Annotated in this window: 87 protein-coding genes and 1 pseudogene (1 of these 88 cut by a window edge); 23 read left to right on the top strand and 65 right to left on the bottom strand. The window is 55.9% G+C overall.

The window, feature by feature from the left end:
- Positions 1-47: 47 nt before the first annotated feature.
- From H7A51_14780 to H7A51_14760, 5 genes are all read right to left on the bottom strand, one after another.
- A complete protein-coding gene (locus H7A51_14780; GenBank protein MCP5537484.1) occupies positions 48-1415 on the bottom strand; it encodes a hypothetical protein in 1368 nt (455 codons plus the stop codon).
- A gap of 96 nt (positions 1416-1511) precedes the next feature.
- Positions 1512-2207, bottom strand: a complete 696-nt coding sequence (gene radC, locus H7A51_14775; protein MCP5537483.1) for a DNA repair protein RadC — start codon at positions 2205-2207, stop codon at positions 1512-1514.
- Between the two features lie 8 nt (positions 2208-2215).
- Positions 2216-2707 (bottom strand): 2-C-methyl-D-erythritol 2,4-cyclodiphosphate synthase, encoded by a 492-nt coding sequence (locus H7A51_14770; protein MCP5537482.1) that lies wholly within the window; start codon positions 2705-2707, stop codon positions 2216-2218.
- Positions 2708-2728: 21 nt separating this feature from the next.
- Positions 2729-3412, bottom strand: coding sequence for a metal-dependent hydrolase (locus H7A51_14765; GenBank protein MCP5537481.1), 684 nt, complete (start codon positions 3410-3412; stop codon positions 2729-2731).
- 118 nt (positions 3413-3530) lie between these two features.
- Positions 3531-4457, bottom strand: coding sequence for an FKBP-type peptidyl-prolyl cis-trans isomerase (locus H7A51_14760; GenBank protein ID MCP5537480.1), 927 nt, complete (start codon positions 4455-4457; stop codon positions 3531-3533).
- Positions 4458-4581: 124 nt separating this feature from the next.
- Between H7A51_14760 and creB the strand changes: the two genes are divergently transcribed.
- The 6 genes from creB to H7A51_14730 all read left to right on the top strand — a co-directional run bounded on the left by creB (position 4582) and on the right by H7A51_14730 (position 13020).
- Positions 4582-5265, top strand: a complete 684-nt coding sequence (gene creB / locus H7A51_14755) for a two-component system response regulator CreB (GenBank protein ID MCP5537479.1) — start codon at positions 4582-4584, stop codon at positions 5263-5265.
- 45 nt (positions 5266-5310) lie between these two features.
- On the top strand, positions 5311-6744 hold the full coding sequence (gene creC / locus H7A51_14750) for a two-component system sensor histidine kinase CreC (GenBank protein MCP5537478.1): 1434 nt from the start codon (positions 5311-5313) through the stop codon (positions 6742-6744).
- A gap of 201 nt (positions 6745-6945) precedes the next feature.
- Positions 6946-8322 (top strand): tyrosine phenol-lyase, encoded by a 1377-nt coding sequence (locus tag H7A51_14745; GenBank protein ID MCP5537477.1) that lies wholly within the window; start codon positions 6946-6948, stop codon positions 8320-8322.
- Positions 8323-8387: 65 nt separating this feature from the next.
- The gene (locus tag H7A51_14740) at positions 8388-9830 is read left to right on the top strand and encodes an alpha-L-fucosidase (protein MCP5537476.1); all 1443 of its coding nucleotides are present in this window, start codon (positions 8388-8390) and stop codon (positions 9828-9830) included.
- An 88-nt stretch (positions 9831-9918) separates the two neighbouring features.
- Positions 9919-12171 carry an alpha-L-fucosidase gene (locus H7A51_14735; protein MCP5537475.1) on the top strand — a complete coding sequence of 751 codons (2253 nt, stop codon included), beginning with the start codon at positions 9919-9921 and terminating at the stop codon, positions 12169-12171.
- A gap of 138 nt (positions 12172-12309) precedes the next feature.
- Positions 12310-13020 (top strand): hypothetical protein, encoded by a 711-nt coding sequence (locus H7A51_14730; GenBank protein MCP5537474.1) that lies wholly within the window; start codon positions 12310-12312, stop codon positions 13018-13020.
- Positions 13021-13023: 3 nt separating this feature from the next.
- Here the strand turns inward: H7A51_14730 and H7A51_14725 are convergent, their stop codons facing one another.
- Together H7A51_14725 and H7A51_14720 are read right to left on the bottom strand one after the other, a co-directional pair.
- Positions 13024-13758 (bottom strand): PEP-CTERM sorting domain-containing protein, encoded by a 735-nt coding sequence (locus H7A51_14725; protein MCP5537473.1) that lies wholly within the window; start codon positions 13756-13758, stop codon positions 13024-13026.
- 242 nt (positions 13759-14000) lie between these two features.
- The gene (locus tag H7A51_14720; GenBank protein MCP5537472.1) at positions 14001-17438 is read right to left on the bottom strand and encodes a lamin tail domain-containing protein; all 3438 of its coding nucleotides are present in this window, start codon (positions 17436-17438) and stop codon (positions 14001-14003) included.
- Between the two features lie 458 nt (positions 17439-17896).
- Between H7A51_14720 and H7A51_14715 the strand changes: the two are divergent.
- The 3 genes and pseudogenes from H7A51_14715 (at position 17897) to H7A51_14705 (ending at position 22876) form a co-directional block, all read left to right on the top strand.
- Positions 17897-20989: pseudogene (locus H7A51_14715) on the top strand (vitamin B12-dependent ribonucleotide reductase).
- Between the two features lie 217 nt (positions 20990-21206).
- Complete coding sequence (locus H7A51_14710; protein ID MCP5537471.1) at positions 21207-21821, top strand: hypothetical protein; 615 nt, start codon at positions 21207-21209, stop codon at positions 21819-21821.
- A 5-nt stretch (positions 21822-21826) separates the two neighbouring features.
- Positions 21827-22876, top strand: a complete 1050-nt coding sequence (locus H7A51_14705) for a nucleotidyl transferase AbiEii/AbiGii toxin family protein (GenBank protein ID MCP5537470.1) — start codon at positions 21827-21829, stop codon at positions 22874-22876.
- A gap of 335 nt (positions 22877-23211) precedes the next feature.
- Here H7A51_14705 and H7A51_14700 read toward each other — a convergent pair whose 3' ends face one another.
- On the bottom strand, positions 23212-23787 hold the full coding sequence (locus tag H7A51_14700; protein MCP5537469.1) for a hypothetical protein: 576 nt from the start codon (positions 23785-23787) through the stop codon (positions 23212-23214).
- 143 nt (positions 23788-23930) lie between these two features.
- A complete protein-coding gene (locus H7A51_14695) occupies positions 23931-24524 on the bottom strand; it encodes a PEP-CTERM sorting domain-containing protein (GenBank protein MCP5537468.1) in 594 nt (197 codons plus the stop codon).
- Between the two features lie 490 nt (positions 24525-25014).
- Here H7A51_14695 and H7A51_14690 point away from each other — a divergent pair, with 490 nt between their 5' ends.
- Complete coding sequence (locus tag H7A51_14690; GenBank protein MCP5537467.1) at positions 25015-25836, top strand: PEP-CTERM sorting domain-containing protein; 822 nt, start codon at positions 25015-25017, stop codon at positions 25834-25836.
- A 283-nt stretch (positions 25837-26119) separates the two neighbouring features.
- Complete coding sequence (locus H7A51_14685) at positions 26120-26845, top strand: PEP-CTERM sorting domain-containing protein (protein MCP5537466.1); 726 nt, start codon at positions 26120-26122, stop codon at positions 26843-26845.
- 291 nt (positions 26846-27136) lie between these two features.
- Here the strand turns inward: H7A51_14685 and H7A51_14680 are convergent, their stop codons facing one another.
- The 8 genes from H7A51_14680 to H7A51_14645 form a co-directional block, all read right to left on the bottom strand.
- Complete coding sequence (locus H7A51_14680) at positions 27137-27853, bottom strand: PEP-CTERM sorting domain-containing protein (GenBank protein MCP5537465.1); 717 nt, start codon at positions 27851-27853, stop codon at positions 27137-27139.
- A 453-nt stretch (positions 27854-28306) separates the two neighbouring features.
- The gene (locus H7A51_14675) at positions 28307-28942 is read right to left on the bottom strand and encodes a PEP-CTERM sorting domain-containing protein (protein ID MCP5537464.1); all 636 of its coding nucleotides are present in this window, start codon (positions 28940-28942) and stop codon (positions 28307-28309) included.
- 366 nt (positions 28943-29308) lie between these two features.
- A complete protein-coding gene (locus H7A51_14670; protein MCP5537463.1) occupies positions 29309-29749 on the bottom strand; it encodes a hypothetical protein in 441 nt (146 codons plus the stop codon).
- Positions 29750-30481: 732 nt separating this feature from the next.
- Positions 30482-31165, bottom strand: coding sequence for a hypothetical protein (locus H7A51_14665; protein ID MCP5537462.1), 684 nt, complete (start codon positions 31163-31165; stop codon positions 30482-30484).
- A gap of 5 nt (positions 31166-31170) precedes the next feature.
- Positions 31171-32604, bottom strand: coding sequence for an SUMF1/EgtB/PvdO family nonheme iron enzyme (locus H7A51_14660; GenBank protein ID MCP5537461.1), 1434 nt, complete (start codon positions 32602-32604; stop codon positions 31171-31173).
- Between the two features lie 318 nt (positions 32605-32922).
- Complete coding sequence (locus H7A51_14655) at positions 32923-35628, bottom strand: glycoside hydrolase N-terminal domain-containing protein (GenBank protein MCP5537460.1); 2706 nt, start codon at positions 35626-35628, stop codon at positions 32923-32925.
- Between the two features lie 331 nt (positions 35629-35959).
- Positions 35960-36628 (bottom strand): Fe2+-dependent dioxygenase, encoded by a 669-nt coding sequence (locus H7A51_14650; protein ID MCP5537459.1) that lies wholly within the window; start codon positions 36626-36628, stop codon positions 35960-35962.
- Positions 36625-36837, bottom strand: a complete 213-nt coding sequence (locus H7A51_14645) for a PEP-CTERM sorting domain-containing protein (protein ID MCP5537458.1) — start codon at positions 36835-36837, stop codon at positions 36625-36627. Before H7A51_14645 ends, H7A51_14650 begins: the two co-directional genes overlap by 4 nt.
- A gap of 372 nt (positions 36838-37209) precedes the next feature.
- Between H7A51_14645 and H7A51_14640 the strand changes: the two genes are divergently transcribed.
- On the top strand, positions 37210-38157 hold the full coding sequence (locus H7A51_14640; protein ID MCP5537457.1) for a methyltransferase domain-containing protein: 948 nt from the start codon (positions 37210-37212) through the stop codon (positions 38155-38157).
- A 191-nt stretch (positions 38158-38348) separates the two neighbouring features.
- Here the strand turns inward: H7A51_14640 and H7A51_14635 are convergent, their stop codons facing one another.
- From H7A51_14635 to H7A51_14625, 3 genes are all read right to left on the bottom strand, one after another.
- On the bottom strand, positions 38349-39623 hold the full coding sequence (locus H7A51_14635; protein MCP5537456.1) for a hypothetical protein: 1275 nt from the start codon (positions 39621-39623) through the stop codon (positions 38349-38351).
- 444 nt (positions 39624-40067) lie between these two features.
- On the bottom strand, positions 40068-40472 hold the full coding sequence (locus tag H7A51_14630; GenBank protein MCP5537455.1) for a hypothetical protein: 405 nt from the start codon (positions 40470-40472) through the stop codon (positions 40068-40070).
- A gap of 186 nt (positions 40473-40658) precedes the next feature.
- Positions 40659-43211: a glycoside hydrolase family 3 C-terminal domain-containing protein gene (locus H7A51_14625; GenBank protein MCP5537454.1), complete on the bottom strand. Its 2553-nt coding sequence runs from the start codon at positions 43209-43211 to the stop codon at positions 40659-40661.
- A 252-nt stretch (positions 43212-43463) separates the two neighbouring features.
- On the opposite strand from H7A51_14625, the gene H7A51_14620 reads away from it, so the two are divergent.
- Positions 43464-44219: a hypothetical protein gene (locus H7A51_14620; GenBank protein ID MCP5537453.1), complete on the top strand. Its 756-nt coding sequence runs from the start codon at positions 43464-43466 to the stop codon at positions 44217-44219.
- A 257-nt stretch (positions 44220-44476) separates the two neighbouring features.
- Here the strand turns inward: H7A51_14620 and H7A51_14615 are convergent, their stop codons facing one another.
- The 5 genes from H7A51_14615 to H7A51_14595 form a co-directional block, all read right to left on the bottom strand.
- Positions 44477-45184, bottom strand: coding sequence for a hypothetical protein (locus H7A51_14615; protein MCP5537452.1), 708 nt, complete (start codon positions 45182-45184; stop codon positions 44477-44479).
- Positions 45185-45198: 14 nt separating this feature from the next.
- Positions 45199-48645, bottom strand: a complete 3447-nt coding sequence (locus H7A51_14610) for a hypothetical protein (GenBank protein MCP5537451.1) — start codon at positions 48643-48645, stop codon at positions 45199-45201.
- 91 nt (positions 48646-48736) lie between these two features.
- On the bottom strand, positions 48737-49393 hold the full coding sequence (locus H7A51_14605) for a PEP-CTERM sorting domain-containing protein (protein ID MCP5537450.1): 657 nt from the start codon (positions 49391-49393) through the stop codon (positions 48737-48739).
- A 52-nt stretch (positions 49394-49445) separates the two neighbouring features.
- Positions 49446-51011 (bottom strand): FecR domain-containing protein, encoded by a 1566-nt coding sequence (locus H7A51_14600; protein ID MCP5537449.1) that lies wholly within the window; start codon positions 51009-51011, stop codon positions 49446-49448.
- On the bottom strand, positions 51008-51544 hold the full coding sequence (locus H7A51_14595) for a sigma-70 family RNA polymerase sigma factor (protein ID MCP5537448.1): 537 nt from the start codon (positions 51542-51544) through the stop codon (positions 51008-51010). Before H7A51_14595 ends, H7A51_14600 begins: the two co-directional genes overlap by 4 nt.
- Before the next feature lie 684 nt (positions 51545-52228).
- Here H7A51_14595 and H7A51_14590 point away from each other — a divergent pair.
- Positions 52229-53026, top strand: a complete 798-nt coding sequence (locus H7A51_14590) for a hypothetical protein (GenBank protein MCP5537447.1) — start codon at positions 52229-52231, stop codon at positions 53024-53026.
- Between the two features lie 93 nt (positions 53027-53119).
- On the opposite strand, the gene H7A51_14585 is transcribed toward H7A51_14590, so the two are convergent.
- The 15 genes from H7A51_14585 to H7A51_14515 form a co-directional block, all read right to left on the bottom strand.
- Positions 53120-53551 (bottom strand): hypothetical protein, encoded by a 432-nt coding sequence (locus H7A51_14585; GenBank protein MCP5537446.1) that lies wholly within the window; start codon positions 53549-53551, stop codon positions 53120-53122.
- A gap of 964 nt (positions 53552-54515) precedes the next feature.
- A complete protein-coding gene (locus tag H7A51_14580) occupies positions 54516-54734 on the bottom strand; it encodes a hypothetical protein (protein ID MCP5537445.1) in 219 nt (72 codons plus the stop codon).
- 34 nt (positions 54735-54768) lie between these two features.
- On the bottom strand, positions 54769-55242 hold the full coding sequence (locus H7A51_14575) for a hypothetical protein (protein MCP5537444.1): 474 nt from the start codon (positions 55240-55242) through the stop codon (positions 54769-54771).
- A gap of 101 nt (positions 55243-55343) precedes the next feature.
- On the bottom strand, positions 55344-56435 hold the full coding sequence (locus H7A51_14570) for a restriction endonuclease (protein MCP5537443.1): 1092 nt from the start codon (positions 56433-56435) through the stop codon (positions 55344-55346).
- A 5-nt stretch (positions 56436-56440) separates the two neighbouring features.
- Positions 56441-57610: a DNA cytosine methyltransferase gene (locus H7A51_14565; GenBank protein MCP5537442.1), complete on the bottom strand. Its 1170-nt coding sequence runs from the start codon at positions 57608-57610 to the stop codon at positions 56441-56443.
- A gap of 51 nt (positions 57611-57661) precedes the next feature.
- Positions 57662-60919, bottom strand: a complete 3258-nt coding sequence (locus tag H7A51_14560; protein MCP5537441.1) for a ribonucleoside-diphosphate reductase subunit alpha — start codon at positions 60917-60919, stop codon at positions 57662-57664.
- 209 nt (positions 60920-61128) lie between these two features.
- Positions 61129-62205: a ribonucleotide-diphosphate reductase subunit beta gene (locus H7A51_14555; GenBank protein MCP5537440.1), complete on the bottom strand. Its 1077-nt coding sequence runs from the start codon at positions 62203-62205 to the stop codon at positions 61129-61131.
- A gap of 124 nt (positions 62206-62329) precedes the next feature.
- Positions 62330-63388, bottom strand: coding sequence for a ribonucleotide-diphosphate reductase subunit beta (locus tag H7A51_14550; GenBank protein ID MCP5537439.1), 1059 nt, complete (start codon positions 63386-63388; stop codon positions 62330-62332).
- A gap of 657 nt (positions 63389-64045) precedes the next feature.
- Positions 64046-64249 (bottom strand): DUF2492 family protein, encoded by a 204-nt coding sequence (locus tag H7A51_14545; protein ID MCP5537438.1) that lies wholly within the window; start codon positions 64247-64249, stop codon positions 64046-64048.
- A 129-nt stretch (positions 64250-64378) separates the two neighbouring features.
- A complete protein-coding gene (locus H7A51_14540) occupies positions 64379-65053 on the bottom strand; it encodes a hypothetical protein (protein ID MCP5537437.1) in 675 nt (224 codons plus the stop codon).
- Positions 65054-65064: 11 nt separating this feature from the next.
- Entirely contained in the window at positions 65065-68421 is a 3357-nt protein-coding gene (locus H7A51_14535; GenBank protein MCP5537436.1) for a hypothetical protein, read from the bottom strand.
- 291 nt (positions 68422-68712) lie between these two features.
- Positions 68713-69612: a PEP-CTERM sorting domain-containing protein gene (locus H7A51_14530; protein ID MCP5537435.1), complete on the bottom strand. Its 900-nt coding sequence runs from the start codon at positions 69610-69612 to the stop codon at positions 68713-68715.
- A 199-nt stretch (positions 69613-69811) separates the two neighbouring features.
- Positions 69812-70477, bottom strand: a complete 666-nt coding sequence (locus tag H7A51_14525) for a response regulator transcription factor (protein MCP5537434.1) — start codon at positions 70475-70477, stop codon at positions 69812-69814.
- The gene (locus tag H7A51_14520) at positions 70474-72495 is read right to left on the bottom strand and encodes a hypothetical protein (protein MCP5537433.1); all 2022 of its coding nucleotides are present in this window, start codon (positions 72493-72495) and stop codon (positions 70474-70476) included. The genes H7A51_14525 and H7A51_14520 overlap by 4 nt, the downstream gene beginning before the upstream one ends.
- Before the next feature lie 632 nt (positions 72496-73127).
- Positions 73128-73367: a YecH family protein gene (locus H7A51_14515; protein ID MCP5537432.1), complete on the bottom strand. Its 240-nt coding sequence runs from the start codon at positions 73365-73367 to the stop codon at positions 73128-73130.
- Between the two features lie 139 nt (positions 73368-73506).
- Here H7A51_14515 and H7A51_14510 point away from each other — a divergent pair, with 139 nt between their 5' ends.
- The gene (locus H7A51_14510) at positions 73507-74352 is read left to right on the top strand and encodes a GntR family transcriptional regulator (GenBank protein MCP5537431.1); all 846 of its coding nucleotides are present in this window, start codon (positions 73507-73509) and stop codon (positions 74350-74352) included.
- Positions 74353-74414: 62 nt separating this feature from the next.
- On the opposite strand, the gene H7A51_14505 is transcribed toward H7A51_14510, so the two are convergent.
- The 9 genes from H7A51_14505 to H7A51_14465 all read right to left on the bottom strand — a co-directional run bounded on the left by H7A51_14505 (position 74415) and on the right by H7A51_14465 (position 89274).
- The gene (locus H7A51_14505) at positions 74415-75314 is read right to left on the bottom strand and encodes a DMT family transporter (protein MCP5537430.1); all 900 of its coding nucleotides are present in this window, start codon (positions 75312-75314) and stop codon (positions 74415-74417) included.
- Between the two features lie 19 nt (positions 75315-75333).
- Positions 75334-76077, bottom strand: a complete 744-nt coding sequence (locus tag H7A51_14500) for a spermidine synthase (GenBank protein ID MCP5537429.1) — start codon at positions 76075-76077, stop codon at positions 75334-75336.
- A 161-nt stretch (positions 76078-76238) separates the two neighbouring features.
- Positions 76239-76880, bottom strand: coding sequence for a PEP-CTERM sorting domain-containing protein (locus H7A51_14495; GenBank protein MCP5537428.1), 642 nt, complete (start codon positions 76878-76880; stop codon positions 76239-76241).
- A 205-nt stretch (positions 76881-77085) separates the two neighbouring features.
- Positions 77086-79341, bottom strand: coding sequence for a sodium:solute symporter family protein (locus tag H7A51_14490; protein ID MCP5537427.1), 2256 nt, complete (start codon positions 79339-79341; stop codon positions 77086-77088).
- Positions 79342-79364: 23 nt separating this feature from the next.
- Positions 79365-81101, bottom strand: coding sequence for a hypothetical protein (locus H7A51_14485; GenBank protein ID MCP5537426.1), 1737 nt, complete (start codon positions 81099-81101; stop codon positions 79365-79367).
- 5 nt (positions 81102-81106) lie between these two features.
- Positions 81107-83449 (bottom strand): discoidin domain-containing protein, encoded by a 2343-nt coding sequence (locus H7A51_14480; protein MCP5537425.1) that lies wholly within the window; start codon positions 83447-83449, stop codon positions 81107-81109.
- Positions 83450-83599: 150 nt separating this feature from the next.
- Positions 83600-84676, bottom strand: a complete 1077-nt coding sequence (locus tag H7A51_14475) for a glycoside hydrolase family 88 protein (GenBank protein ID MCP5537424.1) — start codon at positions 84674-84676, stop codon at positions 83600-83602.
- Between the two features lie 72 nt (positions 84677-84748).
- The gene (locus tag H7A51_14470; GenBank protein ID MCP5537423.1) at positions 84749-87769 is read right to left on the bottom strand and encodes a hypothetical protein; all 3021 of its coding nucleotides are present in this window, start codon (positions 87767-87769) and stop codon (positions 84749-84751) included.
- 296 nt (positions 87770-88065) lie between these two features.
- On the bottom strand, positions 88066-89274 hold the full coding sequence (locus H7A51_14465; protein ID MCP5537422.1) for a substrate-binding domain-containing protein: 1209 nt from the start codon (positions 89272-89274) through the stop codon (positions 88066-88068).
- Between the two features lie 345 nt (positions 89275-89619).
- Here H7A51_14465 and H7A51_14460 point away from each other — a divergent pair, with 345 nt between their 5' ends.
- The 5 genes from H7A51_14460 (at position 89620) to H7A51_14440 (ending at position 92991) form a co-directional block, all read left to right on the top strand.
- Positions 89620-89823 (top strand): type II toxin-antitoxin system HicA family toxin, encoded by a 204-nt coding sequence (locus H7A51_14460; protein MCP5537421.1) that lies wholly within the window; start codon positions 89620-89622, stop codon positions 89821-89823.
- On the top strand, positions 89820-90044 hold the full coding sequence (locus tag H7A51_14455; GenBank protein ID MCP5537420.1) for a pilus assembly protein HicB: 225 nt from the start codon (positions 89820-89822) through the stop codon (positions 90042-90044). The genes H7A51_14460 and H7A51_14455 overlap by 4 nt, the downstream gene beginning before the upstream one ends.
- Before the next feature lie 82 nt (positions 90045-90126).
- Positions 90127-90582, top strand: coding sequence for a hypothetical protein (locus H7A51_14450; GenBank protein ID MCP5537419.1), 456 nt, complete (start codon positions 90127-90129; stop codon positions 90580-90582).
- Between the two features lie 79 nt (positions 90583-90661).
- The gene (locus H7A51_14445) at positions 90662-91681 is read left to right on the top strand and encodes a Gfo/Idh/MocA family oxidoreductase (protein MCP5537418.1); all 1020 of its coding nucleotides are present in this window, start codon (positions 90662-90664) and stop codon (positions 91679-91681) included.
- Between the two features lie 20 nt (positions 91682-91701).
- Complete coding sequence (locus H7A51_14440) at positions 91702-92991, top strand: NnrS family protein (GenBank protein MCP5537417.1); 1290 nt, start codon at positions 91702-91704, stop codon at positions 92989-92991.
- 19 nt (positions 92992-93010) lie between these two features.
- Here H7A51_14440 and H7A51_14435 read toward each other — a convergent pair whose 3' ends face one another.
- From H7A51_14435 to H7A51_14415, 5 genes are all read right to left on the bottom strand, one after another.
- Entirely contained in the window at positions 93011-94444 is a 1434-nt protein-coding gene (locus H7A51_14435) for a sulfatase-like hydrolase/transferase (protein MCP5537416.1), read from the bottom strand.
- A 4-nt stretch (positions 94445-94448) separates the two neighbouring features.
- Positions 94449-95153 carry a c-type cytochrome gene (locus H7A51_14430; protein ID MCP5537415.1) on the bottom strand — a complete coding sequence of 235 codons (705 nt, stop codon included), beginning with the start codon at positions 95151-95153 and terminating at the stop codon, positions 94449-94451.
- A complete protein-coding gene (locus tag H7A51_14425; GenBank protein ID MCP5537414.1) occupies positions 95153-95770 on the bottom strand; it encodes a metallopeptidase in 618 nt (205 codons plus the stop codon). Before H7A51_14425 ends, H7A51_14430 begins: the two co-directional genes overlap by 1 nt.
- Positions 95771-95805: 35 nt before the next feature.
- Positions 95806-97449: a sulfatase gene (locus H7A51_14420; protein MCP5537413.1), complete on the bottom strand. Its 1644-nt coding sequence runs from the start codon at positions 97447-97449 to the stop codon at positions 95806-95808.
- Positions 97450-97521: 72 nt separating this feature from the next.
- Positions 97522-98916 carry a sulfatase-like hydrolase/transferase gene (locus tag H7A51_14415; protein ID MCP5537412.1) on the bottom strand — a complete coding sequence of 465 codons (1395 nt, stop codon included), beginning with the start codon at positions 98914-98916 and terminating at the stop codon, positions 97522-97524.
- Between the two features lie 163 nt (positions 98917-99079).
- Here H7A51_14415 and H7A51_14410 point away from each other — a divergent pair, with 163 nt between their 5' ends.
- On the top strand, positions 99080-100243 hold the full coding sequence (locus H7A51_14410) for a substrate-binding domain-containing protein (GenBank protein ID MCP5537411.1): 1164 nt from the start codon (positions 99080-99082) through the stop codon (positions 100241-100243).
- Positions 100244-100292: 49 nt separating this feature from the next.
- Here H7A51_14410 and H7A51_14405 read toward each other — a convergent pair whose 3' ends face one another.
- The 8 genes from H7A51_14405 to H7A51_14370 form a co-directional block, all read right to left on the bottom strand.
- Positions 100293-101396 (bottom strand): Gfo/Idh/MocA family oxidoreductase, encoded by a 1104-nt coding sequence (locus H7A51_14405; GenBank protein MCP5537410.1) that lies wholly within the window; start codon positions 101394-101396, stop codon positions 100293-100295.
- Positions 101397-101783: 387 nt separating this feature from the next.
- Positions 101784-102659, bottom strand: a complete 876-nt coding sequence (locus H7A51_14400) for a PEP-CTERM sorting domain-containing protein (GenBank protein ID MCP5537409.1) — start codon at positions 102657-102659, stop codon at positions 101784-101786.
- 167 nt (positions 102660-102826) lie between these two features.
- Positions 102827-103747 (bottom strand): PEP-CTERM sorting domain-containing protein, encoded by a 921-nt coding sequence (locus tag H7A51_14395; protein MCP5537408.1) that lies wholly within the window; start codon positions 103745-103747, stop codon positions 102827-102829.
- Between the two features lie 118 nt (positions 103748-103865).
- On the bottom strand, positions 103866-105695 hold the full coding sequence (gene typA, locus H7A51_14390) for a translational GTPase TypA (GenBank protein ID MCP5537407.1): 1830 nt from the start codon (positions 105693-105695) through the stop codon (positions 103866-103868).
- A gap of 206 nt (positions 105696-105901) precedes the next feature.
- Positions 105902-106210: a hypothetical protein gene (locus H7A51_14385; GenBank protein MCP5537406.1), complete on the bottom strand. Its 309-nt coding sequence runs from the start codon at positions 106208-106210 to the stop codon at positions 105902-105904.
- A gap of 6 nt (positions 106211-106216) precedes the next feature.
- A complete protein-coding gene (locus H7A51_14380; protein MCP5537405.1) occupies positions 106217-106492 on the bottom strand; it encodes a hypothetical protein in 276 nt (91 codons plus the stop codon).
- A gap of 8 nt (positions 106493-106500) precedes the next feature.
- Positions 106501-107286: a metallophosphoesterase family protein gene (locus tag H7A51_14375; GenBank protein MCP5537404.1), complete on the bottom strand. Its 786-nt coding sequence runs from the start codon at positions 107284-107286 to the stop codon at positions 106501-106503.
- A gap of 723 nt (positions 107287-108009) precedes the next feature.
- Positions 108010-109578, bottom strand: a complete 1569-nt coding sequence (locus tag H7A51_14370; GenBank protein MCP5537403.1) for a terpene cyclase/mutase family protein — start codon at positions 109576-109578, stop codon at positions 108010-108012.
- Here H7A51_14370 and H7A51_14365 point away from each other — a divergent pair.
- Positions 109536-109997 carry a DUF1801 domain-containing protein gene (locus H7A51_14365; GenBank protein ID MCP5537402.1) on the top strand — a complete coding sequence of 154 codons (462 nt, stop codon included), beginning with the start codon at positions 109536-109538 and terminating at the stop codon, positions 109995-109997. The two genes, H7A51_14370 and H7A51_14365, sit on opposite strands and share 43 nt — an antisense overlap.
- Before the next feature lie 26 nt (positions 109998-110023).
- On the opposite strand, the gene H7A51_14360 is transcribed toward H7A51_14365, so the two are convergent.
- The gene (locus H7A51_14360; GenBank protein MCP5537401.1) at positions 110024-112045 is read right to left on the bottom strand and encodes an endonuclease/exonuclease/phosphatase family protein; all 2022 of its coding nucleotides are present in this window, start codon (positions 112043-112045) and stop codon (positions 110024-110026) included.
- A 258-nt stretch (positions 112046-112303) separates the two neighbouring features.
- Between H7A51_14360 and H7A51_14355 the strand changes: the two genes are divergently transcribed.
- The gene (locus H7A51_14355) at positions 112304-114862 is read left to right on the top strand and encodes a hypothetical protein (GenBank protein MCP5537400.1); all 2559 of its coding nucleotides are present in this window, start codon (positions 112304-112306) and stop codon (positions 114860-114862) included.
- Between the two features lie 181 nt (positions 114863-115043).
- Here H7A51_14355 and H7A51_14350 read toward each other — a convergent pair whose 3' ends face one another.
- Both H7A51_14350 and H7A51_14345 read right to left on the bottom strand, forming a co-directional pair.
- Positions 115044-115307, bottom strand: coding sequence for a type II toxin-antitoxin system YafQ family toxin (locus H7A51_14350; GenBank protein MCP5537399.1), 264 nt, complete (start codon positions 115305-115307; stop codon positions 115044-115046).
- A protein-coding gene (locus H7A51_14345; protein MCP5537398.1) for a type II toxin-antitoxin system RelB/DinJ family antitoxin crosses the window boundary here: on the bottom strand, positions 115307-115343 show its 3' end. It continues 215 nt past the right edge of the window; the window shows 37 of its 252 coding nt (coding positions 216-252); its start codon lies beyond the right edge, outside the window; its stop codon occupies positions 115307-115309. Before H7A51_14345 ends, H7A51_14350 begins: the two co-directional genes overlap by 1 nt.

Below are 115343 nucleotides of genomic sequence, written 5' to 3'. Positions count from 1 at the left end.
GACCACGCCGGGCCTCACATTGCCATGATATTTTCCTAACAGGGGAATTATTTTACCATTGCGCCCACAGTGACGGAGGCGGGGAAGGCGTAGTTGATGTCGCCGCGTCTGGCGATGTTGCGCAGGATGTTGGCGCGTGTCCGCTGCACCATGCCATTGAACACCTGTTTGCCGTTGAGCTCGATGGTGACCTCCTTGTCAAGGTCCAGCATGGCATCGTTCAGGTTGACCACGATCCGGGACGAGCTGAGGGGTTTGCGGAGTGGCTTGGCGCCCTTTTCCTTTGCAGGGATCATTTCCCCGGCGGTGATGGTGACGAGGTTCTTCGCCTTGTCCAGGGCGGCCACAATCTCGAACTCACCGGTTTCCGGCGTGTCGGTGAGGGAGATCCAGTAAAAACTGTCGCGGTAGATACCGTCTTTTTCATGGCAGCGCCAGACGACCCTCTCCGGGTCCGGGTTGCGGCTGTGGGTGGCGAGCCAGCTGGGGGACAAACCGTAGTCGATCCCGTGGCCGCGGCCTTCCTGGATGGCCAGCACATTTTCGTATCCCTTGGGGTCCCTGGCCTTGTGGGCGTCGATGGCCGCGTGCAGTTGCTTGGCGTACTTGATGCGGTCGAACATGGTGTCCTTCTCGCCGATGTCGGAGCGAAGCGGCAGGTTCCTGAGGTTTTCCGTGACGGTCATCATACCACCCGCCATCGGGCCGGCCGCGGCAAAAAGGTCCGCCATGTAGGGCGCCAGGTGGCAGCTTCCGTAACCACCCTGGGAAATACCCATGATGTAGATGCGGTTGGGGTCCACGTCGTTGAAAAGAATGGCGCGGCGGATCACGCGGGAAAAGATGTCGGTATTGTGTTTGTGCCACCAGCGGCCCAGGCGGTCGTCCGCCATACGCGGGATGAAATAGAGGCCGTCCGGCTTGTAGACCATGGCGGTGAGGCTCATCTGGGCCTGCCACTCGCGGTCGTTCACATCCCAGCCGTGGGCTTCCTTGACGTTGTGCTGGCCACCGCCGTGGAGGCAGATGAACATCGGCCAGCCTGCGGCGGGTTTCTTGCCTTTTGCCATGAAGAGGTAGGGCATGGTTTTGTCGCCGGATACCAGTTTGCCGGCCTGGAGCCTGGGTTTTTTCCCGCCCTCGGTCATTTTTTCGATGGTTTCCGGCACAGGCAGGAGCTGCTTGTCCCATCCTGCGCGTTTGGCCGCCCCGGTGTAGGCTTTCCAGAGTTCGGTCTGCACCGCCTTCACTTCGGTGGCCTTCAGCGGGGTGGTTTCCGCAGGTAACGCTGCCTCTTTCCCCGCCAGGACGGCATCGAGCCAGGTGGCGGTTTCGGATTCAGCCACGTCCTTCGCTTGCCCGACGGACAGGCCCATCAGCGCACACGCGCACCAGGTTGATAATGATTTGATCATAGGTCTTTTTGCTTGCTTCCATAACGATGGCAGCGGAGCCGTTTGTCTAGGAAAAGGCTTCAACGCCTGGCAAACCGCCGGCCTGCCTGTGGAACGCTAGGAAAGCACCCCCGCTCCGGCAAACGAATAATACGGGCTGGCGTGCTCGTCCGATGGCCGACCGATGATCAGGTGGTCGACAAACCGTAGCCGCATCACTTCGCAGGCCTCGCGGATCTTTTTGGTCAACACAAGGTCTTGTCGGCTCGGCCCGGGGTCACCCGACGGATGGTTATGCACCAACACAAAGGCAGACGCCTGGTTGATCAGGACGTGATGCAACACATCGCGCGGCTCACACAAGGCGGTGTCCGCATTCCCCTTACTCAATTCAATGGTACGGGTGGCACGCAGCTTACTGTCTAACAATATAATCAGGACGTATTCCTTTTGCTCATGGGCGAGTCGCGGTGCCATGATCTTGTAAATGGCATCGGCGCTGTTCATCGGGGTGCGGCTCATCTTTTCCTTCGCACAGCGCGCACCCAGCTCGAAGGCGGCGATCATCTGGGCGGATTTGGCAGGACCGAGACCCTGCTCGTTAGAAAGTTCCTTGACACTCAAGCCGCCGAGGGCGGTCATACTGCCGTACTTTTTCAACAGCTTGCGCCCAATATCGATGGCACTGCTTCCCGGGACACCGGCACGCAGGAAAATGGCCAGCAGCTCGGCGTCACTCAGTGCCGACGCCCCGAGGCGGGCCAGGCGCTCGCGCGGTCGTTCTTGCTCGGGCAAATCAGGGATTTTCGCCATCAGTCGGGTCAGTAGGTAACTTCGTCGGGCAGGTAAATCATCGCGGATGCGAGGGCTGCCATCCCCTCTTTGCGACCGACAAAGCCCATGGTTTCGTTGGTCGTCGCCTTGATTCCAATCTGGCCCGGGGTGATTCCCAGGGCGGCGGCGATATTGGCTTTCATGGCTTCCGCGTGTGGCAACACCTTGGGTGCCTCGGCAATCAGGGAGGAATCGATGTTCTGGATCACCGCACCCCGCTCGTCGCCGAGCTCACGGCATTTTTCCAGGATTTTCAGCGAGCAAATCCCTTCAATCGATTCATCCGTTGGGGGGAAATAATGACCAATGTCGGGCAGACCCAGCGAACCTAACAGCGCATCCGCGATCGCGTGGCAAAGGACATCCGCATCCGAGTGACCCGCCAGCCCGTGGCTGTGTGCGATTTCAACACCACCGAGTATGAGCGGGCGGCCTTCGGCAAATTGGTGGACGTCATATCCTATTCCGGTGCGATACATAGTGCTTGGTGAATGAAGAATTCAGAGTTCGAGAGAGTCTCCGATGTTAGGGAGGTGGAGGGTGATGCCTTTGTCTGCGAAGGATGCCTTGGCCGCATCGTGGTCGATTTCAATGTAGGGGAAACTATCGAAGTGGGTGCCGACCACTTTTTTCACCCCGATCCACTCGGCACAGATCGCCGCGTCGGCATGACCCATGGTGAAGTTGTCGCCGACACATAGCACCGCCCAGTCGAGTCGATGCAGCTCGCCTAACAGCTTCATGTCAGAGGTCAGCGCGGTGTCGCCGGAGAAGTAGAAATGCGTCTGCTCCGACTCGATCACAAAGCCACCCGGATTGCCCCCGTAGCTGCCGTCCGGCAAGACCGACGAGTGCACGGCATGCACGTATTTGACTTTACCAAAGGGGAGCTGCACACTGCCGCCATGGTTCAGCGGGTGGGCATTGTCGATGCCCTGCCGGCCAAACCAGGTCACAATCTCAAAGTTGGATACCAGCATCGCCCCGGTGCGTCTCAAGATGTCCAATGCATCGGCCACATGGTCTTCGTGGCCGTGTGAGATGAGGATGTAATCGGCTTCAATACTTTCAACATCAATTCCCTTTGCCAAGGGATTGGGGGTGATGAAGGGGTCAAACAGGATCTTTTTCCCGGCAATCTCGACAGAGAAGCAGGAATGGCCGTAAAAGGTAAAGTTCGTCATTGCTCGGATAAGTTGGTTTGTGTCCAGGCGGAAAGTCGGGTGAATCCAGGGACAGAAAAAAGGCCGCCGGGTTCTGCCCGACAGCCTTGTAGAAAATAGGTTGGGTTGCAACCCCCGATTACTCAGGCTTTTCAGTCTTGTTCTCGGCGGGCTTGGGTGCGGGCACCTGCACGGGAGGGGTCACGGCACTTGCCTTTGGACGGGCCGGGCTAGGAACGGGCGGCGCTGGTGGCGCTGGCGCGGCTTCGGGAGCCGCCTGGATTTCCACCAGCTCAAGTTCGAAGATCAGGGCACTGTTGGCACCGATCTTGGGGCCGGCCGCACGGGAACCATAGGCCAGGTTGGCTGGCAGGAAAATCCTCCACTTGGCACCAACGGGCATGGTGGTCAATGCCTCTTTGAAACCGGGAATCACCTGGAGCGTCATTGGGAATGGCTCACCGTCGGGCGATTTGTCAAACTCGGTGCCGTCAATCAAGGTGCCACGGTAGTGCACCATGAACTTGGTGCCATCGTCTGGGGCACCATCGGCAGGGGCGACGTATTTCTGGTCGGTTCCCTTGTTGATAACCTGATACTGCAGGCCGCTGGTGGTGGTGATGACACCTTCCTTCTTGGCGTTATCCGCGAGGAATGCGTTACCGGCAGCCAGGTTTGCCTCAGCCTTCTTGGCTTCACGGTCCTGGACCGCCTTACCAAGGGCTTCCATGGCGGCACGCAGTTTTTCCTCAGGGTATTCGGGCTTGTCGCCTTTGAGTCCGGCAAGGAATCCTTTGACAAAGGACTCGGTCTGCATGTCTTCAGCCGTCAGACCGGAGCCAGCAAATCGCTGGGCAGACTGTAACCCAAGAATGTAGGAACTGATGTCCTTCACCTCGGCCTCCGTCAGTTGGGGCGCGGGAGGTTCGGGCGGGGCCACGGGAGTGGCGGGGGGTGCAGCTGGAGGCACTGGTGGAGTAGCATCCTGGGCGCTGAGAGAGACTGCGCCGACAAGGCCGGCGAGACCGATAACCCCAAGAACGGAGGTGATGTTATTCTTTTTCATAATTTGATTACAGAGGTAATGCGACGGCAAGCTAGGGGTCATCCCCGCCCCTGTCCAGCGGTTAATCCGCCGAAATCGAGTATTTGGAGTTTGGAATTACGGGTTTAATTCCTACAATAACACCATGCCCCGCGTCCTTCTCGTCGAAGATGAAACCTCCATCGCTGACACTCTTGTCTACGCCTTGGAAACCGAACATTTCGAAGTCACCCACGTCACCACCGCCGGTGATGCCTTGAAAATATTCGCAGATAACTACGATCTCGCCATCCTCGACGTCGGCCTCCCGGACATCTCGGGCTTCGACCTGTGCGGGGAAATCAGGAAGTCATCCACGCTGCCCGTGCTGTTCCTGACGGCCCGCGATTCGGAAATCGACCGCATCCTCGGACTCGAACTCGGGGGCGATGATTACGTCACCAAACCCTTCAGCCCACGCGAGGTCGCCGCCCGGGTGCGTGCCATCCTCCGGCGCTCACCCGCACAGGCCGTTGCCCCCCCTCAGCAAAGCGGCAAACACGGCGCTCTCTGCCACGACCCGGATACCATGACCATCACCTGCCATGGCAAACCCCTGAATCTCACCGCCCACGAATACAAGCTTCTGGTCGCCCTGATGAGCCGGCCCGGACGCATCTTCACCCGCGAACAACTTCTGGAAAAAGCCTGGGTCGACCCCGGCTCCGCCATGGACCGCACGGTGGATGCCCACATCAAATCCCTGCGCTCCAAAATCCGCGAATGCACCGGTGACGGCAGTGACCCCATCGAAACCCGCCGCGGCCTGGGCTACACTTTGGCCGTTTGACCCGCGCCAATTCTTCATTCTGAAATTGTTCATTCATTCATTCCAATGCGACTCACCCGCGTCACCCTCGTCTGCCTTGCCCTCATCATCGGCTTCGGGTTTTACCGCTTGATTGTCTACTTGCTCGACGATGTCGACGCCCAGACGTTCCAGGCCACCGAGGAGGTGATGGTCGATACCGCCCACGTCATGGCCGGTATGATGGAAAGCCAGATCAAGGAGGGCAGGCCGGACCAGGAAACCCTCCGCGACGCCTTCGCCAACGCCCAGCGACACACGCTCAAGGCAAGGATCCACAACCACACCAAAACCACCATCGGCCTCAACGCCTACCTGACGGATGCCAAGGGTACCGTGCTGTTCGACTCCGACAACGCCCGGCGCGAAGGCCGGGATCTCTCGCAATACAACGATGTCCTGCGCACCCTGAATGGAAAATACGGCGCCCGCTCGTCCCGCGAGGATGAAAAGAATCCACACAGCTCCATCCTCTACGTCGCGGCCCCGGTGCGGTCGGGTGATGAAATCGTCGCCGTGCTCACCGTTTACAAAGCGCAGGCTGACGTGCTCACTTTTATCACCGACCGCCGCCGTGACATCCTCTCCGCGACGATCCTGATCGGCGGCGGTGTCATCCTGCTAACAGGTGCCGTGTTCATCTGGCTGTTTCAACCCGTTGGTCGGCTGACCGACTACGCACAGGCGATCTCACGGGGCGAGCGGGCACCCATGCCGGAACTGGGCAAAGGCCGTGAGGTCAATACCCTCGGCAAGGCGCTCTTCGATATGCGCGAAACCCTCGAGGGCAGACGTTATGTCGAAAACTATGTCTCCACCCTGACCCACGAACTGAAAAGCCCTCTCGCGGCGATCAAAGGGGCTGCGGAATTGCTCGATGAGGAGATGCCCGCCGAAAAAAGGCAGCGGTTCCTGCAGAATATCCAACGTGAAACCGCACGGAGCGAAAGCCTCGTCCGCGATCTGCTCCAACTGGCCGAACTCGAGCGCAAACCGCATCTGGAAAACCAGCGCAAACTCCATTTTTCTAACATCTGCCAGGAAATCGTCGACGAAACCCAGGTGCGCCTGGACGAAAAAAACCTCACGCTCGATGCCCACATCACCCCCGCCATCGAACTAACAGGTGACGCCATGGTGCTTAAGCTCGCCATCGGCAACCTTCTCGAAAACGCCATCGGATACTCACCCGACGGAGGCCGGATCACACTCGCACTCTCACGCGTCGACGACCAGGCCCTTGTCCGGATCGACGACCAGGGGCCCGGCATTCCCGACTATGCCGTGGACCGCGCCTTCGAGCACTTCTACTCGCTGCCACGCCCCGGAAGCGACCACAAAGGCACCGGGCTCGGCCTGCCGCTCGTGCGCGAGGCCGCCAAGCTACACGATGGCACCTGCAAGCTCGAAAACCTCCCCGCAGGCGGTTGCCGGGCGACGCTTACGCTCCCGGTTGCGTAGCTCAACAATCGCTTCCCCCACTGAAAATCCGTCTTGACCCGGCGTCGGTCAGTCCGTTAAATGCGGCCACTTGGCCACTTGGATTTTCATCATCGTTTGATGGACCCAAGGGATGAAACGCCATGGCATGAGCCATGGTTTCCCGTTTTCCCATGGGGGCTCTGGTTTGTGTCTTCTCAACATTAAACCAAGTAACAAAACATGAAAAAAAGATCATGGGCTGAGCCCTATAAGATAAAGATGGTGGAGCTTCTGAAAATGACCAGCTCCGAGGACCGGCGAAACGCCATCAGGGAAGCAGGTTACAACACCTTCCTCCTCAAAAGCGAGGATGTCTATATCGACCTCCTAACAGACTCCGGCACCTCCGCGATGAGCGACCGTATGTGGTCGGCTCTGATGATGGGCGATGAGTCCTACGCGGGGAGTCGGAATTTCTATCACCTCCGTGACACCATCGAGGAGTATTACAGCTATCAATACACCGTCCCCACCCACCAGGGCCGGGGTGCCGAGCACATTCTCTCCCAGACTCTCATCAAACAAGGTGACTACGTGCCGGGCAACATGTATTTCACCACGACCCGGCTCCACCAGGAGATGGCGGGCGCCACCTTTGTCGATGTCATTATCGATGAAGCGCACGACCCCAGAAACCTGCACCCCTTCAAAGGAAATGTCGACATCGCCAAGCTTGACGCCCTGGTTGAAAAAGTGGGTGCCGAAAAAATCCCCTACATCTGCATCGCCACCTGCGTCAATATGGCGGGGGGCCAACCCATCAGCATGGCGAACATGAAGGAACTCAGGGCCTGGTGCGATAAACACGGTATCATGATCGTGCACGATATGACCCGCGTCGCCGACAATGCGTATTTCATCCAGAAAAACGAAGAGGGCTACGCTGACAAATCGATCAGGGAGATTGTGCTCGAATGCTGCCAGCTCACAGACGCCGCCACGATGTCGTCCAAAAAGGACGCCATGGTAAACATCGGCGGTTTTCTTGCGATGAACGATGAGAAATTCTATCAGAAAGCCTGCAACATGGTGGTGGTCTTTGAAGGATTGCACACCTACGGAGGCATGGCCGGGCGCGACATGGCCGCACTGGCGGTGGGTATCCAGGAAAGTGTCTGCGATGACCATATCAAGGCCCGGGTCGGCCAGGTGAGATACCTCGGCGAACAGCTTCTGGCCAATGGCGTGCCCATCGTTGAACCCATCGGTGGCCATGCCGTTTTCCTCGACGCCAAAGCCATGCTGCCACATCTGCCGCAGGAGCATTTCCCCGCCCAGTCGCTGTCGGCGGCCCTCTACGAGGAGTGCGGCGTGCGCGCCATGGAACGCGGTGCGGTGTCGGCCGGCAGAAACAAGGAAACGGGCGAGAACTACATGCCCGAACTCGAACTTGTCCGGCTGACGATACCACGCCGGGTCTACACCCAGGCACACATGGACGTCACCTGCGAGGGCGTCTGTGAGGTGATGGAAAAAGCGGATCAAATCCGCGGGCTGAAATTCAATTACGAACCCGAGGTGCTGCGATTCTTCCAGAGTCGCTTCGAGCAGATCTGAATTTCATAAGAAATCTACTTGCCATAACGGAGTCGACGGCTGAGCTACCCAGTATGCCAGTTCCCATGAAACAACTCAAGACGGGCATCCTCGTCTCCGTGATGGCGCTTTCCTCCAACGCGGCCTTTGCCCAGGGCCACGAAATCACCCGCTATGTGCCGGAAACCGATCCGGCGGCGCTGGCGAAGCTCGACCAATGGCAGGACCTGAAGTTCGGGCTGATGATGCATTGGGGCGCCTACAGCCAGTGGGGGATTGTGGAATCGTGGTCGATCTGCGCCGAGGACGAGGGCTGGTGTGTTAGAAAGTCAGACTCCGATTACACACGCTACAAAAAGAAATACGAGGCACTGCAAACGACCTTCAACCCGGTGAAATTCGCACCCGGGCGCTGGGCCAGGGCAGCAAAACATGCCGGTATGAAATACGTCGTTTTCACCACCAAACACCACGATGGTTATTGTATGTTTGATAGCAAACACACGGACTATAAAATCACCGGAAAACAGACACCGTTTCATCGCCACCCGAAGGCGAACATCACCAGGGAGATATTCGAGGCCTTCCGTGCCGAGGGTATGTGGACGGGTGCCTATTTCTCCAAACCGGATTGGCATAACGAAAACTACTGGTGGCCCAATTTCGCCACCCCCGACCGCAATGCCAACTACAGCATCAAGAACCACCCGGAGCGCTGGGAGAAGTTTGTCCAGTTCACCCATAACCAGATTATGGAGCTGATGACGGATTACGGCAAAGTCGATATCCTCTGGCTCGACGGCGGCTGGGTGAGAAAACGCAGCGATGACGAGATCCGTGACGCCTATCGAAACATGAATCCCGAAAAACCCCAGCGCGTGCAAAACCAGGACATCCGCATGGACGAGCTGGTCAACAAAGCCCGCGCCAAACAGCCGGGCCTAATCGTGGTCGATCGCGCCGTCCCCGGGAAAAACCAAAACTACCTCACCCCCGAAAACAAGGTCCCCGAAAAAGAGCTGCCCTACCCCTGGGAGTCCTGCATCATCGCCGGCGAAAGCTGGTCATGGATTCCCGACGCCAAATACCTCAGCGCCCGCGACACCATCCACATGCTGGTCGATATCGTCAGCAAGGGTGGCAACCTGCTGCTCAACATCGCACCCGGCCCGGACGGCGCCTTGGACGACGACGCCTACACCCTGCTCAGTGAGGTGGGCGACTGGATGCAGGTCAACGGCAAAGGCATTTACGGGACCCGCGCCATCGCACCCTACCGCGACGGCAAGGTGTGCTTTTTGAAAAAGGGCGAGACAACACGATACGCCATCTACCAACTCGCGGAGGGTGAGGCGGCCCCGGGTGAAATTCGTTTTTCCGGACTCCAGATCCCCGCCAAAGCCACGGCACGTCTGTTAGGTGTGGACGGTGAGCTGCAATGGCAATCCAAGGACGGCACCATCCGCGTTTCCCTCCCGCAGCAAGACCCGCCATCCAAGCTTGCGCTGACACTTGAGTTCAGTTGGTAAGCTCCTTGGACGGGTTGCTCGACATCTGACAGCCAAGCGCGATGCAATTTGCCTTCCATCCCCCGGCAGGCTCTGTATGAATGCAGCCATGATTTTGAAGATTCACACTATTCTGACCGCCCTACTCCTTTCCCTTGCCACACCCGGCCTGGCCTACGAACACTCGGTTGAGATCAAACCGACCGACAGCCCGGAAACCATCATCGAAAAGGCCGCCAGGGTGGTGCCTAACAAAGCGCAGCTCAACCATCACCTCAACGAGTTCAACGGCTTCATCCACTTCGGCCCCAACACCTTCACCGGACGCGAGTGGGGCAGTGGCAAGGAGAACGCCAAGGCATTCAATCCGCCGGAGGTCGACACCGACCAGTGGTGCCGCATCATGAAGGCCGCCGGCATGCGCAAGGTGGTCATCACCGTCAAACACCACGATGGCTACTGCACCTGGCAGACGCGCTATAACAAAACCTTCTCCGTACACCAGTCGCCGTGGCAAAACGGCCAGGGCGATGTACTCCGACTGCTGTCGGACTCCTGTAGAAAATACGGACTCCAGCTCGGTATCTACATCTCCCCCGCCGACCTCTATCAGATCGAAAGCAAGGACGGCCTCTACGGAAACCTGAGCAAGTACCGCGACAGCGTCATCCCCACCGACCCCGCCAGTTTCAAAACCAACCCACTGAAACAACGTGAGGTCGACAAAGGACTGCCGACGTTCAAGGTCAAGGCGGACGACTACAACCGCTACTTCATGAACCAGCTCTACGAGGTGCTCACCGAGTATGGCCCGATCCACGAGGTGTGGTTCGACGGCGCCCACCCGAAACGCAAGGGCGGCCAGACCTACATCCGTGACGAGTGGTTTAAAATGATCCGCAGACTCGCGCCCGAAGCCGCCATCTTCGGTGGTCCGGACGTGCGTTGGTGCGGCAACGAGGCGGGCAGAACCCGGGCCAGCGAGTGGAATGTGCTGCCCGTGGAAAGCATGGCCACCTCCGGCTTCGACCGACCGAAGGACGACATCGGCTCCGATCCACACCTCACCGCCAAAACCTACGAGGTTTACGGCAAGCAGCACCAGGTCAAACACCTCTACTACCTCATCGCGGAAACCGATGTCTCCATCCGCCACGGCTGGTTCTGGCGCAACGACAGCGAGCAGAAGGTCCGCGATGCCGATGACGTCTTCGACATGTATGAACGCTCCGTCGGCGGCAACTCAGTGCTGCTCCTGAACGTACCGCCTAACAACATGGGGAAATTCTCGGCACGCGACGAGGCGACCCTTCTGGAGGTGGGAAAAAGAATCACCTCCACCTACGGCACCAACCTTGCCGATGGCGCCAGCTCGGCGGCAAATGGGCTGTTTGACAACAACCTAACAACCTACTGGCAGCCTGACGGGCAAACCGGTGAATTTACCGTCAAGCTCACCCAAGCCCGGCGGGTCAACCGCATCGTGCTCCAGGAGAACATCCAGTCGGTCGGGCAGCGGGTGCGCGAGCACGCCCTGGATGCATGGCTCGACGGTACTTGGAAAGAGGTCGCCAGGGCCACCACCATCGGCTACAAACGCATCCTTCGTTTTGACCCCGTCACCACGGATCAATTCCGCCTGCGGGTGCTCGGCTCGCGCTTGCAGCCGACCATCGCCACCTTCTCGGCGCACTATTACGCCCCGGCACCCATGCCTGTCAGCATGACGCGCACCAGCGACGGCATGGTGACGCTCGCCACCAGCAAAAAGTCCGGTCTCGCGATCCACTACACCCTGGACGGCAGCGACCCCACCCCCGGGTCCGCCGTTTACACGAAGCCGCTCGACTTACCCGAGGGAGGCACCGTCAAGGCGTGCAGCTATGACGGCCATCAACTTGGTGCCGTCGCAGAAACCCGCTTCGGTATTTCTAACAAGGGATGGAAAATCCTCTCCTGCTCCAGCGAACACAACGCCACCTTCGCCGCCGCCAAGGCCATCGACGGCGACCCGAAAACCTTCTGGCACAGCTCCTGGGAAACCAACCAGCCGCACCCGCACCACCTCGCCATCGACCTCGGCAGGGGGCACACTATCACCGGCGTCACCTACCTGCCCAGGCAAGACCGGCCAGTGCCGGACAGCATGGTGGAAAGCGGCACCATCGAACTGAGCAACGACGGCAAAACCTGGCACCACGCCGGTGACTTCACCTTCGGCAACCTGGTCAACGACCCCACCCAGCGATCCCTGGTCTTCAAAAAGCCCTGCCGCGCCCGCTACCTCCGCTTCACCTCGAAAACCGGCGCCCAGGGCAAACCCTACGCCGGCGCGGCGGAAATCGGGGTGCTCGGAAAATAAGTGCCCGTTTTCGCTTTTCCCTTGAATAGACAGCACCCTGCCACCGTCGAACCCATACAGGCCTCACCACAAATGCTGTGGCGACCTGCGGTATTTATCCATTGGAAAAAACAACAACCCGAGCTATCCTGACCTGTCATGAAACACGCCGCCACCCTCCTAGCACTCTCTGCATCGCTGCTCATCCCCGTGTCCGCGGCTCCGAAAAAGTCGCTGCTCGATAACGATCCCGACGTCATCTATCTCAACGAACACGTCAAACACACGATCACGCTGCTCGTTGCCCAGCCCGCCACAGTCTACGCCACCAAAAAGGGCGGACGCCGACTCGGCGCCTTCAACGCAGGCACCAAGGTGGAGCTGCTCGCCATGACCGAAAGGGCCTACCGTGTCAAGGGACAGGCCAGCCACGCCGGTGTCATCGGCTGGGTCGATCCCAAACTGCTCGCCTCCAAGGACAAAAACTTCATCGCCAACCTCAAACAACTCTACGAACGCCAGATCCTCATCAACGAGCTGATCGCCAACAAGGATGTCGCCATCGGGATGACCCTCGAGGAGGTCGCCAAGTCTCTCGGCCAACCAACCGAAACCGAAGTCAAACAAACCGCCACAGGCGAGTCCGGGAAGTGGGACTGGGTCGTCACCGAGGAACAAAAACACTACCGCACCGTCATCGATCCCTACACCGGCAACGCTTACCGGCAACTCTCCCACATCACCACCGAGGAAAAATCCCGCACCACCGTCGAGTTTGAACAAGGCGTGGTCACTTCCGTCACCCGCAAGAAAAACAACGGCCCCGGCCAGGTCCGTATCGTCCCCGCCCCGGTGATTTTTAATTGGTAGGCTCTAGCGCCGCGAACGCTTGAACGCCGCCACAAGCCCTCCAAGTCCGAGCAGCCAAATAGCGGATGGCTCCGGGACGACGGTTGCTGTTAGCGTTGTCAGGTTCTGCGCTCCGGAATATCCGGCTACACCATTGCCGATATTGACGTTGTATACGTGTTCGTAAACATCAAGGCTCAGTGTTGATGGTATATAACTGCTGAAATCCACACCCTCCATCAACAGGGTTAGATAAGGCCGGAATGCGCGCACACCAAATGTGCCCGACGGCACGCTATCCATGATCATGATCATGGACCCGTTTCCCCTGGGGCCTGCACCATCCACATCGGTTCCTCCTGTGAGGTCTGTTGTCAGGCCTATATAGACAGGCAAACTCGGCATCCCGCTGATATTATATGTGCTTGCTGGTTTGGTGCCCAACAAATCGTCCGCCATCGCCGTGACACCATAATTATAGGTTGCCCCCATCACTTGTTGATTGGTTCCATACAGGCTGTAAAACTCCGTGGTGACAAATAATGCACTCACCATCATCGTGTCTGTATCGATTGAAAAGGAACCCGAAACTGGCCCGCCTGGCGTTCTCGTGACGTTGGAGCTGTCTGCATTCCATTTCGACGAGACAAAAGTACCACCAAAATTATACGTAACCACCGCCGCATCAGTCCGGTCGATAAAACCCAGGAGCGAGGCAGCTGCCATCAGGACACATGTTTTTTTAAAGGATGTTTTCATCAAGGTTGTTTCAGGTTCTTTTTGAGAGATCGGCAAAATACAAAATACAGCCCCCTAATAAAGAATTTTCTTTCGTTTTATTTCGTTAGCCAACAAACGCAACAAAATGATACCCTGTCTGTTTTAGATACTCTGGTAAAGTTAGAATCATTCCGCAAAGCAGTCGGCACCTCACAACCGGGCTTTCTAACGATTGAACCTGTGTCACAACGAGCAGACCAAGCAGTTGATTAGCCGGATTTTTACTCCACCACCACCCGGTAAAACGCGGCGGTTCCGCTGATGGCGTGGGTGTAGGTATTGGTCGGCGCGGTTGCCGGAATACCGGTTTCCACATCCACCCACGAGCCGTCCGTCAGATCCCCGGATCGCTGAACGGTGTAGGTTTTTCCCTCCACCGACGACCAGTGAAGCACCACCGCTGCAGGCTCCTGGGCAATGCTGGTGATATGGAAAACGGACTCCGGATCATCGGGGTCAGTGCCCGCGAGATACTCCATTATGTTAGCCGTTCCGTCTTTATCCCAGTCGCCGTCATCGGTTTCGCCCGTGCCGCCGAAATGGTATTTTTCCCAACTGTCGGGCATGCCGTCAGAATCGCTGTCCGGGTCGGTCGCCACCGCGCCCGGTGTGCCGCCAACATCTGCGCTCGACCTCCAGGAGGTGCTGTCGCTGAGGGTGCTGGTCGAGTCATACGGGTCTATCAAGGTCAAGGAGTATCCGGCTCCGTCGGTCTGCTCAAACCAGTCGTCATACTCAAAGTCCAGGATGATCCTGCCGAGGCTGTCCTGCAGGACAATCCCCTCGCCGCCGTTGTCGAGGCTGCCGTCCGGATCGTAGAACTTGCCCCGGTATTCTCCGGCGATATTCATGCCGGCGGCACCCGGGTAGCGGGCGGTAAAGGCGGCGAGGTTATTCACCAGGACCACATACTCCCCCGGCCCGAGAGTCAGCACATTCCCCTCGGAGAAGTTAAAGTAGATACCCCCGCAAAATGACAGGCCGGCAAGACCGATGATTTCCGTCCCCGTGTTCTGCAGCTCGATGAACTCGAAGTCCTGGTCGTCATGGTTCAGCTCGTCCCCGGACGTTCCCGCCGCCGGGTTATACATGATTTCAGTCACCCGCAAGGGCGACGCGTCAACCAGCTCAAACGTCGCCTCGGTGAGCGCGCTCCAGGTGCCGCCACTGAGCACCCGCGCCTTGACCAGGGTGGATTTTGTTAGGGTGACAGCTGAGCCGTATGCCGTGCCCACAGCCGTGCCGCCGACGGCACGCGGGTCACTGCCATCGGTGGTGTAATAAATGGTGCCACTGCCAGAGATGGTCAGGTTGTAGCCGTTGACCACACTACCTCCATGCTGGCTGAACTCCGGTGCTGCGACCGTGGGGTACCATCCTTTGGCGATAATCTGGTTTAACACAATGCTGGAGCGCTGCGGCATGTAGGTATCCAGCAGCCAGTCCACCGCATCCAGCCATTCAACATTACGGGTGCGGGTGGTAGTCGTGGTGCCTCCTCCGGGAGGACCTCCCCCTGGAGGACCACCGCCGGGACCGCCAGATGAGGCACTGTCACCCCAACGGGCAGATTCAGCGACCACTGCCGAAAAAATCTCATCCTTGCGGACCTGCATCCGTGCGGCTGTTTGCGTTGCTGTTAGTGCGCCGTTGTTGAAAAAATGTTGATGCACCCGGTCGGCATAGCGTAGTTTATACTCGGTATTCCCCATCAGTTTCAGATGCATCCACCAGGGTGTCATCCGGTTGATGCCATTAAAGGATGTCGACAGCGACTGGTTGAACCGGTTGTGGTTCACCCCCTCGCTGATCTCCAGCGAGTGCTCGTTGTCGTGGGCCACGAATTTAAATCCGTCGGGGTGGCTGCGGCTATAGACCGTTGTCAGGTTACGCGGCATGGTCGCCGAGTTCGGAGGCCCGATCGGCGAGTCCCGGTTGGCGGTGAAGTAGGTCAGCAGCATATAGTCGATGACGTTGTCAACATCGAGCAGCTTGGTGCCGCTGCTGTTTTCCGTGCCGTCAGCGTTCTTCCCCTGAAGTGAGAAATAGGAGGCGTTCCCCGTCACCCCGGCGGTCATACCCGTCCACAGGTCCTCGTAGGCATCCCGGGTGCCGTCGACGGCATACATGTCGCCCGTGTCGCCGTCGGCTTTCACCGCATCGTAGTCATCGTTGTCGCCACCGTAGTAGGACGCCGCATAACGCGAGTCGCAGCGCTCCTCGGTTTGATAGAGCCCCCAATACATACCGTTGATGTAGAGGTGGTAATACTCACCCCGCGTGTGCGGCTGGTTCATATCGCGATGGGTGTCGCGGGAGAAAATATCGTAGAGCCAGGTGGCCTCGTCCGGGTTCTGGTTCGCCCAGGAAAAGTTTTGCCCGGTCCGCAGGTCCAGTCGTTTGAAGCTGTCGGCTCCACCCTCGCCAAACAACGGATACTCCAGCTTCGAGGCACCGTATTCGGATTTAAACAGGAAACGGAACGAGTGCTTCGGGTTCGATGACGTAGTGCTCGACTCCCCGCGAATACGCATGCCGCCATTGATTTGAAAGCCCTTGCTGCCGTCCGGATTGATCAGCTCCAACGACATCTCACGCTCCCACGCCTCACCCTCCTGACTGGCGTTGACGTAGATACCGGTAGAGGAGTTGAACAGGTTGTCGGGGTCGGTCACCAGCGAGATCGACGGGATCGACTTCAGCGCCGTTTCCATTTCACCCGAGTAGGTGGCGCTCTGGGTGATCGCCGTATCCATTCCATAGTCAAAATCCTGGCCGTTGACGGCACTCGACGGGAAGGCGGGATCAAGTCCGCTGACCGATGTCCCCTGCGCGATAATATCCGTTAGAAAGATATACGTCTGGGTGTCCACGTTGCTCGGCTCATACCCCGATACAAATGCCGCGGCGCGAAGCACCGTGGTTTTGCTGATGCTGACCGGCCCGGTGTAGAGCGTGCCGTTGTTGGTCGCGGGCTCGGTTCCATCGGTCGTGTAGTAGATCGCCGCGCCTGCCGTAGCACAGGTGATCTCCAGATCAAACGCAGCGGTAAAAAATCCACGGTGAACTGAGAATGTGGTATCACCCACATATCCCGTTATCCCCCCCGTATTGGCCGCACCTGGTGTAGGTGTTGTTAGGTAAACAAGTTCGGTGAAGGACGAGCCCTGCGCCAGCCCGTAGGCTACATCCGCCGACTGCTCAGGGTAATTGGTCGTGGAATGTTCGATCGTCGTTCCGTCGGCTCGCACCAACACAATACTCTCGCCATCCTTGCTGAGCTTGAAATGGGTGTGCAGGTAGCCCGCCGCATCGGTGTAGCCCGCCGCATCCTGGCCGGAGGCAAACACCACCAGATAACCACCCGCCGGGATACTCGTGGCCGGAAAAACCCACTGTGTCAGATCCGTTTCGTCGTCAGTGAGATACCATCCTGTTAGGTCGACCGCCGAGCCGCCGTTGTTGTGCAGTTCGATCCAGTCGGAGTACTTGCCATCACCGTCGACCAGGGTCGAGTCGTTGCTGGCCATAAACTCGTTGATCACGACTTCGGCACCAGAATCAGGAGCCGAGGCAATTACCGACATCAGTAAAAGCGAGGCGACAAAAGGCACCCGCAACGTATGCGGCCACCCAAGGAGAAATAAATGCATTTTCATGGTTCGAATACAGAATTGGCGGCACCGGATGCCAATATGAGTGCCATCGCTGGACACACTGATGTGCCACTGTTTGCTTACTATGTGGAAATCGGGGCAAACTATTAAGATTCTGTAAAGGGCAGCCAAACAATACGCAGGTCACAACCCAACACCTCTAGCTTACACCGGGTTCACAGCCATCAGATGATCCCGCGACCCCAACACGCAGGCACCGGACGATTTTTCACACCTCAATCGACCCAAATCAGGTGTGCATATTCTCTCTCCCCATCCAAGTCCTTTAAAATCAACGGCTCGCAAAGTTTTACTTCATTTTTCTTGATATCCGCCCACATGTTGGGGTAATAATCACCCCTGCATACCACATGTAGTTTATTGATCGCTTATTTTTCAAGCTTCAATCACCCTTACCACCCGTATTTTCCACCTTTATCACGCCCAACACCCGTATTAAAATGTCCGTTCCTCCCATCACCGCCCCCGCGCCTCAAACCGCCTTACAAGCAACAAAAAATCCATCCACCAAGAGCATGCCGCAGCCCGCTTCGACACCTAACAAGGGTCTTGTTTTCAGTGCATCATTCGCCACACCAGGCGTTTCTCCCTTTGATGAAATCGAGTGGTCCAACCGCACCGCGGAAATCACCGACGACTCGGGTGGCATCATGTTCCGCCAGGAAAACGTCGAGGTCCCCGCCTCCTGGTCCGAGCTGTCCACCAAGATTGCTGTCTCCAAGTATTTCTACGGTGACATCACCCAGGGCACCGACCCCCACCAGGGGGGACGTGAAAACTCGGTTCGACAGATGATCCACCGTGTTACCCGCACCATCACCGACTGGGGCATGCAGGACGGCTATTTTGCCGACGATCAATCCGCCGAAACCTTCTACAACGACCTGACCTGGCTCTGCCTGAACCAGCACGGCGCATTCAACTCGCCGGTGTGGTTTAACGTCGGTCTCTATCAGCAATACGGCATCGGCAAGGACGCCGGCCAAGGCACCTGGCACTGGAGTGAAACCGCGGGCGAAGCCGTGCGTGCCAAGACCCAGTATGAATACCCGCAAGGGAGTGCCTGTTTCATCCAGGGGGTCGAGGACAACATGGAGGACATCATGCAGCTCGCCAGCTCTGAGGCGATGCTGTTCAGAAATGCGGCTCCGGCATAAGCCGGATCTCTCCACCCCTGCGCTCCACCCGCGAGAAACTCTCAGGCGGCGGCGCGCCCCTCAGGTCCCCTTTCCTTCCTCCGCGTTTACGACCGTGTCGCCAATGTGGTGAAATCCGGCGGCAAAACCCGCCGCGCCGCCAAGATGAACACGCTCAAGGACTGGCATCCGGACATCGAGGAGTTCATCGAGGCCAAGACCATCGAGGAGAAGAAAGCCTGGGCGCTCATCGAGCAGGGCTACGACGGTTCCTACAACGGCGATGCCTACGGTTCCGTCATGTTCCAGAACGAGAACCTCTCGATCCGCACCAGTGACGAGTTCATGCGCGCCGCGGTCGATGGCAAAGACTACTGGACCCGCAATGTCAGTGATGGCCAGCCGTGCGAGAAGAAGAGCGCCCGCGCGCTGCTCCGCAAGATCGCCGAGGGCACATGGACCTGCGGCGACCCCGGCATGCAGTTCGACACCACCATCCACACATGGCACACCTGCAAGGGCAGCGGACGCCAACACTCGACGAATCCCTGCTCGGAATATCTTTTCCTCAACGACACCGCCTGCAATCTCGCCTCGCTCAACCTCGTCCGCTTCCGGAAAGCCGACGGCGGCTTCGACACCGAGCGTTTCCAGGCGGCCGTGCGACTCTTCATCGTCGCCCAGGAGATCCTCGTCGACCGCGCCAGCTATCCCATCAAACCGATCGCGGAAAACTCGCACGCCTTCCGCACCCTCGGCCTCGGCTACGCCAACCTCGGCGCCCTGCTGATGAGCTACGGCCTGCCCTACGACCCGATGAGGCCCGCACTCTGGCAGCCTCGATCACCGCCGTCATGTGTGGCACCGCCTACGAGCAAAGCGCCGAGCTCGCCGCCGCCACCGCCCCCTTCCCCGGCTACCACGATGCCCGCTACGGCGGTAACATGCACCCGGAGGAAGCCTCCACCAGAAGCCGATGTTAGAAGTCATCGATCGGCACAAGTCGATGCTTGAACACATCGAGCCATCGGAGCGCTTTGCCAACATCCAGAAAGCCGCCAAAGCATCCTGGGATGCCGCCAGCTCGAAAGGTCGTCGCTACGGCTACCGCAATGCCCCAGTCACCGTGCTCGCCCCCACCTAAGCACCATCGGCTTCCTGATGGACTGCGACACCACCGGTATTGAACCCGACATCGCGTTGGTGAAATACAAGCTGTTAGCCGGCGGCGGCATGTTGAAAATCGTCAACCAAACCGTCGCCCCGGCCCTGAAACACCTCGGCTACGATGAACAGGAAATCAAATCCATCCTCGCCCACATTGAAAAAGTCGACACCATCGAGGACGTCGTCGACGAACAGACCGGCACGACCGTTTACAGCGGCCTCAAGCCCGAGCATCTGGATGTATTCGACTGCGCCTTCAAGGCCAACCTCGGCCAGCGCAGCCTGCACTACCGCGGCCACATCCGCATGATGGCCGCCGTCCAGCCCTTCCTCTCCGGCGCCATTTCCAAAACCGTCAACATGCCCGAGAACGCAACGGTTGAAGACATCATGGAAACTTACGTGGAAGGATGGAAACTCGGCCTCAAGGCGATCGCCATCTACCGCGACGGCTCGAAACGCTCCGCCCCGCTCAATACCAAGAAAACCGACGGCATGGGCGGCAAAACCTCCACCGTCAGCGTCGATGCCGAACACATCGCCAAGCTCGAGCAGGGCCTTGCCCAGCTCGCCATGGAGAATGAAAAACTCAAGCACCAGGCCGACCAGCCTGTCCGGAGGGGTATGCCGGAGACGCGCGACTCCAAGACCCACAAGTTTGACGTCGCCGGCCACGAGGGATACATCACCGTGGGCCTCTACCCCGACGGCACCCCCGGTGAACTCTTCATCCAGATGGCCAAGGAGGGCAGCACCATCGGCGGCCTCATGGACACCACCGCCACCCTGACCTCGATGGCGCTGCAATACGGCATGCCGTTAGAGCAGTTGGTGCAGAAATTCGCCTACCAGCGTTTCGAACCCAGCGGCTTCACCAAGAACCCGGACATCAGGCAGGCCTACTCGCTCACCGACTACGTCTTCCGCTGGATGGGCTGCACCTTCATCCCCGGCTACCGCGAAAGCACCTCGCCCAACCACAACCAGGTGGAACTCCCCATGCCCGAGATTGAGGACATGGAAAAGAAAGCGGTCAACCGCCCCGTGCCCGAGCTCACCCGTCAAAGTGAACCCGCCAAACAGCCGGTCGGGGACCACGACCGGGTCGCCATCGCCCTCGGCAACGCCTACATGGAAACCCCCTGCTCCAACTGCGGCAGCGACAAAGTCATCCGCGCCGGCGCCTGCGGCTGCTGCACCGAGTGCGGCACCAGCCAGGGCTGCAGTTAGAACCGCCCCTCATCGAGGGATCATTGTTGTGGTCAGAATACCCATCCTTCCGGGGGAGGAGGATGGGTTCTGGTGCTAAACATCATCCAGAGACACTGTAGATTTATCCTCTCTTAAATGCTATTATATTGCCACTTTACGACCCACCAATCTCCATGAATTAGCTCTTGTTTTGTGGGAAAAAGATAGTATTTTTTCCCACAAACAAAACTCGACAATGCCCCGTCAATCCATTCAAAATAAATCACTTTCGAGAATATACGGAAAAGGCAGGGGTTGGGTATTCACTCCAAAACGATTTTTGGACCTAGGTCCTCGCAAATCCGTCGATATGGCCCTGTCTCGACTTACCTCGGCTGGTACGATACGCCGTTTGGCTAGAGGACTCTACGACTACCCTAAAAAACACCCCAAGCTCGGCCTACTTAGCCCCAGTCCAGATGCCATTGCCAAGGCCCTGATCGAGCGTGATGAAATCCGCCTACAGCCATCCGGAGCCTACGCGATGAATCTACTCGGACTCTCTCAACAAGTACCCGCCCATATCGTCTATCTCACAGACGCCATCACCCGTACGGTCCAAGTCGGAAATCAAAAAATCCACTTGGTTCGTAGCAGCCCAAGGATGATGACAACGGCTGGAACCATCTCTGGACTGGTAATCCAAGCCCTACGCTACATGGGAAAAGATAAGGTATCTGAACAAGCCCTCACCATCCTCAGGAAAACGTTGTCAGATGAAGACAAGCAACGTCTCAGAAGAGACCACATTCATGCCCCCACATGGATGCATCCTCATCTGTTTTCTATCACCCAAGACATAAGCTCATAGCCTTCATGGACAAACTCGCTCAACAATCCGCAGAAGAACGTCGTGCCTATTTTCAAGAAGCTGCAGCAAAGTTGAGCCTGCCACCTCATGTCGTCGAGAAAGATTTCTGGGTGTGCTGGACACTCAAACACCTCTTCGTTCTGGAATGCGTAAGGGGTAATCTGCTGTTTAAGGGCGGAACCTCTCTCTCCAAAGTTTATGGACTGATCCATAGGTTTTCCGAGGATATCGATCTTTCAATTCATCGGGCAAGCCTCGGATTCGAGGGAGACACCGATCCTGCAAACACTGAACTCTCCAACAATGCCAGAAAACGTCAAAACGTGGCACTGACTCTGGCTGCAAGAGATTTGGTTCAGGGAGATATTAGAGAGGAGTTAGAAAAATTAATGCACAACCTGCTGGGAAACGCTGAATACTCACTGATACCAGATGAAACGGACCCTGACGGGCAATCACTTGCCTTTTTCTATCCCTCCACAAGCATCACACTCGGAGCAAACTCCTATCTCCGTCCTTCCGTAAAAATTGAGTTTGGCGCACGCTCAGACCACTGGCCCTCGGAAACCAGAACCCTCCAGCCATACCTCAGCGAGGCGATTCCCGATGCCCTTGAGCAAGCTCACGTAGAGGTTAAATCAATGAAAGCCACACGCACCTTCTGGGAAAAGGCCACGATCCTGCATCAGATGGCACATCTACCGGATGGCAAATCGTTCCCAGTGCGTTATTCCCGCCATTACTCCGATCTAGCCGCCATGATTAAAGCCGGTATCGGTGAGGAAGCTGCCGGGCACGATGGCCTGCTCCAAGCCGTCGTGGATCACAAAACCTCCTTCTACCGCTCAGCCTGGGCCAGCTACGAAACAGCCAACCGAGGGGCACTCCGCCTCATCCCCACCGATGACCACCTGGCAGAACTCGAATCCGATCTTGGTTCAATGCGGGAAATGTTTTTTGGCGTGCCTCCACAGCTGGACGACATTTTGACAACCCTCCGCAATTGGGAAACCCATTTCAACCAGACCATCCAGAGGGAAGACACCAGACACTAACAGCCTGCATTGCAGGCGTTTTCCCATTGGCTGCATCCTCCCGCGCCTGCGGCTGCAGTTAGAACCGCCCCTGGAGTGCGGACGGCTTGCCTCCGCTCTGCGGCTGGCCCCGACTTGTCGGGGCGCGGCGGGGTTTCATCGTGCAGGGTTTCATCGTCCCGGAAGCCAAGATAAAGTGCGGCTGGCGCCGAAAGAATAGTCGGCAAGCCGACTCAGGAAAAAGCGGTGGCAATGCACGATCGACTGGCCAGCCCGACGGAGGAGGAGGGCTGCTGTCCAGCATGGCGTGAGTGGACGAGGGCAAGCCACACGCACTCCAGAGCGGAGGCCCCGGTTTAGTCCATCGGCTGCCAGACGCGGCGTTTCTGGCGGGCGTTGAGGATGATCAGGGAGAAGAACGCGATCAGCACCAGGGAGACGGAGATAAGCAGACCCTCGACGATGGTGGTGAGGTAGGTGAAGAGAAAACCCGGAGGGGCGCTGTCTCTGACGACAGAGTTGAAATCCAGGCCGACGAACTGGCCTCCGATGGCGGTGATGAGGAGTGCCGCGTAGCCGAACCAGAAGTCCGCGGTGAAGACCATCGTGGGCGCGGGCTCCGCCGTATCGATGTCCAGCCCGATGAGCGGGATGAGCAGGGGCAGGCCGACCAGGGAGATGATCATGCGGATGCGGGTGCCCAGCCTGACGGACCTGCCGACCAGGCCGCCGTGTATTTTTCCGTAGAGAGGACTGGCGGTGACGGCGGTGTAGGCCATGACGAAGGTGGCGACACCCGCCAGCATGGCGGCGATGCTGGCCAGGGTGTTGAAATACGTCAGGGCGATGCAGAAGCTGGGCAGGGCGGTCAGGCCGCAGTGGATACTCCAGTAGCGGAGCTGCCCGGGCCAGGTGGATGCGGGGATGTCCATGCCTGGTGAAGCTGCCTGACGGAGCTTGTGTTGTCAGGCTAAAAAAGCGACGACTCCGCGCCGCAGACCGACAACCCGTCTCTGCGGCGGATTGCCGATGCAACGGATTGCCGATGCGGCGGATGTTTTCCCTGGTCGCACCGTTATTTTCTGCGGCGCAGTATGAAGGCCACGGCACCGAGGCCCAGGAGGGCCATGGCCGAGGGTTCAGGCACGGCAGTCAGCGTGATGTCATCAAACTTTGATGCTGCATAACTTGAGGTCACGTTATCGTAGTCCAGACGAATCTGCCATTGGGTAGCCGTGGCATGGGTCGTATGCACATCGTTAATGACCAATTGAAATGCTGGCCACGCTGAGGAGCTTGTCGAGTCGGTGACTGAAAAAACCTCGGCGTCCGAGGCATCCAGGAGGGAGAGTGTGACCTTTGCGATATCAGAACCATCGCCTGCGAAGTAGCCATCAAGCTGGAGAGTATTCTCGGTGAAGCTGATCGCTCCCTTTTGAAGCAGATCGCCATCGCCTATAGTGCGAACTTTCACATACCTACTCCCGGGAACCCGGCTGCCAGTGTCATTGTAAACCCGGTAACTACCCACGCCAGACCATCCCGTGGGATCGCCGATGTCCCCTGTTTGGGCTTCAAAGTCACCATTGATGACCGGGATGATCGTGACAGCCTGTGATTCACCGGCACCGAGCAGAATGCTGCCGGCAGCCACGCATGCGATATGCATAAACTTGTTCATATTCGTTGGGTTTTTCATTCTAGTTTTTGATCTATAGAACGTTTCATGGCTATCTATGAAGCGACAAACACTGCGTCAACCCAAAAATTCTCTCTACAACTCTCAATCGATTTCTAACGAGCAATACAAGCCACTTGGTCGGTGCGATGCATGGGCTTGACTGACTTTCAGGGAGTGTCGATGGGCTAAAGACGCAGAGGATCAGCGTGTTCTATCACCTTGGAAACAACGCGGATCCACGCTGCTGACCTCTTCATGACGGCTATGGTACGACTGCCTTTGATCTGCTTCTCGATCCTGCCGCAAAGACCCTGAAGAAAATCATTTGAGAATATCCTTGGCATGGGGCCAAGCTCAACCTATATAAGAAACGATTCACATGATACTCGCCATGGGAATACCGTGCGTTACTGGACGCATTCCTTTGATGCCGTATTTCCCGCGACGAAACATGCGCTTCACCACTAAAAACAAACCCATGACTATGAAAACAAAATACCGTATTGTCGTCCTGTCGCTGAATGCGCTGGGACTGTGCGCCACCGCACATGGTGCCGTGCTTTTCTCCGATAATTTTAACGCAGCCGATGACACCTTGAATGATGCCGACCTTACCGGGCGCCGGGGAGGCACCCTGGCAAGCTCCATCAAGCTTAGCTCAGCCAAAGTACAGCAAAACATCGCCGGTAATCAACTCAGTATGGTTGACGCTGCCAGTGGTAACGGCAGGGTCCGTTTTAATAATGACGGCTCTTCGGGTTGGTTTGACTGGTCGGCGGGAAGCGCAGGCACCGATATCATCACGGCCGGCGGCTTCAGGGTGGAGTTCGACTTCACCCCCGTCAACACGACGGCGTCCACCTGGGTGGCTTTTGCTGCCGGATTCTACAACGGGGCTCCAGTTGGAGAGCCTGGTGCGCGTTTAACCGATGGGGACACCGATTCTGCCATGCTGCACCGTTGCAATGGCGGCACGCAAATCTTTGACAGTGGATCGAGCACTTCCGGTGGCAGCGTCACAGCCACCGCCGGCCCCCGCAAGGTCGTGCTGACCTACGGCTTCACAAGCTGGGCTGATGGATCGACGGTTGACTTCCTGGCTACGGTCGATGGTATCACGGTGGCGGACACCTCGTTTCAATGGAACAACAACGATGCCGGAGAGGTTAATTTCGAATTGGAAACCAATCAAACCGGTATGCTCATCGACAATCTCGTCGTCAGTACGGTTCCCGAGCCTTCCAGTGCCGCACTGCTCGGGCTTGCGGGGCTTGCAATGACCTTGCGTCGCCGTCGCTAACGGCGTCGCCGTTTTCCAGGCATTCCTGCAATAGCCGCCCGGCATGGACCGGGCGGCCATTTGATAGATTCCAAAAACGTCACCTGGCTCGGACTTGTGCTCCAGCCAGCCTGGTTATCCGTTTGATTGTTGATAAGCGCAGGTTCAGCGAATGTGGAGGAAAATGGAGCAGATGCACTCTTTCCATGCCGCCACCCTATCTGGGTCATTTTGTTGGGGTTTTATATTTGACCTGGGACGGGTTTTTAATAATATGTCCCGATGGTTGATAAACCACCGCAAAATGACTGCCTTCCTTTCTGTTCAGGCGATTGCCCTGGCGTCCAGTTACGGGGTCGTATTGGCCACGAATAGTTTTACCACTGTTCGCGATGCTTCCGCGACCAATTTGGACGGACATACGGGCACCACTGGCGCGCATTCAGCCTGGACATTCACCGGCGGCAGCTTCACTGGGGACGGGGTGTTCACCAGCACCGTTAACTATAGAATCACTAACGCTGATGGAGGTACTATCGATAACACATCACGGGCATTAAGCCCCAATATCAATGTCGACAACACAGGTCCTTGGACGATCACCTGGTCTCTTACCACAGGCTCCTCGGATCTCAACGTCAGCGACTTCAGCTTCGATAGCTACCGCACCAACAGTGGCAGAGCGCTCCAGAGCGGCAATGGCGACCACACTAACTTATTCACGGCAATATTCGATATTAAAACCGGAGGTTCTTCCATTCTAGGATCTGCGGTCAGTCAAAGTATTTCCACTGATGGTCCCACGGCAGCGGCTGGTGTGGACAGTGTCCTTTCCCTTGCCGGCACTACACTCAACGCCAACACCACCTATGATTTCAGCTTCACAGCCTCTCCCCTGGCTAATATTGGTGGCTACTACGTGGATGTCGACACCTTCAGCATCAATGGTGACGTTGTCCCTGAACCGTCTAGTTCGAGTCTTCTTGGATTGGCGGCCTTATGCATCATGCTCAGACGCCGTAGGGATTAATCCACCCACCACCTCATTACATCTGCTTTTGATACTTCGTCGAAAGCAGATTTTTTACGTACAACCGAATGGGCGCATTCGGGGGAAGGTGCCATAAAGGGACCGAGCTGTGATATTGGGAGAGCTCCGCTGTATACATATCTCAAAAACCAGCAGAATCCCTCTTAGCGGAACAACCCTGTGATGATTGGTGCAATATGGCGCAGTCACACTCGCGCCTCCCCGTTAACTTCATGAACCCGCCCATACCATGCCACGGAACAGGGTTCCAGACGACGGGTTTGGCTCCAGTTAACGTTTGCGGCGGAGCAGGGTAAGCACGCCACCGAGTCCGAGGAGCAGGGTGGATGTTGGTTCCGGGATAAGTGTGACGGAACCGTTGTCGATCACCAGATCGCTGAAATGGGTGTTACCGGTTGTTGCCGTGTAGCCATAAAGGCGAACCTCGACTTCATCTGTGATGCCGTCCCACTGGCTGCCGGAGAAGGTAACGGAGTATGTGTGTGTACTTGTGTTTGTGTAGTTGCCCGCAGAGCCAATCTGGTCGGAGGCAGAAAGGTCGTTGTCATTGGCCGGGGCGACAACGGCCGTGAAGGCGTAGTCTTGTGGCGCCGCACTGCCATTACGGCGCAGCGTTGTGGAGAGGGTGGCACCGTTGAGGTTCAGCTGATATCCACTAGCAGCCTGGATGAAAAAAGAGAAATAGCGGTTGCCATTGATGGCGTTCGTGAGGTTGCCAGGGCTGCCGCCTCCCCAGTTGCTGAGATTCAGATCGTTGGTGGCGGCGCCTCCACTAACGGTGAAGTTTAAGACCGAGTCGTTTTTCACATTGATGCCCTCGACCAAGGTCAGATTGGGGTCGATGGTGTCTGTGGTTGTGATCTCGAAACTGGATTTAGTATGAGAGGAAGAGCCATCGACGCCGGAGAAATCAAAATCAATGATGGTAGCGGCATGGGCGGAGCCGATTGCAAATGGCAACAGGGGTAAAAGTGCGAAGAATTTCAAGGACATATCATCTAAGTTTAAAGGCAACCCAGGCGCACTCGTCAAGTGCAAATTTCAGTATGGGTGACCTGGGCGATCAAGCTCGGGAGAAATTAACAAAGAGAGTTTTGATGAGACCGCGAAATACGCGAAATTTGCATATCCTGATACCTTACACAGAGCAACTCTCAATGAGGGTTTCGGTAAGGTCTGTAGAAATGCACCTGAAAACATCCTCTTTTTCGCGTGTTTGGTATTTCGCGGTAAAAAACCCCGAGCTTGATCGCCCAGTATGGGTGACTGGCCGACCAAGCACGGGATGATTGACCCATTCGCATCAATCATACAATGGAACCATCGTCTATGATTGGGCTGGTGTAGGTCATCATACTGAAAACACTCCACTACCAAAGCAAACGACCCCGGTTTCGCGGGGCCGTTTAAATCATTCTGGGAAGAGTTCTTTAGCGCGTATTAGCGCCGGCGGCGGCCGAGTGCCATCATGCCACCGAGTCCAAGAAGAACCATGCTGCCAGGCTCGGGAACACCGGTGAAACGCACTCTCGTCAATCCGGCGTAGTTACTTCCGTCGTAGTTGCTGTCAAGCTCAAGCCTCACTTTCCGGACGCCAGCGGTGTCTGCAAAGTCAACGATCTCGCCGGGCATGAAATTTTGAGCCACCGCCTGCGCAATGATAATGTCGTTGAAGGTTGCAATCGTACCACCACCACTATCGAGAAGCACCATGTCAAACTGCTTGAAGCCGCGTGACACCTCACCTGGATATGAGGCGAGGGGCTGGTAATTCCATACGACCATGGTTTCCAAGGTATAATCACCACCGAGGTCAAACTCGATATAGACGCCTGCCGGTGCTTCGTTCGCATGCCAGAATTCATTGAAGCTTCTGGTATACGTGTAGGTATGTAAGTTGGCTGCTGTGGTGGAGCCATCGAAACTCATCCCGGAGTCGGAGATGGTCAGTTCGGCCTGGCGGTATGCCAAAGGATAACTTGATGATGCCATGACTGCCGTGGGAGTGATCACCGCACTTGCCTGCGCCATTCCCACCATCAAAGGCAATGCCAATAATATACTAATTCCTTTCATCTCGTATTGTATGCTTATGTGTGCTGATTGTCTGTTGTATCTCGTCATCGAGCTTTGGTTGCCATGGCGGCTGACCGTCTGTCCACCCAGCTAGCTTCAAGAACTATGACTTATGCCGCCCGGAAATGACAAGAAAAAAGCCGGAAAATTATACGGGGGAAACAAGCACCTATACCCGTGTTGAAACAGTAAAGCGCTCACCGGTGCCGGCAATGAGCGGGTGGGGAGGCCAGGGCTGTCGTTGCCGGTTTTCCCCGAGCGGCCCTAGCTATCGTGCTACCACCTCAACGGCGGCGGCGCGTATGGGCGGCCGATGCCCACACGCTTGTTCGCTTCTCGTCTGGCCCGATTATCGACTACGTCTTGTCAGCAAGGCAAGCCCACCAAAGCCAATCCGTAAAAATCATAGAACATGGTGGGTTGGGAAAATGAAATGTGAAACCCCACATAGTTGACGTGATCCAGATTCGCCCCCTGTTCCACGCTCTGTCGTGGATCGGCCTCAATACGGGTCATCAGATACACTTGATCCATGGCCGTGGCAGGAGTGGAAGCATTCGGCGATGAGAAAACCGTCCCCGTGAAGTCGCCCCCTGCTTGAGCGGGAGAGCTTTGATGGGAAATTCCGTGATTGTTGCCAGGATTGCCTGTGCCACCAGTGATGACAGACCCTTGCATTACCGTTCCATTCGCCAGCGTGATTCCGCCAGGCTGTAGCGACTCGCCAAAAGAATACAGGTAATTTTGGGAATGGGCAGCCTGAACGAGTAAAAAGCTCAGAATTGTATGGGCTATTGTTTTATTCATGTTGTTAGTTGTTGTTTAGGGTGATTGGCGTGATTTGAGGCATCTCGCCAGGGCCTTGGTTATCATCATTTCCAATTGCTGGAAATTTGCTTCTTGGACAAGTGCGGAGGAGCTGTCATGGGGTGTTACGAGAGTCGGGCGGGAATAGCGGGAGGCTAATAAGGAGTCCTAAAATCAGAATTGCGATTGACTGCCCCATGAAAGAGCAAAGGGGCGGGCTGCTACCCACTTTGTCAATATTGACTGATTTTTCATCAAGCTTAAACATTTAGCATCCTAACATTCCGTGCCAAGTAAATTTTTTACCACAGTTATTTGCCCGAGCCTGGCACTTCTGATGGTGTGACGACTGTTGTATGATTGGTTGATGCAAAAAAAACGGGTCATACAAAAATGGTGCGTAAAGGTGATAAGCCATACCAACCGGGCATCTAACGCTCACGACACTTACGAATGCACCACCTGAAAATCAAATCCTGTCCACTTGGCTAAAACATACACTCATGACAATTCTCCCCCTGTTAACCAGCAGTATATGCGCAGCTTTACGCAATATGTGCAGAGTGCATTTTTAAAAATAAGCTAGATCACCTCCACTGACAACATACGGCGAAACCTCGTGGTGAACATGAAGATACAGATGTTATCCCGCCGGGGGGGGAGAGATGCCTAAAACTGTTCAAACATCACCACACCCGGAATGAGAATGCACAACATAGAGGTTTGGTATTGCTATTCCACAGCAATACCAATGCGGAAAAAGTGGTCGGTGGTCCAAATGTTAGGTGTGGAGAGCTCCATGATACCGCCGTTACCAATCACCCTGGGAGAGGTGAGCGGGGTCCAGCTGCCGGGTTGCAGCGTGGTCGAGGTTTCGAGCCAGTAGAGTCGGTTGGCCGATGTGGTGCCAAAGCTGAAAAGAACCGTATCCTCGTGTTGGAAGGTGATGACTGTTAATAGGGAGGCCTTGTCGTTCGGATCGGTGTCCGAGACGTATTCAAAGTAACTGCCGCGACCGTCTTCATCGATGTCCGTATCGGCATCGGCAAGGGTCAGGCTTTTATAATGGAAGCTCTCCCACCAGTCGGGAACCCCATCGCCGTCATCGTCTCCTGCGAGGGGATTGGGAATGCCGTGCAGGGCCATCATGGCATGGCCGTCGTAGGAGCCGCCGACAAAGCGGCCGGAACTACCCCCGACGGGTGGTGTGTAGACTGAGTAGTCCGCCGAGTCATAACCATCATAGCCTCCGCTGCCAACAAAGCGTCCATACTGGCCACCAACGGGCTGTGTGTAAGCGGTGTAAACCGCGCGATCGACCCCGTCACCTGAGCCGCCAAAAAATCGGTCGTCAGGAGCGGCGGTGATCATCCAGGGGGCCGCGATGGTTGCCCACAATATCATCGATGTTTTCATGACTGTTATGGGTTGGGGGCTGTGCGAACACCACGGGCACCGGATTCCGCGTTCTCGGCTGTCGTATTGCCATCGTTTCGGTGAGACGTGCGGGCAGCTTGCCAGCCGGCATAGAAGCTACTACCTCTTCTCGCATACGCGTAACTGCTGTCTGGCCACTGGTTTCCATAGCCAGTGTATTCATCACCATCGCCATGCGCCCCCGAAAACGGGAGTCCCTGTGATCTGGCTACAGAGACAACAAATTCCCAAAGGTTGCCGCCAAGTTCCATCACCCCGTAGTATCCGGCTCCTGCCTGCTCCCGGGTGGTTGTGTCGGTTGCAAAGATGCCAGCCCGCACAGGCCCTGACACACCCTCGGAGAGATGTGCGTTAGTGTTGGTGGGAATTGCTGTTTCAGTGCCGCTGCCATCCGTGCCGTCGAAGCCTGTGATGTTAGTGACGGTGGTATTACCCCACGGGAATTCATTGACCCAGGGTTGTTTTTGTCCCCGGCATACCTTTTCGTATTCGAGTTCCGTCATCGGGCGCAGCCCCGCCCAGTCGAGATATGTCAGTGCCCGGTTCAAGCTGCCGATATAGCTACAGGCACGGTCGGGTGCCGCAGATTCATAGCCGCCGCCAGCAGCTGCCGTGATGGTATGACGATAGTTGCTTTGTGCAGGAAAATAAGACCCCGCAATACCAGGATCTAACAAATTCAGAAAATCAACATATTGACCTTCGGTGATTTCATACTTCATGCAGTAGAAAGCCTTGTAGCCTTTGGGAAAGTCGACGGGAAGGGAGCCATGGGTGATGGCACCAGTGGCATTGAGGTTTCCAGTCTCAGTCCCCATGGTGATAGCCGCTTCGCTGCCCACAAGATAGGTGGTGTTTGTGTCTGCAGCTGTGTGAAAATGTTGTTGTTCGCTCCCTCCCGAGCCCAGGTGGAAGGCTCCCGTGGGGATGTAAACCATTTCGATACCCATGACGCTGATATCAATATCATCGGCAGACGGGAGACCCGCCGCGGCAATATCGACGTGCAGTTTCATGTCGGTACAGGTCACCGTGCCCGTGCCGGTCGCGTTACGCCTGACAAATGCGCCGGGTCGGGCACCATCACCATCATGAGGGACTTCGATAACAGTTCCTCCAGTGGCGGTGTGTCCCGTCGCGGTGAAGTGTACATGTTTCCAGAGTCCGCCATTTTGACGGTACTTGGCAAAAATCCAAACCGCGTCCCAGTTGGTAACACTGATCGTGCCACCGGCCTCGGTCCATGTTTCATGCCAGGAGTTGTCCCAGCTGAGGGTAAACTGGATATCGGCCTGGCCAGCCGATGGGTTAACAATTGATACGTTGCTAATTTGCAAGTTATTGGCAAGGCCAACAGCGGGTGCGAATGCGATGACGGTAGCAAGGACCCGGATATGTTTGTAAACATACGTTTTCATCCTATCCAAACATAACCATGAGCGCGTCAATAGGCTCGGCAAATCATCCATTTGACTATGCATATATTGCTACCGACGGTGCATGGATTACTTGCAAACCAGCCGTTTGGCGAGCTACCCACAACAGATGGAGGAAAAAGCAAAGATTAAGCCAAATCGGACAACATGGAAGCGGGCACAGAAATGGCGTAGCGGTTAGATAACAGTCACGAGCACTGCAACCAAAAGTCAGAGTGTAACCGCCCGACGCAAAAAACCACCAACGACAGTTGCTGACTTCTATTTGCACCCCTATATTGTTGTTCCAACCACTACATTTTAGGGCAGCAACCGGATGACCGTGGCACCCTCGCGGCTCTCACGTCCATCGGCACGGACGGCGGTGACCTTGAATGTGATCTGCTCAATCTGATTCAGTCCAGAGGCCTTGTAGTCTAAACGGGTATCCTTGACCCCTGTGGCGATCTGCTCATAGCCAGGTGCATTACCGACCGCGCGATACACGTTGTATGACACGGCATCCGCACTACCGGTCCAGGTGAGTCCGACCTGGGTCTTGAGATCCTTGGCAACCTTGAGATCCGAAGGCGCGGCAACGGGAGTGTGGGCCGGAATATTGGTAACGACATAGGTCTGCCCCTTGGCGGATTTGATGCTGACCTGATCGGTTCCTTGGGCCGCAAATTCCACGGTCTGTCCTGTGGCAGTCTTGATAACCGCCTTGGCGACGTTGGGATATCTCAGCTTCATGACACCGCCTACTTTGGAAACTACTTCCAGTCGGCTCGCCTGGCCATTGGACCACTGAGCGGAGACCTCAAAGTTTCCTCGTGCCAGCAGGCCACGATAGCTGCCGTCGTTCCAGGCAGCGGGCAGCGCCGCCAGTGGAGCCACCACGTGGTCCTGACTTTGCAGAAGCATTTCCGCCACCCCGGCGGTGGCGCCGTAGTTTGCGTCGGCCTGGAACAGCGGGCCGCCGCGGTGGTCGTTAAACAGGTTGTGCAGGTAGTTTCCACCGAGCAAATCCTGATAGAAAATGTACGCCTCATCACCATCATGCACACGTGCCCAGAAGGCGATCCGCTCGGCTCGCGCCCAGCCAATATGGCTTTTGCGAGTGCGTAAGGTCAGGGTTTTCTTAACGGCATCAAGCCATGCCGGGGTCGAGTCGTTGATCAACTGGCCCGGGTAAGACCCTAACAGCATGGAGGTGTGTCGGTGGTGGGGGTCGATGCCGCCTTTACCTTTTCCTTTGCCTTTGGCACCGGTGAAGTCGCAATAGTATTCCTCCTGTCGGAATTCCTTGATTTGCCCTGACTTGCCAATCTGGATCGGGTCAAGGAGCGGAAGCTGTTTTTTGTACAATGCCAACCGGCTGTCGGTTCGCCCGAGGATCTTGGCAGCCGTCAGGGTGTTGTGGTGGTTCTCGTAAAACATCTGCTGGTCGAAGGTGGTGCCGACCGTGTCCCGAATCTTTTGCTCCGGCGATGACGACGGCTTGGCGAGCAGGGCACCATCGATCTCCTGGACAAAGCGGGAGGCGAAGTTCGCCTGCTCGTACATCACGGGATAGACGGTGTCGGCGAGTAGCGACTGATCGCGCGTGTAGTCGTAGTAGTCCCAGAACATCTGGGCGATCCAGCCACCGGTGCCAAAACCCGCCACGGGTGACCTCCCGGGAATGTTGTAGGGGTTTGCCCAAAACGGGCCGGACCAACCGTTGTCACCGTTCGGGTCGAGTTGCGAGGGGTGATACTGTTTGATGTACTGCGTGGCATACAAACGTTGCCGGGGTTCGAAGGCTTTGAAGTAGTCGGCATAGGACTCGAACAGTTCCGGCATGTTGGCGCAGAAGACTGGTGCGTAGGCCATCTGCACGTTGGTATCGTGCAGGTACTGGGACGACCACGGAGGTCTGGCATAGACGTTCCAGATTCCCTGAAGGTGGGGCGGAAGCGTGCCTGCCCTGGAGGAGCAAATCAGCATGTAACGTCCGAACTGGAACGCGAGCTCTTCAAGGTAGCGGCTCGAGGCTCCTTTGGGATAGGCGTCGACCAATTCATTGGTCGGGATCGCCGGTTCCTTGGCGCCGAGGTCAAGGCTGACCCGGTCGTAGAGTTCTGTGTAGTCGGCCAGATGGTTCGCTAACAGCTCGTCATAGGACTTTGCAGCCGCAGCGTTCAGGTAGCCACTCACCTTGGCGTGGGGGTGGGGAAAACCTGCGAGTTTCTTGGTCGGCTCATTTGTTAGGAACACCTTGGGGTCGAGCTGGTAGTTGGTGCCTACCGCGATCAGGATCAGTGCGCTGTCGGCATCTGAAACGGTGATCGAATTTTTAGTCGCTTTCAGTTTGCCACCCTTCGGGATGACCTTGAACTGACCTTCAAACTGGATGTTATAATAAGTCATGACACCGGAGAGCGTGATGGTGTCGCCCTTTGCCGATACGGAGCCCTTTTTGCCTTCTCCAATAAAGGGAATGGTAGGCCGCAGGGTGAACGACAGGGATCCCGGCTTCGATGCGCCCAGGCGGATCACCATCACCTTGTCGGGATAGCTGGTGAAGTAGTCCCTCGTGTAATCCACACCGTCCTGCCGGTATTTCACCTGTGAGACGGCTTGGTTCACATTGAGCTCCCGGTGGTACTTGGCATGTTTGTCGTGGCCGAAATCGATATAGACCTCGGCAAAGTTGTTCAGACCCCGGCGTTTGAATCCGGTATTTTTGTCCGCCCAGTCGTAGAGGCTGTTCTCGCTGATCTGGATGCGGTCGGTCACCGGGCCGCCAAACACATTGGCTCCCATGTAGCCATTGCCCATTGGGATCGAGTCATTGACCCAGCCAGCATCGCTGTCCGGAGCGGGCTCATTGTACCACATCCGCAGAGCCTTGCCCGGCATGCCGGTGATCATATCAGATTTCTGCTCCGCAGCCGAGGCCACCAGAGCGAGGTGTATACCGGTCAGTGTGGACACGACCAGGGCAGTTGCCATTACATTGCTTACAAAGCTATGATTCTTCATAAAATTTCACCAGGACCCGCTGTCCCATGCGGGATGTTTATCATACTCGTCCAGCATCGACCAACGCTTTGAGTGGTGCAACCGTAGAAATGTTCGGTTCACAATGCCCTACTTACGAGTAATCCACCCAAAAAGTCAAAATTTTAGCAGCCGAACCATTACACGCAATATTGGTTGGATCATGATTTTTTAACCATCGTGATGCGTCGCTGCCCACCAACCTCCTGCCCCCATGGGGACAGGAACTCTACCCGTCTCTTCTGAAACAAACCTAGTCTGCTAGATAAAAAATCACGGTAAGCAACTGCTAACAACCTTCCTGGGAAATGGGTCAGGGCTGCGCAAATTTCCTGGTCAGATTTTGATGCACCTTACCAAGCATTTGAAAAGCGGGATGCTTGGGAAGCTGTTCGCGCAATGCTGAGGTAGCGGCGGTGAGTTCAAAAAGTGATTGCCGGATCTGATTGTCATGAATGAGGCTCTGTAGCCAGAATACCGCCGCGAGACGGTTGCCGGATTTGACCGGCTTCACAAAGTGCAGCGCGTTGGTGGTATAGGCGAAGGCCTGACCAGCCTGGAGCTTGACTTTTTTGGGGCATCCTTGTGTTTCGACAACCAATTCTCCACCTTCATAGCTATCGAGTTCGCTTAGAAACAAGGTAATGAAGATATCACGCCGCAGTGGGTCACCAAAGGGAGTAAACGCACTATCCACGTGCATCCCGTATTCCATTCCGGGACCATCATTGTTTATCAGAGGAAGCGTCGTGCGGGAAGGTTGCGCCCATGTTTGCAGAAGCTGATGCAGGGAAAGAGCGGTTAGAAGAACCGTATCCAGATCGTTTGCTTCAGTTCCCTCCCTCTCCAACTGCGGGTTATTCTTCGCCTCTCGTGCCGGGCCGAACGCCGTAAGCTTGCCGTCTTCAAATGTGGCTATCGCCAAGGCGTCGCGTATAGCGGCCACCTCCTCCGCGGTCAGGACATCGGGTAGGACAATCATGACGATCTACGACGTGCGAGCAGTGAAGCCGCAATACCCACACCGAGAAGAGCTACCCCGGAAGGCTCTGGAACGGTACCAAAGGTATAATTCACCGAATCCTGACCACCTTCGGTGTATCCAACCAAGATCGAATATTTTCCATCCGCAGGAACAGTGAACTGAAGCGATCCGCCCGCGCTAGGATTGCTACTGCTGTAGGAGGTCACGGCCGATGTGAGTATGGGGAAGTTTGATGTAGAATCAAAAACTTCCGCACCCAAAACATTCAACCTATCGTGGATCCGCCTGTGCGGGACAGGAATTGGTTGCCCTTCCGGCCTGCGCCGGCTTCGATGGCTGGCCACCGGGCTTTGCCACGTAGAATATCCTTGGTACAATGAGCGGGGAGACTATATTTGTACCCAAAACGTGATTTCCGGCGAACCCGCTTATACAGGCTCTCTATGAGTGCCTTTGACCAACTCTCCCCCGATCCCCGTGTCCAACGCGTTGACATTCTTCTTTGATTGAAAGAACTCCCGCCCAAGACCGGGAAAAAAGTCAAGCCGACATCAACCTTGCTATCTTCCTAACAAGTTATGAAGACCCTGTCATTTACCCCCAATTGGCTTGAGCTTTCGCTCCTTTGTATTCTTGCGGGATTGTTGTTTACGCTACTATTTCTCTACTTGCTTTGCAGATGGATAAAAGCCACCTACGGACAGGGATATGAATCATTTGGAGAGATTCTTCATCAGGTAAACGGGAAAACCCGATTTATGAATTTTGGTCTCTGGAACACAAACAACCACTCCGAAGACCTGCGGTCGGCCAATATCAATCTAGTGGAATACGTTCAAAACTTTGGGCAACTCGCCTCCAAAAAGAACATCCTGGACGTTGGAATTGGATACGGGGAACAAGATTTTTATTGGGAAAAATCCCTACCGCAAAACACCAGGATTCTCGGGATCGACATCAGTGAGAGACAGATTGAAAAAATCAAACAACGAATCAAACACGAAAATGTGGATCCAAATAGATTCTCAGTAGAAGTTGGCAATGCCGTTGACCTGCACTACCAATCCGGCGAGTTCGACTGTGTCGTCTCATTGGAATCAGCATTTCACTACCTTCCGCGAACAGCCTTCTTCAAGGAATCCCACCGTGTTTTACAAGACCATGGACACCTCGTCGTAGCTGACATTTGTTTACTCAACAAAGATAAAGCCAGGCCTGTTTTGCACTACCTTCCAACCCTTCTATCAGCTGGATTCATGGGAATTCCAAAGGAAAACCTGGTCTCCATTGCAACGTTCAAGAAGCAATTGGAGGATGCTGGCTACGAAGTCGATCTGGTCGACGTCACAACAAGAACCTACACCCCGTTTTATACCTATTTTGGAAAGAACTATCGATTTCCGAGGGGTGATTGGGTCATGACATGGATTCTGCAAGCTGTATTGATGATGATGAAAAATCTGAACCCCTTTGCATATGTGATATGCGTTTGCAAAAAGGACCATAGAAGAGGGAGGTTCGCCTAACAAACACGGCTTTTGATCAAACCGCGCTATGGGATTTACGATACTGGACGCATCCGGGACTTTTTGGTGAAGCCAGCAACCCTCGGCGGCACCATGACTAAAGAACCCAACCTATTGATGGCATCATCGTGTTGCCGAAACCCCATCCTTCTGTGGGGATGAGGATGCTATTGGGCCGTTACCACTGAGGCTCACTTCTTTGCCCCATCCCTGGCTGTCTTCTCATCTGCCCATTCGTAAATGTAAAGCGTGCTAACCTTGCCGTTACCCCCGTTCGTGGCAGTGGTCCTGATCCCGATGAGCGAGCCTTGCTTGGTGCCGATGCGTAGTTGCGAGTAGGTGGTCTCGTGAAGCGCCTTGTAATCGTTCGCCGCGCTTGTCTGAAACCAGTACTTCCGTGGTTTGCCCTCGATGTCATTGTAGAACCGGCCCAGCTCACCACCCGGAGTCTTGCCATCCTTGCCGATGGCCACGATTTGTGTGAACACGTTTCCATACATGTCAGGCCACTGGTGCGACCTGCCGGCAAGCGCAACCGAGACACTCAACGACACTTTCTTCTCCGCATAAATGATTTTCGGTGGTGCACTCCACTGCATCGTCATGGCAATAGACGCACCCTGGATATGGGGTGGCTTCGCGTGCTTGTTCGTCGCTCCCAGATAGATCATCTTCACCGTCGCACTACCTCTTGAGTAATTCACCTCGGTCCGCCAAACCTTGCTCTTGCTGTTAGCCTGTTCCGATTTCTGTTTACCATCATCGTCCACAACCCGTTTGAGTATCCAGGCAAACTGCTTGCCCTTCCCCCTTGTGCCCACCGGGCCTTTCTCGGACGGGTCATCCGACCTATCGGGTATGAAATCGTATTTCATGCGGTCTTTCCTGGCCTTGATTTTCGCGTATTGCGCATTCCAGGCCTTGAGCCGTGCATTGACCAGCTCGCTGAGCTGCTTCTCGTTGAGGGGAGGTTTGCCGTCGATAAACCAATCGAGGGTTTCGGGATGGCTGGGGTCCACCCTGCTTGGAATCAAGGACTTGAGCTCATTCAGTCGCTGTTGGTAGTTGGGAAATCCCTTGGCGATGCGTTCCCAGTATTTTGCCGCCATTACCGGGTCCTTGGCTGGCGGTTTCCATTTTGTAGGGTCGGAGGGAAGAGCCAGGGTATCTTTGACGGCAATGACATCCGCCAACGCTTTGTAGTGTGCTTCCAGCTGTTTGTTGCCCCTGCCGAGCTTCTCGGCGATCTCGTAGGCGAAGTCATGCTTCTGGGCGACCGCATCGAGGGCATCCACCGGAGGCAGCATCCCCGCGCGGTTCGATAATTCGCTGCCGCCCCACCAGCCAGGACCATACCAGTTTCCATAACGAAACCGGGTTTCCCCCTCACCTGCAATCACAGTGTCCCAGGTGAGCTTACCCCAGAATCCCGACTGCGTTTGGGCACTAACAGGTAGCGCGGGCACCACACATGTGAACACACACTGAAGCAAACACAACAGACGATATGTAAACGAGTACTTCATCCTATCCAATAACCGATGGTGCAGACGATCACCTTGTTCTTGTTAGCTGGAGCAGGGAGTGACAAGGCATCGATATCCAGCAAACTCCCGCGATACGAGACTGCCCGTTACGCCCGAAATGTCAAGCCGATAGCCCGATAGCAGTCGCGAAAACACGAATACGGATGCAAGCTTGATCACCGGAATCCCACGCCCGGGACCGATGACCCCTATGGGAGTTTTTCCTGTTGTAGTCAGATCAGAGACTTATACTGCCGTTGTCTGCGGCCCATCAAGCCGAGACGGCTCGACACGCCAAACCTGTGACTGGTTGGCGACGCCAAGGGAGTAAGGCAGGCACAACGTGGACCATGCCAGTCCCCATTGCGACCGTGGTGGGCTGGATCATGCGGACTCCAGGCCATCCTCGACAAACTCCACCAGGATCTCAGGCACCTCCGCGATGGCCTCGTACATTTCCTCCTCAAGCTCGCTCAGGTAATCGGCTTCAGTCTCTGTGTAGAGACTCCGGTCCTCAAGCCGGGTCTCACACCACTGGCCGGCCTTGATGGCATCCACCATCCTCTCCGCGCCCACGAGGTCAAACGAGTTCATGATCCGGGAATGATCCAGATCGGTTTGCCAGAACTCATGCAAACCCTCGCCCCCTTCGATCAGACGAATGGTATCCACCACATCGATCACCGCGCGTTCCTCCCGCGTCAACTCACGGTCCTCACTCGCAGCCTCAAGCTCGCTTAACAAAATTTCAATGTCCTCACCAAATTCTGTAGTCTCTGGAAAAATCATAGCGGCTCCTTCTATTCACCTCACCCGAAATGCGTCAAGCACCACCCGCTACTTTTTTCCCGAAAAACACAATACGCACAACCGACACGCTGCGTTGGTTACACCTCTTTGTAGGTCACCCGATGCATTGGCCCGATCCATTGCCACCGTCTGCATCGCGTATCCATCCTGCCAGGGGGGGCGGCATTACTTTACCAACAGCTTTGCTTTCAGGCGGAAGTCCTGGCTGGAAGCACCTATCAGGATGCGGAATACCCCTGGTTCCACCACCTTGTTCATGTCCTTGTCGATCAACCACAAATCCTCCGCCGCATCGATTTCCAGGGTGACTACTTTCGCTTCACCGGGCTGGAGTTCGACGCGGGCAAAATCCCGCAACTGGGTTTCATAGACCGTGACTGAACTCACCACATCCTGGAAATACAACTGCGGGATGGCTGCCCCCGCCCGATCGCCGGTATTTTCCACGGTAAAGGTCACCCGACACTTGCCGTCCACCGGAATCGTCGGTGGGGAAAGCTTCAGATTGGAGTAATTAAACGTGGTGTAGGAAAGCCCGAAGCCGAACGGCCACAGATAGCCGCTCACCGAGCGTTCGCTTTCCGCGTTAGCGGCCGGTTTCGCAGGAAACGCCAGCGGCAACTGGCCCGTGGTTTTAACAAAGTTCACCGGTGTTTTACCACACGGATTGATTTTCCCAAAAAGCGCATCCACCGCCGCCGCACCACCAAAGGGGCCCGGCAGGAAGGAATGTAAAATCGCCGGAGCGACGGCATTCGGCCAGTTGAGGGCATTCGGACGACCCGAGAAATGCACAACGACAAACGGTTTGCCCGTTGCCGCAATCTCACGCACCAACAAATCCTGGTGGCCGGCGAGATCAAGCCCGGTGCGGGAATTATTCTCGCCACAGGTCGTGCGCCTCGCCTTGCTGCCGTAGGGGGTGTCACCGACGACCACGACCGTCAGATCCGCTTGTTTCGCGTTTGCCACCGCGGCATCAAGCATCCTGCGCTCCCCTGCGTTAGGGGCCATCGGCAGGATTTCCGACTCCGGCCAGCGGTCATCCGTGAACTCGCAGCCTTGCGCATACAGCACCTTGAAGCTGGTGCCGTCTTTCTTGCGATATTCCTCCAGCGCCCGTTTCACCGTGATGGTGTCATTGGTCAGCGGCCCGTAGTGCTGGCGCGCGTACTCCACACTGTCGGCATTGGGGCCACACACCGCGATGGTTTGGTAACGATCCTCCGCCAGCGGCAGGAAACGATCCTCGTTCTTGAGCAATATCAAGGCCTGCTCCGATGCCTTGCGCGACAGGGCGACATGGGCGTCCGCCAGCGCCACTTCGCCCGCGGTTTGGATCGAGCGATAGGGTTTGTCGAAAAGTCCGCGACGGAATTTCACCCGCAGCACATCGCGCACCCGCGCGTCGATCACCTCCATCGGCAATGCCTTTTCCGCGACGAGTTCCCGCAGCGGATCAATGAAGGTATCCGGCGTGCGGAAGGTGGTGCGGACGTTCAACCCTGCCAGCACCGTCTGCCTTACCGCTTCCTTCTGATCCCTGGCGACGTGATGTTTTTGATGCAAATACTCCACCGCCTCACTGTCCGAAACCACGTATCCCTCGAAACCCATCTGCTTGCGCAATATCTCTGTTAGGAAATAATGGTTCGCCGCGATGGGGATGCCGTCGTAGTCGTTGTACGAGCACATCACCCCCTCCGGTTTGGCATCGCGCATCACACGCCTCCACGGCCACAAGTGAATGTATTCATTCATCCGCGGCGTGCTCTGCGGGTCGGTGCGCGAATACCCCTGGCGTGCCCCCATCGCGGAACTGTAAACCGCGAAGTGCTTCGGAGATGAGGTCACCCCCTGTGCTTGAATCGCCTGCACGGCGAGAGTCGCATACTCACCGACCAGCCACGGACACTCCGCGAACATTTCCTCGCAACGCCCCCAGCGCGGGTCGCGCACCACATCGATCAACGGTGCGTATAGACTATCGTATCCCAGCGCATACGTCTCCTTGCCGGCGACCTCGGCAATACCGCGAATCAGCTCACGGTTCCACGAGCTCGCCTGCGCCAATGGCACGGGAAACCCGGTGGACACGGCGGTTTCCGTTCCCCGCAGACCTTCATTGGTAAACTCACACGGCACCCCCAGCCTGGTGTCCTCGATAAAGAACCGACGCGTTTCATTCAACGCCCAGACCAGACGCTCCGGGTCGAGGGCAAACTGATTGCCCGGCATTTTATTGTTATCATAGTAGTTGAAGCCGTTGAGGTGTTCATCGATATTCCCGATTCCGTCTTTCTGGACCTCCTTGAACCACGCCTTCGACGGCAGGTAGTCGGGCGTCACGCGGTTGTAGCCATAGAGCGTGACCATCTGCGCCGTCTTCTCGTCCACGGTCATTTGCCCGAGCAAATCATCGATTCGCTTTTCAACCGCTTGCGTTGGATCCTCATAAACGTCCTTCTTGCCATTCTTGTTCAGATCGATCCAACCATCGTGGTAGATGTCTTTACGCGTAATGACATCGACACCGCGCGTTTTGCAATCATCGAAACTCACCGGGTAAATCAATGGGCGCGACTGGTCCTGTTTGGATTTTTCATCGTTCCGCCCGGCGTTTTGATCTTGAGTGGGCGTCTTGGCGACCGCAACCGCCGTGCCGAACACGGCAAGCTGGAGAACGCGCAGAGGGTGGTTCCATTTCATCATTTTCATACGTGGTGTGATGCGATTTTCATCAGAGATCCGGACATTGCAAGCCTCAACGTCCGCACGCTTCCTTCCAGCGTCCAGCGTCTCAGGATCGCCTCCAGCGTGCACTATCGTTACTATTTGCCGCTACTACTGCTAGGAATTTGCTTTTCGAGTGGGGTGTTCGGAGGTGTTTTTATGGGATGATAAGGGGGATTGACCGCAACTATTTTTTACAAGCTCGGTTTCACCCCCTGCAACCAAGCACAACCCACTATGAAAAATACAAGCAAACCACACCTAGTGCCGCAATCTGCTCGACTGATAGTCGCTGCCGGTGTTGCCATCACCACCCTCTGCATGACAACCCCTGATGCAGACGCCCAACGCAGACCAGGCCCCGGCTTGATCCCCAAGCGCGGCGGAGGACCTATCGCCGAAAGACGCCTCGGCATCGATTTTGGCGAGATCGGGGCAATACGCGACAAGTTCGCTGCCTACAAACGTCTCACCTTCGGTGGCGCCGCCTATTACACCAAACAGGATGGCCATCTCCGTGTAGCACACTTCAAAACCTACATGCTCATTCGTAACAGCCTGGTCGAAGACAGACTCGATGAGGAAGCCGGCCGGAACGCTGTCGAACAGCTACTGGCCATTGGCAAGGAAGCTAAAAGGTTACGCGGTGACAACGACGCCCTCAGTCAAGACGACGCCACGAAAATCAACGGAAAAATCAGAACACTGGCCGAACGTGTTGGCAAGGAAAGGGGAAACAAAGTCCCCGCTGATGCTCTAACACCACGCGTCAATGAACGGCAGGCAACACTCGAGGAAGCCTTCCTTTTCGGCGTGGACAGCAAAGCCCTCAGTGCAGGTCAGGCTGCTACGCTGCGTCGTTACATGTCGTCCCTCGAAAGCAAAGAAGACCGCGCTAAGGATGACGACAAGGTGACTGATCGTGAGCGGGAAAAACTCGTCGAAGAGACCGTCGAGATCTGGAAAAAAATGGTTAAAGCACTCAACCCCTAACAATTAGCGTTATCACTGGCAATCAGGCCAGGTCATACAACGGCAACTCCTGTGAGTCATCTGTCTTGCAGGAGTTGTTTTTTATGGGGTGATAAGGAGACGTCTGCGTCCAGGTCATCAAGCGCGCAGAACACGGACGTGGCGGAGACCTCTGGTCGCCCGACCCGAACTTAACGCATGGCTTGACGGCTGAGAGCTGCCGCCACAAAACTATTTTTCCGTGTCGTGTAATTCTTCCGAAGGAATGCAAGAGAAACTCATGGCTCCGGGACATCCTCCTTCTCGGCTAACGGAGGCACCTCCAGCCCATGCCACGAGAGCGATTTCTTATCGGCGTCCGGGTAAATAAAAAGCAGCGTTCGGGCACGGCTGTCACGCACCCAGCGGGAACTCATAAACAGCTTGCTTCGTTTGTCGTTGTAGAATGCGGCGTGTACCGGTAAAAAGTCACCGTCCTTGCCCCGGGGGGTCTTGATTTTGCCGATGGCACCCGACTCGATCCTAGTGTTTGTGTCGCCAAAGCGGACGACCACCGGCAGTAAAGACAGGTTGATGGCATAACGTTCGCCCCCCATAAACTTAGCGGGCGAAATATCGAGTACGGTGACGGTGTACTCACCTGCCGCGTCCTTCGCCGCTGGCGTGAGCACCACGAGCTGCTCCCTCGGCCCGGGAAGCAGGCGGAAGCTCGCGAGGTTGCCCTCTCCCGACTCGTTGGGCAGCTTGCATGGAATGTCAGTGGCAAGCCTTACCGGCGGGGAAATGTTCCAGTCCGAGATGCTTACCGCTGTTTTTACTGCCGTTTTATCTTTTCCCTGGAGGATGCTGTATTCTTTTAGCGGCATCCTGGCGAGGGAGACGAAACGCACCCGCGCGTTGCCGGGCTTTGCCGGGCTTTGCCCCTGGGTCTGCGCGCCCAGGATCAGTGCAAAAGCAATCAATAGCTGGAAGGGTTGGAAACGCATTACATTTCGGAGAGTTAGGATTTGTCCACCCAGCGGAACGACACGATTTTGTAGCGGCGTCCAAACTTTTCGTTCACCCCGGACGTCAGGTCGCCAATGGCGGTTGCAGGCTCATCGGCGGGGTCGATGAATTCGGGCGAGCGCTGCACCACCGCCTCACACCAGGCGCGGGCCGCTACCTTGCCGCTGGCATCAAGAGATTCTCCGTAGGCGCGCAGCACAAAGGTGTCGCCACGGGCTGTAATAACCGGCGCGATCGGGGTCAACACGTCCGCTTGCGAGACAAAACCCGGCATCCCCCTGGCCCTGGAGCCGGACACGGCATCGGGATTGGGAAACGTGACGGATGGAAAATCCGAGGGCGAGAAGTTCTCATTGTCGTAGATGCTGTTGATGGTCACTTCCGGGTCCTCTAAAGCGGCTTGCAGGACGCCGGCAAGGTTCATGCCGTCCGCCGCGTTCGTGCGCCTGCGGTTGACAAACTCGGAGAGGGAGCGAAACGGGCCGCGCTCCTTGACCTGCCTCACCACCGACCCGGCGAGTTGCTCAATCTGCCCTGACGTGACCTCGCGATAGCCGCTGAAGCCGTCCGTGTAGGGGTCGCCGCTGCGGTCGATGGAATTCCCGGTCGGCACCGTAAAACGCGAGATCACGTGAAGGTCCGATGTTTTTCCCACCTTGACGGGTTTCGCGAGATCTTGCGGATGCTCCGGCATTTGTTTTTTAAAGTTGGCTGCCAGCAGCATCTTCCACGCTGTCACCGAGGTGGAGTTGATGTTGAATCCGCCCACCAGCGCCAGGTGAGACGCAATCAGGCGGTAGGCGTCTTCCGAGGGCTCATCGCCGTCTAACAATTCATCGGCGAGTTCGGCATCGGTTTTCCCACCATGCAGGGGGATAAGCCGCTGGTGTGGCAAGGATTGGTCACCAGCGAGAAAATCGGCCATCACGGTAGCTAGAGAGCGGCTGGTGCCGGCGGCTTGATACCAGCTATTGTCTTGGGCTGCCATGGTGGTGAAGTAGTAACTGTCAAAAAGCAGGGAATTCGCCACCCATAAGCGGTCGATGACGGGGATGGTTTTTTCTTCAGGTGTGTTCCCAGCCTTGGCCATCAGGGCGACTCGGCGTTCTTCCAGTAGGGGAGCCGCTTTGAGCCACGGGTGCGCCCAGGAGTTTCCGATGCCAAAAGCCCAGGTCGGAGAATTGGGCACAATCTGATCGTGCCCCCACTGCTCATCCTGCAGCGGCAGGTGCTGGAGCTGGCCCAGCGAGTGCAGCGGCACCAGCGGCAGCTCACACATCGTCAGGTGGGTGGATCCGCGGGTGGGCGTGTAGCTGTAGCCCAGAAAATCACGCACCACGCCATCGTCCTCCATGGTGTTCATATGCCTCGCCAGATCGGTGTCGCCACGCAGCGGGATGACGTCCACTTCCATCGGCGAGGCCTCGCGCCCCGCTTTGATGTCCTTATTTGCAGAAGGGTAATGCGGCGTCAGGTTCATGCGATGAGGCGCATCGAAGAGAAACGGCATGCCTGTCTGCTTCTGGTCCATCGCCTTCAGGCTGAAGTTCACAATGGCCACCGGCACGGGGCGGTTCAGCAAGTCGCCCAGTGTCATGCTGAGCGCATTGTCGTTACCCGGAAGCACTCCGTCGCTGACGTATTTGATGAGGTTGAAGTTCCAGTTGTGGAATTTGGTGCCCTGCCAGACACCGGTGTTGCCGCCGAACCAGCCGTCACTGTAGTGGGAAACACCGTAGCCTCCCGATTGGTCCCTGGAGGAGGGCCTGACACCGATCTGCACCCGCGTGGTCGCGGAGCCCTTGATGCCGGTGGAGGAGTTCGAGGTGTAGCGGGTGAGGAGGTTGAAGTTGGCCGGCCACTTGCTGTGCATCTTGGCGTCTCCCGTCGACCCGGTCATGAAATTCGGGAAAAACACCCGCGTTTCCCCCGGTCCGAGAAGCACCTGGGGTTCGCCTGCCCACTGGCCGATTTTAGGGTTCACCACGCCGCCGAGGCTGACGATTCGCGTAGTGGCTCCCGTCAGCACCATCGCTTCCGCCACATGCCCGCGGTTATTCATCCAGGCATTGTCAAACTGAACATCCACGTTGTAAGGATTCCACACGGTGACCACTGGGAAGCTGAGGAACACCAGCTCGTATTCCGTGTCGCCCACTTTCTTGCTCATCGCCCAGACAATGTCACGGGTACGGGGCACCACAGGTGCGATTCTCAAACTGTGCCCGTAACCGCGCCAGTAGCGGTCCGCTTGGATGTCACGCGTCAGTTCAATAATTTGCTGCTGTGGCCGCCTGGATTTGATGACCACACTGCTGGCGTCATTGGAGTTCGGTGTCACCACACGGCTTGCACTACCGGCCTTCGCGCTGGCGTAATAGCTTCCCAGTAAAGCCAGCGGCAGGGTATCGTAGTCACCGACCATACCAGTGAGTGCTCTATCGCTCATTTTCATGCCGTTGAGCATGCGCGGTCCGCCCCAGCGAGGGGTAAAGGACTCCATGCGCCGAAACCGGGCGGGAAGTTCCTGCCTACCTAACAGCATATTGAGGCAGTTGCGGAATCCACCGCGCTTGGTATCGGTGAGTAAGGAAAGCGAATAAGGCGTCAGCTGGTGCGCCAACTGGCCCTCACTGTCCACCGCCACCACCAAGGGGAGCTGGCCGCTGCTTATGTAAGCTTGGGTTTCAGCGGCATCGGCATCGAGGTTTTTAAGGTCGCCAATGATGCGGTGGCCATCATTGCCAGGCAGCCCGGACTGCGTCATCACAGAGGCAAGATCCGTCCGCCTCTTGGAGACCGGCCATTGCGGCAGCCGCCCGCGCAGGCTTTCGTCCGAGGCCACTGCCCAGGCATACTTCCCAGAAATGCGGTTGCCGTCTTTAACGCCGATCCTGCCAGCCGTCACGGCGGGGGTGCTTGCGGTAGCAGGTGCACCGAGCACCACCTCATCGGTGAAACTGCCGCTGCGGGCAAAGTTTTCCGACTCTAGTTGTTGCTGGGTTTGCTGGGATGCCAGCCAGGTTAGAAAATGGGTGCCGCGGTCATAATAATTGCTTGGTAAGATGTTTTGTAACTCATCCTCCAGCGAGCGGCTGCTGTATGCCGCGATTAGATGAGGGTGCTTGACGCCATCCACGACCTCAGTATTAGGCTGTTGATCCCATTGGGTAGCCGGCACGGTCACACGGCGATCGTCGCCCGTGTATTTTTGTAGCTCTCCGATCGCCAACATCAGACTCATGCGCGCGTTCGCCCGGGCGTCAGCCATAGCCTGCCCCCGGGATGCGGATCGCAGCTCCAGCGCGCTCAGTGAAAGCATCGCCAGCGCCACCATCACCAGCAGAACCATGACGGAGATTGTCGCAATCAAAGCAAAGCCGCGCCGAGATCCATTTCCGGGCGAAACGAGCGGGTGGATTTGATAGCGAGCCTGCATGGTGTGATTTATTAAATAGGTTTGCGGATCGTCATAAGAGCCTCCGCTCGCCAGCAGGCAAGAACCGGAGGCTCTTGAGACTAGACAGCCGTTACTTGCGGCGACGCAGGATCAGCGCAATGCCTCCAAGGCCGAGCAGGGCGGCGGAGGATGGCTCGGGAACCACCGTGGTCACATCGAGCTTAAGATCCGCCAGTTGCAGACCGCGGTCGGAGGCGCCACCGCTTTCTTTGAAACGGAGTTCAAGCGTGTCGCCCGCATCGGCGGCAAGGAAGTCAAGGTTGATGGAATTCGCGGCCATGGCGTAGTTAGGTTTGTTGACGGCCGCGTTCGCGCGAAGGGTCCGTGCATCCGTGATGTTGACAATTTCCAGATCACCCTCAAATCCGCCGGAACCACCACCCCCGATGCGCTGGCCTCCCAGGAACGTAAAGACTCCGTCAACGGTGTGATCGAGGAGTGACGGTAGGGTGATGGAAATCGTGATGGTGTTGGATGTGGCATTTGCCAGCACTTCAAGCCCTCCCAGTGGAGAGGAAGGGACGTTGGTGTTAATACCCCGGACACTAAATCCGCCGTTGTCGTAAACTTCAAAGCCTGCGGGATCGGTTTGTGTCCATGTTGCCGTTGCGGTGTTGGTGGGACCGACACCACCTGTAAACTCCTCGTCGAGGAGAGTCACGAGAGCGGCGTTAGCCCCGGCCATGCCGATGAATGAGGCTGCGAGCATTGTGTATTTGAGTTTCATGTTGTTTTTGGTTGTTTTCTTTTTTTTTGTTTCTTTTAAGGCGAATGAGCTTTCACTCACTCAAGAGGGTTTGGGGCTGATGGCTTGGTTGATATTGGTTCTCGGTGGAGAGACGGCGGATCGTCGGTGCGTCCAAGACGCCTTCAAAAATATAAACTTCGTCTAACAAACCGCGGAAACGATACAGGTGTCCGTAGCCAGGAGTGAACAAGTCAGCTCCGAAAATGACTGGGTCTGATAGCGGGTAGTCAACGATCGTCTCCGAAGTCCGGATCCCGCTTTCGAGTTCCGGCTGCCACTGGTTAGGCACGGCCTCGCCATCGATGAAAATTTTAACATCGGGTTCTCCATTGGCGTTGACGGCATACGTACACGCCACATGATGCCAGTCGCCATCAACGACATCCTTTATTGCTGTGCGCCTGCCATCGTAACCAGATGAGTGCACTAATCTATCGGACAAAGTCAGCTTCCACTTGCCGTGCCAACCAGGGAAGCCCGGCTTGTTTAACCCCCAACTAACGAGGTTGTCCGTTTCCTGATATTCGGCCTCTTGATCCACCTTGATCCAGCAGGCCACAGTGCGCGGTCGGGTTCCTGAAATCCCCGCCCAGCGTGTTAACACCCCTTCGCCTGTCGCTCCGGTAAATTGAAGTGCTTTGCCATACCGACCACTAGTCAGCAGGGACTCGGCGTCCACTGTCTCAGGACGGGCTGTGCCGCGCTCGAGAAGTGGGTGGTTACCAGCGGCAAGAAACGCACCCTCCACCGCACGATCAAAGCTCCAGTGCATGAACAGCAGGCCTTCAGGGAGTGATGTTAGGAACAAGCCCTTCGCCACTGGGATGTCCACCAGTCTGCCGATGTGGTCAATGCGGCGGGACTGCCCGGCACTCAGCACCATGGACTCTTGCCTGAGCTTGAGTGCAGACACCTGCACCTTACCCTTGAATACATGGACTGCATCGTGGTTACTAGGGCTGGCACAGACACCAAATTCTGTTCCCAGATCGACCACGGTAAAATCTCTCGTCTTGACGGTAAAGCCGACGGCTTGGGGTGGCACCTGAAACCATGCCATTCCCTCGCTGATAAATAAGAAGTCATCATCGTGCAGGGTTATATCCGCTGGTGCCGACACGATTGCTCGGACGCCCGATGTGAACTTCAGCTCCATTGTTCCCTGCAACACGCGCACTCTGGAGCCACTTTCCATTACGTTTTCTTCGGGAGGTTTGCCACTGCCTTCATGCACCAGTTCATACTGAGTGCCGGGAGCTACCTCGAAGGCCAGCACCGGAACCCGCTCCGTAACCTGGAACAGGCGCATTGCGATGAGTAGAAAAATCACCGACGCCGCGGCGGCCAGCACCGCTATTTTGAACGTTTTTTGCCTTTGGCGGTGCCTGATGCGCTCAATCGGCACAACCGGAATTTTGCTGTAGCTATTAATTTCAGCATGGGAGCAAAGGGCATTCTCTAGATCGGTGTGTTCCAAATAACGCGCCATCGCCAGAGAGTTGGATGTCAGCTCATGTTCGAGAATCTCGAGCTTTTCCTGCGAAATCACGCCGCCGAGCAGATCCTGGATCATTTCGTCCAATTGGTCTGGATTCATGCCCTGCCTCCTTCCCAGACAAGGGTCTTCTCGATGCACTGCCTGAGCTTGTTTCGCACTCGGTAGAGTGTCACGCGCAAGGAGGCGGCACTCCGCCCAGCCTCATCCGAGTATTTTTCAAGACTGGATCCCCTGCGGTAGCGAGCGTCCACCAAGTCGCGCTCAGACGGGCTGAGCCGTTCCAGGCATTTACCCAGTGCGGTGAGCTTTCGCTCGATGGTTTCGGGCGGTGCAGCTTGCTTCGCCTCAGCTACTGCTAGCAGTGTCTCCTCCCCAAGAACCAGTCTATGGAGCTTGCGTTGATGACCCCAGTATTGCATTACCTTGTTGCGCGCGATGGCGAAAGACCAAGCTTGAAAATTAGTCCCAGGCTTGAAACTCTTCATTTTTTCCCAGAGAACGACGTTGGTGTCCTGCAGCACATCATTGACGTCTTGGCTGCCAGGCAGCATGGAAATGATGAACCCTCGCAACGCCAACTGGTGACTGGTCAACAGTTTGATAAAATCCGCGGTTTGGTTCAATTCAGACATGCTCGTTCTATGCTCTCAAACTATGTATCCGACTAATGCCGCAAACGTTAACAATTATTATCCCTCTTGTTTTCCTGCGAACCTCTTTATTTTTCTGCGAATAATCAACACACTAAGCACACAAAACGAGATAATTGCCAATTTGCGTGATTTTCTGTTTACCTTTTCCGGTATCCTGCCGTGTTTCATTAGAGATGTGCTGGCTTTCCAGCAGCAGCAAGGACAATGAGATCGTCGCATACCTGACGGGATCTCAGACGGAGCTGTCGGCTTTTATTCATACCCTGCTGGGAAACCCCTCTAGCAGAAGGCAGAAGGGGTCAAGAGAAGGGATCAAGTGTTTCTTTATAAAAGGCCTGCCCCTTTATATGCTTTATATGATCTGTCTTACAGGAGTTGTTTTTTATGGGGTGATAAAGAGACGTCTGCGTCCAGGTCCTCAAGCGCGCAGAACACGGACCACTCGAAAACCTCGTCCGCAACTACCTAGACGACAAGTTCCGCTCTATAGCAAACTGATGCCCTTCATCCGCAATATGTGACCTGTTATTTGAGATTTTCTGCCAACTCACTGAAGCCATTTTCCTCTCTCTACCTCACCGCCGGGCTTTAGCCTTGATCGAGACTCTGAATCAACCTACCATTCTGCCAATATACCCATATAACATTCTGCACTCATTTTCAATGAATCATATCATTTCCATTCTATTCCCGCTAAATTTCTTACTCTTAAGCGCTCTCGTCACCCAGGCAGCCACCACCGTCACCACCACCCGATACGGACAAGTCACGATCGTCAACGAGAGCATCCCTATAAACTCGCAGCCTAATCAGCTCAGTGGTTCTGTCTCCTACCAAGCCAACCAACACACCACTGGTGTCCACTCACGCTCACTTGTTAGCACAGGTCCGCTGGGAGGTTTTGTTTTTAACTCCAAAGCTACCAACGAGCACGGATACTTTGAATTCAGCACAGCTACCATACCTTCCACCATCACCACAGCCACGTTCCAGCTCTATCTTCCCAACAACGGACTCACCGATAGCGCCACTACAGCCAGCACGCAGCTCATACACCTCCGCCAGACCAGCTATAATCCGGATAGCGCGCAAGTCTCTTACCCCGACAGCTACCCACCTAGCTACGACGACCTCCCTATCGTAGCAGAAGCCACAGTCCTCAGCAGCGACCTGGGTACCACCATCGATTTTGTATTTAACACCACGGGCCTCGACTACCTGCGCAACACCGTCACAGCAGGAGGCTCCACCCTCAGATTCATCACTCACATCGGAGCTCACGACTACCCCACCACCATCGAACCGGAAGGAGCCACCATCAAAGGTGCCGTCTTCGCCAACACCTACAACCTCACCGCAGCTCAAGCCCCCAGACTCACCCTCAACTTAGTCCCCGAGCCCAGCTCAACCACCCTCCTCACCCTAGCTTTCCTCACCCTCTTCAGCCATCGCCGCAATTGAGCGGATCAATTTGTGTAATCCTCTATTTTAACCTATAAACCCCGCCAAATTGACGGGGTTTATCGACAGTCTGTTATTAACTCCTTTTTTATATTAGTATCTTACGGTTGCTATATAAGTAAAATATTTGCTCTTCTTGAATCCATCTCTCCTGCCGTTGATGCCCTTACTGCTCTCTTCTCTCCAAACAGGTTGAAGACAGTAACTACCTCTCCTATCCCTAAGAATAAAAACAGTAGGGTAATCTGCATGCATTTGATGCGCCTTTATAAATTCTGAATTCCGATGAATCCTAGCCGCAGCCAATGCACTTTTGTGGCTAACTGCGTCTATTAATTTGTATTCGTTAAAAACTTTGGTGCCATCATTAGCTCTATTTCCCCACATTACAATGAATGTTGCCGCTGAACTGTTTGAGCAGAGCATCAACAACATAATCATCACCTTAATTACATAGATTTTTGTATTTGCAGGCCGTGTAATAACGCTTAACAGTTCTGTTTTAATTCCTTGGTACTTTTTCATATTCATTTTTTCGTTTAATTGTTTTCTAGGGTAGCTGCGAAATTTACAACTAACACCTTTCACCATATTATTCGCGGAAAATATCGAGCAGTTACAAGCTAAATGAATAAATTTGGGCTCTTCGTAGATTTCTCACACAGAATCAGAAATAGTCACTAGGCATCGAACGGCCTTATGTTTTTCGCCCGCCCCCCATCCAACCAAACCAGGTTCAGAGAAACATGGCACTCATTCGCGTTTATTTGCGTTTATTTGCGTCCATCTTGACCTGCCGTGGCTTAGACCTGTTGCCAAAAATAATTGCCTAAAACGGCCGAGCCAGAAATGCCCGAGACCAAGGCGTGAGGAGGGAGTAGTGCGAGCACCTCGACCGACGAGCAACGCAGGCATCGGGTATTTCTGGCCGGAACAACTAACTCTCTGATTTCATTCATTTTGTCACTCACGCTTTTTAGTCACCCCCGTTTCGGAAATGGGTTTTGGCAATGGGTCTAGCGAAGGTGGTTCGCGGTTCAGCACACAACATCAAAGCGGCTCCACTCACTGCCCCACACCGGTCATCACCCATCTGAAGGCTACCCCTACTCACTCAACCATCCCAACGGGATTCAGCATCCCAGCCTGGGGTTGGCACACCCCCAGGTCAAAGACCCAGGATAAGGCCAAGCCTGAAGGGCTTGTGCAGGCGCATGCTCAGACCAAGCATGCAACTGCATAACGCCTTCAGCGTTCAGGCAAAAACCAACCACAAACCTAGGGTTGGGACAACCCTGGGCTATGATGCGCAATCCCGTTGGGATTCTGAATGCAATGATCCATTTCTATGGAGCCTCCCTTTTCATGAGCCCTTTTTCTGTAGCCTTCTAGTTTGCTGAAGCTGCTTGCTGACTCTCTCTAAATTTCTAAATTTGCTCATCTATTTGTGTGTCCTTTTATTCTTCTTTGTCCGCAGCCTTTACCTGATTTATATCCCAATGCCTTCCAGTAGCTCTCCAACGAACTCGACAAGATCTCCTCCGCCCACCTCTTTTTCGGGATTGTATTCAAAGACATCATCATCCACTTTCTCAACGTTGAACCGCAGCCAAAGGTTCTCTATCAATTCCTGCAGGTCTTCCTTAGGCACCTTGTCCAGGCGGTCTTGCGTGACTTTAAACTCTTTTGGAAATTGGGAAGTTGCCATCCGGATTACTTAAATTTGAAGGCGGTTCAATCGCTTATGATAGTTGTTTGCCTGTGTCTTGATGTGGATTCGATGTCATCTGATAGAGTTCGCACAACGCAGCTGTAATCACCTTGGCCTGTTTTTTGAGTTTTTCATTTTGGGACACGGCTGGATGCGATGCCACTTGATTGTAAAACATCTCTACGAACTGGGAAGACCTGTCCATGGCTTCGTGTTCGAGCCATCGATCCTGCATGATGATTTCAGGTTCGCACTCTCGTAAGATTTCTTTGTCACCAACACGGTCAACAAAAAGCACAGGCTTGCTGAAAGCTAGTCGTTGAATCTGGCAATCTCTGCGGAGTTCATCCAAGGACTCGCCGAATGGAGCGACCGCGTCTTCTGTCCACGCATCCGGCTTCCCGTCGGCATCATAATAGACTTCGTGGATCTCGAAGTACAGTCTATCTCCCCGCAGCTTACGGATGACTCGGTGGTTCCAGACTGATGTGTTGGGGGCATTCATAATGATGAGCACTTCAGTGCGAGGGTAAGCGCCTGTATCGATTATTGTGCGCGCCGTGGTTTTTTCATCCTATTCTTTACCACCGATTAAATCGGGCGGTTTCAGTTTGGATTCAGAACCGTATTCTCCATGAAGCAATCAAGGAAGGTATCGTCAACTCCCTTGATTTTTCTTCTCATGCACAGAGAATACAGCTCCTCAACTGCTGAATATGGAAAATAGCGAGCTTTGAGTCCCTTGAACTGGGGTTTGTTGCACTTTTCGATGACTTTGTTACGGTCTTCATCGGGTGCGACAATCGTCCATCTCGTTGGGAACGGGGGAAGGAAGGAGTGGAAATTCTTCATTCTTGTCAGACCGGATGTTATTCCCGTGCTGTGCTCCACCTCCAAAACGGCCGGCATGAGCCTGCCGTTCTTGAACCATACACAATCAATCAGCCGCCCTTCCTGGATGGCATCTGCATGTGCCGATACGATTTTTTCATCGCCTAAATCCGCAATGACACCCGGCAGCTCACCGATGCGTTTGCCGTCGTAAATGACGCCCTGATCATTCTTCGCAACGTAGGTTCGAAAGCCAAGTTGCTCACCTATCGCGACGAGGGCCAGTTGTATCTGGATATGACGGCGTTTGGTTTGAATGTCGATTTGATGTCCAGCAACAAGTGTTGAAGGGATATCAATGGCATCATAGATATTTACAACAGATGGGATTTCGGAAATGACCATCTCCACTTCCGTGGTGTGGAGTTCCCCCACTGGATGCGGCTCATTAGGCATCCATATCAGATGCTTGTGACCTTGCTTTACCTGGCTACTGGAAGCATTGACTTCAATTCGCCCAGGATAGCACATGTAGTATTCCGGCGTATGCGCTAGCAGGGCTTCTAAAGTTGAGCGCATGTTGTAACTAGCACCAAGAACCCTATCAAAATTAAGCGGGACACCCTCTTGAATGTTCTGAGCAACACGCCACAGCATGTTTGCAGACATGGACGCCTTCTTTGCCTTTATTGGGGTGCCTCCCGATGCTGGATTGTAACGTTCAACGATGACTGGTCCCTCTGTGCCGTCAAAGCGCACAATCTTAACCCGTGTCTTCGTGGCAGGGGTAGGGTATTCATACCATCGATTTTTCGGAAGGGATCTGAGAGCCTTTACCAAGTTGGATGCCGTTACTTTGGTTTCCATTATCTCTAGTTATGACGTTTTATGTATGTTTGGATAGCGGACGCCAACCCCTTGCCTGCGAGGAAGGGGACGCCGTTTCCTATTGTCTTGAACATGTTAGATAGGGTCATTTCCGGCGGAAGTGAATACTGCTTGGGCAGCGATTGCAATGCGAGTGCTTCTGCCGCACTGATGCGCCGTGGCTTGTATGGGTGGATATGCACCTCATTATTCCCATAGGCAGCAGTGGGTGAGTACCGCCACCGATGGAGTCTTTTGCATGATTTCCCGGAATCATCCCCCTCATCAATGGTCTTAAATTTTTTGAGGGCAGCCCGTGCGACAAAGCCGTGATGTGCATTGGGGTGTTCTGTTACCTTGTTTTTTCTGAACCAGTGTTCGACCGTGAGTTCAATGGGGCAGTTCGGGCTTGGAAGAGGATCTGATTGATACGGGGATCTTTGTGGCCATGGGCGTGAAAATATGTCCGCACTGCTGTATTTGACCCCGTGATCCCACGGGAACTCTCCATCTGGTAAAAACCCTGCTTTCCGTTGGCCAATAAGACCCGGCTTGAACCCGATTAATATAATACGGTCACGATCTTGAGGAACTCCATACTCGATCGAGTTGATAAGGCGATTGGTGAGACAGTAACCATTTTCTATAAACAGCTTGCAGATTTCGTCATAGAAGGCGCGGTGTTTTTTTGTACGCCAGAGGCCTTTGACATTTTCGAACATGAACCAATCAGGTGATTGCTCGCATATGAGTCGGGCATAGGATCCGGTTAGTTTTCCGTTGTCTCCGGATTTCCCCTTTTGTTTACCCGCTACGGAAAAATCGGGGCATGGGGGGCCGCCGATAAAACCCAAGGGTAAACCGTCTTTGGGCATTCTGGGGAGCTTTTGAGAGCCACTTACGAACTCATCAATGGAGCAAACAAAGTTGCTGCTGGTTCCCTTGCTTTTGAGTTTATCGCGCCCGTGTTCGTAGGCATGCATAAAGGGGAGATGAACCTCGTTTGCAGAAAGAGTGCAGAAGCCTGACTTTTCAAAACCAAAATCCAAGAATCCAGCCCCCGTGAAGAAGGAGAAAATTGGCAATTCTCCTGCCGCAAGGTCTGATGTCCTAGCCTCAACTGGTGCTGTGTTTAGATTGATCAAATTAAGCTGTTTTTCTGTTTCGAGTAACATAACAGGCTTATAATAGTGTTCATATAGACACTATCAAGCTGTTTTTTGATTTTACTGACAAGCCTCGCATTCGCCGCCGTTGATCATGGCATCAATACTACACGCTTGCTTTTCGGAAGCCGAATACTCCTTTTTACCGGCGTGGCCTCGGACTTCCTTCTTAATATCGATGGTGGATTTCTCGATGTTGGAGGCTTGCAGGGTGCGGAGGTAGTAGGTGGTCTTGAGGCCGGTGTGCCAGGCGCGGCGGTACATGTGGGAGAGGGTCTTCATGTCGGGCTCGGCTAGGAAGAGGTTGACGGATTGGGACTGGTCGATCCACTTCTGGCGGCGGGCGGCGGCGTCGATGATGGCGTCGTAGCCGACTCCGAAGACGGTTTTGTGTTTCTCCTTGATGGCGTCCGGGATGTCGTCGATGTCGGTGAGTTCGCCGTCGAAGTACTTGAGCTGGTCGAGCATGTTTTGGTTCCAGAGACCTTCTTTTTTCAGGTCGCGGACGAGTTGGCGGTTGAGTACGATGAAGTCGCCGGAGAGGTTGGACTTGACGTAGAGGTTCTTGTAGTTCGGCTCGATGCAGGGGGTGGTGCCCATGATGTTGGAGATGGTCGCGGTCGGGGCGATGGCCAACACATTGGAGTTGCGCATGCCGTGCTCGGCGATTTTCTCGCGCAGGTGGGTCCAGTCCATCTTGGCGCCGCGTGGCACGTCGATTTTGACACCGCGTTCGTCCTCGAGGCTGTCGACGGTGTCCTGGGGCAGGATGCCGCGGTCCCACTTCGAGCCTTTGTAGCTGGAGTAGGTGCCGTTTTCGGCGGCGAGATCGCTACTGGCGTTGTAGGCGTAGTAGGCGATGGCCTCCATGAACTCATCGTTGAACTCGACGGCGGCATCGGAGGCGAAGGACAGGCCTTTTTTATAGAGCGCGTTCTGCAGTCCCATGACACCCATACCGATCGGGCGGTGGCGGCTGTTGGCGGTCTTGGCGGCTTCGGTCGGGTAGAAATTGATGTCGATGACGTTGTCGAGGGCGCGGATGGCGACGGTGATGGTCTCCTTGAGCATCTCGTGGTCGAGCGAGCCGTCCTGGGTGATGTGGGTATCCAGCACCACCGAGCCGAGGTTACAGACGGCGGTCTCTTCATCGGAGGTGTTGAGCGTGATCTCGGTGCAGAGGTTGGAGCTGTGGATGACGCCGCAGTGGTCCTGGGGCGAGCGCAGGTTGCAGGGGTCTTTGAAGGTGATCCACGGGTGGCCGGTTTCAAAGATCATCTTGAGCATACCTTTCCAGAGCTCGATGGCGGGTAGCTTGCGGGTCCAGATTTTTCCTTCCTCGGCCATTTTCTCATATTCCTGGTAGCGCAGCTCGAAGGCCTTGCCGTAGAGATCGTGGAGGTCGGGGGTTTCGTTGGTGCGGAAAAGCGACCAGTCCTGGCGGGCCTCCATGCGTTTCATGAACAGGTCTGGAATCCAGTTGGCGGTGTTCATGTCGTGGCAGCGGCGGCGTTCGTCGCCGGTGTTTTTACGGAGTTCGAGGAAGTCCTCGATGTCGTTGTGCCAGGACTCGAGGTAGGCGCAGCCGGAGCCGCGGCGTTTGCCGCCCTGGTTGACGGCGACCAGCTGGTCGTTGTGCAGCTTGAGGAAGGGGATGATACCCTGGGACTCGCCGTTGGTGCCCTGGATGTAGCCGCCTGTTCCCCGGACAGCGGTCCATGAGCCACCGAGACCGCCGGCCCATTTACTGAGGTAGGCGTTTTCGGCGATGCCGCGCTGCATGATCGACTCGATGGAGTCGTCGACCTTGTAGAGGTAGCAGGAGGAGAGCTGGGAGTGGAGGGTGCCGGAGTTGAAGAGGGTGGGTGTGGACGAGCAGAAGCGGCGGCCTTTGTAGAGCGAGTAGAGGCGGATGGCCCAATCCTCGCGCTCTTTTTTCTCGGCCCTGAAGAGACCCATGGCGACACGCATCCAGAAGAACTGCGGAGTCTCCAGGCGGCGTGGCTTGTCGCCTGTTTTATCGACGATCAGGTAACGGTCGTAGAGCGTCTGGACGCCGAGGTAATCGAAGTCGAGGTCGGCGGTGGGATCGAGGGCGTCGGCGAGTTTCTTGATGTCGTACTGCGCGACCACCTCCGGGGAGATGCGTTTGATCTTGATGCCGTGGGCGAGGTAGTGCTTGAAGCGCTCCTTGTGGGCGGTTTTCAATCGGCGGATGCCGTCGTTGAGGATATTCCAGTCGAGCACCTCCTCGTAGATGTAGGAGAGCAGGATGCGGCCGGCGAACTTGGCGAAGTCGGCGTCCTTTTCGATCAGCGACTTGGCGTTGAGGATGACGGTGGACTTGAGGGCGTCGCGGGTGATTTCCGCACCGATGGAGCGGCGTAGTTCCTGTTCGATTTCCTGGTCGTTGAGGCAGAGATCGAGGCCGATAGAGGCGAAGGTGATACGCTTTTTCAGCTCGGTGCCATCCCAGAATTCGGTGGAGCCGTCTTCATCGGTGACCACGACCATCGACTCCTGGTTCGGGTCCTCGGGAGGAAGCTCGTCAAGGCGCATCTGGGCGCGACGGGCGCGGTAGAGGATGTAGGCCTCGGCGGCTTTGAAATACCCCTGGCGCATGAGTTCCTCCTGGACGAGGTCCTGGACGTTTTCGATGTGGGCGAAAGCGGAGTCGCCATTACGGATGGTTTCGGTGACGGCGTTGGCAACGCGGACGGCGGCCTCGGGGTCCTCCTTGATGGAGAGAAAGGCCTTGCGGACCGCGATCTCGATCTTGGTCTGGCTCCATGGCACGACGTTACCGTTGCGGCGGATCAGGCGCACCGGCATGGTTTGTGGCTCCTCGGAGACGATGACCTCGCCGTTTTTCTCCAACGAGCGGGAAAAGATGAGTGACTTGGCGACATCGTGGGCATCGTTTTCGATCAGCGCCTTTTCGATCAGGAGATAGAGATCGTTGCGGGTGAGGCGAAGCTGACCGCCGCCCTGCACCTGCGAGGTCAGGGATTCGGCGACACTCTGTGCGACGTTGGAGACGAAGGTGCGGTTCTCGTCGTTAAAGATGACATCATCTTTTTGCTGGCGGGAGACCAACAGATCGGTCAGTGCGCTGCCGATGGTGTCGGCGACCTTGGCGAGCGAGAGCTCCTCCTCGTCGGTGCCACGGGTGATGAAGATCTGGGGGACGCGATCCGTGGTTTGTTCACCGAGGACGGCACGCCAGTCAAAGCGGCCTTCTTTATTTACGTTAGAGGCGCGGTCGGTGATGACTTTTTTCAGCGCGAGGTCTTCTTCGAGGGATATGGAGCGGTACATTAGAGTGGAGTTTGTTAGTTTGCAGTGATCGGTGATCGGTGTGTTTATGGATTGGAGATTTTGCGTTGGCCTGCGGTGTTGACCACGGATCTGGCTAATTTGGCGAATTTTTCTTGGGTTGTCGGCAAGTTGCGAACTTGCCCTACTTTGGTATTTGGAATTTAAAACTGGGAGTTTAAGGGGCTAGGCGGTTGAAAACCGCCGCCACGTTAGAGATCATCGTCGTCGATGTTTCCGAGGGCGGTGGATTTCTGGTATTCGGTGACGCGGCCTTCGAAGAAGTTCTGCTCCTTCTTGATGTCGATCATTTCGGCGAGCCATGGGAAGGGGTTTTTGATTTCCCCCTTGAGAGGATCAAGGCCACAGGTTTCGAGTCGGCGGTCGGCGATGTAATCGATGTATTGGTGGAAGTCCTCGATGTTGAGGCCGACGGAGGTGACGGGCAGGCAGTCGCGGATGAAGTTCTTCTCCAGCTTGATGGCCTCGGCCATGGTCTGGCGGAGTTCCTCTTTGAAATCATCCGTCCAGATCTCAGGGTTTTCATCAACGAGATCCATGAGCAGATTGCGGAGGAGTTCGATGTGGTTCGACTCGTCGCGCAGGGTGTAGCGGAACATCTGGCCGATGCCGGGGAACTTGTTCTGCCGGTAGAGGCTGAGCACCATACCGAAGAGGCCGTAGAACTGGGTGCCTTCCATACACTGGCCAAAGAGAAAGGCGTTGCGTGCGAGCGCTTGTTTGTTTTCCGCCAGGGACATGTCCATGTCACGGCGCAGCGAGCGGGAGTTGGATACCACGAAGTCGGTTTTCTCGCGCACGGTCAGGACACTCTCAAAGATCGCTTCGCACTCGTGCGGGTTGAGGCCGAGGGAGGAAACCATGTAGACGAGTGAGTCGGCGTGGATGTTTTCCTCGTGCGCGTGACGACGGAATACCAGCTCGAGCTCGGGTGCGGTGACCTGGTCGCGGATGACGTGGATGATGTTGTCGCCGACGATGCCCTCGGCGGCGGAGAAGTAGCCGATGGCCATCTTGATGATCCAGCGTTCGACGTCGTTGATTTCATCCGAGCGCCATTGCTCGACGTCTTTCTGCATCGGGATGTCCTCTGGCTCCCAATGGTTTGAGCGCATGTCGGTGTAGATTTTCCATGCCCAGGGGTATTTAAGCGGGACGAGGCTGAAACCACTGGTCTTTTTGCCCCCGATGACGCGTTTGGAGTCAAGGAGTTGCTTGGCCTTTTCCTCGTCGAGAGGGATGGTGAGATCGTCGAGTGTTGCGTTCATGGTGATTGGTTCATGGTTATCCGTTATGGGTTATTGGGGAAAAGGTGCGCCGCTGGGGCGGCGGCGGAAATTGGTATTTGAAACTTGAAACTTGAAACTTGAAACTTGGAACTTTAGCGAAGCGCTACAGATCGTCGTCGTCGAAGGTGGTATCGAGGGTGGTGGTGGTGGCGTGGGCTACGGTGCCGGCGGTGAGGTGGATTTGCTCGTCGAGCCATGGGAACGGGCTGGCGGCGTGGTGGTATTGGCGGGCGAGTCCGCAGGCTGCCAGGCGGGCGTCGGCGAGGTATTCGATGTAGACCTTGAGCGAATCGGGATCGAGCCCGGCATCGGCAACCGGGAGGGCGTCGACGAGATTCTGCTCGTTTTTTACAGCCGTCAGCATGTAGCCGATGAGCTGCTGCTGGAATACCGAAGTCCAGACGTCCGGGTTTTCCACGATCATTTCCTTGAGGAGCTTGTCGAAGAGGCTGATGCGGTAGGAAACATCACCGAGCAGCTTGCTGAGGATTTTTCCGGTGCCGGGGAGTTTGTTCTGGGCGGCGAGGGAGAACAGCGGGGCCCATAAAGCGAAAAACTGGGTACCTTCCATACACTGGTTCATCAGGAAGATGTTGCGGGCGACGGCCTGCTTGTTTTCGGTGGTCGTCGTGTCCGTGTTCCGGCTGAGCGGGCTGAGGTTTTCGGAGACAAACTGCTCCTTGGCCGCCATCGCCGGGCTGGCGACGAGCGCGGCGCATTCCATCGGATTGATTGAGAGCGAGCCGTGCAGGTAGACCAGAATGTCGCTGCGGGTGTTTTCCTCGTGGACGAATCGACCGAAAACAAGCTTCAGCTCCGGCGCGGTGACCAGGTCGCGGATGGTGTAGATGCCGCCGGAGTGGAAAATTTCCTGGGACTTGGCGAAGGCGCCGAGGGCGGTTTTGTATAGGGTCTGGCAAGGCGCGCCAAGCTGGCTCCATTGGACGATATCGGTCTGGAGTGATGTTTCACCGGGCTCCCAGTGGGAGTTTTTCATCTGCTTGTAGAGCTCGTAGGCCCAGTTGTATTTGAGGGGCAGGATGTTGAAAAACATCGAATTGCGACCATTGATCACCTTTTTGGAAGCGTATGCCTCCTCGGCTTTTTCACGGTCCAGCTCAAAAGTACGTTCGCCGAGTGTGATGTTGATAGTATCTGCCATGTTCTGTAAGGGTGTAAATTGAGGGAAACGAATCGATAAGGAATGTAGAAAGAGTGGTGTGCGTGCAGGGGCTGGAAAGGCGGCTCGATAGCGGCTCGATAGGGCTTGGACCGTGTGGGGGACCATGGGTCGTCCATGATACAGGTGCACCCGAGCAGCTTTAGGAACATGCCCGAAAACCTCCATGATGGTCAATCTCATTTTGCTCATATAGTATCCACAAATTATTAACAATACCACATGTGGTGGTTTCAACTATTTACACCCAGGAGCTCTTTTTTCTTGAGGTCTTGGCAACCCTAGAAAAACGGACGTTTAGAAGCTAATCTAACCGCCTTGGCTGGTGGCGTGCAACAGGTGCGTTGCGCTCAAAAAAATCGCGCGCTGTTAGGTGCAAAAATCGGACCACCCGGGTTTTTAAAAACTTTCGAGCTGTTAGGGTCGCCGATACGCTATCCAGACCAAATGCTCCAGTTGGGCTGGCGTGGTTATGGGCAGTAAAAATTTATAAAGACGTCCTGACAGGGTTGACCAAGCCGTCGCATCCCGACAGCTAACCCGCCGACGGCAATCAAACCGGCGTGCGCAAACAGGTATTGGCCACCCGCCCAGTCAGTAAAACCAGGCAGACGCGTTTGACGGCCGGTTTTACAGCCCCTAGTGGCTGCACTTCATACTCTCGTCCGTGGGGATGAACTTACCACGGTTTTCAAGGAAGGTCACCGCCTCGGCCGGAGTCATGCCGTTTTCGGAAATACAGGCTAAGGCTCGATGTCCGCCATAGCCGGCGCCACCTTTTCGATGGTTGGGTCTATGATAATTTGCACTGCGCCGTTGCAATACAAACCTAAGTGGTCCCACCAATATGCTTTTTCAATATCACCTCCTTGTTGACTACTTGCGACGTCGCAAGATCAAGGCAAGCCCACCCAAGCCGAGTAATGCCGCGGGAAACGGCTTCGGCGCGGAGTGGACTGTTACCGTTTGATCTCAGTTGGAGTTTGCCGATTTTACGACATCGGAAGGTGGCGTGAATTCATCGACCGCGCGGTAATCAATCCGGCCAGTGGTCGGATTGACAAAGAAGAAAACATAAGAACGGGATCGATCGTCAACCGGCCAGCGCGTCCTGCTCAACACACGGTTTTCTCGATCCTCGCGGACACCGAAAGCCACGTCGTAGAACTTCTCTACCCGCGCACCCGCAGGTTGAATGACTTTGCCACTTGCGGGCTCGATCCCAAATTTAGCGGTTCCCACATAACCTACGACGGTGTTGGGACAGTGGTTGTAAAAATAGACGTCTCCTCCCTTGAAGGTGGGATTGGCCGATGGCATCAGAATCGCCCGGTAACCGGTAGTGCTGGGCACGAGGATTGCGATAAAATCAGCTCCGTTTTCTGGCAGCTGGATGGTTGCCAGGCAAACTCCACCCCCGGAACGAGTCATGACCCGGAAGCTCCTGGAAGGTGCTTTCAACCGTTCCGACAGGTAGTTCGTGGGCAGCTTGAATGGCTCCGACTGTTTATCGGCCGCGACGAGGCAAACTTCACCGAGATCCTTTGGCACTCGCTCCGCCAGAAAGCGAATCTGGGGCTGTTTTTTTTCGGCTCCTGACGCGAAGCCGCTGAGGATCAGGACGAAAAATAGAGTTAAACGTTGCATGGATTTTTATTTCAAACTTCAGAAGGGTTCAGCCAGCGGAACGAAGTGATTTTGTAGTGGCGCCCGAAAAGGCGATTAGCTGGGTTGAGCGCAGAGATGTCGGCAGTCGGCTCGTTTCCAGGATCCACAAAACGCGCCTCGCGGATGACTTCCGCTTCGCACCAAGCCTGCGCGATCACCTTGCCCGATTCATCGAGGGTTTCACCGTAGGCGCGAATGACAAATGTATCGGAGCGGGCGGAAAGATAGGGGGCGAGCGGAGTGAGGATATCGCCTTGTTTCACCACGCCGGGGATTCCGTATGCTGCGGGACCCGCCTCGGCTTCAGGGAAAGCAAACCCCCGGTCAGGGCCGTCAGTCGAGGCCGCACGAAGCCCCGTATTGTAGGAGTCGTTGATGGTAACCTCGCTGGAATCCAGAGCGTTCTGAATGGCTCCGGCCCGGGCGAGTTCCTTATCGTATCCAGGTCTGCGGTTCACGAAGTCCGCGAGACACAGAAACGGGCCGCGTTTACGCACTTCCACGACGATCCTCTCTGCAAGCAACTCAATTTCCCCTTCCGTCAGGACCCGGTATCCCGTCCACTGGGGAGTGGACATCACTCTTCCCAAACCTGCTTTTTCGGCGACTTCATTGTTTGGGGTCCGGAGTGCGGCGATCGGTATTCCTTCGGTCGCGGTCATACTCTCCTTGCCGCCGCCATCCCTCGTCGCGATCTGTTGTTTATTGAGGCCAGCCAGCAAGGTCTTCCACGCCTGGACGGAGGTGGAATTGATATTGAACATCCCGGCGACGGAAATATGGGCCGCCGTTTCCGTGATGGCGATTTCCCGTGGTTTATCACCGTCAAACCAACGCGAAAGTAATTCTTGCGGAGTCTCGCCACCGACGGTGGGAGCAAAGATATAATGTGAATTTCCAGTCGGTTTTTTCCCCTCGATGAAATCACCGGCCACCTGACGCTGTGACCGTTGCGAGTAGTACGATGGCGCGGTTTGCGGAGCGATTCCCGAAAGAAACCAGTCGTCCCAGAGGGCTTTGTTAGCGAGATAGGAATGATCCGCAAGCGGACGGGAGCCCCCCAGGGTAGACTCGGTCACACCGGACGGCATGATCGACGGAGCAGCGGAGTTCCCAATGGCGTGACCAATTTGCGGAAGCAGATAGTTGCCTTGTGATAAGCGTGAACCACTCCAAGCGAAACCATTGGCCAAGGAATTCTGAAATGCCGCCAGCGAAATCAACGGTTCCCGGGGAATGGAATGGGTCGTAATCAAGCTGCTGCCGCTCTGGGCGGTGTGACCACCACCAAAAAATGCCTGGCCATTGGGGGACACCTCGAGGTCACGGTTCTTCCATGAGTTCAGCAAGGAAATGTGGATCTCCCATGGAAATGTCTCAAACTCATCGTCGAGAAGCGTCTGGAAATCAATGCCGGTTTGAGGGTTGAAGCGGGCAAAGTAGCGTCCGGGACGATCCGAGTCTTCCTCTGTTTTCACAGAAAAAGCCATGATCAGGACGGGCTCCTTGCGCCCGAGCAATTGGGTGGATGTAAGGGGTCTGCTGTCCTGGAATGTCAATTGATTGGCGAACACCCTGGAGTAAGTGGGGTCGTTCGCTGCGATTTGAAGGTTGACGAAAACTCCGGTACCGATGGCTGAGTATTCATTTGCTCCGCCTTCGTCAAAATAGGTATTAAGAAAATAAGCGGGGTTCGCGGTGAGGAAATACTTACTATTCGTGTCGTTCGGAGCAAACTCATAGCGGATCGTCTCATCGGGAGCGAGATCCTTCGCATTGGGCGCGCCAGAGTTGAGGGCATACGCCACACCCGATCCGAAATTCCAACCGGCTCCGGTTTCCAGAACTTTTCGCCCGCCGCGATCATACTCTAGCATCGGCCCTCCAGCAGCTTGTGATGCCATGAATACCTCGCCAGGTTTGAGCACAATCGGCATCGTCAGGCCGATGCGCAGGGTGATATACTGGTCATTCCCCGCGCCGACAGTGTAGTTCGTATTGTACACGTCGATGGTGCCATTGGCACGTTTGATATGCAGATCGTATGGGGGTTTCCAATATTTGACCGAGTGATAGGCCGGCGTGATCACCAGGGGGACATCAAACGGGTTCCAGTAGGTCACCACCGGATCAATCACAAGATAGGGACGGATTTTCGCGGTTGGACCGGAGCCCACCGTCTTCCCGTAGAGCGAAAATATCGTCTTCATGCTGATAAAGGCCGGATGCTTGTAAATGGAAGTTGGATCGCCCTCCATACCGGCCTTGGTGCTTTCGACTTGAAGGTAGGGTGTGGAGAGGTCCAGGGTGCCGCCGGTGGTAAAGGTATAGTCCCCTCCGGTTTTGAGCTCGCGCCAAAGATTGTAGTAAAGCCAGAGTTCACCCTGGTTGATGCCTGCTTTGCCCCCAACAGAATAGAGTCGCGTTGACTTCATGGCCGCAGACAGAGGTTGCTCCAAAAGGATCGAGAGATCCTTGCGGAAACCACCGGCGCGAACGTTGGTGAGAAGTCCCGCCGTATGTCCCGCGAGATCATGGAAAAGAGGGCGCGCGGCTTCTGTATTTGAGGCCACCAATTCCGCTTGTTTCCAACTGGTGATCTTGCTGATGGCCGAGGTGTCTTGTGCCACCGTGGCAAAGGGTTTATCCTGAGAAGGGTTGGTGGAGAGTTCAAACTGCGGCCGTGGCACCGATTGAAGGCTGTTGCGCGTCGATGCTAGATCCACCGGTGGTGCAGCGGGCTGGGTTCCGATGGCAGCCTTCACACCCTGGTCGCCGACCCACCAGCCATATCGACCACTGGATTTTCCGGCATGACTGTAAGCAATGGTTGGAACCTCAACCTTGCCAACCCCGCTTGGCCCCAAGGTTCCTGTGTTGACCATGGTGACGGAATGCGGCGTGGTCGACGCTTTTGCAAAATCGACCATTCCGGTGTCAGAGGGAGGAGCCGACACCAGCCACGACAGAAACTCGGGTGTCGGACGGGAGGTCTCGGTCGGCGACCAGGACTTATAGACCCCGGTCCAATGCGCGCTCGTTTCATAAGCAGCGGACTTTTTCCCGTCGGCCGACTCCGCAAGCTGGTCGGCTGTGATGGTCACACGCTGATCGGGGCCGACCTGTTTCTGCAACTCGCCGATGGCCAACATGAGTGCCATGCGGGCATTGGCTTGTGCCTGCTCGATGGCTCCGCCGTTTGTTGTCTGCCTCGTCTCAATGGTACTCAGGCTCAGCATCGCCAGCGCGATCATCACTAACAGAACCATGACGGAAATAGTAGCGATCAGAGCAAAGCCATTGTTTGCGGGTTTGATTCCCCTTGGTTTCTGAAGTTCCATAAGCATTTTTGCATTTAAAATGAACACCGTCTGACAGCCCGAGTAGGTTTGTCTGTGAATTCCATAAATGCGTTCTTTCACACGATTCACAGACTGCTTAGCCGAGGATCTCCTTCCCCCCCTTATCACCCTTTGAAAGTCCCTCTGCAGCAATGCCAATTTGCCTCAGGTCATTGACAGAGGCAACCGTCCGACTCTTAGCAACCAAGAAAAATTTTTTTGGGGGAGGAGGTGGTCAAGAGCACCCCTACAGGGAAATAGGGGAGCTTGTTTTATAATTATTTCTATTGTCTCCGACTACTTGCGACGTCGCAAGATCAGGGCGAGCCCGGCAAGGCCGAGAAGGGCTGATGAGGATGGCTCGGGAACGATGTCCATGGCTTCGTTCAATGTGGTGGCGACGCGGATTTCGTCGAGTGTGTAGTCGGTATGTCCGCCGCCAAAGTCATGGAGCAGTATGCGGAGCTCCTCGCTGCCATCAAGGGTCGGAGCCGCCCCCGCCAGTGTAAGGACCGAGGTGGAGGTAAGGCTGTTGGCATCAAGTTCGGCGGTGGTGACGTTACCATCTGCTGCGATGGTGTCGTAGTCGCCCGAGTCGATCAGCCAGAGCTGGGCTGTGCCGCCCGATCCCGTGCCGAGACCTGTGTATTTCTGCACATACATGTAAGTGGTGGCAGTGACGGGGTTGTCGACTGCCGTGGCTAACTGGTCAGCATAGTAAAGATGGGGGCGATCCGGGCTAGCGCCACGATCTGCATTGAAATACTCAGTGCGGGTAGCACCGAATTCTTTGATGCTGCCATTGATATAGACTCCACCGTTCAATCTGAATCCGCTGGGACCCTGCATCAGGAAGGTGATGTAGAGCTCGCCGGAGCTGGCGGAAACATTCATGGCTCGCGATGCGTATGCAAGTTTATCGTAATTTACCGAACCGAATGAGTTGTTGTAATGAAACTTGTTTCCTGTGGTGGCAAGGGTTCCAAAGCTCGATGAACCGGCTGTGATCTCAGTGGTGCCCAGGGCGTTCTCAGCCCAAGAGGAGCTGCCGTCGAATCCAGATTCGCTGCCGCCTTTACCGGCGATGGTTTCAGTCGCGGTGTAGTCAAATGGCTCATACAACAGCACTGCTGCTTGAGTTGGTAGAGTTAAAAGACCCAGAGAGAGCGGGATGAGATGATTGCGTATTTTTTTCATGTTGTTTTTAGTGGTTTTATTTGTTAGATACGAGCCTCAAGGTTCTTAGAGCTGCCCTCCGGTGGATTTTGTGTTGTGATATAGCTAACTCGGGCGGCTCCCGGAAGCGGAAGTGCCCACCATACTGTCCGGGATTCGTGATGTTGCCTATCCCCCGTACGGGGGATATTTCCCGAGTGGACAAGAGACAAGGGGGGGGTCAGGGCTGAGCGTTGAGCAAGCCAAGTTCGTAGCCACGGGAAACGGCTTCGGCACGGACGGAGACGCCGAGCTTTTGAAAAATCGACTTGAGGTGGCTTTTAATGGTCTCCGCGCTGACTCCGAGAGCGAGGCCGAGCTCTTCATTTCCAAGACCTCTGCCGAGATGGCGCAGAACGTCTAACTCCCGGGGACTCAAGTTCACCTCAACGGATCCGGTGGCATCGGACTGGAAGAGAGTGCCGCCGACAGAGACCTTCTCAATGGCAGCAAGGATGGTATTCCGGTCCATTGATTTGGAAAGGTAACCGGAGGCACCGCGCTGCCGGGCGAGATGGACCTCAGCAGAGGTGGCACTGGATGAAAACATGAGCACCCGCATCTCAGGCCAGCGGCAGTGGATTTCATCGAGGACATGATAGCCGTCGTTTCCCGGCATACGCACATCGAGCAACACGACATCGGGCGCGAAACTGCCGCAAAGCTCCAGCGCTTCCAGCGCAGTGCCGGAGGTGGCGATCCTGCCGATGGCGGGAGCGGTGGCAAGCATCGCCTCCAAGCCCTCGCGGACCACCAGGTGATCGTCGATGATCAGCAGACGGATACCAGCTTCTGATCTTGCGTTTTCAGAATTGGCATTTTCGGAATTGGGTTTGGAGGAACTCATGGTGCACTTGTTTCGTTGGTGGGTTGAGGCTCTTCAACCGGTTTGGATTCTTCCGCTACACTACGCGGCATGCGAGTCCTGACGCGGACTCCGCCACCGGCAGCAGTCAGGATTTCCACGGAGCCGTCAAGCCAGCTCATGCGGTGACGCATGGATTCCAGGCCAAAATGACCGGTTTCGTGACCCGGCACTTGGAGCGGGTCAAAGCCGCTGCCGTTATCCTCAAGATTCATCTCGAATACCTCGTCATGGTAACCGAGGGTGATCTTAACATGGCGCGCGGCTCCGTGCTTCAGGGCATTGCCCACCGCCTCTTGCATGAGCAGTTGCAAGCTACCCTTGACATGGCGGGAGAGCGGATAGGGACGCCCGCCTTCCACGCGCACATCGACCAAATCTTCAGGCCAGTGATCCATCGCCGCTGCTGCATACTGCAAAAGTGCCGGAAACTCGGTGGGGCCCTCATCGACATACAGCATGCCTGTCAGGCAATCGCGCAAGCCATCCTGGGCACGCACAAGAGTGCTCCGGGCAGCAGTCAGCTGGGCATCGACGATGGGGGGTATTTCCGTGAGGTGGTTTACTGCGGCTTCCAATCGAAATGCCGCGCCCGCGATCAGCTGCTGAACTCCGTCGTGCATATCCGCTGCCAAGCGCTGGCGCTCGTGCAGGGCACCCCGGAACTCCAACTCCAGATCGCGATGCGCCAACATCACAGCCTCCAAGCGACGGGTACGCCTGCGCAGTTGCCGCTGCAAGGTAATACTCCATCCCATCACCGCGATCAGCACTACTCCGAGTGTGATAGCCGTCCAGCTGATCCGCTGGGGAGTCCACCATGAAGACGCGTCGAGCACCGTGATGTCACTGGCATCACGCAGCAACAAGTTAAGGCCGATTGGCAGGCTCAGTTCCTGCATCTGCCGAGAAGCGGTGTATTCGACTTCAGCCACGCCGACTACCTTGATCAGTGAGCCAACACGCAGTTCTCCGAAGTGGTCAAGGGAGGAGACGTCGAGATCAGCAGTGGTCAGTTGCTCTCCGTTACCCAGGGTCAGGTGAACCTTGCCTCGTTTGGTAAATTGTTGAACGCTCAAAAGTCGGCCGGTAAACTCGACGAGCAAGCCGTCGAAATCATGTGGGTCTGAGGGGCGCCCCTGCAGCACAGGTTCAAAAGCTTGTCTGATCTCAGTGAGCGAAGTGGGCAGTGGCGAAATCGCTTCGTGAGTGCCCAGCTTGCGGACCACGGCACCGTGCAATCCAGCGACCGAGCTGGAGATATCCAGGAAACCGGAGACTTCGATCCGATCCCAGAGATGGAGCTCTTCTTTCGACGCCAATTCGACTTTGATCGCCCTGGTGCCCTGCTGGATGTAAAGAAATTCGCCAGGTTCGCAATAGGTCACCGTACCCTCGACCCGGCGACGGTGCAGTGTGCGGCCAGTGATTGAGAAACCATCAAGATCGTCGAGAGCCACCTTGGGGACGGCGAACGCATCATCCGGAGCGGGTTTCAAGACGATCAAATCCTCAGAGTTGTCGATCTGGATGCTGGGCAGCAAGAATTCCGAACGACCGTTGACTGCGGTGCCGACGAGACCTCGAACGGTCACCCTGGCATCGATCAAGCGGCGGGCATCCATGTCTCTGCGCCTGATGCGGGCCATGAAATGGCCGGCGTGGCTGTTGATGCGCATGAGCCAGCTATCACTGGAGAAAGGGACGCATGACTGGACGACGCCGGTGGCAGCCACTCGTTCCGTGACTTCCGCGCCGGACAGCAGCCGCTCCACCGACACTGCTTTCGGAGCCGGCAGCCGGCTTTGTTTCAACACTCTGATAGAGATTGCCAAAATGGTCGGTTTGAACGACCCCTGCTCAAGAATTCCCTCCATCTCGATTTCGGCTCCTGGAGTCAGGGTGGCGATCACCTTGCTATCGCCCTGCCACTCGACCTCCTTGGAGCTGGGGTTCGCCCGGACGAAAATACCAGCCGAGCCATCATGAATGGTGAACACCGCGTGTGTTCGCCGGGCATTCCTTTTACTGTTGATCCAGGTGATCACTCCCTTGACCCGAAATGGCGACAAGGCCTTGATTTTCGACTTCGGCACCACGCATAAATCCCTGATCTTTGTGAACCCATCGCTTTCCGGTGACTTAGCCAAGCCATCCACCAAACCCACCATCTGAAGCAGGAATCCCAGTATACACAAAGGAACACGGCAATAACGCGACCTCAAAAACAGGTTTCCTGACATGGAATGGGGCAAGGAGCAATGGGGTGTGAAAGTTATACCGGGTAGCCGAGGTGCATTTTTCGAGCCAGTTCGCCGACATATCTATGGGACGAGTTCTTTAACCCCTACTCCAGTAGACGTAATTTACTTTCACGGAAACGCACTCGTCAAAGCCTATCAAGGGAGAAGTCGGCGAGCAAGCGAAGAAAATGCGGATTGAATTCCCGCCCGCGCTAACTTCAATGATGAGTTCAGGCAACGCCTCTCATTGCCCTGAAGTTCATGCACCAGACATCCCACCGATGTTTTCCAGGGTACGTGTAAATCGTACCGGCATGTCCCACACGCCAGCGCAAATTGGTAACCCTAACATGGAGCTACCCAATCCCGGGTAAACCCAAGTGCCGCCCCTAGTGGCTGCACTTCATACTCTCGTCCGTGTAAAAACCCTCCTCCGTGGGGATGAACTTACCACGGTTTTCAAGGAAGGTCACCGCCTCGGCCGGAGTCATGCCGTTTTCGGAACAACTGCAAAAAGTAGTGGTGATGCCAAACTGGTTGATGATCGCCTTCTTCAGGCTCTCGCGGGTGTAAACCTCACCTGTTTCCATCATCATCTGCATGATATCGTGAACGTGTGCTTCATTCATATACGGGGACTATACACCCATTTCCCATATTGACTACTTTTTTTTCTTTATTTCTTTCATTCTGCCTGCGCCCGACGGTTTCTTCGGCCTTTTGGTATTTGGAGTTTGGAGTTTGCAACTTAAAACCTATGGTCAGCCCATGGCAAACATCGGCGAGCAAGCACAACTGACTGTCCTGAGGGACAGCCCTCCTGGATTTTTTCTCGATTCCGAAGGTGAGCTCGGTGAAATCTTACTCCCGCGCAATGAAACCATCGGTAACTGCAAGCCGGGGGATACGGTGGATGTCTTTATCTACTGCGACTCCGAAGACCGTCCGATCGCCACGATGAGACAACCCAAGGTGATACCCGGGAATTTTGCGGCGTTGGAATGCATCGCCGTCACAGGCGTCGGATCGTTTATGGACTGGGGACTGCTCAAGGATCTCTTCGTCCCGTTCCGTGAGCAAACCAGCCCGCTTGACGTGGGTAAAACCTATGTAGTGTATGTGTATGTCGACCCTAACAGCGACCGCATCGTCGCCAGTCGGCGCATCAACCGCTATCTGAGTAAAGAGGCACCCGACTATGAAACCGGCCAGCAAGTCGACCTGATGATCTATGCCAAAACCGACCTTGGTTACAAAGCCATCATCAACGGTCGGCACAGTGGCGTGCTGTTTGCCAATGAAGTGTTCAAAAAACCGGCACCCGGCGAACAGCTGATAGGCTACATCGCCAAGCTGCGCCGAGATGGAAAGATAGACCTCTCCCTGCAACCACCCGGCCTCTCGGGGAAGGAAAAGGCCGATGATCTTGAAACCCGTATCATAGCGGAACTGGACCGCCGGGATGGTTACTGGGAGTTATCCGACTCCAGTCCGCCGGAGGATATTTACCAAGCCCTCGGGGTCAGCAAAAAAGCCTTTAAAAAGGCAACCGGCGCGCTGTTTAGAAAACGTGTGATCACCATCGGCAAAGACGGCATCAGGTCCGTCAAGTAGGACAGCTTTGCAAGCTGTCGGCAACCTTGGCACCTATCCTATCGACAGCTTGCAAAGCTGTCCTACCTTGCCCTCTGTAGCCCAATCAAGGCGGCAACAACGAGCGACCCGCCAATCCAGATCCCCGCACCCGGCGACTCCCCGGATACTAACAGCGACGACTCCACCACCGCACATACGGGCACCAGGAAGCGGTAACCTGCTAGAAGGTTTACCGGGAACAAACTTGTCAGGTGGTTCCACAAGCCAAAGCCAAGCGCAGAAACAAATGCCAGGTAGGCGGTGATCAACATTACCCGGGGACTAAAGAGCACCGCTAAATCTGACCAGGCCGACACCCCCGACAACATAAACATCACACCTCCTAACAATAAACCGTAACCTGTTGCCGCCCTGGCACCCATTGTCTTGAGGATTTTCTGAAGAACGATCAATCCCAGCGAGCCACTGAGTGTGCAGAGGCAAAAGAGGACAGCACCCAAAACCGGCTGACCACTACCCGCCCCGGGGCGATAGACTGCAATCACGACACCAATCACCCCGAGTCCGATAAAGCCCCACTGCCAACGTGATGGCCAGGGGGATTTTAACAACAACGGTGCCAGCAGTAGCCACCAGATACTTCCGGAGCCAACCAGCAGTCCACCTAACACCGCGCTCGATACCACCAGCGCGGTATAAAACATGATGTATTGGATATACGTTTGGGCACAGGCGAAACCAAGCAAACGCCACTTCGAGGTCTGTTTCAATTCCCTGAGAGGATGCCTGGCCAAAACAAGCAACACCGCCCCACCCAGCATAAACCGGACACCCGCCAGCACGAGACGGTTCGGCATGTCCGGCTCAATACCCAGCACTGCCCACTCGGCATAAATTGCCTTGATCGCCGGAAACGCACTCCCCCACAGCAGCGCACAGACGAGTACAGCGAGGGGAAGTATGCGGTAGGAGATTTTCACCGGTCGGCGGGTTGTTTGATTACCGATGGGCCCTTGCCACATAAACCGTGCTCTCCGAGTCACGGCCAAGGATCGGGTTTTCGAAAGGAACCACATGCGTCTCACAGCAGGCAAACACCTCGTTGAGGGCGTGGATAAACTTCTCCTCAGGCGGATCATCGGACCACAGCGCAAAAACCCCGCCAGGGTAAAGCTGCCGGCTCATGTGACGCAGGCCGTCCGCCCGGTAAAAACCCGCATGGCGTTCGTTGAGCAGGTGGTCCGGTGAGTGGTCGATATCGAGCAGGATGGCGTGGAATTTTTTCTCCGCGTCCACCGGATCAAATCCTACGCCACCCTCACTCACAGCTCGTTTAAAAAAGTCACCATGCTCGAAACGGCATCGCGGGTCGGCAACCAGCCCGGCGCCCAGTGGCACCAGCCCCTTTTCATGCCAGTCGATCACCGCTTGCAGGTAATCGACGACGATGAGTTCACCGACCGCCGGGTGCTCGAGTGCCACCTTCGCAGTGTAACCAAGCCCCAGACCACCGACCACGACATTGAGCGCGTCACATTCTGGAAATGCCTTCCCGGCAGCAGCCATGCCCAGGGTCGACAGGGCCTCTTCCACCACAGTGAACAGCGACGACATCAGGAAGTCCTGGCCGAGCATGATTTCGTAAACCTCGCGGCCACCGAGCGTTGCCATCGTCCGCCTGCGCAGGATCACTTCGCCGAGAGGAGTCTGCTGGTAGTCGATTTCTTCAAAACGAGGCTGCATGCCGCTATGTAGTCACGCGCATCGCCCGATGGGTAGACAATTCCCACAGCGGCCCTAAAAAGCAACCCCGCTCCGAAGCTGGCTCCGGTGCGGGGTTGGTTAAGAGTGGTTCTGATTCTACAGAAGATGATTGATTGCCTGCGATGATGGAGCTGTCCTCCTTAACCCTTGCGGCGGCGCAGGATGAGCGCCAGACCGCCAAGGCCGAGAAGGGCTGATGATGAAGGCTCGGGGACAGGAGTGGTCGCTACGGCGAAAAGGAGATCTCCAGTGGTGACGGAGAAGGATAGGTTCATAGCACCGCCAGTGTAAGAGCTGGTATTGCTGTTATAGAGCGGCGCCAGGGCATAACCCGCACCGGTGTCGCTCGTCGCAGCCATCGTGAAGTTGTTTGAGCCCGCGCTCACCGGGATATTCTCAGCGGAAAGATCCAACTTCATCCAGTAGACCGGAGTGCTTCCTCCATCGGTGCCGGAGGAGCCACTGAAGTTGTCACCATCGAGAATGATACCGGTTTCCACCAGGTTGCCGTTGACCGACAAATCAAATGTCAGGGTTTCGCCATTATCGAAGGCATTGTAGCCTAAATAGATAGTGTCAAGTGTGCCAGCGCCCGAAACTGTGAATGACTGGGTGAATGACTCGCTGGCATCCCAACCGAAGCGTGCGCTTGCTGCACCGTTGTAGCCGATGACGTTGCCCCCGAGCGTTGGCGCGGTCGATGCGTTGTCAGTGGCGATGATGGCGGCCTGAGCCCCGCCGACGGCGAGAGCTGACGTGATGAGTGTGAGTATTTGTTTCATTTTCCAGGTGTGGTATGTATTGTCAATGTGAAGGCAGATCCCCTCAGCCCGATGGGCTCGGAATCTACCCAAGGGGAAGACTGGCAGGTCGCAGCATTACCCACCATTTCAAAGTATTGTCTATTTGTCCCGCACATCGTGCAGCTCGATCGTCACCATGCTGTTTTTACGTCCCTGCGGATGGGGCCTGAGGCAAACATGATCATCACCCACCCAGGCCAAAACAGAATGTCAGTGCCCAGATGATGGCGATCACTGTCAAGATATTGAGGATGAAACCGACGGTGTCCTGTCGGTTCCACTTTGCCCACTGCCAGGACGACTCCGGCCCGAAGACCTTGGTGTGATCAAACCGGCCAGGACGGGCATGGGAGAGTTCGACTTCTTTTTCGTCCTCCTCGGGGGTTTGGGCCAGAGGGGTTAACATCCGCGCAGCCAGACGGTCGGCGGCTTGAATCTCCTCCTTGGAGCGGCGGGTTAGCAGGCTCACCCCCACCAGGATCAAAAACGGGAAAACCACCCGGATCGCGACGCGGATGGTTTCGTTTTCCGAGTAGGTATTTTTGGAAAGGTCAAATCCCAGAGCATCGACCGCGTACAAAAAGACGTTCAACATGCCCTGCCCCTGGTAGCGCACCTTGCCACCGACGTCTTTGAGCACTTCCCCGTTTTCATCCTTCATCACCACCAGCCCCTTGGTCCAGAAAATGGATTTTGCAGGCAGCACGGTGGTCTTCGACCATGGCTGGCCGAGCTCGACGGGAACCGGGGCAACGCGGCCGGCCCGCTCGGTCGGTGTCAGTGACCGGAACGATTCAATTTCCTGGTTACGGGCATCCACATCCTCCTGGGTCGCACGTTTGTAGTCGGAAGTGATGACCCTGGCCTCTGTCGTTTTCAGCATCTCCGGGTGGCTGCGCACACCTGGTGCGAGCGCCGGCAGCAGCATCGGGATCAAGAAATAGAGTAACAGGCAGGTGCCAATTTGAAAATACACGGCGCGCCGACTCGTCTTCTTCCACAGGATACCCAACCACATGGCGGCGGCAAAGAGCCCGCCAAACTCCCACCAAAGTTTCAGCATCCCTAACACACTGTCATTGAGGAGGGAAAAAAACGCGGCGCCAATCAGCACCAGCACACCGAAAACCCGACCGGCATTGACGTAATGCTTGCTCGATCTGGCAGGAAACAAGGGTCTGTAAATATTGTGGGTAAAGAGGCTCGAGGCGGTGATCATAAACATATCCGCCGTCGACATCAGTGCGGCCATCAGTGCCGCGATCATCAGACCGACCAGGCCCATGCCCACAGGAGCCAGAAGCTTCAGCGATGCGTAGCCCCAGAGCAAATCGGGATCGGTGATATCACTGGCAAACAAGAGAACGGCGAACAGGGAGGTGACGCCCCAGAGCACCGTGGTTCCACGTTTCAGGTAAATCCCAAAGGTCATGCCGAAACGGGCGGAGTATTCATCTTTCGACGAACTGGGTGTCACAAAGGTATTGGCCTGCGCCCCCGAGTTGATCAATCCCATCACCGCGATGGCCGCGATGTAATACCAGGTGAAATCCGCCGCTGCGGGAGAGCCGAAAATCTCGAAAAACGACTCGGATTTTTGTACGTGCAGGGTCCTGAATGCATCCATCACGCCCGAACCACCAAAGCGGTCATTCACCATATTCACAGCAAACGGAATGAGCATCACTGATAGGATCAGGATGAATACCCCCTGGATCATGTCACTGATAAACGCCGCCTCCAAGCCTCCGGTGACGGCGTAGAGACAGACGACAATAACGATCGACCAGATCAGTAGCGATGAATTGATGTAGGAAAACTGCAACCTTGGTTTTTCAATTTGCAACTGCCTCAACTCATCCACCTCCACCGGTGTCAGCGAATGGTAGTCGCGGCTTTGCAGGTCGTTCATCCGCACGGCCTGGGCGTATTCCACTTTTTCGGAGGATGTTAGATCCGCCTGATCCTTCGGTGTCATCGCCTGCACCGTTTTGTTCATCATGATGAATGCCAACGATAACAGAACGCAGAGCCCCACGCCCATGAGCAGGGCATAAATACCGCCGATCACCTTGGAGTTGAAACGCTCGGCATAATAATCACCCAGCGTCACCGTCCGCATGCGCCGGTACCACACCGAGGTAAACCAGAAGAAGGGGGTGGCAAACAACATCATCAACGCCGACCACACACCGGCGCCACCATTGTTATAGGTGGTGGTCGCCACAGTCGGCCCCGTATCCGATGACGTTGCCTGGCCAAAGTTGGCAAACACCTGGATCAGCCTGCCAAACCGGCGACCACCGAGAAAGAAATCCTCCTGGCTCTTGATCCGTCGCATGGACCAGATCCCAATGCCAATCATCGCGACGAAATAAGCGATAATAACAATGAGATCGAGAGGGGAAAGACCTAGAACGGCTATGTATGAATATGGCATTGATTGATCGTGCGGATTGATGGCTAGGAACGGTGGCCAAGGGATGGCCGATCGACTCGTTGAGGGATGAGTTTCGCATACCGCGACACCGAAGTGCCCATACCGTCGGCTGGGATCATGCCCTTGTCGGCTACGTAGTGGCAGTAGGTATCCTGGTAAAGTGTCGAGCATTCAGGCCTCTGTGAAAGCTTGTTCCAGTTTTCCCAACCACGCTGGTAGCTTTCAATCGCTTGACGCATACCCGATACATCAAACTCCCCGGAGCGCACACCCTGCTCGCCTAACAATATCACCGTCCACCCTGCGTATACAATCTCCTGATAGATCCGACCGTATGAGCAGGATGTCCGGATGAATGCCAGGCGCTGCGCGTCCGCATGCTCAAGTGTCATCGACAGAGTTTCGATCTGTTTCCAAATTGCCACTGCCTCGGCCATTTCCGCCAATGTTGCCTGCACCTGGTTTCCTGCCAGCACAGACTCCACCGCACGCGTCATAAATGGCGACCCCGCCTCAAAACCACCGAAATACTCATCGCGGGTCCAGAGCGTATCGATGTCACCACGAGTCCCAGTGACACCTCTAACAATTGCTTTGGCAGAGAGATCCAGGATCTCTTTCATTTTCGGCCGGTCCCGATCAGAAAACTTGAGGTCGCGCAGCACCCGGTCGACGATATCATCTGTCGGCAGCTCTGGATTCTGCGCCCACATGGTCAGGACGCGGGCGTTGATATCACACCACAACTCATCCTTGATGTAGGGACCTTGCCAGCCACCGCCCCGCGACCAGGTCAATATGCCTGCCGTCTGGGGAAGACCGACGAGCTCCCTGACACTGCGTATTTCCCCGGCTGGCATGAGGTTATCATATTCTTCAAACCCATCGATCACTCCAGCGGCGATGAAGTTGGGAAACGCCCCTTTGCCTTCGTATTCACGCTGGCACTGGATTTCTATCAGCTGCTGGTGTTTGCCTGTTCCCAATGGAGGGCTGAACCGGTGGGTCCGATGGAAATCACCAATACAGTGTTTGATGACGAAGTAGAGATTGGGGTGGGGTTTCACCTGGTTGGTCGCCTCCAAATACGGCTCCGCGAGCTCGTCGATGCCGCTCATCCAGGTGCGGTAGACCAGTGTTTTTCCAAGTTTCTCACAAATTTCCTCGCGCATCAATGTGAGCAGATCGACATGGCTTTCCGGACCATGGACGATCGGGTCCCCGCCTGTGTGGTGCGGCAGGTTGTGCAGGTAGGTCTCCCCCACCCTGACGACCAGGCCGTCCAACTCGGGAAAGGTGGCAAAGATTTCGCGGATCTGGGCCCTCAGCACCTCCTGGGTGAAGGTGCTTTTGATATTGGGCCTCACCTTGCCCTTGACATCGAAGGGGTCATCAATCTCCACATCCAGGGTGAGTTCATCCGCAAAACGCTCCAGCAGGCTCTTGGGAAGCACGACAAAATCCGTCCACGCAAAACAAGCCAGACCGGCCTTCTTGGTCCGCTGGAATTCCGTGCGGATACGATCGGCGTACGACGTGATCCAATCCCGGGTTTCCGGATCATCCTTCCAGAGATCGGGTAAGTAAGACTCCAGGCTAACAGCTGCCTGGACATGACGGTCAGAGACCTGGCCGGTGTATCCGAGTGCATCAAGATAGGCCGGATCAAGGTACTGGCTTTCGGCGCGCTCTTCACCCGGATTATGATGCACATAATCGAGTCTCAACCCGAGCTGACAGTGATGATTTGTTGCAGGCATGATTTCTAATTTTTCTTGGTGGCCGGGTAGCCAAACGCGTTAAACTCGGCCAGATTAAAGGCACCCATTGTGTTTCCGGCCTTCACACGCAGATAACGATACCCCTCCACAGGATCGAGGTATCGCTCCCATAAGTTGGAAGGGTGTCTCTGCACGCCGTGATACCAATGCAGCTCATTGACCTCGGCGAGCACTGTGTAGGTTTTGAAATCGCGATCGTTGGAGCCCTGGATCTCAAAGTCCTTGCGGGCGTGGATCTGGAACATGTCCTGGCGCGGCAGAATCTCCAGTCGCTGGATCATGAATGGCTCACCCAGGTCAACGGACAACCAGCCCTCGCCGTCGCCACCGATCCTTGTGTGCCAGAAGCTGTCCCAGTTGCGGTCAACCGCAGCCTCCGGCCCATGCTGCGCATCGAGCGAGGATGATGATCTAACAGGCCGACCTTCAGTGAGGCTCTTGTGTCCGTATATCGTGTCGAGCAGGTGACGGTAGGGCGGCTGCAGCCCGGCATTCTCCATGACGGCGACGGCCGCCTCGGGCCACTTGTCGTCTTTCACCTGCACGTAGTTGATGAGCTTGGCGCGGCCAGCGGTGGTCTTGCCGACCAGGTTCCCCTTTTCGGCCCAGGTGTTCTCATAGACAACCCCCTTGGAGCCACCGTGCCAGTTCCAGCAGACCGGCTTAGGGTGGATGCTGTATCGACTGACATTGTTGAGCCAGTGGATGGTATGCGACCAGTTGTCGCTGTAAAACTCCCAGCCGTGCCCCTTGGTGCTGTGGTAGAGCGAGTAGTTTCCCTCGACCACGCTGCCGGGGTAGACGCCGTGAAGGTAGAGGTGACCACCGTCGTCCATCCCATAGCGCCCCGCTGTCTGGGAGCGTGACACCTTGTTGAATTTGTATTCGATGGCGCCGATGTCCTTACGGACCGAGCCAGAGTCGCCGATGCGGGCGTGGATACCCGTGTACGAGGTGTCGGAGACATCGTTGTGGTGAAATTTACAGGCGTAGGCAGTGAACACATTCAGCCCCGTGGCCTGTTCATAATCGCGGCCGGTGTTGCGCACGATGTTGTTTCTTACCATGGTGTTGCGACAGATTGTCTCGGGTGGACAGTCCTTCTTGTTCAGATACCACCGCCCGACACTCACACCGGCGGCGGTGAGATCGTAAAACACGTTCCCCTCGATGAGGATGTCATTGCAGGCCTCGTAGGGCTGGATACCGACGGAGGCCATATGGGTAATCCGACTGTCACGGATGACAATGCGGTCGGCATGATCAATGATGATCTGGCCGGGAATCTCGCTCTTGTACATCTCATCGATCTCCGCCTGGGTCCGGCCGAGGAAACGTTTTTCCGGAGCCTTCCAGTTGCCGTATTGAAAACTCAGACCCTTGAACTCGATATCGTGCACCTTCGCGCCCTTCTTACCGCGGATGGTCAGTAAAAATTCAGTCGCCGGCACAAAACTAACAGCCTTAGCCATATCCTGCCGGGCTGTTGCCGGGTAGTAGTAGATTTTCTTTGTGCTCCGGTTCACATACCACTCCCCCGGCTCATCGAGTTCCTCCATGGCGTTGAGTATCATGTACTCAAACTTCGGGTTCCGCTTCACATCGCCCCAGGTCATCCAGATTCCAAAATCCGGCTGCTGCATCTTGACAATCATCTCACCCTCCTGGTCCGACGGAAGAATCGAGTCAACCGGCATATAGCCGACCTTGAACACCTTGGTGTATAGCACACGCATGTCCTTCACCTGCGCGTAGTCCTTCGCCTTGATATAAAACCCGTCATACGGCTCGGGTGTGGATGGATCGTCCCACCACTGCTTGCGGGTGTTCTGTAGATAGGTATGCGACCGCGCGCGTTGGGCACGGACACCATCCACATAGAGCTGGCGGAAGTATCCTGCGCGAGCCAATGCCTTGGTTGCGTCTGCCTCGTAGTAGGGTTTGCCGGGCACTTTTTTCCACCCCGTGATCGGCTCGCCGCCACAGAGCACGGGTGTTTCATTTTGATAATTCTGATAGACAACGCGGTGTCCGTTGGAGCCGGAATCCTGCTCGGTAAACTCGAGCGTTTTCGCAAGCGCATACCGGCCACCACGCAGATGCACCACCAGGTCCTCCTGCAAATGCTGATTCAGCTGATGCCTGCGGATGTGGTCACGGGCACCCTCGATGGTTCTGAATGCCTGCTGCACACTTTCCCCCGATTGCTTGTCGTCACCACGGGTGGGGTCTACAAATAAATCCACCGCCTGGGCGGCAGAGGTCGCTAGACACTGCCATAACAGGATACAACCTATGCTTCTCAGGAAAATAGTAAGTGCTTTCATGCGTTCGATCAGCCTCCGGCTCAGTTCGTGTTGGAACTATTCCAACCCACTTCTCGCTGAAATTCTAACTTTCCGCGATCTTATTCTATTGTCGATTTGTTTCACTCCAGCCATTTTATCACCCGAGTCCCGGATCGCACTCAAAATCCATCACGGCTCACCCTGGCCTCCATCATGGTTGTTTTGCGTGAGCATCAGCTCTGCCACCAACCAAAGCATGGGGGCCTGACCGTGGAGGTCACCGGTGATTTTTTTCCGTTTCATATAGTGATCGAGCGCATTTTCTTTGTTGGTCCCCTCACAAACGAGTTGAAGGTTCGCCTTGTCGTCCATCTGGCCAACGAGAGCTTTCCAAGCCTTGTTTACGGCGGGCTGATACTCGGCTTCATTGAGCCAGCCACGGCGGATTCCGCGTGCCATGGCAAAAGCAAACATCGCGCTGCCAGAAGTTTCCTCCCAAAACCCGGGTTTATCCAACACCTGCCTCCACAAGCCGCTTTCGGCCTGGCAATCGAGCAAGCTCTTCATCATCCGCTGATAACCGGTGAGCACGGTCTGGTAGTTCGGGTCCTCCGGCGGGATCACATCCAGGGCTTCGGCCATGCCTGCGGCCGTCCACCCGTTTCCTCTCCCCCAACGGATCGGGACATTGTCGGCATGAAAATAGAGACCATCCGCTTGCGCCAGCTTGACGATGTAGCTCGACATCAGACGCGCTGTGCGATCCGCATACCTGGCATTGTTCGTCACCCGGAACGCCTCCGCCTGAAGTATGGTGAGCATGTACATATCATCAATCCACCAGCGCCGGATCGGCGTTAGACCCTCTGCATTTGGCTTTGCCCAGGTTTTATCCGCAAACTCAACGAGTCCGGCCTGCAAGTAGGCCTTGTCGCCCGTATTTCTGTAGATGCGCAGAAGCAAGGCGCCACTCACAGAAATATCCACATGCTGGTGGCGCGGAAGGATTTGAGGATCATCTCCTGTTAGAAACGCGCGGTATCGGTTTTTGATCTTTTTCGTGAGCGAATCATCCTTGGTCAGCTGTGCATAATCCAGGGCTCCGAGGGCGGTGCAAGCCTCTGGATAGGCCAGCCCATGCCTACCCATGTACCAAAGATCCCTGGCGAGAAAATTATCAACCAGCTTTTTGCCGATGACCTGGGGTGATGGAGTCAACGGTTCACCGGCCGGGCTAATGCCCCCCATGGTCAATGTGGCAATCATGATCAGTGCGGAAGATTGAGTTTGGAAAAACAGATTCATATTCACAAGGCAGGTCGGAGGATCGGATATCCGCTAATCGATGACAAAGCGGTAAAACAACGCTGTTGCAGGATTCGGTTGCGGGATCTCGATGGGCTCGGCATGGCCATTGACTCCGGTGCCCGCCACCGGATCACCCACATCCTCCCAGCTGCCGGGCATAAGGGACGTCGACGACTGAAGTTGGTAGCTGTGTCCGGCATAACCGCCCAGGGTGACGGTATGCCCTTCCTCTTGCAGGGTAATGGCAACGGTCAGATCGGCATTGGTTGCATCCAGCACACTGCCATGGTTCACCAGACCTGATGGCACGGCGCCATTGTAAACCAACAGATCAAGCAGGCCGTCATTGGTGAATGAACCCGACACGGACAGATCGGCGCTTCCCTTGACGATGAGTGTGCCTTCGTTATGGATGGAGGCAAAAGGGCCGTCAGCGGACGACAAGGTGACGGTCTCCCCCGCCGCGACATGGAGCACGGGAAGCACAGGAGCCACACCGAGACCATCATAAACACTGCGCTCGGTGCCCGCTGCGGCAGCACCATCAAAATCATCGACATACACGGTGATCGCACTGCCTGCACTGACCACCCGGCGGCCGATGTAGGCGCGGTAGAGGGCTTGTTGGTCGTCGCGCACCGTGACCGGGGCATCAAACTGCGATGTCTCGGCTTGCTGGCACGAGTAGCGACGGAACACGAGCATGTCGGAGGTCGAAAACCCGGCCCGGGTTCGCCAGTCGTCACCCGGCATCGACCAGAAGTAGGCAAAAACATCATAGCTGCCGTCTGCCAGACCGGTGAGGGTGGTCTTGATGGCGGGTGCGTTTTCGCTGCCGCTTTCATTGGCCGTGTAGGCGGTGGTGCCATTGCCGAGGCCCGTGTGCAGGTGCCATTGACCGTCGGCGGAGCCATCGTTGCTATCCGGGCCGGTGAAAGTCAGGGGCGAGCCGTTGGCGAGGGTGGTGTTAGTTTGACTGGCATCGTGGTAGGTGACCATTCCGACTTCTTGGTCCGGCCGATCGATGATACCGACCGGTGACTCGTCATAGTCGCGCTGGTGAGGATAGCGGCCGCGCAGCCAGAGCACGGCGGTATACCCGTCCTGCCATCTTGGAACAATCGGGCGCAGGTTCTCGACGGTTGAGTTTTCGGTGACCGGGGTCCACGACCAGCTCGCACCCTGGTCGTTGGTGACACCTTTGAAAATCTCATGTTTCGGCAGCGCCGTATCATCGCGGGGATCAAATTCAGAGGAGATGTAGATGGTCGATGGATCGTTCGGGTGGATCGAGCCGAGCCCCGTGTAGTCGTTCTGGCCGGCATGCAGGCCGTCGCCCATTTTGCATAGCTGGGTGGTTTGCCAGGCCACCCCGTCGAAGCGGGCGTAGAACAAGCGGTGGTCGGCGTCACCGGATTGCCCGCCAGTGGCCGCCGTGCCGTAGCGCGTGGTGAAGAGCCCATACGGGGTGCCGTTGATCCACTCGAGCTCCATCGTCCAGGCGTGATGGAGGGAGGTGGAACTTACCGCTGACGTCGTCCAGACCGGCGTGAAATTCTGCGGGGCCGGCGCGCTCTGGTCGAAGATGTTGGCGTCGACGACGTTGCCGAAGGAATCGTATGACTTCCCTCCCTGAATGTAGCCGTGATAGATGCTGTTGTTGTAGTCGTACGGGTGGTGCTCGGTACACATGAAGTCGATGCGGTCGACCCCATTGCCCGAGAATACGAAGTAACCATTCGAGTAGCTGTTTCCTGTCGTGGTGGTCGAGAGTTTACCACCATAGGTCCAAGTGGCACCCTGGTCGTCCGAGTAAGCGATGTGCGGGGTGCGGTCGTCGGCTCGGGCGATATTGTACAACCGTCCCTGGCCAGTGCCCTCAGCGGACATGAAGTGCATGTTGGTGTAGGTGACGTCATCATCACCCGAGCCATTCTCCGGCCAGGTGAACGCCTGTTCAGCCTCCCAGGAACTACCATCATTCGGGTTGGTGGTGATCCTCCAGAAACTTCTGGGCACGTTGTCGTCGCCCCAGTCCACGGTATCGTTGTAACCTGCTCCGTAGTTGTGGCCGGTGTGCTTGGCCAGATACCTTCCGTCGGGGCGCTGCCAGAGAGCGGCCACATTGTGATCGTCGCCCTTGTTGAGCGTCGGAACGGTCCCCAGTGTCACCAGCGTGCGTTTGCCGGTCGTCTGTGAAAAGGTGGTGACATCCATGTCTCCGTCGCGTGGCTCGCCTCCATAGCCAAGGTAATTCGCAACAGAGGCGATCACGAGGTCGCCGCTATCGCGGTCGACCAGTGCCCGTTCGTCCTGGTACCAACACCAGCCGCCGTTGTCGTTCAGAAGGATCAGATTCCCGTGAACAAGGTCAGCCGCCGAGATGGGAGGATCGGGAGGAAAATCAATCGGGCCAGGATCGGTGGTGTCACCCGTCTGGGCGTTTATCCAGTCGAGCTGAAGCTGCCCGGCACTGTGCATCGTATTGCTGAGGACAATCCAGTAGTTTCCGCCAGGGTGCGCCGCCTGGGCTGAGGCGTGATCGAGATCCAGCTTGAATGCCAGGGCCGCGACCGACCCGGGATCACCATCGGTCAAATTGGTCAGGTTCGTTGCTACGGTAACCGAGTCAATCAGGGTGCCACTGGTCCAGTCAGTGGCTCCTGCGGGTGCGGCGTAAACGGAGGCCGTCACATGGATTTCGGTGGTTTCGTTGAGGCGTCGACTTGCCAGACAGTGTATCCACAGCTTCGACTGAGACGGATCGCTGAATACTCCATCCGCCAAAGCGCCAATGGCCTGGCCAATACCAGGTGGGTCCGCCGGAGCACCCGAGGTGGTCTGTAGGTGGGCCCATGTGGTTCCGGCCGCAGTGTTGGCCACCAGAGTGCGGTTCTCGCCGATCAACCCGACGATACGGCCATCGGGCATCTTGCGCTGCCATCCGGAGGGTGTGGTGTTGAGGAATTCGTTACCGCCGATGGCGTCATCCTCGAAGCTCTGGTTGGTCAAGGGGAGTATCTCTCCGTAAACGGGAAAAGCACCCTGCATGAGAGCGGCGCAGAGGAGTAAACCATATATGCCTTTTACGGCCAACCGATCGTTACGGGACCGGACGAGGGACCGGATGGCAAAACTCCCGGCTGATGCTTGATCCGAGTGGGTGCGACAGTGTTTGTTTAAGTAATACATGGAAAGGGATGCATCGAGACCTGCCTACCTACCCTCTTCGTGAGTAAAAAGCCATGGAACGTCTGCGGCTAGAAACTCGCTGAAACATGGAATGATGACCATTCCATTCTATTGTCGATTTGTCCCAACGGCGGACATCCCGAGCCCAGCACGCGCTACACTGACTTTTTTCTCCACTTTCCGGGAGACATCCCTTCTTCCCGGGTAAAGACTGTGGAAAAATGGGCCACGTTCTTAAATGAACATTGCTCGGAAATCTCGGTGAGGGATTTTCCACTAAAACGAAGAAGGTACTTCGCCTCCTCGATCCGCAGACGCAGGATTTCATGCGCAGGGCTGTTGCCAAATTGCTCCTCAAAACCGCGGTAAAGCCGACTCCGGGAAAGGCCCGGACTGGCATCAAGCACATCTTCGACGGTGATTCCCTTGAACGCATTTTGGCGGATGTAATGCACGGCCATGGCAAGCGAGGATTCGGTCCCTTGGGGAACCCCTGTGGAGTAGCGCTCCACCACCGTGGGCGCCGGCAAGCCAATCTCATCCTGCGGGAGTGGATGCCCATTCAAATGCTTGGTAAGCAGCTTAATGGCAAGTTTGCCCACCACACTGCCAACACTGCGAAAACTGCTGATCGGTGGATCTGCAAACAGGCATACATTATCATCCGACCGGCTTAAAACCGACAGCGAATCCGGAATCCCGATCCCCAGGCGCCGGGCAGCTTGAACCACGGTAATCGCCGTATAACCACCACTGGAAAGTATCCCCGTCGGCCGGGCAAGCCGCGACAACCAATCGTCCAGGCCTTCCACAACAGGTAATTCATGCCGGTTTTGATAACTGGTGGTGATGCCACTGACACCCACCGTAAAGCTGTCAAACTCGCCACCGCCATCCGCCATGCATTCCCTGATATGATGGAGTACCCGTTTCTGGGCTTCGGTATTCACCGTGCTGACCGTAGCGATATTGCGCACCCCGAGACTCTTGAAATAACGAACCGTCGCCCGGGCCAGTGCCTGAGGGTCAATGGCGATCGTTGGGATTGTCGGACCAAGGTTATCCGGATGCACATTCACCATCGGAATATCGGGTAGGTATTTTCGATATTTATCATAGCGCCCCCGATCCAGGCCCAGTATCATGCCATCGAGTTTAGCAGCGGCTAACAGCTCGGGAATATCTTCATCGCGCCGATAGAGCAGATCAACGGGGATCACACCTTGCCCCGGTTCAAGGCGAACCGAACTCATTCCGGATACCACCTCACTGGAATAAAAGTGGAATGCCTGGGGCGCAAGCAATCCCACACGCCACCTGATATCGGCATTCCTTACAACAGCATTGTCCTGCGTTTCCAGCATCCGGAGGGTTTAATACCTAAACAGCCTCCCGATAACAAGCCCGCATCCAGCCAGCTTGTCATAACCGGCAATGGGAGGCACGAGGCGGGGCAAGGCTTTGGGCAGACTGCCTCCGGAATCGCGTGCTGGTCAGTCATTAACATTCACTTGCATCCACGATCCAGGCCATACTCTTTCATCAATCGCAATGATCTCATCATCCGGAGGCAGCCAAGATTGGGTCGATTGTTTATAAACCCAACATCTTCGTTCATGCCCCCCAGTATGGATTGGCTATGCCAGGGCGCACTGGACGACCAATAATGTGACCTTGCACGGCTGAACAATTGGTTATACTATCGCCGTGTGCCCCGCAAAATTCGCCAACTGATCAAAGATCTGAAAAAAGCTGGGTTTGAGCAAATTTCAGGTGCAGGAAAAGGATCTCACCGTAAATTTGTCCACGACAGGTTTCCTGGAGCTGTAACCCTCAGCGGAAAAGAGGGTGCGGATGCCAAGCATTACCAAGAAAGGGAAGTCAAGAACGCGATTGAAAAAATCAAACAATGAAGACTATAGATAAATACCATATGTGGGTGGAATGGTCTGATGAAGATCAATGTTACATCGGCAAGTGCCCAGACTTGATCACAGGAATTCATGGTGATGATCCGGTCACTGTTTTCCAGGAATTAAACCAGGTCGTGAAAGACGTGATAGAGCACCTTGAATCCAGCGGCAAGTCGCTTCCCCGTGTTCGAACCCGCCCAATGATGGAAGTGGCGACGTAGAAAATCCCCGGGCAAGGCTTTGGGCAGACTGCCTCCGGAATCGCGTGCTGGTCAGCGCGCGCCGATGTGCTAACATGGACTTATGCAATCAGCTGCCATCGACTGGGAAGACGTCTCTGTCCTCGTTTTCACCCTGGGAGGTATCCTCACCTTTATCGGCTTCTGGTGTTTCGTTTGCTGGATGATCTCGGTATTAGGAGGCTGGGGCCGGATGGCGGCGCGGTTTCCCAGGACGCTTGCCCCGACCGGGCAACGGTTCGACATGCAAAGCGGGTCGGTGGGGCTGGCGAACTATAACAACTGCCTGACCATCCACGTCAGCGGAGCGGGAATCGATTTTGCGGTCTGGCCTATTTTCCGGATGGGCCACAAACCGGTGTTCATCCCCTGGCAGGAACTCAACCATCCGCGGGTGAAGCAGTTCCTGTGGTACAAGTATGTCCGCATCGATGTGGGCTCTCCAAAGCTTGCCACCATCACCGTTTCTGAAAAGGTGTTCTCCGCGTTTCAGAACATCAGCGGCAGGCCGACGGCTTGAAGCCTGCTGTTTTCCGCATGGCAACGATGCCTGCCCTAGCCTACGACAACACTTTCCGCTAGATCCATCCTGGAACATTATGACTGGACAAAAAAACAAAATCATCCGCTGGGGAATTGTCGGAACGGGTAACATCGCCCATAAGTTCGCGCTGGGCTTGAAGCTGTTGGACGACTCGGAACTGGTTGCCGTGGCATCGAGGACGATGGCTTCAGCTGGTCGTTTTGGCGACGAGTTTGGAGTCAAGCACCGGCACACTGACATCGCCGCGCTGGCCGCCAACCCTGAGGTCGACATCGTCTATATCGCCACCCCTAACACGGCACACTGCGCCAACACCCTCACCGCCCTTGAGGGAGGTAAAGCCGTGCTTTGTGAAAAACCCTTCGCCATGAACGCAGCGGAGGCCACAAGCATGATCCATGCAGCCCGCGCCAAGGGACTGTTTCTCATGGAGGCCGTGTGGTCGTTTTTTTTCCCGGCGATGGAGAAAGTCCGCTCCCTCATCGCCTCGGGTGCGCTCGGTGAAATCCGGCTGCTCCAATCGAACTTCTGCTTCCGGGCCGCCTACAATCCAGACGGCAGGCTGTTTTCCCCGGAACTCGGCGGTGGCGCCCTGCTCGATGTCGGGATCTATAACGTCGCCCTGGCCAGAATGGTCTACCAACGACAACCGGACCAAATCCGCAGCATGGCACACATCGGGGAAACGGGAGTCGATGAGCAGTCGTCCGCCATCTTCGGTTACGAAGGTGGTGCCATGGAGATGATGACCAGCTCGGTCCGCACCGGCAACCCACGGCACGAAGCGATGATCCTTGGCACCGGGGGCCACATCAGGATACCCCACATGTTCTGGCAACCGGACCAGATCATCGTCAAGGTGGGTGACGGACCCGAACAAACGCTCAACTTCGACCGCATCGGTGGGGGTATCAACTACGAGGCCGCAGCCGTCGCGCAATGCCTGCGCAACGGTGGGTTGGAATCCGCCGTCATCCCCTTGGCCACCACCCTTGACAACATCAGGACCCTCGACCGCTGCCGCGCGCAGTGGGGGCTGGTCTACCCCTCGGAACGCCCGGACCCGCGCAATTAACGAAAAAAATTTCTTTAATTATGCGTGACTCTCTTTATGCTGCCTCCGAGATGATGAGCAAGACGTCAAGAGCGCTGCGGATGGCGGCGACCGAGCCCTACCGGATTTTTTTCCCCGTTGCCTTGTTGGCAAGTGTGACCGGAGTCATGCTTTGGCCATTGTTTTACTGGGGCCAGCTTTCCTACTACCCGCTGTTCTCGCACGCCCGACTGATGATCGAGGGTTTTGTGGGTGGTTTTGCCATTGGATTTCTCACCACGGCACTTCCGAAGATGCTCAACGCCAAGCCTCTGCGTGTCTGGCAAATGTTATTGATCCTGGTGCTGTTCATCAGTTTCTGCACCGCGCACGCGCTGGGGCATCTCCGTACCGGTGACGGACTGTTTACGGTGACGATGGCGCTGACGGTGGCGCTGATGCTGGTCCGGCTGGTGAAAGGCAACGCGGTCCCCCCCCCGGGAATGGCACTTGCGGGTCTGGGGCTGCTCTGCGGCATCGCCGGCGCTGCGTGGTCGGCGGTCTTCGGGTTCACCGCTGACATGCATTGGACACAATTCATGCAACGGCTGCTCTACCAGGCGTTTATACTGTTTCCTTTGTTAGGTGTGGGTGGCTTTATTTTCCCAATGATCCTGGGAACCACCAATCGGCACGCCCGGCTCGGCAATCCGCAGATGCGCAAAGAGTGGCGGGCCAAAGCGGCTGAAAGCGCGCTGCTTGGGGTGATTCTAATCTTCACCTACTGGGTGGAAGTGCATGGGGGGGTAAAAATGATGTCCTGGGTCAGGGTCGCACTCTGCGGCGTGTGGATCACCAAGGAAAGCGGTTGGTTATTGAGAAAAAAGGCCAAGGGCATCATGCCTCTGTCGCTGCGCGCGGGCATCGTCTGCCTTCTCGGTGGTATGGTTGCCACGGGCATCCTGGAGCAAAATAAAATCGCCCTCGACCACATGCTCTACATCGGTGGCTTCGGACTGATTACCATGATGGTGGCGACGCGTGTCATCTACGGGCACAGTGGCCAGGGCGACAAATTCCAGAAATGGGTCAAACCGGTCATCTGGTGTGTCGGCTTGTTACTGTTTGGCATGGCCACCCGGGTATCGGCCGACTTTATGGTGCACATCAACAGCACCCTCAGAGTCAGCCACCACATCTACGCCGCCGCTTGCTGGGTGGTTGTCAGCATCATCTGGGGTATCGCGGTGATGCCTTCTGTTAGGAAGGCACCCTTTCCCACATTTGTGAAACCCACACCCAAGCCGACTGACAAACCATCGCTGATGGATATGGATTTCAGGAAAAAGTAGGACCACTTCGCAAGTTGTCCTACTTGTTGTAGTCGCCGCCACTGGCGCTGTGGTCGACGGATTTACTCCACACCCCAAACGCCTTGGTCATTTGTGCAAGGACTTCAGGCTTGGTCTTGGCAAAGTCGCTTTTTTCAGACGGGTCCTTGGTGATGTCATAAAGTTCCCAACCCTTGCCTTTTTTGCCTTTGTAAATTTTGTATTGGTTATCGGTCCAGGCGGACTGGCTACCAAAGAGGAAACCGATGGGTGCTGGTCGTTTTTTCATCGTTCCATCGAGAAGCGGAAGAAGGTTGATACCGTCGAGTGGCCGTGCATCGGGCATCTTGAATCCCGTGATCGCCATGATGGTGGAAAAGTAGTCCATCGTTCCGGCTGGAACATCAGTGCGGGTAGGAGTTTTCATTTTAGCCGGCCACTCGATCAGGCCGGGCACCCGGATACCACCTTCATGGAGGCTGCGTTTGCGGCCAGAGAAATCGGCAGCCGAGCCTGGCGATTTGGCATCACCCTCCGGCCCGTTGTCACTGGTAAAGGCTAACAGGGTGTTGTCGGCGATACCCAGATCACGCAGTGTCTTACGCAGTCGGCCGACCTGGTCATCGATGGCGGAAACACAGCCGTAGTAGTTTGCATGGAAGCCGTCGGCATCCGGGTAGAGGTCGGTGTGTTCTTTACCAGCGACAACGGGAAGATGCGGTGCGTGCAGCCAGATGACGGCGAGGAAGGGGTTTTTGTTTTGGGCATTTTCCTTGATGAAGGGAATGGCGTGATCGACGATGATTTTCGAGTCGTCGCCCTTGAGTGTCTTGGGATCAACCATTTGTCCGGGGCCGGTCCAGTAGTGGGTGCCATAGGCATCGTGTTCGGCATCTTCGCCGACCGGCCACCATCCTTGCTTTGACGGCTTACGAAAATCCCCCTGTGTTTTCGGACCAGGTTTGTCCATCGGGTCGTAGGTCGGGACCTTGGCTTCGGTGGCAAAGGTGACATCCACACCGTTGTCCCACGGTGGCGAATAATCCTTCACTCCCTTCGGGCCACCACGGTTGGATTCCTTGACGGTCTTGGTAAGCGTGCCGAGGTGCCATTTCCCGAAGTGTCCAGTGCGGTAACCCACTGTTTTTAACGCTTCATAAATGGTGAATTCCTCCGGCTTCATGTGGCCTTTGTTGGCGGTGACTATTCCGTAACGATAGGGATTCCTGCCGGTGACCACACTGCCACGCGTGGGTGAGCACACGGCTGAGGCCGAGTAGAAACGGTCAAATACCAACGACTGACTGGCCATGGTATCGAGGTGGGGCGTCTTGATCGTGGTGCCGCCATTAAACCCCACATCCCCCCAACCCAGGTCATCACACATGACGAGAATGATGTTAGGCTGCTTGATATTCGCACCGATAACAAGGGATGCACTGCAAGATAGAAACAGGGTCAGTAAAGTTTTCATCAGTCTATTCTTTGGTTTTTGGAGTTTGGATTTTTGTGTTTTTATCCTCTGGATATTGTTTTGACAAGGTGGAGATGTAGAGGATGACATCGCGGGCCTCGTCGTCGTTGGACAGATAGCCGGCCGCCTTGCGCATCTTTGCGCCATCCTCGTCTTCCGGGTGGTAACCGCGTGTGCCCGCCTTGAATTTATTCCATTGGGCGAGTAGATACCAGTCCTGCAAACCGGCGAGGTGTGAGCTGCCAAAGGAGATTTCACCCCGACCATTAAAGCGGTGGCACTCCATGCAGTTCTCGCGGTAGAGATGGGCACCCCGTTCAAGGTCGGCAGTGATGGTCGGCTCATGTTCCACCACGGGAAATGCCTCCAGCGTGTCGAGGGCCTCGTCGATCCGCTTGTCTGTTAGAGCGAGGATCGCTGCGCGCATTGCCTGACCCGTATGATCGGCCGGGTGGTCCCCGCGCAGGCCCTTACGGAAATTATCGACCTGCTTTTCGACATACCACCTTGGCAGGGAGGCGATCGAGGGAGCACCGATGTCCATGTTTCCCTGTCCGCGGTCGCCATGGCAGGCAGAGCAGACGGTTTGATAGGCATCCGCCGACACCGCCGCTGCCTCATCCTTGGCCCGGTCACCGCCGGACTGCCGGGGAAGCAGCCATGCGAGGATGGCGAGAATGGCGAAACCTGCGGCTACGGTGTATTTCATCAGGGGCGGGCTGGAACAGCTTTGTTGTTGGTTGGTTGTTCTTTTGACCTTGTTTTCCAGAGCGACTCCACCATCGCGTAGCCTTGTGGATCAAACTGCTTTAAGTCCGCACGGGTGAAGGGGAAAAAATCGTTTTTACCAAAGTAGGCCTCCGTACACTCGGCGAAGTATTCTTTTTCGTTATTGAGGCCATAATGCCTCTGGGTCTTGCCGTTGACATGCCTCACCTTTTCATATTTTCCGCTGGCAAGCATGTTTTTATACGCCGCCGTAATCACTGGATTTTGAAAACCATGTACCTGGTGGTGGAAAGCGTGGGCCAGTTCGTGCAACACCATCATCGGCTGTGTTTTTTCCCAATCGATAAAATGGTGAATGTTCTGTATCTCGATACTGCGGACTTTCTCCGGCATACGGTCGTTGGCCGCCAGCCATTCGGGATTCGGGTGATAACACGCCCCGCTGCGCAGGTCTTTATTAAGCCAGAACGGGACGGTTTTGAGTCTGGGTAAAATCGCCGGGTTGATGTGTTTCTCAATTTCGGCGAACTTGCCGTCCAGCAGCGTGATGGCCGGCTTGAGCCGGGCATGGTCTCGCAGCGACTTCTCAACGTGCACCGTCCAGCCTCTCAGCTGGAGAACGTCATAGTCACTTACGGAGAGTTTTTTGGAGCCTTGGGGGTATTCTTCTGCTTTGGCTTTTTTGCACCACCGCCTTTCTTGATGAAATCATACTCGGGGTTCACGCAGAATTTACCCCATCGTTGATAAACCGCTCTCAGGCCAGCTTCCGATTCCGGACTCTGGCCTTTGTCACCGGTCTCCCTGATCCAGTCGTCCAGGATGGTGCGGTGCCTTTTCAGCTCCCCGGCGAACTTCGGATCATCGGCCAGGTTGTCGACCTGGTGCGGATCTTTTTCCATGTCGTAGAGTTCCTCCGTCGGGCGTTTGCCGAAAAATGCCCACTCGGGGATGTCACCCAGTTTGCCGCTGGCGTGAAGCTCGCGCAGGCGCCTGGTCTGTGGCTGGGGATCACGGTATTGGGGCTGGAGCAGAATCCTGTCTGTTAGAAAATTGCGGATGTAGCGGAACTTCTCCGTGCGTACGGTGCGGATGCGGTCGATGGTGTAGTCGCAGCGGTCGCGGGCGGAGATGACGTAATCGCGTTTTTGGTAGTCCTTGGCAAAGAGGTCCCGGCCGTCGAGGTGGTCGGGCAGCGGGATACCAGCCAGGGCGAGCGAGGTGGCGCAGATATCCAGCGTGCTCATCAGCTCGGTGCGCACCGTTTTTTGGGGGATGCCGGGCCCGGTGATGATCAGCGGAACGTGCACCCCGCCTTCGTAACAGAACTGCTTGTGACGCAGGGAGTGATTGTTGCCGTGGTCTGAGAAGAAAAAGACGATGGTGTTGCCGAGCTGCCCGGTGTCCTTGAGTTTTTTCATAATGGCCGCCACATGCCCGTCGGTGACCCGCATGGTGTCATAGTGGTGCGCCCAGTCCTTGCGGAAGATCTCCTCGTCCGGAAAGTAGGGTGGCACTTTCATCGTGGCCGGGTCCACCTTGTCCTTAAGTCTACCCGTATTCGCTTTCCCCCCCTGCAGCTGGATCTGGCCAAACCATGGCTTGCCGGCGGGGAGCTTGGTCCAGTCGCCGCTGCCTTTCTGCCCATAAAAACCATTTTTGGGTTTGGGATTCCCGATCGAATAATGCTCGCTGCGATGGTAGGCAAAGTTATAGTCGTCCTTGCCCTGGTTGAATGTGGCGTAGCCGTTTTCCCGGAAAATCTGCGGCAGGGTTTTGATCCCCTTGGGCAAATGGATCGCCGATGCCGCTGTGCGGGACGAGCGGTGGTTGTGTGTTCCCGTGGTCGTCTGATAGACGCCGGTGATCATCGCTGACCGGCATGCCGAACAGACCGGGGCGGGGACGTAGGCACGGGAAAAACGGACCCCGCTGTCAGAGAGCCGGTCCAGTGTGGGGGTTTTGCCCGCGTTGACGGGGTAGCCATACGACTCCATCCATGGGGAAAGATCCTCGACATAGATCCAGAGGATGTTGGGTTTTATAGAGGCTTGCACTCCCTTGGGGTCGCCCGCCGTAGAAGCTTGCACTCCCTGGCGGTCGCCCGCCGTAGAGGCTTGCACTCCCTTGGGGTCGCCCGCTGTAGAAGCTTGCACTCCCGGGCGGTCGCCCGCCGTAGAGGCTTGCACTCCCTGGCGGTCGCCCGCCGTAGAAGCTTGCACTCCCGGGCGGTCGACCGCTGTAGAAGCTTGCACTCCTGCCGCTGTAGCCGCCATGGGGCTGAGCGGCAATAAACAAGAGGTGAGGAGGAGGGGTGTTAGTCTCATAATCAATACTGATCGGGCCGGTTATTGGGCAGGTTGATGTTTGTTCTTCTTATCCTTTTTGGGCTTTTTGGGGGTTTTGGCCTCCCGACCAGGTGCGCCCGCACCCCATAGTGGCTCCTTGAGCTGTTTTTCCCAATCCTTCATTTTGACCAACAGGCCTGCCACCACCTCGGGTTGCTGTGCTGCGAGGTTTTTGCTTTCGCCAGGGTCCTGCGATAGGTCGTAGAGTTCGGGCTGCGCGCCCGCTTCACCACGGTTGTGGATCAGCTTCCACTTGCCCTCGCGGAGGGAGATGCTGCCTTTTGAGCCATGCTGGCGCCAGTGCAGGGCGCGTGTCGGTTGTGAGTGCGCGGCTCCTGTGAGCAGTGGCAGGAAACTACGACCATCCAGGTTCCAGCCCTCGCCCACCCGGTTGCCGGTGGCTTCGACAAAGGTTGGCAGTATATCGAGGGAGATAATGGGCTCGTCAATCACCCCACCGGCTTTGATCTTGCCTGGCCAACGCATCGCCCAGGGGACCCTGACACCACCTTCCCACAGTCCGCCTTTTTTACCCTTGAGCGGGGTGTTCATGGCGCCCGTGCTGGTCTGGCCACCGTTGTCGTTGGTGAAAATCACGATGGTATTGTCCTCGATGCCGTTGTCCTTGATCGATTTGAGTATTTTACCCACGTTGTCGTCGAGCGAAACAATGAGCCCCGCGTAGTTTTTACGCCGCTTTTCCCCGATATGCGCCAGCCGTGCGAGATCCTCCTGCTTCGGCTGCAGCGGACCATGGGGTGCGGTAAAGGAGACAAACAAGTAAAATGGCTCGTCTTTGTGTCGGCTGATAAAACGACAGGCAGCAGCGCCAAGGCGATCGGTCACGTAGCCCTCCTCCTTGGTGGGCTTGTCATTGTCCAGAATCACCCGGTGTGGCGATGGCTTAGCGATTGAAAAATACGGGCGTGACCCTTGCAGCAAGCCGTAAAACCAGTCATAGCCACGCTTGTTAGGATGGAACTCCGCCGGATAACCGAGGTGCCATTTGCCGATCAGGCCGGTTTTGTAACCGAGCTTCTGGAGGCGTTTCACCCCGAAGGTTTCATTGAGATCCACACCGCCCTTAAAGCCGGGGGGCAGGTTGTTATCGTACCCGAAACGTTCCTGGTAGCGCCCCGTCATCAAACCCGCACGTGAGGGGGAACAAACGCAACCCGACATGTAGGCGTTGGACAGCCGCACGCCATCACGGGCGATCGTGTCGATGTGCGGAGTCAGTTTTTTCATATCCTGCTCGCAGTCCGGCTGAAAGCCGAAATCGGCGTATCCGGCATCATCGGAAAAGAGGATGACGATGTTGGGTTTGTCAGCAGCCATGGACAAGGTGGCCATGCCCAGTGACATGATGGCGACGGCGGTCATTTTATTTCTCATTGCTTTGGTTCTTTGTTTATCATTCTCTTATCGACGGTGACGGATGCCGCTTGAACGGATTGCGGTCATAGGCGACTATGATGACGCAGACGGACTGGTTTTACTTACATTATTTGATCAACAATTTTCGTTTCCAGCCAATCATTATTCACGCTATCACACGATGGAATCCACCAAACGTTATCATATTGCCGTTATTTTCCCGCATTGGTATTCCTTTCTGAACGAAGTCATGGAGGGGGTGCTGGCGATCCACAGCATCCGCATCCACTGCCGGTTCAGAAACTTCATCTCGACCGACTTCAATGAACCGGTTGATTTCCCCCACGGCTACCAACCGGACGGCATTCTTGTCTCATACGATGACCATTCCTTCGAGGCGGCGTGGCTCCACGAGCTCGGTGTTCCCGTTGTCAATATTTTCCCCACCACCAAAAGCAACCTGGCCGCGGTTTCGGCGGACCTCAAATCCTTGGCCCGGGTCGCCATTGATCACTTTGCCGCGCTCGGGTTTGACAACATCGGTTTTCTCGGCACATGCAACCTACCGCATTCAAGTATCTCCCGGCAATTATTCCAAGATGAATGCAATCGCCGGAACCTTCCTTTTTGGGCCATCAATATCCCCGACGGCATCAATACAGGCTCCTGGGCAAGACTTGAAAATGAGGCTCCAGAACTGAAGGAACGACTGCTCAAGCCCAATGGCAGGACGGGGATCTATGCCAGCCACGACATGCGGGCCCGGCTGCTGGTCGATTATTGCACTGATCTCGGCGTTAAGGTTCCCGAGGAGATCGGGGTTCTCGGAAGATTCGATTCGATCAACGCCCGTCTCAGTACCCCCGAGCTCTCCAGTGTCGTCGTGCCGGCCAAGGAAATCGGCACCCGGGCCATGCAAATGCTGATCGATCTCATTGATGGCACGGAACTCGACAAGCTGCATGAAGAAGTCCCGGTGCGTGAAATCCGGGTGCGGGCGTCAACGGTGGGCGAGTCAGATCCCGACATCATCGTGCTCCAAGCCCGCACTCTTATCCGGGAGAACGCCTGCAATGGCCTGACTGTGGATGAACTCATCCAATCGCTGCCCCTCGCCCGCAGCACCTTCGAAAAACGCTACCGCGCGATCACCGGCTCATCACCGGCCCAGGATATCCGTGAGATCCGGGTATCAGCCGCCCGGACCCTCCTGCTGACAACCCGGAAAACCGTCGATGAAGTCGCGCGTGAGGTCGGCTTCACCGACTCCCGCCCCTTCGTTGTCTTTTTCAAACGCGAAGTCGGAGAAACCCCGGGCGAGTTTCGCAAGAAACACAGAAAATAGGGGGATGGAGCTCCGGCATTCACCGGCCGCATCCCAGAACGGCTGCCGCTCACACTTTCGCCACTGCCACCGCTTTTCCGGTCGCGATTGACTTGAAAACGGCCTCCATGACGAGGTGGTCTTTCAATCCCTCGAGCCCGTGGACCCGCGACTCCTTGCCAGCCATGATGTCTTTGGAGAATTGATCCATCTGCACCTGGAAGTGATCGGTTTTAGGGAAATTCAACGGGTTTTTTGGATCGGTCGACCAACCCTTCTGCCCGCCCGTGCCAAAACAGGGAGCCATGCCAAACCTCCCCCTATCCGCAAAGGCGGTGAGTTGGTTGTATCCATACAAGTTGAATGAGCACATCAGATTGGCTGTTCTTCCGGAGGCAAACTGCATGGTCCAGGTCACGGTTTCGTCCACCTCGGCAAATTTCCTTTTGTCCGTCTTGGTTTCCAAGGCACTCACCGTGACCGGCTCCTCACCAAAAATATAACGTGTGGCCTGGATCAAGTAGACCCCCAGGTCAAGCAGCGCGCCGCCACCCAGCTCCTGCTTCAGCCTCCAACCGTCCGAGCCACCCATGCGGAAAGTAAATCCCGCATCGATGTGCCGCACCTTGCCCAAGGTATTCTCGCTGGCAAAGCGGATCATTTCCCGGTGGTGAGGTTCGTACTGCAATCGATAGGCGACGCCCAGTTTCACCCCCGCCTTGTTGCACGCTGCAATCATCTCGCGGCAGTCTTGCGGGGCAATGGCCATGGGTTTTTCCACATAGACATGCTTACCAGCCTTCGCCGCCCTGAGGGTAAACTCCTTGTGCATGGAATTGGGTAAAACGATGTAAACCACATCGATGTCGGGGTTATTGATCACCTCGTCGAAATTTTCATAGTTGTAAATCCCGCTGTCCTTGAACCCGTATTTCTTTTTCCAATGCGCGGCCTTCTCCGGGGTGCCGGTCACCACCCCCGCCATGTGGGCGTGCCTGGTCTTCAACAGGGCGGGTCCGATCGACCTGTCACTGAGGCCGCCGAGGCCTACGATGGCCCAACCGAGCTTTTTCTTGCCGGCTCCGGCTTCCTGTCCCGTCACGATCGAAGTGGCCAGCCCCGCACCGATCACTGTCTTCAAAAAGGGGCGGCGGGAAATCGGATGCTCATTCATATATCCCAGTAAACACCACCATGCCATGTTTGCCAAGCTCTTGACCCGCGAAAAGAGAGCTTTTTACGCGGCCGGCACGACCGACAAGAGCCTGGAAGCCTCATTGACTCCTCTCCCGCCGCCTGCACATGAAACACCTAACACCTGCACGACGGATTCACCCATCCTGCCGACATGTTGCAAACATGTCCTACTTTAGAGCAGGTGGATGCAAAGCCATACCAGCCACTGGTGGTGTTGGAAACAGGCAAGAACAATGGGCTGGGGTGCCGGGGGGTAACTCCAAGGGGTTTACTTCCATTGATCACCACGAACCGCGAAAGTCCGGGGCAGGGTGGAGTAAATGGGTGACACCCTGTTTCCTGTGGCGCAGGACCGTGTGCTACCTTAGCCTTTACGGCGGCGGAGGATCAGGGCGAGGCCGCCGAGACCGAGCAGGGCGGCGGAGGACGGCTCGGGCACATTGGTGATGTGCACAACAAGGTCTGTTGGACTGCTGTAGTCCAGGGTCGCGACCAGGCTGTCGTTCGCCGTGTAATTGAAGGTGGTGAAGGTGCCGTCAATGACACCGCCGGTAGCAAACAGGGTGTAGGAGTCACCGGCTGTGGCGCCGGTGATGTCGAGGTCAAGGGTCGCTCCCCCGGCGGACAGATCCAGATCATTTTGCAGGATCATGGTGGTCAGGTTGGTGGAGGTGATGTCAAAGTGGATCATCGAGCCGCTGCCCACGTCCAGGTGGTCGATGACGCCCAGCGTCGATGCCGCGTCGGCCGCCAGGTTCAGGGTGCCCAGTGTCAGGTAGAGGTTTTTCCTGCTGTCGAGAAGCCCCCCGGAACGTACGTTGATGGTGCCGTTGTTGGTGACGTAGGTATGCGCGCCACCGCCGATGACGGTCATGACTCCATCGATATTGAGTGTGCCCCCGTCCACGGTCAGGTCCGTGTCGGTGTTATACCCCACCCCTTTTCCGAGATGCACGGTATGCCCGGCGGAAACGGTGAGCGTGCCGAGCACATCCAGGTTGTAATGCTGGTTTCCAGAGTCATTATAGCTGGCGGAAGTCACCGCTGTATGGCCCGCGGCAATGACCGCGTCCCGGTCAGCCCCATCTGCGGCCGCGTCATTGTCCGGCAGGCCGTTGTCCCAGTTGGTCGCTGTATTGAAATCGGTGGTGCCGTTGGTAAAGATCGTGATCGCCTGGGCTGAACCCAGCGACAGGGAAAACACGGCAAACAGGTAGTGTGGTATGTGTGTTGTCTTCATTGTTCGATTTATTGATAAATGGTATTCTCGAATATTATCGAGCCGCGTCCGCGCCGTCCATGAAATGATTTGTTGCCACATCGTCAATTTTGCTCATGCACACGCCCCATGGACAAAAAACGGGAGGACCGCAGCCCTCCCGTTGCTCATAGAATCGTGAAAATGATTTATTTCCTGCGGCGGAGGATCAGGGCGAGGCCGCCGAGACCGAGCAGGGCTGCGGAGGACGGCTCGGGGACCACCTGCAGGCGCAGGTATCCGGCATCAGCTACATCCTGGTTATAGATCAGATTATAACTCTGGCCAACACCCAGGCCGTTGACGGTCACGTTGCTAAAAGTACGGCCGCTTGGTTCTGCTCCGCTAAAATTGGTAAATTTCTCGACACCTGTCATCAGGTCGAAGGTCTGTCCGATCGTAGGTGCCGTGTCAAAATCAACCACCAGATCGACCGTGTTTGCAAACCTCACCTGCATCGAGCTGCCGTCAATCACAGCGTGGTTTCCTGCGGCATTGATTTGGAAGCCAAGTGCCGTGCCATTTCGTAGCTGAAGAATACCGGGGCCTCCGGTCAAGTCACTTTCCGCCATGAAGTAGAGTTCGGCACCTGCATTGGCAACCATGGCAATCGAGCCGCTGGCGGCAAGGATGCCATCATTGAAGATCTTGGTCGTTCCTGTCAAATCAACCGTGCTCGCGAGGTTTAAAGTGCCGTCCAACACGTTCAGGACGGGGGTGTCCACCGTCCCATTCAGTGTGAGTGTGCCGGTGGCAGGACTACTGCTGGTCCGCCCCACGTCCACCTTGTTTGTGGTTGTCAGGGTGACTCCGGAGTCCACGATCAGCGAAGCGTCTACCCCGTAGCCCACGACAATCGCGGAGCTGCCTGCATCGTGATCGGCGGACAATTGGGCGTCCCCCTGAAGCCGGCCTGCACCGTTGGAGCCATCCGGAAGTCCGTTATCCCAGTTGCCGGTATTGAGAAAGTTCGTATCCACGGCATTGGTAAATACCGTGACTGCCTGTGCCGAGGCCAGTGAGAGGCCCATTCCTATGGCCGAGTTGTAGATAAGTGTGCCTAATTTCATCGTATTGTGTTGAGTTACAGCTGGTAACCTAACGCAAAAGACGATCAACCCCAGAGACAAATCTTACATTGAATCGTCAATTTTACTCCCCACAACAGCACCTTGCAGGCGCCTGGCGCTACATCCCGGCCTCGGCCTTGCGGGCTTTTTCGGCGCGTTTGCGCTCGTGGGGGTCGAGGATGCGTTTGCGCAGCCGGAGGTGGCTGGGGGTCGCTTCCAGCAGCTCGTCGTTGGCGATGTATTCGATGGCGCGCTCCAGGGACATCTTGATCGGGGGCGCCAGGCCCACGGTGATACCCTTGGTGGCGGAGCGGTGGTTGGTCAGGCTCTTGGCCTTGACCGGGTTGACCGGAAGGTCGTCCTTACGCGGGTTCTCGCCGATGATCTGGCCTTCATAAACCTCCTCGCCGGGAGCGACAAAGAGCTTGCCACGTTCTTCCAGCGGCAGCAGGGAATAAGCCATCGCGGTGCCGGTACTCATACTGACCAGGGTGCCGGTGTTGCGGGTGACAATCTCACCACAGTGCGGTGCGTATTCCTTGAACAGGTGCGACATCACCCCGTGACCACTGGTCAGGTTGAGCAGTTCGAATTCAAAGCCGATCAGACCGCGGGTGGAAATCGTGGCCTCGATGGTGGCGCCGTGGGCGTTGCTGCCCATGTCCTCGATGCGGGCACGGCGGTTGGCGAGGGATTTCATCACCCCGCCGGTGTATTCCTCGGGCACCTCCACAAAGAGGGTTTCGAACGGCTCTTCAACGCCACCGTTTTCACCTTTGTGGGTAATGACCATCGGGCGGGAAACCAGCATCTCGTAGCCTTCCCGGCGCATGGTCTCGACGAGAACCGCGATCTGCATCGCACCCCGGGCGGCGACTTCAAAGACGCCAGCGGTTTCCGTGTCGGACACTTCAATGGACACATTGGTCTTCACCTCGCGCAGCAGCCGGTCACGGATTGCGCGGGAGGTGACGTGTTTCCCTTCGCGACCACCGTAGGGGCCGTCATTGATGGAGAACTGCATCTGCACGGTGGGGGGGTCGATGGAAACAAAGGGCAGCGCCTCGGCCTCCGGGTCGGCTGAGAGGGTTTCACCAATATCGATGTCGGTGAAACCCGCGACACCGACGATGTTGCCGGCCTCACCCTCGGCGGATTCCTGGTTGGAAAGGGAGCTGTATTCAAAAACCTTGGTCACCTTGCCGCGCTCCACCTTGCCATCCTTGGTCAGGCGGAAAATACTGTCGCCTTTTTTGACCGAGCCGGATTGCACCTTGCCCAGCGCGACCCGGCCTACGTAGTCGTCCCAGGAAATATTGGAGGCGAGCATCTTGAATGGGGCGTCCGGATCGGAGTCCGGGGCGGCAACGTGCTCGACGATGGTTTCCAACAGCGGCACAACATCCTTTTGCTCGTCGTCGAGGGATTTGACAAAAAAGCCGTTTTTGGCGGAGCCGTAGACGAAGGGTGCCTCGAACTGCTCCTCGTTGGCCTCCAGCTCCAGGAAGAGTTCCAGCACCCGGTCGTGCACGCCGAGCGGATCGCTGTGTTCGCGGTCGATTTTGTTGACCACCACGATCGGAGTCAGGCCTTGTTGCAGAGCTTTTCTGAGCACGAAGCGGGTCTGTGCCTGCGGGCCATCGTGGGCATCGACGAGCAGCAGCACGCCGTCGACCATTTTCATCACCCGCTCCACCTCGCCGCCGAAGTCGGCGTGGCCCGGGGTGTCGACGATATTGATGGTGTAGTCGTTCCATTTGACCGAGGTGTTTTTGGCCTTGATGGTGATGCCCTTCTCGCGTTCGAGATCCATCGAGTCCATGGCGCGTTCACCGGCTTGCTGGTGTTCGCCGTACGCTCCGCCGGCCTTGAGAAGCTCATCCACCAAGGTGGTCTTGCCGTGATCGACGTGGGCGATGATGGCGATGTTTCGGATCTTGTTCGTCATGATGAAGTCTGGGGTCAGGGGTCGGGAGTCGGGGGGCAGGAAAGAGACGCCCGCTCGCGGGGGCGCGGAGACTCCTTGATTTTGAGGAAATTGCAACCACGAATAACGCGATTACCCCGCAGGTTTCCAAGTTTGGGAGAGCAAAGAGGCTTTTTTGACTGAATGAACAGGATTTTTTGACATGCGTCGTGTCTGAACCGGACGTATCAGGTCAAAACCGCCGCCGCCGCATCGAGGTCACATTGCCTGTTCAAGGTAAACAAGGCATGGCCCTGCTCAAGGCAACCGTAGATCAAGGTCACATCGTCCAGCTCCACCGTCAGGCGATGCACGTCCCGGCCCGCTTTTTTCATCTTCCTCATCACGTTGACAAAGGGCGCCGTTGCCTGCCAGGCAGCCTCGTCACTGAAAAACGATTCATTATGCACCACCACCCCGGCATCGCTGCAGATGGAGAAACCAAGTAAATCCCCCGAGTCGTAAAGTGCCTGCAGCCTTGCCCTGATAGCTTCCATGGTTCGTTAATTCTGTGGGGCTTCCTCTGCAAACAGGGTGTCGATACAGTCGCGCAGACTCTCCTGGTCGGGATCGAGCAAAACGCAATCGACATCCATGGCTCCATGGTCGTCCGCCTGTTTGACCCCGATGGCCACGGTCATCTCCGCTTCCTCACTGATGATATTCATCGGCCCGGAGCTATCAAACACACTGTTGAGCGGGGAAAATGCCTGTGCAAAAAACTCGGCATTACTGGCGAGGAATTCACCGGCGATCAATGCGGGGTTGTGTTTGTCCATATGCATCCCTACTTCAGGCTCGCCACGAGGTTTTCAGCCCCTTTGATCAATTTCAAGGCCGCGGCGGCCTCCATGTCCGATTTCTCCAAGCGCAGTGCATTGTGCTCAGGTAATCCCGCCTGACGGATCTTCGCGCAGGCGAGCCCGACGTCGTAATGCACCCTGCACATCTCGACCACCTTTTCCGTGGTGTCATAGATCGCGTACTGGGCGCGCTTGTCGTCGCCACGGGGTTGTCCGACCGAGCCGACGTTGACAAAATACCTGATGCCCGCCTCCAGCTCGATGCGTTGGTAATCCTTGTTGGTCTTTCTTTCCTTGGTGGAAAAATACATCGGGTGGTGTGTGTGCCCGAAGAAACACAGCGGGGTTTCTTGAAAATGGAAATGCAGGATCGCTTCGATGGCGTTGATCACATAGTTCCATGCATCCGGCTCGTGCATGCTGGCGTGAACAATCTCAAAAGCACCCACACGGCGCTGCATCGGCAGGTTCGCAAGCCACTCGTGCTGGTCCGGGCGGATGTGCTTGCGCGTCCATTCCAGCGATTCGCGGGCGCGGCCGTTGACAATTTCCGGAATCCGGTCCGCCACCGTGTAGGCATCGTGGTTGCCCATCACCACCGGGCAGCCCAGCTCGCGGATGATATCGACACACTCCGACGGGTTCGCGTTATAGCCTACGATGTCACCCAGGCAAATAAAGCGTTTCACACCACGCGCCCGCGCATCCTCCAGGACGCTGTTCAGCGCCTCGAGATTCGCGTGGATGTCGGAGATAATCGCGTATTTCATGTAAGGGGTGGTTCCCGTGAGTATGCCACGCGGCAACGCGCGGGAGGCGCATGTTACCCTAGTGCTACGGATTCGTGAAGTATTAATTTACTTCTCCGGAGGATCGATTTTCCCAACCACCCTTTCCGCTCGCTGTGAGCAGATTGCGTCGGAGTGCCTGTACCATGGAGTGCGGCGATCAGATTCGCCGCTTTTCATCCTCCCTGAAGCGCTGCCCCGTTGACCCAGGCGCGACCACTGGAGAACGCCAGCTGCTCATTCGACGGGCTTCATTTTGCTGGTCGGGAAGGACATGGCGCAGTGGCACCGACCCACCATCAAAAGCCAAACCATTCCAGCAACAGGCAAACTCCTGGATACCCACTGGTAGGATCACCCGACAAGTTTGACATGATTCTTGTCGTTTCCTGATCCGATGGCATGTCGCCAGCCAAGCATATCAAAAAAAAGGCTCCTGCTCTGTCACGTCAACTCCGCCAGCGGCCGCAGAAACCTCGTCGTCAAGATCAGCTGCGACGAACGAAAAACCTGGAGCAAGGCCATCGACCCCGGCCCAGCCGCCTATTCCGATCTAACCATCTGCAAAGACAGCACATCGGCGTGCTCTATGAGCCCGGCTACAAGTCGATCCGCTTTATCCGCCCCACCCTCGAAGAACTCACCGATGGCAAGGACAGCCTCAGCATCCCCTACAAGGCGGTGAACTGATCGTGAACAAGCGGCTTAGCCACCGAACCCCATCGGCACCCTGACAGCATTCCAGTCATAGCGATAGGGCACTTGTAGGATAAAGGCGCACAGACAACTTCTGAAATGCGTGGCAAATTCCGACTCCCCCTGATACGTGGACGCTATTCCTAGAATCTTGGCACCGCCACCCACGTTTTTCCACGAGCCATCCTCTGCCTGGTTTTCGATCAACTGATTTCCTAACATGTTTTTATAACCCATCCAGTCCTTGCCTCCCCGGTGTTTCATGGCAAGAGCGTGGTAATATTGCCTGTAGAGGTCTGCATGCTCAGTGTTGTATTTAAACCTCGCGTTTTTACTGATGTATTTTACCCTCTTGCGGACGACTGGATCATGAGGTTTATACCACATTTGAAAAGCATACATCCCGGCACCCGTCAGTGTGAAACCAGTATCTCCATATGCGTTCGGTGAAGTATAACCAATCCCCCCATTTGAGTTTTGGTTTTTTTTGACATACGCAAGCGCTTTTCTAACAGAACCAACAAACTCACTCATTTTCCACATCCCCGTCATAATACATACCCGCATCGCCTGTACGTGCCACATTGCCAACGAAGTGTCGCCACCCCGTGCCCCTGACATGTCATAGCCATAGTCCCAGCTCCCAGAGGTATGCTGGTGATTTAAAATCCAGTTTCCCGCCATCTTCGTCGCTTCTTTCAGTTTGGGGAAATTGATACCCAAGGTAGTACAAATGGTGTATGCCTCGGCAAGAGCCAGAGTCGCCATCGCGTGCTGGTAGGGCCAGTGTTTGTCCTTCACATCATCAGCCAGTTTTCCACCGTTTTTCACGGCCACGTTAGTCAGGTATGCAATCGCCCGTGTCACCGCATCTCCATAATCCTCGTCCAGAGGAGTTTCACCCTCCGCCATATAAACCAACAACGCCATCGCAGTCATCGAGACCTTCTTGCCTTCCACCCAACTGCCGTCGGGGTTCTGAGTTGCTTTAAGCCTGGCCAGAAATTTGGCCAGCGCCGCACTGGATCCGGGAGGAGCTTTATGCGTGCGCACCAATTCCTGCCTAAGACCATCGTAAAACCTGGACTGGATCTCTTTGGGCATCTTGAGAAACGCCAGCATGATAGAGAGTTGCTGTTTGTTGTCCTCAATGAATAGCTGGTCTTCGATACTGAACTTGGATATTTGTACTTGCTGTAGCTGTCCCGACGGCATCTTCAGAAAAACGACCATCGCATTTTGATCATATCCTACTGGCACCGCAGATATCACCTTCTGGCCATCGGCACTGATGAATTTCCTAGCTTCGAAGTCAGCCAGCAGTATTTCACAACTAACAATACACAGCATCAGGACCATCAACCATATTTTCATGCTTTGACAATAGGGGCTTAGCTCTTCCTGGACAAGGGTTTGATTTGAAATACGGCCCGCATCGCATTCGATTCCAAACTTGCCCGATAAGCGCGGAAAGATTAGTCTGCGTAATCCTAGGCCAATATCAATCAGCGCCTGGGGTAAAAAAATCCCACACCATGCCTCCAAAGACTCCCAAGCCAAACAAGAAAGCCACGGCACGGAAAAGCGGTGCCAAACCAACACTTCTCTCCGGTGGCAACCCGCAAATACCCAAGGGCGATGGCGCCGAACCCGTGCAGGCCTACATCGCCGCCATGCCGGATTGGAAACACGGGGTAGGGCGGCGGCTCGATGAACTTGTTGTCAAAACCGCACCCGGTGTGCGCAAGGCAATACGGTGGAACACGCCGTTCTACGGCATCGAGGGACAAGGATGGTTCCTTGCTTATCATTGTTTCACCAAATACATCAAGGTGTCCTTCCTCAACGGCGCTTCCCTGATGCCCCTGCCTCCCATTGAGGCCAAACACGAAGCCGTGCGCTACCTCCACATCCATGAGGATGATCAACTTGACGAGGAGCAGTTGGCAAACTGGATCAAACAGGCATGCCGGCTCCCCGGCGAAAACATGTTCTAACCGAACGATCGGAAATTGCCCGGAAATTACTGATAAACCTCGACCCGGTAAAACCGGTTGCCGCCGCCCGAGGTATCAATGTCAAAACTCCCCACCGCCCCGGCAGGAGAAAGCCCGCTGGCCACCTCAGTCCAATCGGAATTCATCATGACGGAGGAAAATACCCGGTAACTCCGACCCGTCGATGCCGTCCATTTCACGGCGATGACCCCCGTCGATGCATCCTTTTCCAGCCAGGCATGAAAACGTGAAGCCGGATCGCCGGGGTCGGTGCCAGCTACCCACTCGTCATAGTCACTGGTGCCATCCTTGTCCCAGTCGTCGGACGCAGCACCTGAGGTGTGGCTGAGGTCTGGGAAGTAACTGAGCTCCCAGTCATTCGGAAGGTTGTCACCGTCATCCGTGTAGGTGGAAGCCGTTGCGGAAACAATGGTCTCATTGGCATTCGCCGATTTATCCCTCGCCTTCACCGTGTAGCTGTATTGTGTGGCAGGCGACAGGCCGGTGTCCACAAAGACCGGGCTGCTTTGCCATCCACTGTCGTGTGATGTACCGGCAATGGTTGTGTTGGAAAAATAATACTCCACGTCATTCGGGTCCGAAGCCGTGGTGGCGGTCATCGTGATCGACGTCTGGCCAGCCTCCTCAGGTGCTGAGGCCCAGGTCATCGCATCCGGTACTGGTGCCCGCAGATCAAGTGATACCCAGACCGCCCTGTGATCGGAGAGGTCGGGAGTCACGGTATCGTAGTTACCACCACCACTGAAGACTGGAGTTCCTGCAATGTGATCCAAGACATGACTCTGCCGTGACGGGGGAGCCAGAATAGGATCCACATTCGCCTGCCTCACATTGAAATCTCCCAGCATCAACAGCCGCTTGGCATTGCTTATTGAAGCTACACCGAGTCGATCTAACACGTAGTTCTTGAATTTTGTCAGGCCTTCTTTTTCCGAGGCGTAATCATCCTCAAAGAAATTGTAAGTGTTGTGGAAATTGAAAATATCGACCAGTTCTCCGCCCACCCTGATTTGCACATGCTGGGCATGACGTTCCCATTCGTCACCCTGAGGGTCGGTCTGAATGAGCTGGCTATGGGTGCTCTCGAATGGATATTTCGACAAGATGGCGATCGATGTAACACCTGAGGACCACCAGTATCGTGTTTGTTTATTCACCGTCTGATAGGTATACGGGTAGTCTGGAAAAATCGACTTCACCGTGGCCCAGTCAGCCGTCGTATTGCTGGCATTCCCTGCTCCCACTTCCTGGAGGCAAAGTACGTCCTCCCCCTGCATCAGCGTGTTTCGGAAGGTTGTCAGATTTGTTGTTAGATCACCCTCGTCAGCCGGCCCTTTGCCACCATGGATGTTATAAGTCAGGATGCGGAACTCACTCGATGCACCTATGATCGCAATGTTGTCGAGCCCCAGGGCCTGGGTATTATTGGTCGAGGTATCGACATGAAAACGGAACACCGCGGACTGCCCGGGTGCCAGGATCTGGTCACTCAGGACACTCAGTGGCGCGGTGACATCCTCGTAATCCGACACGGCACCCAGCCCGTTTGTGATCGATGTCATACTGAGAACCAGGGTGCCGTTTGCCACCGCAAGATCGCCGCTATCGTAGTAGATCTGCATGTTTTTCGGCGAGCTTCCGGCCACACTGGCAAAATCGAACTGGATACTGTTGAGCAGCAGGTTTCCCACCGTGCCATTGGTCACCGTGATGTAGAGGTTCGGGTTGTTCACCTTGATACTCGTCGCTCCATTGGTCGATGTATGGCCTACCGCCACGGTCGGGCCGTAAGTGCCATCGGTCGATCCCCAGGTGTCCCGACTGCCGGAGCCGCCATACAGGTTTCCGGTAACGCCAACGAGGTCGCCGACCGATGTTTTGGGTGAACCGGAGGACTGGTATAGGCCGTAACCTGCCGAAAAATCATTCCAGCCCACCAGGATCACGTCCTGGGCAGCGGAACGCGCGGCGGCAATCACCACCAGCGCCGCCGAAACCCGAAGAAGACATGTCCAATGCTTATCCACGTTTATGCAAACACTTTGAATGGTGGTTTCTATACAGCGAAACGCAAATCGTATTCACGGGTGGCGCGAAATTGGCCCATATTTTCTTAATGCGGGATATCAGTCCTTTTTGCTTCGTGGGTGCGTGACACAGTTGCACCCCGCATCATAGTATCGCAATCAAATATCAGAGGGAAGATTGTTTGGTGATATGCAACGCGACCTGACCCCGCCCAAGTTATGCTTGCATGCACCGCCTGCGGCTATACATACAACAGCATGAGAAACATGTATTCCTTGATACGCGCGCTCGCCGCCACCACCTTGCTTGCCGGTTCCAGTCTATACGCTGCCGATGCGGAAAAACCCGCAGAGACCGATACCATGAAGGCGCTGCAAGCCTACGTGGGGAACCTGGAGGGTGAGCAGCGCGAGGCGGGGGAGTTCCTGCTGAAATACATGCCGAAGCAGGACCGGGGCACCCTTTCCCTGGAGCTTTTCCGGGAGAACCTGGAGCAGGCCTACATCGCCCGTGAGCAATACCCGTGGGCGAAGGCGCTGCCGAAGGAGCTCTTTTTTAATGACGTGCTGCCCTACGCACTGATCGATGAAACACGCGATCCATGGCGCAAGCGACTGCGCGAGCTCTACGAGCCGAAGGTGAAAGACTGCAAGGACATCCGCGAGGTGTCCGAGGTCATCGGCGGGCAGATTGTCAAACTTACCGGCGTCAACTATGACACGAAACGTGAAAAAGCCTGCCAGAGCCCGGCGGAATCCCTTCGCCAGGGCATGGCCAGTTGCACCGGATTATCCATTCTGATGGCGGACTCTCTCCGCGCCTGTGGTGTCCCCGCCCGCCTGGCCGGTATTCCGCTCTGGGGCACGCTGGAAGGCAACCACACCTGGATCGAGATCCACGATGGCACGGGTTGGAATATGTCTGACTACGGCAGCGTGCCGAAGGAGTGGAACAAAGGCTGGGCGATCGAGCGCTGCGCCTACAGTGATCCAGCCCGCCCGATCCACGGTATCTTCGCAACCAGCTACCGGTCGACCAAACTGATGTATCCGCTGATCTGGGATTGGAAAGTGCCTGCCAGTGCGGGCAGGGTGGGCAATGACCAGCTCTACGCCCAGCAGCGCGACCAGGACGGCAAGCTCACCGAGTTGAAATGGGTATTCCAGAAAACCCCGGTTTACGCGGTGGACCGCACGGAGAAATACATCGCAATGGCAGGTGGCCGCAAGATCCCGATCCCCAAGGGCCAGGCCTGCGTGACGGTTCGCGCTTTTGTAAAAGGCACGGACGCGCGCGTGGATGTACCCGTCAGGGCCAGCCGGGACGGCAAGCGGATTTTTGAAGGACGCACGGCGACTTCCACCCAGGATCTTAACGACTACATCCGTATCATCTGCCCTCCGGGTGAGCTCACCGTGGAGTATCAGGATGCTGCCGGGAAATGGTTGCCGCAGACGGTGCAAGCTACGGTCGGCAAGGAAGAGTCGGTGAAAATCGAACTCGCGCCGGATGCTACTGGCGGCGTGTTCTCCGTGGAGCAGCGCCGCGCGCTGGCCAGCTGGTTCCGCAGTGGCGGCGCGGCCTGGCCCGCGGATGTCACCTGGCCGACACCCAAAGACCCTGCCGAGGTCGCGAAAATGCGCGCCGTGCTGTGGTCGATTTTCCGCGAAGCCGCACGGAAGAACCGCTACACCGATGAGCTGGGGCCGTTGCCGCCGCTTTTCAAAGACATGATCGCCGATGCAAAAGCCAAGGGCGGCAAACTCAACGCACGGAGTATCACCCTGGGGAAAGAGGTCATGCCCTTTGCGCTGGTGCGGAAAGAAACCAAGCCCGTCCCAGCGGGCGGACGCGCGCTCTACATCTGCCTGCACGGCGGCGGCGGATTCGACCAGGCACCCAGCCCGCACGGCTGGGAGGTCAACACCCGCGAGTGGCAGGCCCAGATTCATTTCGCGGCCAATCTTTACGATGCCGAGGGTGTTTTCTTCGTCCCCCGCATGGCCAATGACCGCCGCGGCCGATGGTGGTTCGCGCATAACCAGGACGCCTTCGACTGGCTCATCAGTCACGCCATCCGCGAGTGGAATGTGGACCCGGACCGCGTTTACCTCATGGGTATTTCCGAAGGCTGCTACGGCACCCAGATCGACGGTCCGTTTATGGCCGACCGATTCGCCGCCGCGAATGCCATGGCCGGCGGAGTGGGCGATGACGTGCCCGCGGAAAATGTCTGCAACCTGCCCTTCCGCACCGACGTCGGGGAAAACGACACCACCTTCGACCGCGTGGGACTTGCGCGCAAATTCCACGCCCGCATGGATGCCGCCAAAAAGAAATTCGGCGGCAGCTACATCAACCACCTCGAAGTCCAGCCGGGCAAAGGCCACGGCATCGACTACCGCCCCGGCACTCCCTGGATGATCCAGCACACCCGCAAGCCGAAGCCGGAGACGGTCGTCTGGAAAGCCCAGCCGCTCGATAACCGCCGCCGCGAAGCATTTTACTGGCTCGGACTCGACAGTACAACGGCCGACAAGGAGCCGATCCTCATCGTCGGCAAGCTGGACCGCGCCAAGAACTCCGTGGATATCAAAGTCACGGACGCCGCCGAAAAGCCACTCAGCGGTCGCCAGCTGTGGGTCATGCTGGACAACACCATGCTCGACCTCAGCAAGCCGGTCACCATTTACTGCAATGGCAAGGAAGTCTTCAAAGGCACCGCCACCCGCAGTGTCGAAGCCATGGCCCGCACCCTGATGCAGCGCTCGGACCCGGAACTCACCTTCCCTGTGCGCCTCGGCATCAAGTCCTAGAAACAGCATTTCACCAGCGACCGCGCACAACGACCGGTGAAGCGGGGGTCACTGGTCAACGTAGAACTCAACCGCGCGCTGTAAAACGGATTCCTATCTTTAACGGCTTTAGCTCAAAATGGTTTCTGGCTCACGGACGGTATCGCGACGGATGAAGCACCTTGTTGGGCCTGGTATTCTGTTAGAACAGGCCCGAGTGCGCTCCAGTTCGCCCCAATGTCACAACCTCTGCACTCACCTGGTAGATCAATATCCAGTCTGGCTCGATGTGACAATCTCTCCAACCATTCCAGTTACCGCTGAGGCTGCGGTCTAGATACTGCTGCGGCAAATCTTTGCCAGCTGCTAAGATCTCGATAACTACTTTCAGCTTCTCCAGATCCTTGCCGCGCTTCTTCTGTCGTTTGACATCCTTCTTAAATGAGGATGGCTGAATGAATTTCATCAGTCCCAGGAGGCGTAAAGATCTGCAGTATTATCG

The organism is Akkermansiaceae bacterium, from assembly GCA_024233115.1.
Taxonomy (GTDB): domain Bacteria; phylum Verrucomicrobiota; class Verrucomicrobiia; order Verrucomicrobiales; family Akkermansiaceae; genus Oceaniferula.
The sequence above is the reverse complement of the archived record's forward strand: the minus strand, read 5'-3'. Positions and strand labels throughout refer to the sequence as shown.

Coding starts and splice junctions, on each gene's coding strand:
- H7A51_14615 (MCP5537452.1), bottom strand. CDS start 45,184: ATGCGTTTCCAACCCTTCCAGCTATTGATTGCTTTTGCACTGATCCTG.
- H7A51_14670 (MCP5537463.1), bottom strand. CDS start 29,749: ATGAATAAAACAATAGCCCATACAATTCTGAGCTTTTTACTCGTTCAG.
- H7A51_14385 (MCP5537406.1), bottom strand. CDS start 106,210: ATGGAAGCTATCAGGGCAAGGCTGCAGGCACTTTACGACTCGGGGGAT.
- H7A51_14690 (MCP5537467.1), top strand. CDS start 25,015: ATGACTATGAAAACAAAATACCGTATTGTCGTCCTGTCGCTGAATGCG.
- H7A51_14655 (MCP5537460.1), bottom strand. CDS start 35,628: ATGAAGAATCATAGCTTTGTAAGCAATGTAATGGCAACTGCCCTGGTC.
- H7A51_14405 (MCP5537410.1), bottom strand. CDS start 101,396: ATGAATGAGCATCCGATTTCCCGCCGCCCCTTTTTGAAGACAGTGATC.
- H7A51_14535 (MCP5537436.1), bottom strand. CDS start 68,421: ATGCTTATGGAACTTCAGAAACCAAGGGGAATCAAACCCGCAAACAAT.
- H7A51_14435 (MCP5537416.1), bottom strand. CDS start 94,444: ATGAAAACTTTACTGACCCTGTTTCTATCTTGCAGTGCATCCCTTGTT.
- H7A51_14480 (MCP5537425.1), bottom strand. CDS start 83,449: ATGAAAGCACTTACTATTTTCCTGAGAAGCATAGGTTGTATCCTGTTA.
- H7A51_14730 (MCP5537474.1), top strand. CDS start 12,310: ATGAAACACGCCGCCACCCTCCTAGCACTCTCTGCATCGCTGCTCATC.
- H7A51_14695 (MCP5537468.1), bottom strand. CDS start 24,524: ATGCATATCGCATGCGTGGCTGCCGGCAGCATTCTGCTCGGTGCCGGT.
- H7A51_14525 (MCP5537434.1), bottom strand. CDS start 70,477: ATGAGTTCCTCCAAACCCAATTCCGAAAATGCCAATTCTGAAAACGCA.
- H7A51_14745 (MCP5537477.1), top strand. CDS start 6,946: ATGAAAAAAAGATCATGGGCTGAGCCCTATAAGATAAAGATGGTGGAG.
- H7A51_14565 (MCP5537442.1), bottom strand. CDS start 57,610: ATGTTACTCGAAACAGAAAAACAGCTTAATTTGATCAATCTAAACACA.
- H7A51_14575 (MCP5537444.1), bottom strand. CDS start 55,242: ATGAATGCCCCCAACACATCAGTCTGGAACCACCGAGTCATCCGTAAG.
- H7A51_14760 (MCP5537480.1), bottom strand. CDS start 4,457: ATGAAAAAGAATAACATCACCTCCGTTCTTGGGGTTATCGGTCTCGCC.
- H7A51_14410 (MCP5537411.1), top strand. CDS start 99,080: ATGGAATCCACCAAACGTTATCATATTGCCGTTATTTTCCCGCATTGG.
- H7A51_14765 (MCP5537481.1), bottom strand. CDS start 3,412: ATGACGAACTTTACCTTTTACGGCCATTCCTGCTTCTCTGTCGAGATT.
- H7A51_14600 (MCP5537449.1), bottom strand. CDS start 51,011: ATGAATCCAGACCAATTGGACGAAATGATCCAGGATCTGCTCGGCGGC.
- H7A51_14455 (MCP5537420.1), top strand. CDS start 89,820: ATGAAGACTATAGATAAATACCATATGTGGGTGGAATGGTCTGATGAA.
- H7A51_14490 (MCP5537427.1), bottom strand. CDS start 79,341: ATGCCATATTCATACATAGCCGTTCTAGGTCTTTCCCCTCTCGATCTC.
- H7A51_14620 (MCP5537453.1), top strand. CDS start 43,464: ATGAAAAATACAAGCAAACCACACCTAGTGCCGCAATCTGCTCGACTG.
- H7A51_14555 (MCP5537440.1), bottom strand. CDS start 62,205: ATGAACGCAACACTCGACGATCTCACCATCCCTCTCGACGAGGAAAAG.
- H7A51_14450 (MCP5537419.1), top strand. CDS start 90,127: ATGCAATCAGCTGCCATCGACTGGGAAGACGTCTCTGTCCTCGTTTTC.
- H7A51_14475 (MCP5537424.1), bottom strand. CDS start 84,676: ATGATTGCCACATTGACCATGGGGGGCATTAGCCCGGCCGGTGAACCG.
- H7A51_14665 (MCP5537462.1), bottom strand. CDS start 31,165: ATGAAAACATCGATGATATTGTGGGCAACCATCGCGGCCCCCTGGATG.
- H7A51_14585 (MCP5537446.1), bottom strand. CDS start 53,551: ATGAAAAAGTACCAAGGAATTAAAACAGAACTGTTAAGCGTTATTACA.
- H7A51_14540 (MCP5537437.1), bottom strand. CDS start 65,053: ATGCAACGTTTAACTCTATTTTTCGTCCTGATCCTCAGCGGCTTCGCG.
- H7A51_14465 (MCP5537422.1), bottom strand. CDS start 89,274: ATGCTGGAAACGCAGGACAATGCTGTTGTAAGGAATGCCGATATCAGG.
- H7A51_14740 (MCP5537476.1), top strand. CDS start 8,388: ATGAAACAACTCAAGACGGGCATCCTCGTCTCCGTGATGGCGCTTTCC.
- H7A51_14530 (MCP5537435.1), bottom strand. CDS start 69,612: ATGAAAAAAATACGCAATCATCTCATCCCGCTCTCTCTGGGTCTTTTA.
- H7A51_14380 (MCP5537405.1), bottom strand. CDS start 106,492: ATGGACAAACACAACCCCGCATTGATCGCCGGTGAATTCCTCGCCAGT.
- H7A51_14515 (MCP5537432.1), bottom strand. CDS start 73,367: ATGAATGAAGCACACGTTCACGATATCATGCAGATGATGATGGAAACA.
- H7A51_14770 (MCP5537482.1), bottom strand. CDS start 2,707: ATGTATCGCACCGGAATAGGATATGACGTCCACCAATTTGCCGAAGGC.
- radC (MCP5537483.1), bottom strand. CDS start 2,207: ATGGCGAAAATCCCTGATTTGCCCGAGCAAGAACGACCGCGCGAGCGC.
- H7A51_14705 (MCP5537470.1), top strand. CDS start 21,827: ATGGACAAACTCGCTCAACAATCCGCAGAAGAACGTCGTGCCTATTTT.
- H7A51_14630 (MCP5537455.1), bottom strand. CDS start 40,472: ATGATTTTTCCAGAGACTACAGAATTTGGTGAGGACATTGAAATTTTG.
- H7A51_14605 (MCP5537450.1), bottom strand. CDS start 49,393: ATGAAACTCAAATACACAATGCTCGCAGCCTCATTCATCGGCATGGCC.
- H7A51_14625 (MCP5537454.1), bottom strand. CDS start 43,211: ATGAAAATGATGAAATGGAACCACCCTCTGCGCGTTCTCCAGCTTGCC.
- H7A51_14355 (MCP5537400.1), top strand. CDS start 112,304: ATGAGAAACATGTATTCCTTGATACGCGCGCTCGCCGCCACCACCTTG.
- H7A51_14580 (MCP5537445.1), bottom strand. CDS start 54,734: ATGGCAACTTCCCAATTTCCAAAAGAGTTTAAAGTCACGCAAGACCGC.
- H7A51_14560 (MCP5537441.1), bottom strand. CDS start 60,919: ATGTACCGCTCCATATCCCTCGAAGAAGACCTCGCGCTGAAAAAAGTC.
- H7A51_14710 (MCP5537471.1), top strand. CDS start 21,207: ATGCCCCGTCAATCCATTCAAAATAAATCACTTTCGAGAATATACGGA.
- H7A51_14780 (MCP5537484.1), bottom strand. CDS start 1,415: ATGATCAAATCATTATCAACCTGGTGCGCGTGTGCGCTGATGGGCCTG.
- H7A51_14440 (MCP5537417.1), top strand. CDS start 91,702: ATGCGTGACTCTCTTTATGCTGCCTCCGAGATGATGAGCAAGACGTCA.
- H7A51_14375 (MCP5537404.1), bottom strand. CDS start 107,286: ATGAAATACGCGATTATCTCCGACATCCACGCGAATCTCGAGGCGCTG.
- H7A51_14660 (MCP5537461.1), bottom strand. CDS start 32,604: ATGAAAACGTATGTTTACAAACATATCCGGGTCCTTGCTACCGTCATC.
- H7A51_14500 (MCP5537429.1), bottom strand. CDS start 76,077: ATGCAGCCTCGTTTTGAAGAAATCGACTACCAGCAGACTCCTCTCGGC.
- H7A51_14720 (MCP5537472.1), bottom strand. CDS start 17,438: ATGAAAATGCATTTATTTCTCCTTGGGTGGCCGCATACGTTGCGGGTG.
- H7A51_14485 (MCP5537426.1), bottom strand. CDS start 81,101: ATGCCTGCAACAAATCATCACTGTCAGCTCGGGTTGAGACTCGATTAT.
- creC (MCP5537478.1), top strand. CDS start 5,311: ATGCGACTCACCCGCGTCACCCTCGTCTGCCTTGCCCTCATCATCGGC.
- H7A51_14395 (MCP5537408.1), bottom strand. CDS start 103,747: ATGAAATTAGGCACACTTATCTACAACTCGGCCATAGGAATGGGCCTC.
- H7A51_14470 (MCP5537423.1), bottom strand. CDS start 87,769: ATGCAGGGTGCTTTTCCCGTTTACGGAGAGATACTCCCCTTGACCAAC.
- H7A51_14510 (MCP5537431.1), top strand. CDS start 73,507: ATGGCAAACATCGGCGAGCAAGCACAACTGACTGTCCTGAGGGACAGC.
- H7A51_14365 (MCP5537402.1), top strand. CDS start 109,536: ATGCCTCCAAAGACTCCCAAGCCAAACAAGAAAGCCACGGCACGGAAA.
- H7A51_14445 (MCP5537418.1), top strand. CDS start 90,662: ATGACTGGACAAAAAAACAAAATCATCCGCTGGGGAATTGTCGGAACG.
- H7A51_14700 (MCP5537469.1), bottom strand. CDS start 23,787: ATGGACATCCCCGCATCCACCTGGCCCGGGCAGCTCCGCTACTGGAGT.
- H7A51_14495 (MCP5537428.1), bottom strand. CDS start 76,880: ATGAAACAAATACTCACACTCATCACGTCAGCTCTCGCCGTCGGCGGG.
- H7A51_14725 (MCP5537473.1), bottom strand. CDS start 13,758: ATGAAAACATCCTTTAAAAAAACATGTGTCCTGATGGCAGCTGCCTCG.
- H7A51_14570 (MCP5537443.1), bottom strand. CDS start 56,435: ATGGAAACCAAAGTAACGGCATCCAACTTGGTAAAGGCTCTCAGATCC.
- typA (MCP5537407.1), bottom strand. CDS start 105,695: ATGACGAACAAGATCCGAAACATCGCCATCATCGCCCACGTCGATCAC.
- H7A51_14350 (MCP5537399.1), bottom strand. CDS start 115,307: ATGAAATTCATTCAGCCATCCTCATTTAAGAAGGATGTCAAACGACAG.
- H7A51_14675 (MCP5537464.1), bottom strand. CDS start 28,942: ATGAAAGGAATTAGTATATTATTGGCATTGCCTTTGATGGTGGGAATG.
- H7A51_14595 (MCP5537448.1), bottom strand. CDS start 51,544: ATGTCTGAATTGAACCAAACCGCGGATTTTATCAAACTGTTGACCAGT.
- H7A51_14650 (MCP5537459.1), bottom strand. CDS start 36,628: ATGATTGTCCTACCCGATGTCCTGACCGCGGAGGAGGTGGCCGCTATA.
- H7A51_14735 (MCP5537475.1), top strand. CDS start 9,919: ATGATTTTGAAGATTCACACTATTCTGACCGCCCTACTCCTTTCCCTT.
- H7A51_14400 (MCP5537409.1), bottom strand. CDS start 102,659: ATGAAGACAACACACATACCACACTACCTGTTTGCCGTGTTTTCCCTG.
- H7A51_14415 (MCP5537412.1), bottom strand. CDS start 98,916: ATGAGAAATAAAATGACCGCCGTCGCCATCATGTCACTGGGCATGGCC.
- creB (MCP5537479.1), top strand. CDS start 4,582: ATGCCCCGCGTCCTTCTCGTCGAAGATGAAACCTCCATCGCTGACACT.
- H7A51_14590 (MCP5537447.1), top strand. CDS start 52,229: ATGAATCATATCATTTCCATTCTATTCCCGCTAAATTTCTTACTCTTA.
- H7A51_14685 (MCP5537466.1), top strand. CDS start 26,120: ATGACTGCCTTCCTTTCTGTTCAGGCGATTGCCCTGGCGTCCAGTTAC.
- H7A51_14430 (MCP5537415.1), bottom strand. CDS start 95,153: ATGAAATACACCGTAGCCGCAGGTTTCGCCATTCTCGCCATCCTCGCA.
- H7A51_14610 (MCP5537451.1), bottom strand. CDS start 48,645: ATGCAGGCTCGCTATCAAATCCACCCGCTCGTTTCGCCCGGAAATGGA.
- H7A51_14420 (MCP5537413.1), bottom strand. CDS start 97,449: ATGGCGGCTACAGCGGCAGGAGTGCAAGCTTCTACAGCGGTCGACCGC.
- H7A51_14550 (MCP5537439.1), bottom strand. CDS start 63,388: ATGGCAGATACTATCAACATCACACTCGGCGAACGTACTTTTGAGCTG.
- H7A51_14640 (MCP5537457.1), top strand. CDS start 37,210: ATGAAGACCCTGTCATTTACCCCCAATTGGCTTGAGCTTTCGCTCCTT.